Below are 107,282 nucleotides of genomic sequence, written 5' to 3' on the forward strand. Positions count from 1 at the left end.
CTCGGCGGCCTTAGCGAGCGTCATCGAGGCGCTCGTCATCCTCTTTCTCATAACTGCGGAGTTCGTCCGTAGTTACGAGGTCTACGTCGAGACTGAGCGCAACTTCGGACGGGACCTCCCGTTCGTCAACGTGGTCGGCAAGGAGTCCTAATTATGTATGAATTAGTCCTTCCACTGGCAACGAGTGGAGCCGCGGTCGGATTGCTCGACGCGACGGTACGCGCGTCGACGGTACTCATCCTCGCCGGACTGGGTGAGCTCATCACCCAGCGATCCGGCGTGTTGAATCTCGGCGTCGAGGGGATGTTGCTGTTCAGCGCGCTCGGGTCGTTCATCGCTGTCGTCGCGACGGGGAGCTACGTCCTGGGATTCGCGGTGGGCGTCATCATCGGCGTCCTCGCGGCTGGATTACACGCGTTCCTCAGTGTGTCGCTGAACTCCAATCAGGTCATCAGCGGCCTCATGATTACACTGTTGGGCATAGGTGCAACGACGTTCTTCGGCCAGCCCTACACCGGCGAAACCATCCAGGGTATGCCGAAGACGACGCTCCCGCTCGTCGGCCAGTACCTCGTTCAGGTTCCGGTCGTGGGCGAGGTCCTGTTCCGGAACGCGGCAACCGACTTCCTCGCCATCGCCCTCGTCCCCATAACGTGGTACTTCCTGTTCCGGACCAACCTCGGACTGGAGATACTATCGGTCGGCGAGGCACCGGAGGCGGCCGACACCGCCGGCGTTCGTGTCGACCGGCTCCGGTACCTGAGTACGATGCTCGGCGGTGCGCTCGCCGGACTCGCGGGTGCGCACCTCTCGCTGGCGCTGACCGGTCTCTGGTCGGCCGGTATGGCCGCAGGACGCGGCTGGATCGCCATCGCTCTCGTGTTCGTTGCCCAGTGGAAACCCTTCCGAATGCTCGCTATCGCGTACGTGTTCGCGGTCCTCGACGCACTGACGATTCGCATCCAGGCCATCGACGTCGGCGGCGCGCCGATCGTCGAGTTCCTGACGCACCCGACCATTATGGCGATGTATCCCTACATCGCGACCGTGTTGGTGCTGGTGCTGGCCTCGCGTGGTACGCTCAAGGAACGGCTCGGTGGGCCGTCGGCACTGGCGCAGCCGTATCGTCGGCTAGAGTAGCGGTCTATCACCCCCGGTTCGCGAGCGCGTTCGGCACCTACTTTTATTTTGTCGCGGCGGGACGCACGGGACGCAATGGAAGACCAGCGACCGGACGCCGCTTTCCTCGACAGCGGCGTCGCGACATTCATGGGAGCAGACCAACTCGACGTGTACGACGACGACGCGCTGGCAGCGACCGACGCGGACGTCGGTGTCGTCGGATTCCCCTTCGACAGCACTTGCATCTCTCGAACGGGGACGAACCAGGGTCCACGCGCGATACGCGATGCGAGTTCGCAGACGCGCTACTACCACTTCGAGTACGACATCGACCTCAGGGACCACTACGCGTTTGCCGACTGTGGCGACGTCCCGGTGATACCGGGCAACGCAGCCCGGAGCCTCGACCACGGTGCGACGCATATGAGCCGGATGCTCGAAGCGGACGTGATGCCGGTTATGGTCGGCGGCGACCACGTTACGACCGTCTCCGGCGTTCGTGCGCTCGCGGACCATAGAGACGACCCGGGTCTCGTCCTGATAGACACGCACTTCGACACCGCGACGGATGTGGCAGGCGAGAGGTACAACCACTGCTGTCCCATCGCGCGTGCCGTCGACGAAGCGGATTTCGACCCAGAGAATATCAGTATCGTCGGGTTGACCGGCCCGACGAACCCGCGGTTCGAACTCGAATGGGCCAACGAACGCGGTATAAACCTCTACACCCTCGACGAGGTGATTCGACGCGGACCGGTCGAAGTCGCTCGTGACGCAGTCGACGCCGCCACCGACGGTTCTGACGGGCTGTACCTTACGCTTGACATCGACGTGCTGGACGCGAGTGCGGCACCCGGTACCGGCGTCCCTACCAACGGCGGTCTTCGCGCGCGCGAGCTACTACAAATACTCGGGACCGTCGCGAGCGAAGGCATCGACGCTATGGACGTCGTCGAGACATCTCCCCAACTCGATCCGGCCGGAATCACGTCGCGGATGGCGGTCCGCAGCATCGTCGATTGTCTCGCAGCGAACGCTCTAGGGGAATCACACGCCCCGGGAACCGGCACCGCCGCGACCGAAAACTGTTCCTGACGAGGGGATCCCCTCCGGCCAACGACAGAAGCTTTATATTTTCGTTTTACACAGTTAGTGTGTGTCACACCTGCCACCTGTCGTGCGACCACCGACTCGGGAGGAGCTCCGCGACATCGCGGACCTCTATCACTTCGAGTTGAGCGAGGAGGAACTCGAAGACTACCTCGAACTCATCGAGGCGAAGATGGGGTTCTGCGAGCGTATCGACGAACTCTCCGACAGAACGGAAACGCGAACCGCAGCGAGCCGGGACCCGGGCTATCGGGCCGGCAAGCACGAAGACCCAAAAAACGCCATCATCACGTACTGCGATGTCGGGAGCGAGGCGGACGGCCCCCTGTCAGGGTACGAAGTCGGCGTCAAGGACAACATCGCCGTCGCAGACGTCGAGATGACGTGTGCCTCGAAGGTGCTGATGGGGTACCGACCCAAGTACGACGCGCCGGTCGTCGAGCGATTGCTCGACGCGGGGGCTACCATCACAGCGAAGACGAATATGGACGAAATGGCGGTCTCCGGGAGCGGCGAGATGTCGGCGTTCGGTCCCGTCTTGAACCCGTTCAGCGACGACCATCTCGCGGGAGGGTCCTCCGGCGGGTCCGCGGTGGCAGTCGTCACCGGACAGGTCGACATCGCCATCGGCAGCGACCAGGCGGGGTCGCTGCGAACGCCTGCCTCCTGGAGCGGGTGCGTCGGGTTCAAACCGACCCACGGTCTCGTCTCGTTCCGTGGTGTTGCCCCGCTCGGCCACTCCTTCGATCACGTCGGGCCGATGGCGACGTCCGTCACGGACGTCGCGCGCGCGATGGAAGTGCTCGCCGGCGAAGACGCGCGGGACCCGCGCCAGACCACCGTCGAAACGGCGGCCTACACCGACGCACTCGACGAGTCGATCGACGACCTCCGAATCGGCGTCGTCCGTGAAGGGTTCGAGTTCGAGGGCAGCGAGGCCGCCGTCAACGAGGGCGTCCGCGCGGCCGTCGAGGAACTGGAATCACTCGGCGCTACGGCCGAGGAAGTGTCGATTCCGTGGCACGTCGACGGCTTCTTCGTCTGGCTGGCCGTCGAGAACGAAGAGGCGGCTATGATGTGGGACGCCGACAACACCGGGTACTTCGTCGACGGCCACTACAATACCGACTTCGCGGAGGCGTTCGGCAAGGCTCGGAGAGCACAGGCAGACGAGTTCGCTCCGACGGTAAAGCTGAAGTGCCTGCTCGGAAGGTACCTCAAAGAGCAGTTCTACGGGCGATACCACGGCAAAGCGCAGAACCTCCGAGAGGACCTGACCGCTGCCTACGACGAGCAACTCGAGACGTACGACGTACTGGTGATGCCGACGACACCGATGACGGCGTTCGAGTTGGAGGAAGACCTCTCCCGCCAGGAGGTCGTCAACCGAGCCCAGGGGAAAGAGGGCCGGACGCGCAACACGATGCCGTTCGATATGACCGGCCATCCGGCGTTGTCCGTCCCCTGTGGGACGAGCGACGGATTGCCCATCGGTATGATGATAGTCGGCGACCAATTCGACGAACGAACGGTCGTATCGGTCGCTGACGCCTTCGAGCGGAACACCGACTGGCGCGAGCGATCTTACTGAACAGCGATGCAACTATCAGAAGTGCGATTCAACGTGCAACGGCAACCCGGATACGAAGTATGACATACAGAATCGGTACTGACATCGGCGGAACGTGTACTGACTCAGCAGTTATGGACGAGGACGGGCGGGTCGTCATCGGCAAGGATCTGACGACTTACCCGGACTTCTCGGAGGGAATCTTCAATTCGCTGCGGACGGCAACCGAGAAGATGGACCTGACGCTGGAAGAACTCCTGCAGGACACCGAGTTGTTCCTGCACGCAACGTCGGTCGGCGAGAACGCGCTCTTCGAGCGAGAGGGTGCCGAGACCGGCCTGCTGACGACCAAGGGGTTCGAGGAGACACTCCACGCCACGCGTGGCGGCTACGGTCGCTGGTCGGGACTCCCGTTCGAGGAAGTCAAAGACATCGTCAACTCCGACAAGCCCGACCCGCTCATCCCGCGCGAGCGGGTCGCCGGCATCTCCGAGCGAGCCTATCGCGAGCAGATCGTCGAACCTCTCGACGAGCAGGAAGTCGTCGAGGCCGTCGATTCCCTCGTCGACGACGGCGTCGAAGCGATGGCTGGCTGTTTCCTCTGGTCGTTCACTGCTCCGGAACACGAGCAGCGCGTGAAGGACGTTCTGCAGGAGCGGTATCCGGACCTGTACGTCTCTATGTCGAATGACATCTCGCCGACGATGGGCGAATACGAGCGGACCGCGACGACGGTTCTCAACGCCTACCTGGGACCGACGACCGAACAGTACCTGGAAAGCCTCGGCACGACGCTTGAAGACTACGGCTTCGACGGACTCATCCTCCTTATGTTCGCTCACGGCGGTCTGGTGACGCGTCGGGACGCCATCGAGAAACCGGTCGGACTCATCGAGTCGGGTCCGGTCGGCGGGCTGCTCGGAAGCCGGTTCGTCGCAGGGGAACGCGACATCGAGAACGTCATCTCAACGGATATGGGCGGGACGACGTTCAAAGTCGGCATCATCAACGACGGCCGGCTGGAGTATGCCGATGAACCGATGGTCGGACGGTACCACTACCAGTTCCCGAAACGGGACATCAACTCAATAGCTGTGGCGGGCGGGAGCATAATCTCCCTCGAAGAGGGCACGAACGTTCCGTCCGTCGGGCCCGAAAGCGCCGGTTCCGACCCTGGGCCGGTCTGCTACGGACGCGGTGGCGAACAGCCGACAGTGACGGACGTCGATATGATTCAGGGGTACTTCGCACCGGAGTACTTCCTCGGCGGTGACAAGGAAATGAACCCGGCGAAGGCTCACGACGTATTCGAAGAGCAGATAGCGGACCCACTGGGCAAGTCCCCGGTCGAAGCCGCCGCGGACATCTACGAACTCATAAACTCCATCGTCGCGGACCTGCTCCGGGAGATGACCGTGGAAAAAGGAATCGACCCCCGCAAGTTCACGCTCGTGTCAATCGGCGGCGCGGCCGGTATGCACGCCGCTTCCTACGCCCGGATGCTTGACATTCCCGAGGTGCTGGTCCCGTACACCGCCTCGGTGAACAGCGCGCTCGGGTTGCTCTCGACCGACGTTACGCACGAACACTTAGACGTTCGGCAGGTCAAGCCGCCCTTCGAGGCCGACCGTATCAATGGCATCTTCGCCGACCTCGAATCGGAGGCCCGCGACAAACTCACCGCGGAGGGCTTCGACCCCGAGGAGATGACCATCGAACGGTCCATCAGTATGCGCTACCAGCGGCAGGTGCACGAACTCGTCACGCCGATAGAGACGAGTGGCGAACTCGACCAGAGCGACGTCGACGAGACCATCGACCGCTTCGAAACGCTGTACGAGAAGCGATACGGCGAGGGCTCGGCGTTCAAGGAAGGCGGTATCGAGATGACCGAGTTCCGGGTCCGCGGCGTCGGGCCGATGTCGATGCCCGAGTTCAACGAACACGAACTCACGGACTCCTCGGTTGACGACGCCATCGTGGGTGAAAAAGAGATGTACTTCAAGCAGGCCGGTGGTATCATCGACGGCAATGTCTACGATTTCACCGATTTGACACCTGGAGACGTCATCGACGAACCCGGCGTCATCCTGACTCCGGTCACGACGATCGTGGTCAATCCGGGCGACGTCGCACGAATGGACCGCTATCAGAACGTTTACATCGACATCGAAGGTGACGACCAATGAGTTCAGACATCGACACCTCCCTGGAAGGCATCGACCCGGTCACGTTCCAGATAATCAAACACCGGCTTGCACGGGTGACCGACGAGGCCGTCGAGGCGCTCAAGCGAGTCTCCGGCGCGCCGAATACCAACGAGGGACACGACCTGATGGTCGCGCTGTACACGGCCGAGGGCGACCTGCTGACCGGCGGCGTCGGGTTCCTCCACCACTACCTCGGGGCGTCGGAGGCGACCAAACATATCATCGACGAGTACGGCGATGACGTCGAAGAGGGCGATATGTTCGTCCTCAACGACTCCTATACTGCGGCGTTGCATCCCCCTGACGTCTACATCATCAGCCCGATCTTCTACGACGGTGAGTTGCAGGCGTTCTCAGCGAGTTTCGTTCACGTGGCCGATATCGGAGCCGCCGACCCCGGCGGGTTCTCCCCGAGTTCCACGAGCGTCTTTCACGAAGGGTTCCAGACGCCGGGTCTGAAACTCATCGAAGGTGGCGAGATGCGCCAGGACGCGCTCAACACCATCCTCAATATGAGCCGCGACCCTGGAATGGTCGAACTCGACCTGCGTTCGGAGATCGCCGCCAACAACGTCGCGAAAGACCGGATGCGGGACCTGATGGACGAGTACGACCCGGACACCGTTGAACACGTGGGCCGGGAACTCATCAAGCAGTCGCGCAACAAGTTCAAGAAACGACTGCTCGACCTTCCCGACGGCGAGTGGCAGGCCCGACAGTACGTCGACTCTGCCCCCGAAGACGAGAACTTCACGGTTCAGGTCACGCTCCGGAAGGACGGCGACTCGCTGACCTTCGACTTCGAGGGTACCAGCGAACAGAGCGAGTACGGACTGAACTGTACCCTGACCGCGACGGTCGGGGGCGTGTTCGCGCCGGTGTTCCCGCTGCTGTGCTGGGATATGACCTGGAACGACGGTATCATCGACGTGGTCGACGTCGAAGCCCCGAAGGGGACCATCGTCAACGCCGAGCGACCTGCGCCGATATCCATCGCGACCGTCGCGACGCTACAGGTCTGTAACAACCTCTCGACGCTGTGCGTCTCGAAGATGCTCGGGTCCAGCGAGGAGTACGCCGACCGCGCGACTGGCGTCTGGCACGGGTCACACGCGCACGTTATGCTGGAGATCACCGAGGGGGGAACGACCCAGGTCGAAGCGCTGACTGACACCTTCGCCGGGGCTGGCGGTGCACGACGGTTCGCTGACGGGGTCGAACTCGGTGGCGAGATTCCCAACATCGTGGCCCGATGGGGTAACGCCGAGCGCCACGAAGCGGTGTTGCCGCTGATGTACCTGTACCGGCAGTTCGTGCCAGACTCGGGCGGTCCGGGGGCGAATCGCGGTGGCGTCGGCCACGAGTACGCCGTGACGCCGGTGGGTGACGAGGCCGACGAGATTGATGTCGTCACGTTCGGTCGCGCGGTCGACGTCCCCGCATCGAACGGGATGTTCGGCGGTCACCCCGGCAGTACCATCGAGTACTCGTTCTTCCGGGACGCGGGTCTCGATACCGACGAGATGCCGTTCCCGCCGACGAACGACGAGCTCGACACCGACCGGGAAGACGGCCGCTGGGGCGTCAACGAGCTCGGCGAAGACGACGTGTTCTACCTGCGGTTCCCGGGGAGCGGCGGCTACGGTGACCCGCTAGAACGCGACCCAGAGGACGTCGTCGAGGACGTCGTGAACGGCACCGTCTCGCCCCGGTCTGCGCGCGAGGTGTACGGCGTCCCGGTCGACGACGACGGACAACTGGCGGGCTCCGTCGAGCAAGCGCGCGAGGACATCAGGGCCGACAGACTGGACGGCTCGGACGCGTCGCCCCTCGACGTGACCGGGGCAACCGCGACCGACCGGAAACTCGGCGAGTGCCTGCGAATCGTCCGAGCCGACGACGAACGGTACGTGGCGTGCACGGACTGCGATACCGTCCTCAGCCGAGTCGAGGACAACTGGAAGAACAACGTGGTGGTGAACGAGCGTCCACTCTCCGACAGCGGCGAGAACCACGAGGGTGGTGAGGAGTTCTGTCTCCGCGAGTTCGTGTGCAGCGGCTGTGCCAGGTTGCTCGACGTCGAGGTCGCACAACGGGACGATCCGTACCTCGTGAGCCGGCTTGTGTAGCTCTGGTCCCGGCGCACGTCCGGCGTCGGACAGTAAGTATAAATCATTCGCGGCTGATTGGTTGGCGTATGTACCGTATCCTACTCGCAGTCGACGAGAATGAAGACCGCGCCCACTACCAGGCAGACTACATCGCCGAGCGTCCCGGGACCGAGTCGGTCGAAGTCTGTATCATCCACGCGTGGTCGGGTGACCTCGAATCGGTACCCGAAGAGAGCGTCGGTACGCAGACGGTCGACCACGTCGGATCGGTCCAGGCCGCAGTCGAACGGTTCGAGGAGGCAGACATCGACTACGACGTCATCGACGGTGCGGGCGACCCGGGCGAACTCGTTCTAGACGTGGCCGAGGACGTCAACCCGTCCGAAATCGTCATGAGCAGGGGGAAGCGTTCTCCGGTTGGCAAGGCGCTGTTCGGAAGTGTTACCCAGAAAGTCCTGCTCAATACCGACGCTCCAGTCGTGGTCATCAATCCGGGCGAGGACTAGTTACCCTGCGCGGTCGAAGAGGTCCAGGAGGGCACGCGGCAGGGCCGCCAGTGCCGCGTCAAGTTCCACGACGGGGACGTATTCGTCCTGGCTGTGTGCTTGTGCCAGTGCGCCGGGACCCCAGACGACGGCGTCCATCCCGCCCTCGTTGACGAGAAAGCGCACGTCACAGGCTGCGGTATAGCCCCAGGGTTCCGTCGGAACGTCTGCGGCGGCCGCCGACGCCTCACGTAGCGCTGACGCAAGGGGACTGTCAGCGGGGCTGGCCGCCGATTCGTAGGTCCGGACCCGTTCCCACTCGATGTCCAGGTCGTGGGCCGTCGCGACGTCGGCGAGCAGATCGTCTATCTCGTCGTCGACGTCGGCGACGGTCTCGTCGGGCAGGAAGCGACGGTCGACCGTATAGGTCGCCCGCCCTGGCACGACGTTCTCCTTGGTTCCGGCGTCGGCTATCGTCGCGGTGGCGTAGGCCCGGCCAACGAGGTCGTCACGCCGTTTTCTGACCTGCTGGTCGTAATCGACGATAGCGTCCAGAACTGGTCGCGACGCCAGTAACGCGTTCTGGCCGGCGTCGGGGTCGCTGGCGTGGGCAGGCTCTCCATCGACCGTTATCTCGTACCAGGCCAGTCCCTTCGAGCGCGTGGCCGTCTGGAGTCCCGTCCCCTCGAGGACGACGCCGTAGTCGCCGCCGTACCCCGCGTCCAGCAGTGCCCTGGTTCCGGGAGCGGCCGTTTCCTCGCCGACCGCGGCGTGAAAGACCACACTTCCGTCGACGTCTCCGCGCTCGATATGTTCGGCCAACTCGACTGTTACGAGCATACCGAGGGCGATGCCGGCCTTCATATCGGCTGTTCCCCGCCCGCAAACTGCACCATCGTCGACGGTCGCCTCGAAGGGGTCGTGGGTCCACGCCGACGTATCGCCGGCCGGAACGACGTCGAGGTGTCCATTCAGTACCACGGTCGGGTCGCCGTTACCCACGCGAGCAGCGACCTGCGGGCGGTCCGGAAACGGTTCGGCGACCAGTTCCGCATCGACGCCGTGGTCGGTCAGCCAATCGGCTACGTATTCGGCACACGCCGCCTCGTTTCCGGGTGGATTCACGGACTCGAATCGGACCAGGTCAGAAAGCAGTTCGAGATACTGCGACCGGTCGAATCGGGTCGACATATGGCCTGTCAGGACTGGCACGAGAATAAACGTAGGGGACGTTACGTTTCGTCGATGACGTGCTCGGAGAACGCTTCGAGGTTCGCCAGTTCGTCGTGTTCCTCGTTATCGAAGCTCAGCAACCCGATGTGGTCGACGCCCAACTCGTGCAGGCGGTCGACGTGTGCCCGACACTCTGCGGGCGTTCCGGCGATGGCGAACTGCTCGGTAACCTCGCGTGGGACATGCTCGCGGAGATCAACGGCGTCCATCTCCTTGACGTCTTCCAAGGCCTTGACCTGCTTTGCGTCCTCCTCGTCGATGCCGATGGCCGTCAAGGCCGGCATCGGGGTCTTGTTGACGATGCGACTGACGAGTGGGTTGACACCGTCGAGCGCGGTATCTCTGTCCTCGCCGATAGAGAGAAAGGCCCAGCAGAGCACGTCTATGTCCCCAACTTCGCGGTCCGCCTTCTCGGCCCCGTTGCCTATCTTCTCCAGAGCGTACTCCATCCCCTCGACGGACGCCAGGCCCGCGCCGGCGATAACGCCGTCGCCGCGGAAACCGCCCAGTCCGAGAAGGTGGGGACCACGACCAGCAACGTATATCGGGACGTCGTGGTCGGGGGTGAAATCGAGACCGGCCCCGTGAATCTCGAACTGTGGCCGCTCGATGGTCGGCTCGTCTCCATCGAGCAACGCTCGAATCATCTTGACCGCATCCCGGACGGTTCCGACGGGGTCGTCCTGATCGTACCCGAGCGGGTCGAGCACAATGGGTGAGCCGCCGCCCAGCCCCAGTCGTGCCCTGCCGTCGGAGACCTTGTCGAGGGTCGCCATCGCCGCGGCAGTTACTGCAGGATGTCGGGTGTAGGGATTTGTCACCCCGGTTCCCAGGCCGATGTCGTCCGTGTTCGCGGCGGCGAGTGCGAGCAGGGAGTGCGTATTCCGGTTCAGTCGCTCGTCACCGATGAGAAAGTTCTCGTACGCCAGTTCGCTGTCTATCTTCTTTGCGGCGTCTACCACGTACGACGGGTCGTGGTGATTCGCCAGGCTTGCAGTAAACGTTTGCATTGTGAAAGTTTCCCGCGTGAAACGGGTATCAGAATCATACGGTGGAACGGAAATAATAGTTCGGGTGTGGCACGCTGGCGCCGCGCCGTGACACCTCTTGCAGGGACGACAGGTGGAGGTCAATCGGTCAGAGAACGTCGTCGTCACACCTCGTGCCCGAACCGATGAACCGCCCCAGCCTGCGGTTCGAACCTGGCGATCTCGCGGCCGACGTGTCGGTTTATACGATTTCGCGGCCGGGATAAAGCCCGCTCGTCGCTACCAGCAGCAGGATACACACGCCCGTAAGTGCCCAAAACGCCAGCGCGAATCCGCCGAGCAGGTCGACGAGCCAGCCGATAGCGACCGGCCCCCCAGCGCCGACGAGATAGCCGACGCCGAGGACCAGCGAGGTGACCTTCGCCGTGACGTCGCCGGCGGACGTGTAGTCGACCGGTAACGTGAGACAGAGACCGAACATACCTCCGACACCCAGTCCGCCGACAATCGACCACAGCCACGGGGCCGCGAGGGGGAGTGCTGCCACTCCGCCCAGGCCCACCGCGCTGGCGACCACTGTCAGACCGAGTGGGACCCGTCGGTCGGGACGGTCCTCCGCCAATCGCGCGAATCCGAGCGTCCCGAAGAACTCAGCAGCCGTGAAGACCGTCAGGACCAGTCCCGCGCTCTGGGCACTCCAACCGAGCGCGACGTATCGCGGTGGGAGCCAGGCCAGCACCGAAAAGTACACGACTGCGTTTCCACCGAAGTACAGCGTCAGGTACCAGCTCAGGGGGTCACGCCAGACGGAGCGTTCCGAGGCATTTCCGGTTTCAGTCCGCGTCGGTGCGCCACCTGTGACTGGACGCCAGACGGCGAGCGCGACCAGGGCTAACAACCCCCACGTGGCGAGTGCCGCTGGCCAGCTACCCAGGAGACTCGACAGTGGAGCCGTCAGTCCCGCTGCGATTGCTGCGCCAGCTATCAGACCGGCACTGTAGAGACCGGTGACTATCGCAGCCCTGTCCGGAAAATACGAGTTTACCAGCGTCGGCAGCAGCGTCTGTATGATGGCGAGACCGACACCGAGAAGCAGTGTCGTCGCGAACAGGACGGTAGGACGGTGGCTTCCGATCCGAGCAAACGTCGCTAACGCGACGAGAATCAGGCCCCAAAATACGGTCCGCTCGGAACTCGTGTGTCGAGAGATGGGACGAGCGAGGAACGCGAACACTCCCATACAAACCGTCGGCACCGTCGTCAATAGACTTGCAGCGGTGTAACTCAGGCCAAGATCCGCTCGAATCGCCTCCAGAACCGGTGAGACAGAGGTAATCGCGGGGCGAAGGTTCAATGCAACGAGTAGAATGCCAGCGAGAACGAGCGCGTTCTCCCGTAACGGTGTTTTGGGTGTCATATTGATGCTGTTAAGCGTAGTCGCGACCCGGACTCCGCCCCGGCGGAGAACGGCGTTAGCGGCTCGATACGATCGGCGGCCAACGAACTGAGAGGACGACGTGGCGACGATGGATGCCACAAGAAAGGAACCGAACCGGATCGGAAAATAACTGTCGGGTGACTTGGGGCCGGAAGAGGAGGTACGGCAGGTTCCAGTGCGGTCACGACGACGAGCCACGCCAACCCGTGCTGAAAGGACGTACCAGGTGCAGGGGAGAGACGACTGAACCGGACCAGCGGACAACTACTGTGCCTCTGAGAGGGTCGTTCCATAGACCGACTGATTAGACCTGCCACTTGCTTGGTATTTGAAACACGAAGATAACTTTTCTCACTGTGGCCGGACGAACATCGATCGAAGACGAAAATTATCGGTTCAGGGTGTGTATCGCCCGGTCTTCAACGTTCGCAGCGGCCTCCCGGATCGCTTCCGCGAGGGTCGGATGCGCGTGAACGGTTTCGGTGAGGTCAGTCACGGTCAATCCGCCCTCTACTGCCAGGCCGATCTCGGCGACCAGTTCCGAGGCTTCGGGACCGACTGCCTGTCCGCCCAGTACCGTCCCATCCTCGTCAGCGACCAGGCGCACGAACCCGTCGGTGTGGCCGGTCGTCAGGGCTCGTCCGCTCGCTCGCATCGGAAACTCACCGACGCTGACGTCGATAGCTGTGTCCCTCGCCTCCTCGGCGCTCAGACCAACGGTGGCGATTTCGGGGTCGGTGAACGCTACGGCAGGAATCGCTCGGTTGTTCATCGACGCGGCCCTTCCAGCGATGCGTTCGGCGGCTACCTCAGCCTCGGCGTTTCCGGCGTGAGCGAGCATCGGTTCGCCGGCGACGTCGCCGACAGCGAAGATGTGGTCGCGAGCGGTTCGGCAGTGTTCGTCGGTCCGGATGAAACCCCTGTCGTCCAACTCCAGGCCGACTTGCTCAGGCGCGACCGTGTCGGCGACCGGTTGCCGTCCGACGGCAACCAGTACGGCGTCGGCAGGATACTCTGTCACCGCCCCATCGTCGGACTCGGTCCGAACGGTAATGCCCTTGTCGGTCGTCTCACACGCTGTTGCTCGTTCGCCACAGTGGACGTCGATGCCCAACTCGGTGACACGGCCGTCCACCGGTGCGACGAGGTCTGCCGGGAAGCCCTGCAACATCGTATCCAGCGCCTCGAGGACGGTCACCTCGACGCCGAGTTTGGCGAACATCGTCGACAGTTCCATCCCAATGTATCCGGCGCCGACGACGACGAGCTGATCCGGGAGGGTCTGCAGTTCCAGTGCCTGCCCCGCGTCCAGTACTGCCGGTCGGTCGAATTCGAACTCAGGGAGTTCGATCGGACGACTCCCGGTCGCGATGATGGCGTGGTCGAACGTTGTGCGTTCGACCTCGGAGACGTTTTCGTCGACGATTCGTGCGGTGTGGTCGTCGACGAACTCCGCGCGCCCCTCGAGCAGCGACACGCGGTTCGCCCGACAGAGTTTCTCGACGCTTCGGCTCATCGAGGAGACGACCTCGTCTTTCCAGTCCATCATAGTTCCGAAGTCGAGGTCGACGTCCGCCTCGATACCCATACGGTCGCCATTGCGCACTTCGTGGACGCGGTTCGCGACGGTAATGAGCGCTTTCGATGGGATACACCCGGCATTCAGGCACGTTCCGCCGTACGCGTTCCGCTCGACGAGGGTGACGTCGCATCCGAGCTGTCCGACCCGAATCGCGGCTGTGTATCCGCCTGGACCGCCACCAACGACCAGCACCTCGGTATCGCGTTCAGTCATCGGTCTCCTCAACCGCCTGCCACGAGAGGCGAGGGTTCCGTGCCGCGGAGGTCTGGTCGATACGTTCGGTGGCCGTCGTCGTCGGCGCATCGGCGAGTTCCGTCTCGGAGAGGTCGCTCGTGTCGGCGAAGGCTTCGGCCAACACGTCGAGCATCTCCTTGCTCACCGCCTCGGTGGGTTCCGTCATAAGCGCCTCGTCGACGATTTCGGGCCACTTCGTCGTCGGCGGGTGGACGCCCTGGTCGAGCATCCCTTTGGCGAACTCCGCGGCATCCTGCTCGCCCGCACTAGCGACGAACTCGTGGTGGAACGGTTCGTACGGAATGTCCAGATCGATCCGGCTGGCAAGGTAGTTGGCGTTCAGGACCGCCATCGAGCTGGTATCTTTCAGCCCCTCGTCACCGAGCCGAGAGATGTAGGCGTAGGTTTTCAGCAGGACGAGCCAATTGCCTTGGTACCCGTGTACCTTGCCGACCGATTGCGCCGGAGAGTACAACTCGTAGTTACCGCCCTTGTTCTCCCTAATGTGCGGTTCGGGGAGGAACTCCGCCAGGTGGTCGACGACACCGATGGGACCGGCACCCGGCCCGCCGCCACCGTGAGGTGAAGCGAACGTCTTGTGGACGTTGTAGTGCATAATGTCGAAGCCCATGTCGCCAGGGCGTGCCCGACCCAGCAGGGCGTTTAGGTTCGCGCCGTCGTAGTACAGCAACCCGCCAGCGTCGTGGACGATATCGGCGATTTCCTCGATGTTCCGCTCGAACAGTCCCAGCGTGTTGGGGTTCGTAAGCATCAGCGCAGCGGTCTCGTCACCGACTGCAGCCTCCAGCGCGGCGACGTTCACGCGCCCCTCGTCGTCGCTGGAAAACTCCACGACGTCGTACCCAGCTAGCGACGCGCTGGCGAAGTTCGTGCCGTGGGCGCTGGCGGGAACGATCACCTCCTGACGTTGCTCGGCCTCGCCGTTTGCCCGGTGGTAGGCCTGCGCTGTCAGGAGACCCGTGAATTCGCCGGCCGCCCCGGCGGGCGGTTGGAGCGTCACCGCGTCCATCCCGCCGATCTCGGCGAGCAACTCCTGCAGTTCGTGGAGTAGTTCTAGCGTCCCCTGAGCGAACTCATCGGGCCGTGCCGGGTGGATGGCACCGGCATCGAGTCCAGCGAGGTCCTCGACGAACTTCGGGTTGTACTTCATAGTACAGCTCCCCAGCGGATACGGTCCGTGTTCGATTGAGTAGTTCATCTGGGAAAGCCGGGTGTAGTGACTCGCGATCTCTGGTTCCGTGAGTTCCGGGAGCGTCAGTTCGTCACGAGTCACTTCCTCGGGCAGGGTCGAATCGGCGTGGTGGACGGTCTCGGTATTCTTCTCGGCGAGCAACGGCTCGTTGACCGTCTCGCCGTCGATCTCACGTTCCCAGCGGGCCTGTCTGTAGTTCATACCACCACCCCCTCGAGGGTCTCGACGAGACCGTCGACGTCGTCGCGGTTGACGTCTGTCACGCAAACCTGTAACTCGTGGTCGTCGATGGTATGGACAAGGTAGCCGCGGTCAGCCAGTTCGGATGCAACTTCGTCGGCCGGCATATCGGTCCGCATCACGAACTCTCTGAAGTGATACCGGTCGTTGACCGGCGCTTGCACGCCCTCGATGTCATCCAGTCTGGCCGCCACCTCGCGAGGGTACCTGGCACACTCGTTGGCGAGTTCCGCCAGGCCCGTCGCCCCGAGGGTAGCGACGTGAATCGCGGTCCGGAGCGCGACCCAGGCCTGGTTGGTGCAGATGTTGCTCGTCGCCCGCTCCTTCCGGATGTGCTGCTCGCGCGTCTGTAGCGTGAGCGTGTAGGCCCGACGGCCGCTGGCGTCCTCACTCGCCCCGACGAGTCGACCCGGGACTTGTCGCAGGTACTCTTCCTTGACGGCGAACAGCCCCAGCCCCATTCCGTAACTGGTGGGCAACCCGAGTCCGCTTGCGTCGCCGACGACGACGTCCGCACCAACCGCCGCTGGTTCCTCCAGGAGTGCGAGCGCCACGATGTCCGAGCCGAGACAGAACGTCGCGTCGTGGTCGTGAGCAGTCTCCGCTATCGTCGAGAGGTGTTCTTCGATAGTACCGCGGCTCGTTGGCGACGCCGCATACACCATCACGACGTCGTCTTCGATGGTCTCACGGAGCGAATCGAGGTCGACGTTCCCGTCTGAGGTAGGGTACGAGTCGACCGACAGGCCGGCCCCATCGGCGTAGTTCTGCAAGACGCTCCGGTCGTCCTTACGAAGGGTTTCCGGCACCAGAATCCGTGACCCGCTCGTCGCACGGACCCGCGCAGACAGCGTTGCGGCCTCGCCCAGCGCCGTCGCGGCGTCGTACATCGAACAGTTCGCGATTTCGAGTCCAGTCAGCTCGACGAGAATCGACTGGAACTCGAACAGCGCCTGGAGGAATCCCTGGGACGTCTCGGGCTGGTACTGCGTGTAGGACGTGAGAAATTCCGACCGGAGCGAGAGGTAATCGACGACCGAAGGGATGTAGTGACTGTAGTGTCCCCGACCGAGGAACTCAGCAGCTTCCTGATTCCGGTCCAGCATATCCGAGACCTCCGATACGACAGCTTGTTCGGACTTCGCCGATATGTCGAAAGTGCCGTCGAACGCCACCTGTTCCGGAATATCGAATAGATCGTCAACCGACTCGGCACCAATGAACTCGAGCATCGTCGCTATCTCGTCGTTCGTGTGTGGTGCGAAGGGGCTTCCTTTTCTCTGCTCGTACGATTCAGTCTCTGGGGTGAATTCGGGCTTACTCATAGTTTCATTCTATCTGCTCGCTGTATTCCTGTGGGTCCAGCAGTTCGTCGCCTACTTCGGCTTGCAGTTCGACCAGCCAGCCGTCACCGTACGGGTCCTCGTTGATAACCTCGGGTTCGTCGAGCAGTCGGTCATTAGTCTCGACGACGACACCATCGACGGGTGAATACACGTCGCTGATTGCCTTGATACTCTCGATGGTGACGCAGGCGGTCCCAGCCTCTAACGAGTCCCCTTCGTCGGGAAGTTCGAGAAACACGATGTCCCCGAGTTCGTCCTGTGCGAAGTCCGTGATACCGAAACGGACAGAATCGTCCGTCTCGGCGACCCATTCGTGCGATTCGGTGTAGCGTAGATTCTCAGGTATTTCGAAGCTCATTGTTTATAATCTCTGAGTTAGTTCGTGCGACACGATTCCAGAAACCGAGTACCGACGACCGTCGCGGACACCGTCCGCCCACGAATCGAGACGTTGAGTTCGGTTCCCTCGTCGGCCAGACTGGCATCGATATAGCCGAGGGCAATGGGCACTCCCAGCGTCGGACTCATAGAGCCGCTTGTTACACGTCCGACGCGTTCCCCGTCGTGGAGGATCTCATATCCATGCCGGGCGATACCTCGTTCCTCGAGTCTGAGACCGACCAGTCGTTCGTCGACGCTGTGGTTCAGTGCCTCACGGCCGACGAAATCACCGGCGTCCTCGTCGACGACGAATCCGATGCCGGCCTCGTAAGGGTCGTGTGGTTCCTCCACGGGGTCGAAATCCTGACCGGAAAGCAACAGTCCGGCCTCGATACGAAGGGTGTCCCTGGCACCGAGCCCACACGGCTGGACCCCATCGAAAGCGGCCTGCATACGGTCGGATTCGGCGGCGGGGAACACGATCTCGAATCCGTCCTCACCGGTGTACCCGGTCCTGGCGATTAGACATTCGACGCCGTCGATCGTCGCCTCGCGTACCTCGAACGGGTCGAGGTCAGCGACCGAGTCGGTCGTGACTCGGTCGACTTGTTCGACCGATTCGGGGCCCTGGACTGCCAGAATACCGGTTTCCTCCGTCCGGTTGTCGATGGTCACATCGACGTCCCAGCGCGACGCGTGCTCGTGCAGGCGTGCCCAAATTTCTTCGTCGTGACCGGCGTTCGGAACGACGAGATATTCGTCGGCCGTCGGGTGGTCGTAGACGACAACGTCGTCGAGTATCACGCCGTCCCTTCGCAGGAAACACGAGTATGCTGCCCGTCCGGATTCCAGTTCCCGTACGTCACTCGGGATGAGCCGTTGTAACAGCGTCGCGGCGTCGGCCCCGGTGATGGAAAGTAATCCCATATGACTGACGTCGAAGAGACCGACAGACTGACGGACGGCAGCGTGTTCGTCCTGTATCGACCCGAACGACACCGGCATCTCCCAGCCGCCGAAATCGGTGAAGTCAGCTCCCGATTCGTCGTGCTGCTCATATAGTGGTGGCCTGCGTAATGACACGTCCGTTCGTAAAACTCGATAGTGTTTATATCTTTCTAATAATTTCACTAATTGTGGCTCCGAGACCTTCTAAAGCCACTTTAGCCACTTACGAAACAGTAATATAAATTATAATATCCGTACGCTCCGACGAATTCGGTCTATACGCGTCCGACAAGAGCGATGCCTCCGAATTTGGGGTCCACAGTTGGAAAATCGGAGTACAGCGGACAATTGACCAACCGGCTCACGCTTCGGTTCTGACGAAATGTGGTTCGGGAATACATTCAGGAATCCCGGAAAGAGTAGATATAACTGGAGAAAAGAACATTTATATTCCGTTTTCATCAGCATATATTATATAGTTCACCGGTCTTTCGCCGGGAGTCGAACGCTCGGCAGTCTTAGTTTCGGCTCTGGCTAATTTTTATACTTGTAGAGTCCTGAGAAGCAAATATGGACGATACAAGCAGCGAACTTCAGACTACCACGACCTCCCTGGAAATACTCGACGTCATAAGCCACCAGAATGGGGCGAGGCAAGGCCAGATCGCCGACGAACTGGAACTTGCCGACAGTACCGTCCACGCTCATCTGACTACACTCCGTAATCACGGATATCTCGTTCGGGAGGGCAACAAATACCATCTGGGGGCCAAACTCTTCCACCTCGGCGAACGAGCCCGAGATCGTAAGCCTGCCTACGACGTCGTGCGGAAACAGGCCTACGAGTTGAGTAACCGGTTCAACGAGGAGGTAGCGTTCGCTATTCCAGAACGGGGGCGGTCGATAATCATCTTCGACGAGAACAACGACCCCACGACAGAGGGGTTTCAGGTCGGTCGATACTTTTATATGCACAGTTCTGCGAGCGGAAAGGCAATGCTCGCGGAATTTCCACGCGAGCGCGTCGAAGCAATCATCGACCGCTGGGGACTCCCGAAACAGACCGAACGGACGACCGATTCTAAAGCCGAACTGTTCGAAGAACTCGAGCGGACGCGAGACCGCGGCTACGCCATCAATCGCCAGGAGGCTCTCGAAGGACTGATGGCGATCGGGATGGTCGTCAAGAACCCAGACGGGAGTGTCCTCGGCTCGCTCGACGTGTCGGGCCCTCCCTACCGGCTCTCTGAGGACGAAATCGTTCCCCAGCTCCGTGACATCGTCTCACGTATCGAAACAGAAATCGCCGAACAGTACGGATAGCGAACGATCGGCGTCGACAGTCGTGGGGCTGTCCAGATTCTCGTTCCCCATCCGTTCGAAAAATCGGAACAGCCGGTCCGAACCCCACGGCGACCAGGCGTTGAACAGTCAAGGTGGGAGAAGGTGTTGTAAGCACACGTCTGTAATGACTACTACCAGTCGCTCCGAGTGCCACTGCTATGGGATAGCGGACAGGTGAGAAACGAGATTATATTACATTTGTACATTTGTAATATATGGAACGGCACGCACAATACGAACTGCCCTGCACGCGTTCGTTCACTCCCTGGATATCGTTGACAGTGGCCGTTCGGTTCCTCTTGTTCGAAAAAAAGGAACGCACACTGTCGAATTCGCCCGTGAACGAGTGGCTTCGTTGAATCGCCATACAGCAATTGAGGAGTATACTATTAACAGTCCGGGAAATGAATTTGAGGACCGCTGGTTAGGCCGTGGTTACGAGTCGCAGATTCTTCGATCATTGGCTGATTGGTGCAATAAATATACTTCAAGTAACACATCAGAAATTTAAGGAACTATTGATTAATATGAAAAGTTGATAATATTTACCGTTTGCTGGCTACTGACGAACTTATTTCAGAGATGCTTCCTGACGCGGAAATAGGGGTGATAAAACATCGATTCTGAAAGTATTCGACGAAAAATTCTATCTCACTAGTTAGTCTAGATATATTGACTGAATGCCGAGATATATTGAAACAGCGTTCGCCTGGAGATCGAGTTGTGAGCGCCCGCGACACGATGCAACGACTTCAGAACCGACTCATCCCTGTGATCGAAAGTCGTATTAGTCAACTCCGTTATTTGAAAACCTCGCCATCAGGAAGTTCACCGTACTCGTCGATATCCGGATTTTCTGTGAGGACTAAGGATTCAGTTACTCTATCACGAATCTGTTTGACCGTGGAGGCTGTGACTGTCGTTGGTCTCCCACTCGGTCTCAGAGGAATATCAACGACCAACTAGCAGACGGAGAATACCCGCTCACTGCAGTCATCGCCGACCGCACACTGGCAACACCTGACGCGCTCGAACGCCTGTTCGAACCGGACGCTGACATCGTTCTCGTTCCCAGAAGCGGTAGCGGCATTAACGCCGTCGTCGTCCATCACCCAAACTTCTGGGGAGACTACCACGGCGCCTTGATTCGGGACCATCGGCACAAACGTCGGCACCGATGTCGCCGAGATCGATTCCTTGTGACTGTCGACCGATGGCAACGTACCACAGGACTCAATCGAGGTGCTGTTACATAGCAACGGTGCAGCAAACGAGTGGCTCGTGAACGCTGGCTTCGAACTTGCTGTGGATGATCTTGTGACGGTCGGGCGATAATAATGGTACAGCGCGCTCCGCCGTAGCCTGAATCTTTTTGAGGTAAGGCACAAAGGCGGTAATATGATTCCCGGTGCGGCGGAGTACGGCGTCGAGGTAGAAACCGGGGAGGAGGATGTCAAGGATTTGCTCTCGGTTGGACCTGAGGATGTCTCCGCCGCAGATGAACTGTCCTTCGCGCGCAACATCTTCATCCCACTCACGACGGCCTGCCGGTACACCTGTACGTATTGTACTTACTACGACCCACCTGGTCAGGCCGATCTGATGAGTCCGAGAGAGATTCAAGAAACCTGCCGCCGCGGCGCCGATGCCGGGTGTACGGAGGCGCTTTTCACCTTTGGCGACGACCCGGACGGTCGATACGACGAGATATACGACCAGTTGGAAACCTGGGGCCACGAAACGATCCACGAATACCTCCGGGAGGCTTGCAGGATCGCTCTGGAGGAGGGCATCCTTCCTCACTCCAACCCGGGCGACCAGACCAGAGAACAGATGGAGAGGGTCGCCGACGTCAACGCCTCGATGGGTGTGATGCTCGAGACGACCGCCGAAGTGCAGGCTCACAGTGGGCCCAGAGCCAAAACCCCCGGCCAGCGGCTCAACACCATCCGTAACGCTGGCGAACTGGGGATACCGTTCACCACCGGCATCCTCGTCGGCATCGGAGAAAACTGGCGGGATCGTGCGGAGAGCCTCCTCGCCATCCGCGAGATGCACGAGCGATATGACCACATCCAGGAAATCATCGTCCAGCCGGTGGTCGAGAACGATCGCTGGAAGGCCGGCTCACCTGATCTTGAAACCCTTCGCCGGATCACGGCGATGGCTCGTGTCGCAATGCCCAAGACAGTCAGTATTCAGACGCCTCCGAACCTGGCATCAGCGCGTGAGCTCCTTGACTGTGGCATCGACGACCTCGGCGGTGTCTCGCCGGTCACTGTCGATCATATTAATCCTGAGTATAAATGGCCGGAACTCCGGGAACTGGAGGATATCGCCGAGATAGCTGGTGTCCCCCTGCGGGAGCGGTTGCCAGTCTACGAACGCTTCGTGGCGGATGGGTGGCTCTCAGATCCAGTCAAACGCGCCATAACCGCAGATAACGAACACGGCGAGCGCTATCGATCTCATCTGGACGGAGTGAGCAACGTCGCGAGGTGTGTTGATTAATTGTTTGTGCTGTCGTGTAGCACATTGTTGATTTCAGAGCGTTGGTTCGAGAGCGAGCGTTTCGATCCGTTTTTCGATATAATTCCCGGCAGCGTTGGAATGCACTGGATATCTTTCGTATCGGCGCTGCAGACGACATCCTCCGACTGTTCGCCTACACCCACGGCACGGAGTTCACGGTCCCCGAGATCGGCGATGCAACGGGTATCACCCACTCGACGGTGTGGCGGGCTGTCGACTTCTCAACACTGCCGGTTCCATCTTAATTCGAGAGACGCCACAACGAAACCCCATCGCGGTCGCCGATGAGTAATCGCAAATCGAGTAACTCATCGACAACGCGCAAGCCGCCTTCGACCACCGCCCGACGGACATCGAAGCCGGGTTCGATGTCGAGGATGCCGCCCTCCTCCAACTGCGGAAGGCATATCGCTTGCTCGCCGGCGCCGAAGCATTTCAGGATGCCAGCTACTACACACTCGTCATCGAAGCGTCGTTCGTCGCCATCGAACGAACCGTGGAATTCCGGCTCCGAACGCGGCACGATGCAGCCGGACAATCTTCCCGGTACGCATCCTGGTGTCTACCGAGGGGCGGCGGCGACCGGTGTTTTTGGAGAATCGATGGCGGCTGATCTCGCAGATCTCTGGCGCGACCACCGAGCAAAAACATACTATCAGGATGGGCTCGCTTCAGCAGCGCGTGCTGAAGCGTTGTACGAGCTCGCCACCGAGATTCATACATACGTTACCGGGCGGTCTCGAAAAGGGCACGAATGTATCTGCGGGGAGACAACGTAGCGAATGCGTCTCAAGCAGTCGAGGGGAGGTAGTCGATACCTATCGCTCTTATGTAGAACTGCGGAAAGACCCGATAACGAGACACTCAACCGCTGTTTCGACAGATCCTCCGGCGAGAGTGAGTGATCGAACGATACCGAAGGTGTGAGCGGCCTGTTCCAAGCCCTGCTTGGACACGGAACTTCCGCAACCACGGTGGACGATCGAAAACAGGCACTCAGCTTGATTGATGTGGACTCCGTCGGGCGATACGTATCTCTCTTTGTGGATGACTGTTCGGTGGGTCCGATCCATCTCTCGGTACGCTTGGAGTCTATCAGTTCAGACCTCTCCCAGCCGCTGGGAGAGGTCTTCAGCCACCTGAATAACTGGCTCAAGATCGCCTTGATAGTCGATTCCACGGTGTCCACGAATCACGCGAAGTGAGTCGCGGCACGCCGCGACGAGTGTCAGCTGATCACCGTTAACCAACACTAGATGCGATCAGACAGAATTTGTTGGTTAAGATGGATTAGGATCTTCGTAGTTTACTCTAGGGGAAACCACTTTGCCTCTCTCAGTCGAACACAGCTATGGGCGCCGGTTTGGGCGATGAGGACGATACGACACCACACGAACTCGTCCACTTTGTCACGCAGCAAACGCGGTTCACGCTGATCACCAACATTCTCCAGCATCCCGAGCAGCTTCCCTCGATGTGCGAACTCAAGGAACGCAACCCCAGTGTGAGCGAGGCGACCGTCTACAGGCGAAGCAAGCCGACTGCCTCGGGGCTTGACCCTGGAAGCGAAGGCCGTACGCCCGAGTAAGTGTACCCCTTTCACTGTGGATGGCCGACATTGAGGGACAGCACACTGCTACACTGAGATGGGGAAATGACACACGAGCAGACTTTTGTGAAGACACTGGATTTCCAGCTGAACATCCGGGTGGCAACGAGAGTTTGCTGTACGACGCCTGGCTCGAAGCCAGCCAAGTGTACAGCTGCTATAAATGTACAGCTGGGTAGGTTAACTAAGCTGGCTAAGTGAATTAGCTAATACGCATAGCTGGAATAGCCAGCTATATCGAATAGCTATACTATATAGCTATACCGTATGACTGAGTTTTATAGCTGATGAGCATAACTACCTGTGTATGCTGGCTTACACAGTATACTCGGAGGCGGGGGGCGTTGGCAAGACGACGCTTGCGACGAACCTTGCGAAAGCTGAGGTTCGGGCGGGACGCAAGGTGTTGGCAATAGACCTAGACACCCAGGAAGCGTCGCTTTCACATCTACTGGATGTGGCCGAGGACCGTAACAACGACCAGGCGGATAGTCTCCTCCGGCATATGATCAACCGGCCACGGGGAAAATTCACTGATCTCATCAAGACCAGTGAAGGTATCGACGTCGTCCCCGCTCACAACATTCTCGAATATGCCTCGAAACATCTCCGGCGCCGTGAGGAGGAAGCGGCCGACTTCGGTGAGTCGTGGAATCCGAACAAACAGCTGCTGCGCGTCCTTCGAGAGGCTGGAGTCCACGAGACATATGATACACTGATCATCGATCCGCCGGCGAGTGCTGATGTCAAGCTCCACAATGCGATACATACGACGCGTCACCTGGTGATTCCGTTCGAACCCAGTGGCAAGGGATATGAGTCCGTACAAGGGCTCGACCAACTCGTCGGAGGTCTTGAGGAGTCGCTAGCCATTGAGGTTGGAGTGCTTGCTGTCGTTCCGAATCGATACAAGGGGATGAACGACCAGGATCGATTCCTGGAACAACTGACCGCAGACGGCTGGGAGACGCCGATTCGCTTCCGTGAACGGTCGTCGTTACTGGAGGGATGCTGGGCGGAGCAATGTACCGCATACCGCTATATCGACGAACACCGTGACCGGGAATGGGAACACGAACTCGACACGCTGGAGAAGTTCGACGAGCTTGCAAGCCAAATTCGCGAACAGAAGGCGGTGGAAGCATGAAACAGGGCTCTGCAGACGACCCTTTCGCTGACGACACCACTGAGGAAACGGAGTCTGATACAGAACCTGAGCTAGAGACAGATAGTCAGGGAACCGAGACAGGTCTTGCATCGACCGAAACTGGCCTTTCGACAGGCACCACGACTTCCTCTCAGAACCGCTCGCTCCCGTATATTCACTCGCGAAATGGGGTCAAGGACGGCCGGACCCAGCGACCGATTTTCCTTCGGGATCACATCGAGGCGGGTATCGATGATCTCCTCGCCCAGATGGAGGAGGAGTTCGGAGAGGATGTCTACAAGACAGACATTACAGAAGCGGCGATGGCTGTTGCCCAAGAGAACCCCGGTCTCGTTCGGGAGAAGCTTGACGAGTGGGGGTATGGGTGGGACTGAGAAGTTGAGGCTGCCAATCCCAATGCATACGACATTCTGGTCCAGTTCATAAATAGTATGAAGACGTAGCCTGGGATAGAACGATGGCTCGAATCACCGGCTCCTATCCTGACGACCTCGACCTCCTCATCGAGGGTGCCGTCGAGGCTGGTGTGTTCGGAGGCAAGAGCGATGCGTTGCGAGAGTTCGTGCGTGAATACTTCGAGGACCACGAGAACGAACGTATTGCAGCTGCGGTCGCCCTCTATGAACGCGAACGAATTACAATCGGTGATGCTTCGAGACTTGCTGATGTCGACCGCTGGACGATGCGTGACATCCTCCGTGAGCACGGGGTTGAACTCCGCCTCGGGCTCGTTGACGAAGACGACGCGGCCTACGAGGTAGGGGCAGCAAGCGGACTTGAATTCGATGATGAGGGTTCGGACGACGCGGAGTCACCTACGAAATGACAGGTGACGGAATTCCAGCGAATCCGAGCGTCCTGAACAGGACTGTTCTCTCGTATTTTGCTTACATCGACCAGCTGTAGGTGGTTACAGGACTCTCGGCCGTGGTGAATCGCCAGACGTAGCGCGATTTCACTGTTTCACCGCCTGCTTGATGTTGTGAACCGCACACATCAAAACGAGTTCACGAAATTCACCGTACCAACTTCGCGCACGTACGGCGTCGCCGAGCGTGCGCTTGATCGTCGAGAAGACTGTCTCACACATCGCTCGTTGACGGTATCGAGGCCCATCGATCCGCGCGTTGTGCGCGTGATCGATGGGCCGGAACTCACGGTGTTTAATTAGCGGTCTTACGTCCTCTTCGCGGAGTTTTTCGCGGAACTCCATCCAATCGTAGCCTTTGTCCGCAGCGAGGCTAGCGAGGTCGCCCGCGTTGCGGAGGGCGACCTGCCAGCCGAGCTGTGTGTCGTGGCGTTTCTCGGTCGTGCAGTGAACATCCAGAATTGCTTGGCTTTTTGTGTCGACGAGAGCTGTTGCTTTGAGCGTCTGGACGCGGTAATTCGTCCGACGGCAGTAGTGCTTGCTAGGGCTGTGTTGAATCGCCATACCGCGGTGGAATTCACTGTTTCACGGCTCGCTTGATGTTATACACGACACACATCAGAGCGATTTCTCGAAACTCACGGAACCAGGAACGCGCTCGCACGGCGAAGCCGAGCGAGCGCTTGATTGCCGAATTCACGGTTTCTGTCATAGAGCGCTGGTTGTAGCGTTGGTTGTCGATTCTGGCGTTGTGAGCGTGATCGTAGGGAGCGAAGATACGGTGCTTGATGAGAGGTCTGAGGCCGATTTCGCGTAGGGCTTCACGAAGAGATTGCTTGTCATAGCCTTTATCCGCGGCGAGAGACCGCAGATCGCCCGCGTTCCGGCGGGCGATCTGCTCAGCGAGGTCTGCGTCACTTCCTTCCCGAGTCGTCGATCAGTGAACGTCAAGGACTGCTTGAGACGCTGTATCGACGAGCTTCGTGACTTTCAGCTTTGCACGCGGTAGTTTATTCGGTGGCAGTAGTGGCGGCTCGCTGCTGAGCGTTCGTAGAATGTGGCGTCGATAGCAGCGTGTTTCGAAGGATCGTGCAGCTGCGCCGACTGGCGCAGCAGCACTCGACAGACGTTCATACTGATCCGATCGAATGCCTTACACAACGTGGACGGTGAAGGGAGATCGGCCGCGCTGAGGCCGATCTCCCGGATTATTTGTGGCATCTCCTTCAGCAGATCAATCGTCATCCGGTAGGACGTATCAAGATAAATCCCCAGACAATGGAGAGAAATGAGGGCAGAATCGGAGAATCTGCCGCCACCTTCCGGGGCGGCGGATTCGTCCTCATCACCAGCAACCCTTTGAGCAATCGAGACAATCCCACCAGTGAAGCGGGAGATTTGGGTCATGGACAACTGAAGTCTCCCGCTTCAACTCCTTCGATTTAGCGACCGGTTCTACCGCAGTCTGGTGATTCAACAGAGCCAGTCGATGTCTTCAGGGACGTACTGCTGTGAGAGTGCTTTCTCAAGGAACTCTACTTTTGACAATCGGAACGCTCCTTCAGATGTCACATACTTACACTCTAGAAACCCGTGAAATACGCAGCTATTCAAATTGGCGCCCTCTGAAAATGTACTACTCGTAAAAGAGATAAGTACGGGTTGGTGGATTCCCTTCGCGAGTCGTGGGTCTTCGGGAGAATAATCATTTATAGTATAAAATTCACACCCGTAGAATGAGGCCTCTTCCTCAAATCTACATTCATTGAATTTTGATTTCTTATAAAAAGTAGTATTCCGAAAATTCACGCTCTCTTTGAAATGCGCCCCTGAACAGCTGATCCCCCCATTAAGTTCGGTGTGTTGAGCCCATAGTGACCCTGAAAATGTTGCCCCACTCGCTTTCAGTTCTCCGTCAATTTCGGCCCCGGTTAGAAAGAGCGGCTGAGAAACCGTCGATCCGACGATATTAACATCATTTTCGAATGTAGTGTGTCGAAGGTCAATTGGATTGTTATCGTTTGATCCGAGAACAACGTTGGGTAGCGTGATTCCTTCAAACTTTGCGCCAACAAATCGCTTTACCTCCGGTCCTGATTGACTTACACACTCTACGAAGCGCTGTTGAACGTCTTGAGGTTGTTTCTGTGAGGTTGGTAGATGAAACAGACAGAGATGTTCTCCATTATGCTTAGCTTCAGCGACCTGTGGACATCGCCACGGTTGAGCAATTTCAGAGAAGACTACCCGACTATTGAGATCGCTATCTACCTCGGGGTCAAATTGGAACTCGCAACGAGGAGGTTTTTCGTCGTTCTCAGACACAGCTATTGACTATCAGTGACAATCTCGTAAAGATAAGTCTAGTGCTCGTTACTATCATTAGTTCCACATCCAATTCTGAATGAAAATCGGGTCTCGAGCGCCTTTGGGTTTTTCTGCGCCCGCCGAGGAGCGGAGGCGCGTTCTAACCTCCGTCGAATGATGACTGAACCCTATCTCACGACGGTCCTCGAGGAAGCCGAGCACGTTGCCGAGCAACACGACCAGGTCGCTCGAACGACAGACAACCAAGCCCACGAGTACCTCCGATACGCCGTCCTCCGGGTGCTCGAAGGCGAGGCGGACCACCTCCCAGCAGACTGGACGCCAATCAACGGCGTGACCGTCGGCTACGGGAGCGACGACGCGATGTACGACAGCTGGGGCTCCAGTGAAGACTGGTGGGAGACCGTCCCACCGCAAGAAGCGTGTACCCGCTTTCGGGTGTTCTTCCCGGACGACCACCAGACGGTTCCCCGTGACATCGTCGACGTGATGGCCGCACTCGGGGCCTGGCGCGTCTGGACTGGGAGCGCAGCCGCGTGCGCCTCCTACGACCATCGCGAGCGCCGCGAGGTCCACTACCTGTGGCCGGAAGGCCATCCGGTGGAGGAAGTGCTCCACGAGCGGCTCAGTGGCCCTGCGGAAGCCGTCGCTCCCGACGGTGGCCGAACGGGCGACGTTCGCGACCGACTGGTCGTCGACGAGAACGCACAGTCGCAGGACGATCTCGAGCCCCGCACGAAGCGTGCAGTCGCCGAAGCGATGGACGTCTCACTTCTCTCGAAAGGTGGCCGCTACGAGGTGCAGTCCGCATCCGGTAACAGGTACGAAGTCGACGTCATCGACGAATCATATACCTGTCCCGACTGGCAGCAGCGCTCATCCGAAGGCGGCTGCAAGCATCTGCGTCGCGTCGATCACGAGATCAAACGGGGTCGCGTGCCCCGACCAGAAGGCCGGCTCCCAACGATCCCAGGGTAGATCACCATCCTCTTCGTCGGAATCATTCTTATGCGACTGGGTAGTGTGGCGGCACACTAGACTTTTCACGGCTGGTCACATATCGGGAGATATGAGCAGCGACAGAATTGACGCCGAAAGCAAGGTGTCTGGAAACCAGGCAAATATCCCCGCACGGATTCGGCGTGAACTCAATATCGACGATGGTGATCAGCTCCGTTGGCATCTCGAAGGCGACGGGAGCATTCGGGTCCACGTCATCCAACAGCAAACGGGCACGTTCGCTGATTTTGATGGCTACGCTGGTGAGGAGTCAACCGATGTGACGAGCGATCACGACGCCTGGGGCGTCGACATCGAGTAAATGCCTCGTGCACTCATCGATACGACAGTCCTTTTTGCCGCCGCATACCGGCGGGATGGATCCCACGATGCCGCGCTTCCTGTGCTCCAGGGCATCGACAATGGAACGCTCCCGGAGGCAGTCGTCCTCGACTACGTACTCGCTGAAACGCTCAACGGCCTCACGACCCACGCCGGCCACGACGCAGCCGTCGATCTCCTCGACCGCATCGAAGAAAACGCCCGCTTCCACATCGACTCACTCACCACCGACGCCCTCGCGACAGGGAAGGCCCTCTTTCGCCAACACGAACCGCTCTCCTTCGTCGATGCCTGCATTGTCGCGTATATGCAAACCGAGGGGCTCGGCTACCTGTATGCGTTTGACGACGATTTTGACGCTGTTGAGGATGTCTATCGGCTCCATACAGCAACGAATCCCTACGACCCAAACTGAGGCCGGCAGACGCCACGGCTGGCGACGACGTTCGGTCTCAGGATAGTCGCACCTCGTAGTCAGCCGCTAGCTCCTGAAACTCGTCCCACTCCGGAAGCCAGTCGTCGTCGACCTCGCCGTGCGTCTCGAGGTAGCGGAGCAGGGCGTCGATTTCGTCTTCGAGACCATACTTCGCCGCCTGCTTTCGGAGGTCCTCCTCGTCGACGTCGACGTGGCTGAGCAGGAGGAGACAGTACGAGCGGTGGCGGCTGCCGTCGTCGATCAGTAGCGTGTGACAGCAGAGCTCCGCCGGCGAGACTGCGTCGAGGTCCTCGCAGTAGATGTAGTAGCGGTGGCCGGTGAGTAGGAACTGAAGGTCGAAGGCTGCGAATCGAGCGAGGCCGGTTTCGTGGAACGCCGCCGCGTCGATCTCCGTCTCGGTCTGGGTGAGGAATTCGTCGTAGTCCTCCCAGAGAATCGTCCCCTTCGGGGCGACGGCTTCGAGGCGTTGGCGATGCAGATGGTGTGCGAGTTCACGGGCGAACGCGTGTAGGCGGTCGAAGTCAGCGTTGAACTCGTAGCGGCCGTCGGCCGTCCCGACGAGCCCACGGTCACGAAACCGCTTGAGGACGCGGTTGACCGTGTTGCGGTAGTTGTCGCTCCGGTCGGCGATCTCGGAGACGGTTCGCGGCTGGTCGAGGTAGTACAGCACCTCGAGTGTCTTGCCGGTCAGCAGCTCGGGGAACTCGATGTGGGAGTGCTGGCGGACGAGGTCCCGATAGAGTTCGACCGCGCGAGCATCCGACGGGACGACTCGTTTTCGCCGGCCATCGCGTTCCGTGTAGACGAGCCCTTTCTCAACGAGGTCGGCGACGGCACGAGAGAGGTAGCTCTCGCTGTGGTCGAGTTTCGTCGCGAGTTCGGAGATCGTGTCGCCGCGGTCGACCGTGGCGAGGACCTCGAGTTCGATACGCCGGAGCACGGTGTAACATAGTGCGAAACTTATATATAAAGAAGTTTCGAGTAGTGTTACAAGCAGTAGGTCGAAGAGTCAGATCCACCGTCTTAACCAACAAACCTATGGATTAGCGGGCGGTGTTGGTTAACGCAGACAGTCACAGTTCCACAGCCGTCACGAGAGCTCTTCTGTGGCGTCGACGAGTTCCTCTTCGGTTTCCCAGCGGTACAGTCGTCCTTCGCGGTCGAACAACTCGAAGACGCCGTCCTGCATCCAGCCGAAGGGGTGTTCTTCGTCCTCATACACCCGCTTGAGGACGTGGCTTTTCGCGAAAAACTCCGTCGTGCCGACGAGGAGCCCCTGTTCGACGAGAAAGTCACTCGGTTCCTTCTCGGCGACACCAACGAGGTAGGTCACGATGTCGGCGATCAGGCAGAACTTCTGGATGCTGTTGTCCCACTCGCCACGGATGTCGACCATCCTGAAGGCGTAGGCGTCCTGTCGACGGTTGAGCCGGTCGACCACGAGGTTCAGCCGCCGAATCGGTTCCCGGTCGTAGTTGCCCAGCACGAAGTACGAGCGCTCATTTTCGTAGACGGGAGTCAGTTCGCTCAGGGCGTGGAGAATCTCCTCGTTGTCCGCCAACGAGATCTCTTCGTCGTCGAGTTGGTCCTTCGCACTGGTGAGGACTTCTTCAGGGACGGGCGGCTCATCATCGGACATACATGACCACTCTCAGCGTCGTGCGATATGATTTACGGAGTAAATTACCAGCTTAGTCAGGTGTGGTTTACTCCAGAGTGGTTTACTCAAGAGTAAACTACTTGTTGCCAGGCCGTGTATCGTGTTGTATGAGCACCGACCTGGGGACGGCTGAGGGGATGGAATCCCGCGAACTCGTCCACTTCGTCACTCAACAGACGCGGTTTGCGCTGATCAACAACATCCTCCAGCATCCCGAGCAGTTGCCCTCGATGTACGAGCTCGAGGAACTCAACCCCAGTGTGAGTGATGCCACCGTCTACAAGCATATCCAGAAGCTCATCGACGCCGGCATCGTCAAGGAGGTCGCCCTAGGCGACGACCACCGTCGGCAGGGCTACCCCTGGAAATTCTACAGCCTCACGGAGGAAGGTCGGGAGTTCCTGGAGGAGCACAACCTACTCGCTGCTGAGGAGACGCTCCAGCAGATCTACGACACCATTTCCGACAAGCCCGAGAAGATGGTCAAGTACGAGAACGCCCCCCGTCCGGACGGCGTCTAACAGCACGTCTATTTCTGAATAGTTTGCTATTCGCACTCTTTAGCCCGTGACGAGACGAGATCTGATTAACCAACAAGTCTATGAAATAGCATACTGTGTTGGTTAACACAGGATCAACCGATGTCATACGAACCCCCAACTCCACCGGCAGAACTCCCGGCAGATCTCGTCAACACACTCAACGGCTACTCGCCGGACCAGCTCCAGCACGTCGCGCGCTACGCCGAGGATCTGGCAGAGCACAAAGCTCGCGAAGCCCGTCTCGAGGAGTCACCAGACAAGGAAGAAGTGGAGGACCGGCCAGACGACCTCCCGGACGACGTCCCTTCCAAAGCGACGATCACGATCAAGGAAATCAACGACAACCGCTACTACTACTGGCAGTGGCGGGAGGGAGACAAAGTCACATCCAAATATAAGGGACCAGTCAATCCCGACGAATGAGATAGCGATACGTCCGATTTTCGAGTTCCCACACTCCGTGTGCTATTTGATTTGGTGGACTCGGAAAGGTAGTGACTACACACCCCTCGTCCAAAGTGAAAACAGTGGGGACAAGAAGGAATTTCAGATTAGATTAAGCCGTAAATAGGCGATAGAGCTGCGTTTACGCACAAACAGTAGAACGAGTTTCTGTACTTGGAGCAAATTTTTCATTCGAGACGGGCCACACACCGGATCACGAGTCTATCCGCTGATAGGTTCTTACCACACACCCCGTGTGCAAAGTGTAAATCTGCCATATTCCGACGGCAGAGTGCTACTAAGCTGATTTTGAATCACAGAGGAGACCTACAACCTCAGAGAAGATCTACAACCCGTGGGATGAGACATCCTTACCGGGAACTCCGTGTGAAAGATGAATTGAGTAACAGGTCGAGCAAGAACACCCCGTCTGCGATATGAAATTTGAACGTTGAAATCAAGAGAGACGGAGAATGAGCCGATTTTCACATCGATGACGGGGGGGATGGTCGACCCTGTGTTTACACATCGATGACGGGGGGGGGGCGTCAGACGGGCGGTATACACTTCGATGATGGGGAGGGGAACAACTAGTTTCGATCACAGATACGCAAATTCGTATGATGGCCGCCGATTCTGCGTTACACATCGATGACGGGGGGTCTTCCACCAGATGTACTTCGGTGTCGGTTCTAACTAAGGGATCGTGAAACTGCTGAATTCGGACGATGTATTGGATACAGCGGGCGAATAAACATCGATGGAGGTCAATCTTTTTAATGCTCCGGCGTACAGCAGGCATATGGCCGGTAGTGATCAAGAAGAGGCGGACCAATCCACCCTTGATGAAGGAACTAGTTCTACATCGGATGGACAGCAGTTAGAATCCGCCCGGGAGGATGCTGCCGGAGACGCAAACCAAAATCAGGGATCGACAGAAGAGAGCACTCAGCGGTCGATCCGTGATATGCTTGATGATGAGGGGGAGGCATCGGTTTTCGTCAACCGTGACCTCGTCGAGCCAGACACGATTATCGACGAGGAGCGGATCGTCGGCCGTGACGACCAGCTCGAATCCGTCGTCTCGTTTCTGAAGCCGACTCTCCAAGGGAATCGGCCGCCGAATATGCTGCTCTACGGTCCCGCAGGAACAGGTAAATCGCTCATCATCGGGGCCGTCACACAACAGATCATCGAGCTCTGTCAATCCAAAGGCGAGCGTTTCGGGGTTGTCGATATCAACTGCCAGCCAATCAATACGCTCGATCAGGCTGTCTATGAACTCGTCCAAACCGTCGCACAAGACGTTGGTACGGAAGTTGGTGTTCCAGAAACCGGCGTATCGACGAAGCGCAAGTACCGACGTCTGTACGAACTCATCAACGAGCACTACGATTCGGTCATCTTCATTCTCGACGAGATCGACCTCTTGGTCGGCCGGCGCGAAAACGACGAGCCCGCATACTCGAAGCTTCTCTATCAGCTATCGCGGGCAAGTAACACGAACGAAATCGAAGGCCGCGTGTCCGTCGCAGCACTAACGAACGATCCAAAATTTATGGAAGATATCGACGGGCGTGCCGAGAGTTCATTCAATCCACGTGACGTCTACTTCCCAGACTACGACGCGACCCAGCTGCGCGAAATTCTCGAAAATCGACGCGATGCGTTCCGTCAAGATGCTCTCGAGGACGACGTGATTCCGCTTGTGGCAGCATTCGCTGCACAAAGTCACGGTGACGCACGAAAGGCGATCGACCTGTTCCGTGGCGCCGGTGACCTCGCAGACGAACAGGGAGATGAAGTGGTCACAGAGGACCACGTCCGAGAATCTCAGGAAGAAATCGACAAAGACCGCTCGCTGAAGCTCGTTCAGGGACTCACAACACAAAAGAAGATCTCACTATACGCAACTGCTGCAGTTGCGTATCACTCGAACCGGGCGGGCAGTTCCGTCCCAAGCCCAGTTGGGTTCAAAGTCTATCAGTGGGTGACGAACGAACTCGATGCTGACCAGATGACCCGCGAAACGTACGTCAAATATGTCAAGGAACTCTCGACGTACGGGTTGATTTCAACATCCCGGAAGAGCCGCGGACGAGGTGGCGGGATGTATATGGAGTTCACATTCACGGGTGATCCTGAAGCAATGATGACTCGGATTGTCGATGATACTCGCTTGGAGAGAATAGCCGAGCAGCAAGAACTCCTTAGTTCAGTCGTAAATGCCCAACTGAAAGAATTTCACGAGGGGTAAGAATCCGGTCGAGCATCCGATGGAGAACACACCCCCCGTGTTCGATGTGTAAAGTCGAGATAGTAGCGGGACAGAGGTCGAAAGAATCCTGAACTGGTGTCGGTGAGTCAGAGAACACGGAGCAGCCACTTCCACAGCAGATCCTTCTAACACACTGGAGATAAGATCAAGACACGGAGTCTCGTGGCCCCCACCCCCCGTCATCGATGTGTAAACAGCAGAGGGTGGAAGGGGAACTCACGTGGGACAAACCACGAAATCCGGGTTTGACACCACGAGACGGCTGTTATCAAAAGAGGTCGTGTATGAAGACGAGAAAAGTGATGGAGATATCTATGTTCGGTTAGTCGAAGCTCCACTTCTCCTAACTTTCACATCTAAATGCTGTACGGTTTTGGTTATAGCATATTACATATAAAACTTCGTCAGACAATATTCATTACTTAAGAGAATATAATTTTGACTGCTGAGACGCTCTTCTACGTGTTTGTGGTCTCATCGCCGGCTTTCGCCGTTCTCCTCTCGTCACCTCCTCCCTCCTCTTATCGTTTTACACATCGATGACGGGGGGAGGGAGTGTAACCGTAGTTCTCTCTTGAAACCATTCGCCGCTCGCTCACTGGAAATCGGTTAGCTCTGACTCACGTGCCCCTGAGAGTTCTTGTTGAATATCCGTGTGATCCCTCCTAAGCGGAGAGAGGACCACTCTCTATCGCCCGGACGAGCTCCTCATAGTAGGACGGATCGTACGACTCCACTCCTCGTGAGCCAACGTGACCCGTTCTCGCAAGGTCTTCTCGTCGTCGTCGACCACGTACTCGATGTCCTGTCCAGGGTGGACAGCGAGGTCCTGTTCCCGACCCCGACTCAGCGCCGCCACATTCTGGGTGTTCTGCGTGTATCCCTCCAGCTGCTTGGAGACGCAATTCCGTTCGACGAGCCGCTCCACCGGTACGTTGCTAGCGTAGAGAGCTTTGATCGCTCTCTCAAGGACTCCGAGCACCGCGTCAGGTTACCGTGTGGCATCGAGCCGATCGAGACAGTTCTAGCCTATTGCTCCCGCTGTTAACAACGGTCCTAAGGCGTTTTACATTAGAAACACAATTCAGAACCACCCAGTACAATGACCCGATATCTTCTCTCCGATTTACATCTCGATCATAGGAATATTATTCGCTACTGTGATCGTCCGTTCGAGGACGTCGATGAAATGAACGAAGCACTCGTCGGAAACTGGAGTCAGACTATTAGTAAAGATGATGAGGTTGTCTTCATCGGCGATCTTACAGTAAGTTCGGAGTTTGGTGTCTTCAAGCAGTGGATTGAGCAACTCAATGGCACGGTTCAGTTTGTGCTCGGTAATCACGACACCTACATTATGCCAAACCTGGATGGGCTAACGGTGGGTGAACAATATCGGTTTACTTACAAAGATGTCTCGTTCTTTTGTATCCATAACCCTGCTAATGCCCCATCAAACTGGGATGGCTGGGTGCTTCACGGCCACCACCACAACAACTGGCCCGAAGAATATCCGTTCATCAATTATGAAGAGCGCCGTGTGAACGTCTCAGTCGAATTGATCAATTACACACCCCTTGCGGTGTCGGATCTGCTGGAATGTATTCTTGAGGGTCGGCGTCTGCATCGTTTGGCCGATGCCAATCTATAAAAATAGGCTATGACCGCCGACACGCTTGAAATTCCAGACACAGACCGGCAGTTGGCTGAGCACAGTTTCGTTGGTTGGGGATGCAAAACGTTCGACCAGACCTCTGACTTCAAACGACGGAGTTTCCCGCAGTAAATCTACGAGAGACGGCTAATGGAGACAATCGATGTGGAGTCGCTCGGTGGCTTGGAATAGAGCGTCAGTGACGGGTTCAAACATCTCGTCCGTATCCTGAACCTGAAGATTGACAGTCCTGATTTGGTCTCTCGAGACATCAGTTATCGACTCTTGGAGAGTGGATGCTCGATCTTTCGCGATAGCTCGAGCATCATTAGCGGACTCACCTTCGCCGATTGCAAATGCCTCGACCGTCGCTAAATCGGGTACTGCCTCATCGACCAACAGCGTCAATAGTAACTGTTCTCGATTTCATAATCGAATCAACCTTCTCAAAGTATTAATTTTCGTCAGACATTCTGTCCACAACCTCTACGACGAAGGGCGGGAGTTGCTTTTCGAAATCCGGGAGGATCTTCAAGATGGGGTAGACGAGACCTCCGAGATACAGTGATTGGCGTGGTGGTCGACGAGTCTCCCCCGTATTAACCAACACTTGCCAGGAAATCTGAATTGTTGGTTAATTTCTCTCAACCTCGGTGAAATCGGCCAAGTTCGTTTTCCGAGTTTCCGCTCGTCGCGAGGGTCGATGATTGGCTGCAGAACGTCGACGAGGTAACGTTCGTCACCAATCGCGTAGCCGAGACCGGGAACGTCCAAGCGATCGCGATGACGCTCACACCGAGTCACGTCGGGCGAGACGTTCCGCGTGCAGATGATGTTCGGATACACCGGGTTCACATCGATTTGTATAATAGTTCAGTGACGGTCGGTTCGGCAGGTTGGTCATTACCCGTTGGATATCATACCTAATCAACTGATACGGTCGAATGGATACCAGCGACGCTCAACATCTCAGCCTTGGAATGTCGATGATCGGTCATCCGAACGTCGATTGATCCGGAGGACAATGCCGTCGTGTGTGAAGCCCTTGACATCGAGCTCGTCGAGAAGCTCCGGGAGCTCGTCGAGGTGACCGTTCAGATCTATGGCTGACTCATCCGGGAGCACCCCGACGAGTCGCCAGTCGCCCTGATACCGCCACGCCTCTTCGGGATTGGATTGTAGACATACACGGCGATAGACCGAGATCTGGTTCGCACTTAGATGGACGTTGCTCACGGGGCCACCGGAGAGCGCCTTCGCCTCATATCTGATCGGTCGGAACCCACCGTCGTTGTGTGCGAGCCCAACAATATCGAATCCAGCGCCATCCCAGACACGAGAGATGTGCAGACCCCGAGCCAGTGCTGATTTATCGTTGGTCGCTCGCCATTCGTTCCATGCGTCACGGACCGACGACCGGGTGGCACCTTCGGGAAACGGTGAGAGCAGGGCCTCTCGGGCCGCCTCGAAGATATCTGGGCTATCGGCGTGTTCTAATGCAGAGAGGGTTTCGTCACGGACGCAGTCCAGCAGCGCCACTTCTGCCTCGTCGCCGACTATCTTCTGAGCCTTGTGCTTCCGCGCCATCTCCTGTCGGTCGAACGTTCCGTTATCGTTCGGGTGACTTTTCAGACCCTCTGGTCCATCTCGAGTCCATCCTGCATCGCTCGCGTCTTCGATCTTCGAGATTGATTTGTAGCGTGGCGAGAAACGTCGAATCTCGTCGGTCAAGGCTTCCGAATCGGGAATCTTCGAGGATGGAATCGAAGCAGTGTAATCCACCTCGGATAGCCAGCGGACGACGGCCCGAGATGGGTCAAACGTGAGCCGATGGACGGCGGAGTCGATGAACTCTTCGAGGGACTGCTCGACGGTCTCTTCGTCTGCATCCTCCACCCCGTTCGACGAGACAAGATTGACCAGATACGTCACCAGCCGTGGTTGCTGGTCGTCGAACCAGCGCTGCCACCGGAGGTAATGCTCGTGGGAGCATAAGAACCGAGGCCTGAACCGATCTTGCTCCTTGGTGAGGTCGAGTTCGTTAAACCGGCGGTTGATTTCCTCGTCGCGCACAACGTCGGAGCACTCGCCCATCACGATATCCGTTGGTCCGAGTGAGGACAGCTGGGTGGGAGATTCGATTGACGGGTCGAGTGTGAGATCGAACTCCCCCAGTACACTTCTGGTCGTATCAAACAGATTTCGTTTTGCGGCCTCGTCCAGCGGGTAGAGCAGCTGGGTGTACTGACTCACGAGAGGTCCGGCATCCTTCCGGTCGACGAATCTGTCGAGACGGTCGACACCGTCGTGATCGTACTCCGTCAGGGCCCGCTCGAAGAGGATACCAACCTGACGTTGATCTTCGAACAGGAGGTTTGCGAGGGCCTCACCAAACGGTGTCAGGTCGTGTGATGACTCGCCCAGAACTCCATCGAACACGATGGTGGGGGCGTCTGTGTCCACGAAGAACGTATTGCCATCTTCGCCTCTGTATCGTTCCTTGGAGTCGAGCTCCCGTCCGCCCGCGGAGAGAGTGTACTCCACCCATGCGTCTTCGACCTGCTGGAACCGACCATCGTGCCATCTGCCGATGATGTCGCTGTCCATATCAAGATGTCTGACGGCTTCGCTCAGCGCCAAGAGGCGTGGGAGCAATCGTTCAATCGTCTCCTGTTTCTCGGAGATCCTATCGTCGGTATCTCTGTCGGTCTCGTCGAATCGGACCTGACGGTTGACGGTGAGGAGGCGGGATTGCAACGGCGACGAGTCGTCAACGGACTGGCTCGGTAGCACCGCGGTGACGAGGGGGACTGAGTGGAAGACCCGACGCATCTGATCTCGGTCGTCGGAGTTCGTGATGATGTAGGCGGGTTCTCCAGAGAGCTGTCGCCATTCAAGATGGCGTTCGTGCAACCCTGCAGATGTCTCCGCGGGATGATACGTCAACAACGGTGGGAGATTGGTCCTTGACTCAGCCGAATCGTTGGAGACGATGGCCTGGAGGACTCGCTCGTACAGCCCGATGAGTGCATCCCGAGCGGAGGAGTCGCCCTCGACACTTGTCAAGTCGAGGTTTTGGAGACGGTCGGCGAGTCTGCGTGCGGGGGCGGCATTATGCCTCTCAAGGACTCCCTCGGATATTCCGTCCAGCGCACCGAGCGTCATCAGGACTTCTTCGTACTCAGACCCTTGGTCGACACTCCACAGGACGCGCTTTCGCCCGTAAGAGCGCGTCGGGAGCACGACCACATCACGAGGAGCAACCCCGGCAGGGGCATCAGAGAGATATCGTGGGGGTTCCGCGTGTCCGGTCGGGTCTTCTGTTGATTTGGAGGCGCTCTGGACGGGGAACCATGGCCGTTTGGCGAGCGGTGGAACCAGATTCGTCGACGCTCTCGACGAATCGTCCTCATCTCTTCGTTCGGCGATTTCCTGCTCGATGAGGTCAGACAACCAGACGTCCCAGGCGTCTGCAATCGAGACCAACGTCGCCTCGGACGGACGGTCATCGTCGAACGACTCGTCCGAGAGCTGTGGCATCGTCGGGGCGCTGGGCCGTGTCTCCGCGGGAACGATGGTCGGCGGGATGGCTCGCGCATCGACGATGGTGTCTTGTCCACCTTCGATGAGGGTCAGTGGGATACCTCCCTCAGGAGGTTCCGGCCCACAACCTAAGAACAGTAGGAATGATTGAATATCGAGAGACGGCGGGAGGTCGCCGAGTCTGTCGATGTCGACCTGGTCGATGGTGAGTTGACGGGCGGGCGCCCATAGTGTACCATCGACGGGTAGATGGAGTGTCGCAATCGATCGACCCGCCCGTTGCTCGGTACCGCTCGAGTCTCCGGACAGGAATCGCCATCCCATCCCGTATCCATCGCTCTCTCCGAACGGGTCGGTCTGGTAGCGTTCGTAGAGGAACAGCTCCGCAGCGTATCCGATCAGTTCGCGCTGGAGGATCGCTGCTCGGTCGGCATCCTCTGCCAAGGGCTGGTAATTGAAGCGGGCTGGGGAGTTCCGAAGCTGGCGGATCTCGGAGAGCAACTGCACAGGGTTGAACGACCGTTCTCCGAGCGACGAGCTATCGCTGCCGACGAACAACGAGGGGAACTCGAACGTGGTCACGGAACAACCTGCCTCTCGCAGACTGGTAGGGAGGGGAAGCCGACGGTCGTTTTCGTCGTCTCTGACGAACAGCACCCGGTCGCTCTTCTCGGTCTCCCAGACCTCGCGGCCTGATTGGGTCGTCGGCAGCGGGACCCGAACTGATTCTTCAGCCTCGCTCTCGACCGGGATGAGCGGAGTCTCTCGCTCGCGGAGTGCGTCGCACAGGGCATCGGCGTACTTTCCGAGCGTCACGGTCCCGCAGCCCTTTCCGCAGTGATGGTCCAACCACGATCTGGACACCCGCCAGAATCGATCGCATTCGCTGATCTGGATGTCGTTCTGGTTCTGGAAGTACTGGTCGGCCAGCTCTGCCCAGAGCTCGTACGATTCTCGGGCCTCCATATCGTCGCCGAAGAGAAGCGCTGCGAGGTAGTCTTCGATTCTCCGAGCAGGGATTCCGCTTGCCCCTGGGTCGAGGAGCGACCAGAAGTCGCGGCGGATGGTATCGTTATCTCGTCCCTCGACGCGCTCGACGTCTTCGGGGTTGATTCTCGTCCACTCGACGGTACTCTGTGGGACACCAACCTCCTCAAGGAGTTTGAGGAGATGGAGCTCGGCTCCAGCCTCGAGGAGCGCTTGGTTGTATCGACCGACGATATCGTCCTCAACGGTCAGCCCTTTACGATCAGGCTGCAGGAGGAAATCGCCGTTGAAATCGATCCCGAATGGTGCATCCAGCTCCGTCGGGAGATAGCCGTAGAGCTTCCCCTCGGCATCTTTAGCATCTGACCCTGGCCAGCTGATTGCAGCACCAGGGTTCGAGAGGTCGTAGTCGGCTTCTGCAGCTTCCTCTGCGAGCGATGTCGATGAGTGAGGCTCCGATCTCCAGAACGCCATCGATCGGCCGGAATCCTCGCTCCACGTTCCGTCGGTCGGCCAGGTCCGACGCTCGAAACAGCGGTCCGATGTCTCGGCTCTCACAGTCAGTCCGCGGCTGTGTTCGAACAGCCCGGCGAAGTGGAGATGGCTCTCCCTGAGATTTTCCATCATCTTCGAGACCTCGTCCATTCGCTTCATAGGAATCGGGACCACAACGCCGGTGGTGACCTCTCCGTCTGGTATTGGTGACGGTCGCCCCTTACTCATCAGCGGGAGCGGGAAGTGATAGCTCGGGCGTGTACCGATGTCTGAGTAGGTGGGCTCGGTCGTCTCGAGGAACCTTTCGTGACCCCGCCATACGTCGGGGGAGTCGAGGCGCTCGCTCCAAATCCCGTCATCCAAATGCGAGTGGAGTTCCATCCCCCACCAACCATCCTCGTGTCGACTCCAGACACGGACCCAGTCGTTCAACCAGAAGACCGATCGGAACCCGACTCCCTTGTTCCCGACGCTCTCATCAGGTGATTTATTCGATAGATGGACCGAGCAGAGTGCATTGAAGTCCGGTCGATCGGCCTCTTCCGGTGGGTCACGGTAATCGAACTCGGGGTCGACTGAGATAGGAAGTCCGTCGTTCGTGACGACGAGAGCGTAGGAGCTGGCTAAGGTTGGCGTCTCCACGACGTTGATGGTGATCTCCGCCTCAGCTCTGTCAAGTGCGTTCTGTAGCAGCTCGAAGATGACACGGCCAGCGTGAGCACGGCGGACCCCCCGTTCGTCGCCTCGTTGCAGCAGGGCAGTTTCTCCGCGTTGGCTCTCGTAGTAACAATGATGCTTCTTGAAGACGGTCTTGAGAGCACTCGGTGCGGGGTAGGTCTCGTTTCGTTCAGATAAGTCCCCGCTCATCGGCGAAGCTGAGTGCTCAGGTCCGCCACTGGAGCGATGAGTTCGGCGTGATCGGTGTTTGATTGCCGTCCCTCAAACAATGTCATAGACTTTGTGACGGTACACTCTCATTTTATGCTTCGCATCATAGGGCACTTGACTAGACTGACTCCGGTACCGGCTTCAAACCCGACAGAGGTAGCAGAACAGCCAGGAAGGGATATGAACCAAATTGCCGTCCTGTTGGAGCGGACTGTTGTGGTGGACGACAACTCCAATCGGAATCTCGTACTCACCAACGAACCGACGAATACCGCGAAGGATCGTGTCGCTTGAATCCTCGTGTTTCGTGATCGAGTGATTCCATCTCACTGACTATTACCCGTAGGAGATAGCAGTATCGAGCGATTCGCACTTGCTCTCGCAGATGTAGTCGTCTGGATTGATGAGGCAGACCCAGAATCTGCCACACTCATTATCAGTAGCGTAGTTCTCTCTACACACGTAGTCTCGCTCAGCCTGTGGGTCTGCATCGAGGCATCGATTTTTTCGACGAACACGAGCACTGCCTTCTTAGTGGCCACCTCGAAGCCGGCTCCCCTCATTCTATCCTAAATATCTATGATTCAATGATTCACTGATCAGCATCTTGCTTTGCCAGTTCGCGAATTTTCTCTTTCGTCTCTTCGGGGTGCTCGCCGAACGCTACCTCGAAAATCCCACGATAGAAGTGCTTGTTCTTCTCGAGTGTGACGTCCTCCCGCTTCAACTGTTTTTTCAGCCGCGTGAATGTAACCTCGATATCCTCGCTCTGTTCCGGTTCAACGTATATCGTGGCTGAGTCCCAGTCCTCCCGGATGTTCAATGGTTCATCATCAGTTTCTGTTGCCTCCTCAGTGGGAGACTTAGTACCCGCCGAGCCAGCACCCTTCTCCTGACCTGATTGCTCTTCTGTGGCGGCTGCAGGTTCACGGTCTTGTCTCTCTGTTTCCGACGTCGCCTCTGCTGTCTCGTCGTCGTTCGCGACTTCTTCGTCCTCTGCTTCCTCTGACGGGTCTTCGAATCGCTCGTCCATTCCTCGGGGCATCCTTACACCTCCACCTGCGTTTTGTCGAACGCTCGTTCCATAGTCTCCGCTACCTCCAGGAAGAGATCGCGCTCGACTTGCTGGTCGTTGGCGTCCTCCCACTCGAAAATATCGCAGCCGTTGTCCCACGCGCGCTGTATCGCTACCCGCATTGGAAGCTTAAAAATCGGCGCTAGTGACGCATATGACTCGTCAAACGCCTCCAGGAACTTCTGTGACTGCCCATCGTCTCTATACATGTTTGCCAGCAGTCCCACGATCGCAATCTCGATCTGTTGGTTGTCCTCGATGGATTCCAGCTGGTCCCAGAGATCGTCTAGGGCATCTCGGGATGTCGCTTGGGTTTGAGCGGCTAAGAACACGTTCTGCGCCGCGATAAATGCCGCATCCGTCAGAACCGAGAGATCCGGCGGGCAGTCGATCAAGATAAAATCGTAGTCGTAACCGTCCTCCACCAGGTCCTCGAGGGCAGTTTTCAGCGAGAGACGAGCACTTGCATCGTCCATCCAATCCCGGGCAAGCCCCATGTCTTTGTGGCTCGGCACGAGATCGAAGTTCAGGTGTTCGTAATCGTCGCTATGGATTACGATTTCTGAGAGTGTCGTGTCGTGCGTGCGTGGATTGTCGACGAGGACATCGAGAAGATTCGCGTTATCAGTCGCGAGCGTATTTGGAAGGTCGTTCTTCGGGCTTGAGGGGTCGTTGTCGTCACCCGGGCCGAGTCCCAGGCCTTTCGTCATATCGGCCTGTGGATCCATATCGATCGCGAGGACATCGTGATCTCGCGAGGCCAGTGCCGCTGCACTGTTTATCGTCGCTGTGGTCTTCCCAGTCCCGCCCTTCTGATTGCCGAAGGCGATCGTGGGAATACCGGTCGATGGTGTGACGCCCCAGCCACGAGGTGACTCGGTCATAGTACGATCATTGATTCAATGACTCATAAATCCACGTCAGACATCTAATCCCGCTCTGGAAATTCTAAAGTCCCGTATTCCGTGGTATAAACCGCTAACAGGCGATTTGGGTGTTGTATTTGGTGGAAATCAAAGAATCACTGATTCATTGACTCAACACATCCTGGAATCCCCGCTTTGCTGGTCGTGGAATGGTGGTTGCTACTGGCAGTTACTGAATTAGTGACTCTGTGCTTCTCGGAGTCGGTAATTCATTGAGTCCTTATCTCTTGGATTCACTGATTTCTTGATTCAATGACTTCATAACTCGCCACATCCTATTGGATTCCAAGAATCAAGTACTCCTTAACTCCCTGATTTATTGTTTCATTGAATCACAGATTCTGTGAATCAGTGAATCAATGCCCGACCATCTCGATCATTTGCTGGGGTAATGATGAAACTAATCGAAGGTGTCACTGACGGTTGAGGGTCTCGATCACGTGATCTCTGCAATCAATTCAAAGCCATCTTTGAACGTAATTTGCCCGTCGAACCCATGAGCTTCGATTGCAGTGAGAACGCCGTTCCCTGCATCGTCATCCGTGGTGAGGACACAGATAGACACGGCCTTCCCGCTCTCTAAGAGGCGGGCTGCGACGCCACCAAGCGCGGTATCCGCTTTCTCGATGTTGTCCTCCGAGCGATTCGACTCACGTGCAATGAAGCCACGCACACCGTCCATAACGCTAGATACCGTCGGACTCGTGTAATCTAACTCGTCAGCGACGGTTACCCATCCAGTATCAATCGCACTGTTAATCGGTGTCTGGCCGGGCGTACTGCGGTCTGGCGCACCGCCAAGTTCCTCATACACCCGCTGCGGAACCACAAACGTAATCTCGTTCCGCTGGTCGAACCGTTCCAGCGCTGTATACTTGTTCCGCTGTTGGCGGCCACAGGCAATGAAAACGCCTGAATCAGCAATCCATACCGCGTTCTCAGGCATCGACTCGGTCGTCCCTTGCATATATGAGAGAATTCCTATGCTTCCTCGTCGACCGGCTTGTCACGCGCATTCCGAATTTGGTCGAAATATGGATCGTACCCCCGTATGTCGAGAATCACCTCGCGGAGTGCCTGGAGTACCGCAATCCCGAGCGCAGGTTGAAGGTTGAGTTCGCGTGCTGCGAGGCGTTCGGTCATACCGCCCTCGACATACGGGATCGCGTACGTGAGTGCCGCAGCGAGCTTGCCTACGCCATATTTCTCGATCAGCAGGTCGAGATCCTGATCCTGGGGCGACCGGCCGATTGCCTCGACGAGTGTGGGCGTGATCGTGTATGTATCGCCATCGAGGTTCGCAGTAAGGGTAATCGGGATGGCCGTGTAGGTGTGCGTTTTTTGCGTTTCATCCCGTGTGAGTACCCCGAGATCAACGAGTGTCCCCGTATCCGCATACGCGGTCGTGCGGGGCGTGTCGATGTCGGCGACGATTTCATCAATCGTCACTTCGCCTTCACGGAGGATATACGTGTAGAGGCGAGCGAGCCGTGGCTCTTCGAGTAGCTGTGCCACTGACATAAGGCCATTAATGGCGCGTTCGGGGTCCCCCGTCGCTTTCGACATACAATACATAATTCGTGTACTGAGTAATAACGCTTGGGTTGCGACCGAAGTCGGAGGCGTCCAAGTATCACTCTTCGCTTGGGACGAACTGGCGCGTGTGGAGGCGCGTGACCTCGTTCGGACGAAGGCCCACGCACACAGTGCGAGGACCAGGGGGCGCTCGCTAAAGTTATCGGATGTCTGGTAGAGTACACGGATGTGCTTGATAGTGAGATATGGAGTACCGGCATCGTGATTAACCAACACTAAGCTGGACTGAACGAATTTGTTGGTTAATCTGACGGTCTCCCGGGGCCGCGGCGAAGAGCCCTAATAAAAAAGCAGTACGTTTACGATTTTTTAGTTTCGTAACTCTATACAAGATGAGCTACGATACAGAACACGTGCGGAACGCGGGGGACAAGTTTCGGTAGACAACCAACGAAGAGGGGGATCTCTCCGTCGAGATCATCCATCAGTGTGAGGGCGTCTTTGATGACTTCGAGCCGGTGGATGCTGTCGAGACGAATGCAGTCGAGGTCGAGAGCGAGTTCGGAACGGAGTGTGCCGGTTATCCTCCTAAACACCACGTCCTCTTCGCGTGCCACTAGGGATAGAGACAGTCAGCGAGGTCCTCATCTGGACGAATGAAGGCCACAATCGCTGCAGTGATATCAAACCGTGCCGGGAACGCGTCCGCTGCCGAGATCGGCTCATCAATCTCGCTGATGTCTATGACCGGTTTTGACCGTTCGGTTTCGAACTCCATCCACTCGTACGGCCACAACAAGAAAACCGCGTTATCGGCATCCACGCCACCCCCTATGAGCTTCTTCGCCGAACAGTTCCCAACCTCACCGATAATGTGGATGCCGCTATCGAAATATGCGATCTCGGCACGACTGTTCGCCGCCGCTCGAAACACGTGTACGCTATCTCTCGGTCGATAACTCGCCACTCATCCTGCCCCCACTCCTCAAGCGGACGGGCAACATCGTGCCCGAGCTCGTAGAGAAAATCCGCAAGCACGATCTTCAACCACGTGCCTGAAACTCTCGCTCGAATCCTGCTCGTGGATCTGGATCCAGTATTTCTGGGCCGTTGTTTCGTACTGTATCGCGTACGCCTCCAAATCACCGGCCTCCAAGACTGCCGAGATATCGATGGTCTCCCGTCTGCTACCCCGGTTGTGAGACGTGAATGTGTTACTCGCTTGTTCCGGGCTTAATCGAGTGATCGAGATGTTCTCAGCTGACATCGTCCTCGGTCGTGGTTTGTTCGTCGACTTTCTCGAACGCGTCACTCGCGACTTCTGCCTGCTCGCTCGCCTCAATGTGACTGTACATTTTTGATGTAGTGGACGGATCTTCGTGGCGAAGCGCACGTTGAGCTGCTGAAGCACCCTCTGCCCGATAGAGGGCCTCGCCAGCACCGCGGCGCGCTCCGTGCGGTTTCAAGTACTCGTGCTCACCCTCAACGGGGATCTCACCCTCCTTGCAGAGGCGGCGGAAGATATTCCGAACGGTCTCAGTGGTGATCGATGGTGGGGGAATCCCATACCGACGTAGAACTGCGTCTGGACCGTCTGCCTCGAGTTCGGCCTCCAAGCTATCTACGCGATTGCCAAGCTCCGTACGCGCACACTCGTATAACGACGGCGCGTGCTGTGTCGGGAACACCGGCCACTCCTCCGTCGGTGGGTCCAGAATCTTGCGATACTGCTCTACGGCCGAGCGGGCCTGACTTGGTAACTGCACCTCCTCACCGGCTGTTTGACTTTTCCCCAGTACCCGAATCACACCCGCTTCGGGATCCACGTCCGCCCATGTGACACCAGTCCGGCGCGAATCATTGGGATCACGGAGAAGTTCAGCGCTCCGCGCGCCAGAGTACGCGAATAGGTAGACGAGCGCTCGGTCCCGCCCTTCCTCTAAAGCGTTGCTCCCTCGTTCGGAGATCGCGTCGTGCGCACGCTCATCCACGTACCGTACGAAGGCTGTTCGCTCCTGCGGACTCCAGAACTGCTGGCGATTACCGTTCGCGCCGAGCGACGCATCGGGCAATTCCTCCAGAGCCGGCTTGTGCTCGGCGGGGTTCTCTTCGCGGTATCCCCACTTTACGCAGTAGGTGAAAAACGCGCGGACAAGAGCGTAATATTGCTGAGCAGTCCGTCCTGTGATACCTGCCTCATCGTCCTGATCCGCGACGCGTGCGCCGGTTCGACGGTGGAGGTATTCGGCGTACTGCATCATTGTTCGTCGTGAGATGTCGCGTACGGTCTCGACGGAGTCGGGCGTCCAGTCGATGAACGCCGTGAGGACACGGTCGGCTTCGCGGGCGTAGTTCCCGCCGCCACCAGGCTTGGCTTTCTTTTGTACCCACTCCTCAACGGCTTTTTCCAGGGGTTTGTGGGCCTCTGTATCGGTTGGCCGGCGTTCGGGCATTGGGATGGCTGACCCGAGGGCGGCGACCCACTAAAATCCACTTGTGCTTATTCGAGTAAGCACAAGTGCAGAGTACGGGAATGCTAAAACTACGATATCGGGGTTATTAGAACTTCTACGCTTAGAATCTGATTCTGCATATGAGTTGTAAATCGTATATTGCTATATGGAAGGTTCGTCGCGACTGATCCTACCTCGGAGGATGGATTTGATGCGTGCCTATCGGCAAGGTATATGAGGGCATTGTTCGGCTTCACCGTGCCGAGCGAGGCGTAGGTCCGTGGGGAACCGGGCCGGCAGAGCTACGTGCTGGCCTAGACCTCGCCACCCTGATAGACAATCTCCATGGCGTCGGCCGCTAGGGGTCAGTCACCGACGATTTCATCTAGCAGGTCACGACGGCCATAATCTCCTACCTGGGCGGCTCGGAGGCTGTTGACCCCGTATATCGATGCCAACACCAACCAGGAGCCCTCAAAGCGGCCGGTGTGACGCTCCTTCGGGTGCTACCTGCCGGACAAGGGCCGCGGTGGCGAGGGTGGTAACTACCGCCGCATCGCCACTCACGAACTCGACCGATTTGCGGAATGGACCGCCGGTGAGCGCGGCGACAAAGACTGGACCGAGATCACTCCCGAGGACGTCGACCGCCCCCGACCTTTGTCGACCTTGACGAGCGAGTCTTTCGTGAGTACGCTCGGCACCCTTCTGGTGACCGGACTCAAGCAGAACACAGTCCAGACCTACTGCGCCTACATCTCGGCGTGGTGTGGCTGGTGCGTCAACGAGGGGTATCTCGAAGCACACTACGCTCAGCGAGCGAGCGCGACAGCGCCGCTGCCTGACGACGACGGCCGGAAGCCTGGTGACCAGCAGGCCCGGACGCCCGAGCAGCGCCACGCTCTCACACGGCACGTAGACGAGCAGGCGCGTGAGGCCATCGAGGCATACACCACCCTTCCCGATGACGTGGGTCCACTCGACAAGCAACGAGCCCGGTATACGGCGCTGAAGGCGGCTCGTGACCGGGCTCTGGTGTTCGTCATCGCGTATACGGCTGTCCGCGTGGGTGAACTCCTCCGAGACCCCGACGACCCGCGACGCCGTGGCGTCCGCTGGGAGGACCTCTCCCTTGACGACAGGAGTATGGACGTCTATCGGAAGAAACAGCAGTGGGATGCTGCTCCTCTCCCCGACCCCGTTATCTCCCCGTTGCGGAGCTACCGGAAACTGATGGACCCGCCGACGGAACGATGGCCTGTATTCCCGACACTCGACCAGCGGACGCTTGCAGGATTCGTACAGGAAGAGCTAGCTGATTGTGGGGCACATCCGGATGTGATTGAAGAGCGACGTGAGGAATACGCTCGCGACCTCCTGCTGGCGCTCGACGAGGATATCCGCCTGCCGTCGATTACGACGGACGGGGCACGGTCGACCCTCAAGCGACTCACGGAAGCCACGGAGATCGATGTCGATCATCCAAAACACGAGTATTTAGCACCGCACGGCGGTCGCCGGGGGATGGGTGAGGTTCTTGTTCGGGCATTCGGATACACCGTGGCTGCCCGATATCTCGACAATTCGGAGGAGATGATTCGTGAGAGGTACTCGCATATCGAAGCTGGTGAGTTAGGCGATATCGCAACAGAAGCACTCAGCAAGATCGATTCTGTTTGATGTCTGTACCCATACGAGCAGACGGATTGAATTTGCAGGGATAAGACGCAGAGTGTCTGTGTCCAGATATAGTCTTCCACGAATTCCCCGCTACCTATTGAAAGAATTCATCAATGAATGTGTCTCGCATAAGGGCATAATCGATATATCAGCCCGCTCATAGGGCGCGTTCACACAAGCGATGATTCCCGCTTGCTCATAGAAGTGAGGCAGGAAGTCCAGCCATTTATAAAAGTCTGTGATGTTGATCAGGATCAATCTGATGTGCTGGAAGGGCGGTCGGAATATCGGCCCACGAAAGGCCTGTGATGGAGTAGTGAATATAACCTAACGCTGATTTCTTGCGGCCTGTACCAACGACACTCTGTCCCATCCCCTGCAGTCGGTCACCCGGGCAAAGATCCACGGTCAACTGCAGTGAACGACTCCCCTTACCTCGTTTCGGAAAAGGGTGTACAAAACCCTATTTACTGAATCAACCCCATTCCTCTTCTAATATTTATATTACTAATATCAGAAATATATTGTCTTGGGTGTACGCTGCAATAGACCTCGACTCAAAGCTACTACTCGGTGTCAACCTCTTCGACCGACGAGGTACCGATCCAGTAACAGAGTTTCTTGAGCAGCTCGCCGAAAAACACGATCTCTCAAATACTGAATTTCTGGTCGATGGCTATGGATACCTGACTGCCCTCTTTCGATTAGATCTGAGCGGTCATCTTGACTACGTTGATCGAAGCCTCATCGAAAAATGGTTTCACACCCTCAAAATGAGAGTTGACCGCTTCCATAATTCGTGGGTCGGCAGTCAGACTGCTGTCGCCCAGTGGCTTGGACAGTTTGTGTACTACTATAATTTCCAACGACCGCATCAAGCGTTACATTATCGATATTGGATCCACTGGAGGCGACAGACTCTGAGCATCAAAAGTCATTACGAGACTTTAACGTCTCGCTTATCTTATCTGCTATTACTCGTTGAGCTAATAATAAAACGTTTCATTAATCTAATTATGTATGCCTTCCAAAATGAAATAATCCACTCGTCACATTATCAAGTTAGTGTTCTATAATAGAACATAATTCATATAACATAACTGGCAGACCAACCGCTGTCAGGAGATACTATGACGGCTTACGAGTAGCTCATATTGAGGCTCACGATGTTCGTGGCTTCCTCTAGCTTCTGAGGAATATCTTCCTCGTACCGGTCTCCCTGCATCCGACTAGAGGGACCTGAAACGCTGATGGCGCCGTGGACCTCTCCATCGTTGTCGGTAACGGCGTGGGCGACACAGCGGAGACCTGGAAGACGTTCCTCGTCGTCAAAAGCAACACCTTGTTCGCGGACTTGATCAAGCCGATCAAACAGCTCGTCGCGCTCAGTAATGGTGTTCTCAGTCGTCGCCGGGAGACCGTGTTGATTGATGATCTCCTCAACCCGTTCGTGAGGCAGTTCCGCCAGGATTGCCTTCCCGAGAGCCGTGTTATGAAGGTGGACGCGGTGGCCCGTGTAAGAGTCAACCTCCACAGCGTTCTCACCCTGTTCACGATGAAGATATATACCTTTGCCGTACTCCTCAACAAGTAGGTTCACGAGGTCGCCAGTCTCCTCTGCTAAGATTTCAAGTTCCGGCTTTGCGACTTGATGGATCTCCTGCTGGTGGCGAGCGTAGGTCCCCAGCCCCACAAGGCGCAACCCAACGTCGTAGGTCGTCCCCTCCTTGACAACGTATTCCTCCTGCCGTAGCGTTGTGAGGTAATTATGGACGCGGCTCTTGGACATACCAAGGTGATCAGCAAGCTCGGTGACCCCACCGCCGTTGATCTCCTTAAGCCCCCTGAGAACGGCAACAGTGATCTCGGCGGCCTGGATGGGATTTTCAGCCGTGTTTGTCTGGGCCATATCCACGGTTTGTTCTCCGATGATAAAATATGTTCCGCCTGAATAAATCAAATTCAACAATCCAAAACGCCATAGGGAACGAGCGTTACTCTGAGGTCATTCACATTTGTCCCCGTCGCTCCGGTGCTGAGATGTTCGTCGCGATCCCGTAGAAACGGCGTCACGTCGTTCGTCGCCAGCGCTGCGCGGGCCTCCGTCGCCGGCGTTGCAGTCGCCTCATCCACCAGCGCGCCGGAGTACTCTGTCGGTTCGTCGAAACCGTCGGTGTCGACGCTCGTCAGGACGACGCCGTCGTAGATAATTTCGCCCTAGATCAACTCCAAAACGCTCGCAACGTGCCCGGTCGCGTTCCCGTCACCGAGGACGACTACCTCCCTGAACCCGGAGAGGTCGTAGGTCGCGTTGTCGGTGCGGAGCGTTGTCCCGTTTAGGGACACCGTCTCATCGAGCACCATCTCTGGGTGCGCGGCGGCGATGCCTGCCTCGACAGCATCGATGGCGAGAGCGTCTGGCTAGCAGTCGATAACATTTGCCGCGTTCGTGACAATATCGTGATCAGAGCTGGTCGACGGCACAGACCTACCTGTCGCCTTCGGCTGCGACCACTGGGTTCTCAAGGACGCCGATACCCTCGACCTCCGCTTCGACGGTATCACCCGGTTCGAGCAGGTCCGGTGGGTCCTGGAAGATGCCGACGCCACCGGGCGTTCCTGTCGAGATCACGTCGCCTGGACGGAGCGTAGTGATGCCGCTGATATACTCCACCACTTCGTCCACATCGAAGATGAACTCCTTCGTACTCGATGACTGTTTCACCTCGCCGTTGACGCGGAGTTCGACGTCTACCGTGTTCGGATCGACAGAATCGTCTGTGACGAGTGCAGGCCCCATTGGCGCGAAGGTGTCGTAACTCTTCCCACGGAAAAACTGACCGTCGTCGAACTGGGCATCCCGCGCACTCACGTCGTTGACGATGGTATAGCCAGCAACGTACTCGCGCGCGTTCGCGGCGTCGACGTTGCGAGCGGTTCGACCGATGACGATCCCGAGTTCGACCTCGTAGTCGACCTCGTCGGTCGCAGCGGGATGCACGATCGGATCGTCGGGGTTTGTCACTGCTGACGGGGACTTCGCGAACAGGAGAGGCCGATCGGGCACTTCCTCGTCCTGCTCTTCTGCGTGGTCGTGGTAGTTGAGTCCGACACAAACGATCTGTCCGGGCTGAGGGACGGGCGCCAGGCGTCGAACATCGTCTGCTGCCCGCGAGGGTAGTGCTCCGTCTTGGAGCGCACGCCGTACCGCTGCGCGGTAGGACGGGTTCGCCAGATCGCTAAGATCCGGCGGCCCGTCGGGTAGTCCCGAGAGCGGGTGGAGTTTAGAGTCGTGTTCGACGCCCCACTGTGGAGACGCGTCTGTTGTGTACCGAACGAATTTCATCATACAGACGAAGAATTGAGAGGATATTAAATGTTGATAATGTACCCACTCAACTGCCTGGCGAGGGAGCCACGAACTGGCCGTCGTCGAACTCGATCGGGTCCGTTTCGGCGATGACGGCGAGGTCGTCTCGGCCCCGCGCCTCTTCGACGAGCGCGGGGGAAGCGTACAACTGACCCAGACGCATTGTGTCCCGTACTCGGAGAATGCGCACGTCCTGAGGCTCCACGACTCCGATGGTCGATAGCGCGGCGACGATGCCTGCGCGGTCTGTCTCGACAACTGGCGGCAGCCGGACGCCACGAGTCGTGCTCGCCGTGATGGCGTTAATCAGTGTTGTCGAGGCCTCAAGCTCATCCAAGAGGTCAGCGTGGACGAAGTCGGCGGATCCCATCCCCATTGCGTTGCCGTGGGTGGTCTCCGTCAGCCCCCGAGTATAGATACGCTTGATATCGGGTAAGTCAGGCTCAGGCTCTTGGATCGCGAACGGACGCCGGCCGATGACGTTTGTATCCATACCCTGCCCGCTGATGTCCTTGCCTTGTTCGTCCACGACCAAGACATCTATCTCCTCGAAGGGCAGCGTCGGCATAATGTCGTAGGCAGTTTCTAGTAACTCCGCCTCTCGATCCAAAAAGCCAGCCGGGGGGACGCCCTCGATAATGGCGGTGTCGTCGTGCTGGTCCTCAACAATAGCGACGCCGCCGACGATTGGCAACGATTCGAGTAGTTGACCGGTGATTTCCGGAATCATATTCCGCAGGCTCCAATCAACGGCCCACTCGTGGGCGATCTTCGCACCTCGTTGTTTGCCCATCCCGATCACGATCATCTTCGAGAGGCCGCTTTCGACGGCGCCGTCGTAGTCCGTGTGCGGTTTCACCCGATTTACCGGAATGATAGCGTCGGCTGCGGCGGCGTGACTATCAGCCACGACTGGGACACCGCGATCCGGCGTTTTACTCACCTCAACGACATCCATACTCGATCGGATCTCACAGCCGATGGTTTCCTCAGTGACACCGAGCGAGGCGAGCATCTCCCGTTGGCCCTCGGCAGTCGCCCCGCCGTGGCTCCCCATTGCCGGAAAGACGAACGGTTCGTAGCCCGAGTCACTGACTGTGTCAACGACTCCGCGGACGATCGTGGCCAGATTCGCAATTCCTCGGCTTCCGGCGCCGATGGCGACCTCGCCGCCGTCAGGGACATCAGCGAAATCAAGTGCGTCGACTGCCTCGGCGGTCCTGTTCGGAATTTCCTCGGGGTGAATCGGATCGGTATCCCAGATCTGCTCGATGACCCCGAGTTCTGGGAGTTCGCGCTCTCCAGAAGCTTCTATAACATCTTTTTCCGGGACTACCAGTTGCTCGGACGGATTCATGACAGTACAGGACGACTGATGATCAATAAATGGTCCCCTTGCCTTGGTGGGTCGTGTTTACTTATGGAAATTCTGCTCCCCGAACAAACCTCCCCGGTGACGATATAGTGTTTTGGACTAGCGAGGGGGCAGTGTTCAGATGAAACTGATAGTAATACTGAATTCAGAGCCACTCTATCAGCTGATTTCGGCGGTCATAATATAAACCAAGCTAACGGTTAGTAACCGTGTCTTCGTGTATCTCAGTAGTTGGATTTGACGCCAGAACTGCCGTAGCTCCGTAGATTTCCATTTGCAACTCGATCATTACTAGTAGTATTATCTGAACACTGCCCGCGAGCGGACACCCGAGCAGGCTATGGGAATTCAGATGCATTTAGCGGGGTTGTCGCTGTCGAATACCATTGATTTCCTCAATAGGCTGGGTGTCCACCGCAGTCACAAAGCAATCTACGATTGGGTCCAGAAAGCCGATCTACAGCTCGACGCGGGCCAACGCCCGAATCACATCGCGCTTGACGAGATCGTGATTCGGGTCAACGACGAGCAATACTGGCTGTACGCCGTCCCTGATTCGGCGACGAATCACCTGCTTCACGTGCGACTGTTTACGACGACGACCGCCCTCACCGCGATGTTCCTCTAGGAACTGCGCGAGAAACATGATGTTGAAACTGCCGTGTTTCTCGTCGATGGCGCCCAACATCTCCAAACTGCAATTCACCTATAGTAACGTTTGCAAGTCTTCGCTCACACGATCGCACGACAGCGTGCGATCGGATGAGTAATCAGTTGCAAACGCTACTATAGTAGGACTCTGATTTCAGATGCGTCGTCACGGAAATCGGAATGCTGTCGAATGAATCTTCCGCGAACTCAAACGTCGAACCTCGTCGTTTTCGAACTTCTTCAGTCACGTCGACGCAAAAACAGCCGAATTCTGTCTCCAAGCCTTCGCCCGCTGGCACAATGCCGTTGACTAAACACCACCAGGGCGGGACCACGAACTACGACTACACCGGCGAATCCGCTATCGTGACGGGATAGATGGAAGGTATCGGACGGAGAGTCACCGCGGGACTGCTGGAGTCGACATAAACGCCGTCATCAACTCCTGGACGCCGAAAGGCGTCGAGGCCTCCCTCAAAGACCTCGATGTTCTCGGTGCGAGAATCCTCGGCGGCACACCGCCGAGCGGACCGGGGTGGTTTTAAGCCCCACCGGCCGCAAATATTGACTGATGATGGGTGACATCCCAACGACAGATCTGTGTGACCGTTACGCATCGCTGTACCCAGGCGCGATTACCGATGTCCTTGATGACCTAGGATACGAAGACCAGACGCTCGATCCCGGTATCGGACCATTGAAGGACCATATGACCACAGCCGGGATCGCCTACCCCTGTGTCGGCCGGCCGAACCGCAGTGTTGATAATGAAAAGAACGTCAGGAATATCCTCCAGATGCTCGGGGACGCCCCCGAAGACGCCGTCGTGATTTACGAGACGAACGCGATGGACTCGGCCCAGATCGGCGAACTCTCCGTCGAGTGCTTGATGGTAAACGGCTGCCGGGGTGCAGTACTGGATGGCGGAGCGCGGGATCTGGATTATATTTTACAGAACGATTTCCCGGTTTTTTCCCGCTTCCGGACGCCCGCCGACGCCGTCCCCCGGTGGGAACTGCTTGAGTGGGACACCGAGGCCGTCGTCGGCGGCATCGAGGTATCTCCTGGTGACGTGGTGGTCGGTGATGTCGACGGTGTCGTCGTCGTCCCAGGAGAGATAGCCGAGGAGGTACTTCTGGAGGCCGAGGAACTAGCCGAGACGGAAGATGAAGTCCGAGACGCCGTTCGCGACGGCGTCCATCCCGTGAACGCCTACGAGGAGTTCGAGGTGTTCTGAGATGGAAATAACGGATATTGAGGCGGTGCTGTTGAGCTATGTTTATCCTGAAGACGAACAACTGGAGTGGTCCGCGGGGACCATCGAGTCTTGGGATGCCTCGCTGGTACGCGTCGAGACTGACACCGGTCTCGTCGGCTGGGGCGAAGCCGGCCACGCGTTGACCGGCAGCGAAGCGGTGCCCGGTATCGTCGACGCCTTCCGGTCGCAGGTCGTCGGCCGGAATCCAGAGAACGTTTTGGGTCTCCGGGAAGAACTCTATAATCAAAATCTCTTTTGGGCGCGCGGAGCACTCCCACTGGGTGTCATCGGCGCCATCGAGATCGCCATTTACGACGTACTCTCCCAAGACGCCGGACTTCCGCTGTACAAGTTGCTCGGCGGCCGGTCAGAGGAGCGTGTCCGCGTGTACGGCAGCGCCGGCATCGCCGCTACCCTAGAAGAGCGTGTCGAGCAGGCGCGTTCGATCGCTGAAGACGGGTTTGATATCGTGAAGGTCCGGGCACTGGGTGATCCGATGGCGAACGTCGACTACGTAGAGGCGCTGTTAGATGCGGTCGGGCCCGATGTCCAAGTGGCGTTCGACGCTGTCCAGGGCAGCGCGGGATCCCCTTGGCCAGTTAAGGACTCCATCCGCCTTGGGCGCGCGCTAGAGGAGCACGCCGACCAAATCTATTGGTACGAGGAGCCCTGCCGTGCGGAGAATCTTGATGGGTTCGCTCGGGTCCGAGACGCGGTCGATATCCCTGTGACCGGCATCGAAAGCCGGACGGGCCGCCACGAGTTCCGCGACGTCGTTGACACTGGCGCGGTCGACGTGCTCCAGCCGGATGTCACCATCGCCGGCGGGTTCGCTGAGACGGCGAAAATTAGCGGCTATGCCGCCGCCCACGACATCCCACTGGCGATGCACGTTTGGGGGACCGGCGTCTCGCTACTCGCGAACTGCCACTTCGCGGCCGCCGACACCAACACCGATGTCGTCGAGTACTGCCAGCTCCCGAACCCGCTGCGTGAGGAGATGCTCCCCGATTCTTTCAATTGCGACGGCCAATATGTCACTCTCCCTGAGGAGCCGGGGCTTGGGCTTGATATGCCTGCGGACCTCAACGAGCGGTTCGAATACGTGCCCGGAAAGGGCCACGTCTTCGATTGACGAGTCAGTATGCGGGCAGCCAAATTATGACCGGTTCCACCCGTCAGGTTCCTTTGGCCGACTCTCTCGGTGAAACTGTCGTCCGCTCGTCCGGGGGGAGCAGGGCGTACGCCAGCGCAGCTATCCCCGAGAGTGCGGCCATACCAATGAAGGCCGCGTCGAACAAGCCGATGTCCGCCAGCGCCCCTACAGCCATCGAGCCTGAGGCACTGAGGACGAGGGTGATGGTTCGCAACAGTCCGTACCCCGACCCACGGATGGCCGGAGGCAATGATTCTATGACGTAGGCCTCGTTCACAGGCGTCACGACCACGCGTAGTCCGATGAGGAGGACGACAACAGCGAGCCATAGCGTGCCTTTGACGAACGGCAGGATCCCGAGCACTGCTGCCGGGAACGCTGTGAGCCACACGAGCATCCGCCGGCTGCCCAAACGCGTGGCGATGCGGCCGGCGGCCGGCTGGCCAACCGCGCCGGCTGCGAAGAACACGCCGTAGAGCGCGGCGGCAGTCTCGGGGGGCAGCCCCTTTGCGACGGTTAAGTACGTTGGCAGGAACGTCGCTATCCCCTGGTTAGTAAATGTAAGCAATGTAATTGCGGCTACGGGAATTACCACTCTGCGGCGACCGAATACAGCACCTAGGAACGCACGGATCTGGGCGTTCGAGCGGTCGTCTTCAGGGTCCCGGGGTATGGAGCGGACCGGAGCGATTACCCAGACCCCGAGCACAGACGCCACCATCAGTGGGAGCACGAACCCGACCCCGAGTCGCCAGTCATATCGGGCGGCGACTGCCACACCGGCGAACGGAAGTATGGCGGCCCCAATGTTGCCGGCGGCGAGCGTGATTCCGAGCGCTGTACTACCACTCGACTGGGAATCACCCGTCAGGAGGGTTGTAGCCGGAGGAAAGTACAGCCCAGCTCCCAACCCGAACAGCCCACAGGCGAGAACAAACCCGCCGAACCCCGGTGCCGTCGCGAACGCGAACACGCCGGCGGCGGCGACCGCGAGGCTCGTCACGAGCACGGCGCGCTCGCCCACCTGCTGGGCTAGCAGGCCGGCGGGGAATTGCATCAGCGCGTATGTCAGCCACAGCAGAGTCATCGCGCCGCCAACCATAGCATTGGTCACGCCGAGTTCTACCCGGATGGCCGGCAGCAGTGCCGGCACCACGAACCGGGTACCAAGCACGAACAGCCACCCGGTCGAAACCATCGCCAGCAGTGGAACGTTATCGTCCGCGAGATACCGGGCAGCCGACGCCAATCTCACTGTTCGGGGCTGATCTGGTGGGATAGTCTAGAGTAGACGGCCCCGTACGGCTGGCGGATCAGGCGCTGCCGTGACCCTCGGCGCATCGTCAGCCGCCGTCCCGTCGCTCGACAAGCGTGATGTGTCGACAAGCTAGCACAGTCTCATTGTCTTCGTTCTCAACCTCGTAAGCGTAAACGACCCGGCCCAGATCCTCGTTGTGCTTCTCGACCTCGACGACCTCCCGATGGCAGGTCAGCGTATCCCCAATGAGTACGGGTTCGATGAACCGAAGATTGTCGTACCCATAGGAGAACGACTTCGGGTTCATATCAGCGACAATGGCCTCCGCCACGGAGAATACGAGGTTCCCGTGGGCAATACGGGCGCCAAACTCCGACTTCTCAGCCGCCGTCTTGCTCATATGTAGCGGGTGGAAATCGCTGGATACACCGGCGAAGTTGACAACGTCAGCTTCGGTGATGGTGCGGGCCTCCTCAACGGTGAACGCCTCGCCTTCCTCGATGTCCTCAAAATACCTGTCGGTGTCCTTGTCTGGAGCGTCGATCATAGCCATACATATCCGGGTTCGATATTAACACTAGGGGTGCCGTTCGGGGTCGTGTTTAGTTTCAAGCATTAAGCCAGGCAGCAAATGCTTGGGGCCAATTTTCAGCAGTTTCAGGTTGTACGTGGCTGAAACAGTTTGAGAACGAGGAAGTTCGGCGCTTAAGTTCTCGAAAGATACGTTCGATGGCGTTCCGATTTCCATTTCGTTCGGTTTGAAATCGGAGCGATGCTCTGGCCAGCGCAGTTTGGAGGTGTTGAGCGCCATCGACCAGAAACACGGCAGATTCAACATCGTGTTTCTGGCGAAGTTCTCGGAGAAAGATCTCGGTTAATGCGGTCGTTGTAGTGGCAAACAACCGCAGATGCAGCAGCTCGTTTGTCTCGGGATCGGCGGCAGCATACAGCCAGAATTGCTGATCGTTGATCCGAATCACAGTTTCGTCAACCGCAACGTGATTCGGACTTCGACCTTCTGTGGGCTGTAAATCGGCCTTTTGCACCCAATCGTGGATGGCTTTGCGAGATCGCTTGACACCCCACTCTTCGAGGATAGAGACGGTATTCGACAGCGACAACCCTGCTAACTGCAGTTGAATACCGAGCTTCATCGCACGCTCGGGTGTCCGCTGACGTTCCACAAAATCCAAATCAATCCAGTCTGTACATCCGCTGAGGCGGTTGATTTTTGCCATAGACCAGCAGAAAATCACACCGCCTCACTCTTCATCCTTAACTAAACACGACCCCGAACGGGGTCGCGTTAAGTTAGGCAGAAACGCAAGACTGCAAGAGTATTTTCCGAGTTGGAGAAACCCGATTTATATACTCAAGACAGGTAGTAACTCCGGGAGAAATAGGATACGCCTTCTCAGTTCTCCTTGCCGTTGATCGTCAGAACACGATCAGCTACAACATTCTAGAACACTTCAATAAAATCGCGTGACTGCAACCATATTGGTACCTAACTTAACGCGACTCCGTTCGGTCGTCCGCAGCTCGCGCGACATCTCAGGACCCCTCGTCTTCGAACAGTGCAGAGCGGTCGACTTTCCCTGAACGAGTCGTCGGGGGGGACGGGAGGACCTCAATGTCGTGGGGTACCTTGTGAGCACCGGCGTCCGAACGGACGAGGTCCCGAAGACGCTCGATCGTTGCCCCCTCGATGGTTGCGCCGGGCGCTGGGACGACGTAAGCCCGGACGCGCTGGCCACGCTTGGGTCCGGGCACGCCCCCGACGACGGCCTCCGCGACGGCGTCGTGCCGTTCGAGTGCACGCTCAACCTCAACCGGGCTAACCCGGTAGCCCGAGGAGAGTATCAGATCGTCGGTCCGGCCCCGGAAGTAGAAATACCCATCCGCGTCGAGGACGACAGTGTCACCCGTAAGAAGTAGGTCACCGTTGTGTCTTGTCTCTGTTGCCGCTGGGTCGTCCCAGTACTTCAAGAATGCTACCGGGTCCGGCAGTTCGACAGCGAGTTCGCCGGGTTCACCCGGCGGTAGGGGGTTCCCCTCTTCGTCGATAACGAGGAGGTTATGTCCGGGATAAGCCCGTCCTAGCGACCCTTCGTGGGGCTCGAAAAGGGCTTGGCACTCGCCCGCTAACGCATTAGCCTCAGTCTGGCCATATCCCTCGTTGACCACGAGGTCAAAGGTTGACTCCGCCCACACCCGGAGATCCTCGTTGAGGGGCTCGCCGCCACACTGGACGACCGACAGCTTCGGCAGTGTCGTGTCCGGATCGGGGACAGCATCGCGTATTTGATGCAGTGCGGTCGGGGGCATAAACGACCGGGTGATCCCCTGCTCGTTAAGGAAGGCCAGCGCCCCCTCGGGATCGAAGCCGGAGCGTCGCTCCCGGGAGACCAGAGTGCCGCCGATGGCGAGCGTGGGGAACACCACGTCAAATAGCGCCCCGGCCCAGGCCCACTCAGCGGGTGTCCAAACACACTGGTCGCCGAATTCCGCGGGGTCGAATAGGTGGAACCAGCAGTGGAACCCGGGCATCGAGCCCACGAGGTAGCGGTGGCCGACTACTACGCCTTTCGGCCGATTGGTCGTGCCGGAGGTGTACAGCACCAGCGCGGGGTCGTCTGGGCCGCTGGAAACATCAGGACCCCGCCGTCTCGGCTTGACGACCGATCGGAGGCCACCGAGGTGGGCTCCCCCAGGACCGTACCTGTCGGGATCCGCCGGCACCGCCACAACTGCCGCTGACCTGTCTAGCGTGGCGCCCGCATTCTCGAACCTGTCGCGGATCATCTCGTCGACTACGAAGAGGTCGGCCGACACGTTGTCGAGTGTGTACTCCAGCGAGTCAGCCCCCAGCAGGACCGAGATCGGCACCACGACGGCGCCAAGCCGGTAGGCTGCGAGGTGGACAAGCAGCAGTTCCGGCGACTGGGGGAACGAGACGGCAACGCGGTCGCCCTCGCTCACCCCACAGTCGACCAACCACGCGGCGACGGCCGCCGCGGCTGTGTCTAGGTGCTCGTAAGTGAACTCGTGGGTCCTCCCGGCGCTATCGACGTGACGCAGTGCCGTCCGCGCCCGCACTGCCTGCGGGTGGTCCAGCGACGCCGTTGCGATGTCGTACTCCTCGGGTATCGTCCAGGAGAACGCCGTCCGGAACTCGTCGAAGGAGTCGACAGACCCCGGTTCGGGAAGGTCATATCCCAATGGCGTCCAATCCATACAAAATGAATGGATCCACTGGGGATTTAATTCTTTTACGGCGACGGGGGGACTACTGCGGGAACTCACGCTGCTCCGCTTCGTCTGCCTCCAGATGAATCTTTATTTGCGTGTGTGCCGAAGACTCGCCTGTTATGACCCAGCCATTAGAGGGTATCACAGTCGCGGACTTCACCACTGCACACCAGGGTCCGTGGGCAACCCAGAAGCTCGGAGATCTTGGTGCTGATGTCGTGAAGATTGAGCGTATCGGGGGCGAATGGTCCCGGCAGCTCGCGGCCGGCGGCGAACTGTACCGGGGTGAGAGCCCGTTTTGGCTCGCCGCCAATCGTAGCAAGCGTAGCATCGGCGTTGACCTCAAGAACGAGGACGGCTTGGCAGTGGTGCTAGATATCGTTGAGGAGGCGGATGTCCTCGTCGAGAACTTCCGGCCGGGCGTGATGGACCGCTTCGGGCTGGGCTACGAGGATGTCCAGGAAGTCAACCCCGAAATAGTGTACGTCTCAGCGTCGGGATTCGGTAGCGACGGCCCCGAGGCCGATCGGCCGGGTCAGGACCTGCTGATGCAGGCGCTGTCCGGGATAGCCGACACGGTTGGCCGCAAAGGCGATCCGCCGACGGCCATCCCGTTCCCGGTCGTCGACGGACACTCCGGGATGCAAGTTGCGCTGTACACTATGGTGGCACTGTTCCACCGTGAACGCACCGGAGAGGGGCAAAGAGTGGAAGTGAACCTGTTGGACTCTGCCATCGACTCACAGTGCCAGGGGTTCACCCTGGAGTTGAATCTTGATCGTGAGTTCGAACGCAGCGCGGAGGGGATCGGTCAAAAATATCTTGGGGCGCCCTACGGCATCTACGAAACGATCGACGGCCACGTGGCCATCGCGATGACGCCTATGGAACGGCTAGCGGAGGTGCTGGGGTTGCCGGCCCTCGCTAAGTACGATAGTCCCGACGCAGCGTTCAAGCACCGCGACGAAATAAAAAATAGGCTGGAGGCGTACACGCGTGAGCAGGCCACAGACGACCTGCTCTCGACGCTCGTCGAGGCCGACGTGTGGGCCGCCCGTGTGCAGGACTTTGAGGCGGCTGCGAAGCACCCACAAGTCCAGCATAACGACATCATAATTGAGGTGGATCACCCCGAGGAGGGTACGTTTATGACCACTGGCACGCCCGCGGACCTCTCGGAGACCTCTGCCGAGGTCCAGCGAAGACCGCCCCGGGCCGGCGAACATACCGATGAGATACTCCACGAACTGGGATACGACGACGCGGAGACCGAGCGACTGGTCGACGAGGGGGCGGTGGAGTAGCCGGCGATGGTAGTTGGGGATCAGGCCACCCGTTTCGGGAGGTAAGGTATAAAAAGGATCGGCCCGTCCTTTATTTAGACTATGCAAATAAGCGAGGTCGTCATCGATGAATTCGAATACCAACTGGAAGACGTCGGCACTCACCGCGGCCGCCAGACGTACGAGCCGGGCAAAACTGCCGAACCGCCGGGGTTCGTCCTGACCATCCGTGCGGCAGATGGGCTAGAGGGTCACTACCGCGGGTTTATGTTCGTCCCGCCGATGGTTGCACAGGTAAAGATGGCCGCCGCGGAGTTCCTGCTCGGACGTGATCCCCTCGAGCGAGAGGCAATCTGGAACGACCTCTGGCGAGCTTTCCGGACGACAGATCACCTTGGAGTGGGCCCTATCGATATGGCACTATGGGACCTCGCTGGCAAACACTTCGGCGCGAGCGTCTCCACGCTTCTGGGCGGGTACCGCGACCGGGTGCCCGCGTACGCCTCGACCTATATGGCCGACGATCAACCCGACGGTCTCTCAAACCCAGAAACGTACGTCGCCTTTGGCGAGGAGGTCCGTGACCGCGGGTACCCAGCGTATAAGATACATCCGACTGGCAATCCCGAACGCGATATCGAGATATGCAACGCCGTCGGAGATGCGCTGGGCGACGAGATGGACCTGATGTTGGACCCAGCCAACGAGTACCGCACCTACGCAGAGGCGCTAGAAGTCGGGCGTGTCCTCGATGCACACGACTTCTTCTTTTATGAGGATCCTATGTCCGACGCCGGCGAGAGCCTCCATATGGCCCGGCGCCTCGCGGAACAACTTGACACGCCGCTGTTGGGCCTAGAGCACTCCAGGACCGGGCCATACGGTTTCGCCAACTACATTTCCGAGGATGTCTTCGAATACGTCCGCGGCGACGCCCACTCCAATGGAGGTATCACGGGTGCGATGAAAACTGCTCACCTTGCGGAGTCATTCGGCGTCGACATCGAGTTCCACGTGGGGGGACCTTCCCATCTCCATTGTATGAGCGCTATCCGTAACACGAACTACTTCGAAAAAGGGCTTCTCCATCCGAAAATTGAGTGGATGGCTGACCAGGGGTTCCTCGAGGATGTCGAGGCTATCGACGACGAGGGCCACGTCCGTGTCCCGAACAAACCAGGTCTGGGCGTCGATATCGACTGGGATTTCATCGAACGGCGCCGCACTGATCGAGTCGTCATCGATAGCGAGGGCGCCAGCGGACTGGCATAACTTGAGGCACTGTTGTGCTGGAACGAACCGGATGAACAGCAGTCAACGCCACGAACCGTGTGGAAAAACCTTGAGTGTAGGGAAATCAGCGTTAGACAGCGAACGCTTTCGCGAGGTACCGTCGTGCGCCAATATATAACACCGCGGGAGGGACTCCAACGACTAGCGCCTGAGCGGTCAGATTTTCCCAAAACTGGAGTTCCCCGCCGACATTCTTGAACAGAACGACCGTTGCCGGCTCCACACCGGTTCCAGTCGTCAGGAAATTTGCGAATAAGAAATCGTTCCAACCGGCAAGGAACGCCAGAAATCCGACGGCAACCACGGCAGGTGCTGAAATAGGCAAAATAACTCGGATGAATGCCGTAAACTCCGTGCAGCCGTACACCTGTGCGGCTTCCTCGAGGTTTGGCGGGAGGTTCTCGAAGAAGTCCCGTAGAATCCACAGCGAGAACGGTGTCACAAAAGGTTGGTAGGCCAGCCACAGTCCGGGGATAGTATTGTAGATGCCGATAGCGTTCCAGATATCTGATATGGGAATTATGAGCAGGATGTGGGGGAACAACAGCGCCAAAATAATAGTGTAGAACGCCGCCTTCCGCCCTGGGAACTGTTTGCGGCCGATAGCGTAGGCACTTGGGATAGTGATAGCCATCGAGATTAGAGCCGTCCCGGTGGCGATAAGAAAGCTGTCAACCAGCGGGTCCGAAAACTCGTCGAATACGTTCGCATAGTTTTGGAATGTAATAGTGTCTGGGATGAGTGTGATTTCCCATATGGCCTCGGGCGTGCGTAACGACACAGATACGACATACACGAATGGAGGAACGATGATGGACAAAAAGAATAACAAGAGCAAATATTTTCCGAGGACGAATCCCAGGTCGTACAGTCGCTTCCTGCTGACGAAGGGCGTGCGCGTACTCATAGGTCAACATCCCCACTCTGGCGCTCAAATTCGCGTATGAACAGGAACGCGAACCCAATGACCAAGGCTAGCAGTACAATTCCGACCGCGTACGCGCGGCCGAGACGGAAGTTGTTGAACGCAATACGGTACATCAAAATGGGTAGCAACGATGTCTCATAGCCGGGGCCACCCCCCGTCATCTGCAACGGCTGGGCTACCTTCGAGAAGTTCCAGATGACCCGCAGGCTCACTGCCACAAGAATAGCACTCTTCAACTGTGGCAGCGTGATGTTCCAGAACGTTTGTACGCGATTGGCGCCGTAGATGCGGGCGGTCTCGTAGTATTCTTTGGGCAGGCTTTCCAGTGTTGCCATAAAAATGAGGAACATAAACGGCCAGAATGTCCAGCCGGCGACCAACGTCACGACGGCGATTGCCGCCGATCCCTGGCTCGGCCAGGCGATGGCCGAATCAAGAAGCCCGAAGTCGACGGCCAACGTGAATACCGGTCCGAAACTGGGCTCCAGCAGGAACATCCAGATGGTGCCGGTAACGACCTGCGGCATCGTGTATGGCAACAGAAAGATACCGCTGAGGATGGCTTTCCCATGGTCCATATCCCAGACCAGCAAAGCGGCCGCGAGCGCTAGCGCGAGCTGAATGAGAGTCGACATACCGTAGATGGCCGTCGCGCGAAGACCGACCCAGAACGCCTCCCACTGCCAGAGATACTGGTAATTGCCGAGGCCAATCCAGGCCTCCTTCCCAGCGGAAGTCCAGTGGTGGAAGCTAATCCAGACACCCCGCAGAAAAGGCGCCCACAGGACACCAACAATGAGCACTAGGATGGGCAAGACCAGAAGGTAGTCGAACCAATACTCCTCTAGGGTCTCACGGTACCTCTCCAGTCGTTCAGTTCGAAGACGCTCAGCGAAGTTTGATGTACTCATAATAATCAAATAAAAACGTGTCCCGGCAACTTACAGACCAATCTGATCGCGCGTGTCAGCGGCGGCGCGGTTGCAGGCCTCCTCGGGGGATATTTCACCGCGCAGCGCGTTCTGGAAGTGCGAAATAGTGCCCGTATAATACATAAACAAGGCGTTCTCGTGGGCGACAAACGTCTCGTCGGTGGTTTCGAACATCTCTAGTTGCGCGGAGATGCCGTTGTGCGCTTTGCTCTCAAGCTGATCGTGTAAATCGACTCGGGCAGGCATCTGGCCAGTGCTCGCAGGGACTTCCATCTGGTTGCTTTCTTTGAGGAACTCGTTGACGAGTTCGACGGCGACCATCTGCTTTTTTCTCCATTCTTCTTCGTCGGCGCCGTCGGGGGGCGAGGTGATACCGAACGATCCCGTGATGGAGAGCAATCCAGACGGGTTGCCGTCGAAAGACCACGAAGGTGCCCACTGGATTGTGCCGTCCTCTAGCATATCGGGCGCAGTCTGCCGTAGGTTCGGGTGAATAGTGTAGGATGGTTGAGTCATACTCCAGGTGCCGTTGGAAATAGCTGGCACCGATGTCTCGTCGGCCTCGTTTGGCGTGTTATCGTTCGAAAGACCGTGTTCTCGGTAAATGTCGACATAATCCCTCGTAGCCTGCTTCCAGACTTCGTTGTCAAAATTAACCGTCTCCCAGTCGGGTCCCAATACATGACCCTCCTCGGGACCGGCGCGGTTGAGCGGCCACAGCGGGAGGATGGTATCCATAACATCGCCGGCGTCGCCGAAAATATTGTAGCCGAAGTCGCCTGGGCCGTCCTCTTGGAGAGTAGTCGCCACGTCAATGAGGTGCTCGTAGTCGTCTGGGGGAAAGTCACTCTCGAAGTCCAGACCCGCCTGTTCGAAGTGGTCACGCCGCCCCAGGAACGGAGAGAAAACGTGGAACTGGACCGGAATCTCCCAAATATCACCACCATACTTGTCGAAGATGCTCGATTTCGCGATATCGACAAGTGGCTGTATTCCCTCCCGAATTGTGGGGTCTAGCGGGGTATCCCGCCCGGGACCAGCTGGGAGTTCGCTCAGTGGTGTGAGATCATCCCTGTTGAAAAAGAACACGTCTAGCGCCGTCGAGGAATCGTAAACCACCGGGTGGTTCCCCTGGTCGAAAGCGTTTCGCCACTTCTCAAGGACGAACGCCGCTGGCAAGGTGTAGTTGACCTCAATCTGTGCGCCGGTACGCGCAGACACCCGGTTAACAATATTCTGAGCCCACCGAGTCGCAGCACGGCTCTGAGCACCGAACACATTCCAGTATGTGATTTTTGTTCCGCTCAGATCGACTCCACCAGTCTGTGCTGTCGTCTGCCCTGTCGTCTGTGCTGTCGTCTGTTCTTCCGTCTGCGCACCGTTTCCGTTTTCATCAGGATCGCCACCCCCGCAACCAGCCAGCATCATAGCGGATCCTGTCGCTAGCGCTGTGGATTTTTTCAAAAACCGTCGACGATTGAAGAACCCGTTACCTGCACGACTATGGTTGTCACGCACCATATCTTACGCTTATAATGAAGATACTTATATATTATGGTACAGGAGGGGGGGTCAAGCTTAGCGTACAGTAAATATACGGTAAGGCGGTGGGACAGAAGTGTTCTCATAGCGTGATTGTGGGGCTAGAGATATCATTTCCTCGATGATGATACCGAGTGCAACGGCCAAGTGGAGACAAAGAGCGAGGAAGACGTGTGCTTTGACTCTCACTCGACCTCGGGACCCCGTGGGCCCGAGGCCGAGATCTTTACAGACGCCGATTGCTGTTTCAACCTGTGAGCGGTACGAATACGTTTCTTCAAGCTGTTTCTGTCAGAGACGCACCGTGTCGCTGTGCTCTTTAATCCGTTCCTCAACGCGGTAGTCAATATCAAGCGGATCGTTCGTGTTCCGTGGGTTGTGCGGAATAATCGGCACAACCACCTGCGCCAGCAGGTGGTCGTGCCACTCCAGCATATCAAACTCGGCGTCACCAATCATCCAGCGTAGGCTTTCGAGTGAGTGCGTCACGCGCATCGCTGTCTCCTGATCGACTTTCTTCGCTGGAGTGAACGCTGCTGCGACGGGGATATTGTTGGCGGCGGTCACGACACAACAGCCGTAATAGTAGTCATCTTCAGCGTGATCGTAGTTCCACTCACCGTCCTCGTCACGGTGACCAACGGGAATGTCTGTGCCGTCGATACGGAAGAGCTTGCCGAGCGGTACCTGTTCGGCAAACTCGTGGACTAAGTCGATGAACACGTTCTCCGCGCCAAGTTCGAAGTCAGCAATGAACCGCGAGAGTGCCCGCCGGGACGGCGGACTCTCGAAGCCATACCGCTGCCAGACATCCTCGTTGTAGAGTTCTCGCGCCATTGGACGAGGACTGTAGATGTCGTGATAGAAGCAGTGAATGACGCCTTTCAACAGTTTTGGTGGCCCGTGAACCCGTGTTTGCCCCCTCGGATCGGGGGCGAACCCGGGATAGTCGGTGAGAAACGAGACAGATCAAGCTGTTTGAACAGTGCCGTTGTTTGGTGTCCAGTGTTTTGAAGAACTGTTCGACCGTAGCGTTATCCGGTAGGAGGGAGCTGGTCGTAGTCACATCAGATTCGTTCTACCACTTCCTTGTGAGGACTTCTGCACCACCGGCTTACGGTAATTTGGATCGGATGTCTTTCTATGTCTCCAGAAGGGCATACGACGATTATGATTTCGGAAGAAACAACCAGTAAACTGGCTAAAATTGCCGTGGAGAACGATCTAGAGAGTGTCGCTGATGCAGTTGATTATGCAGTTGACGAAGCGCTTGATCCAACAGCATACTCAGATGACGAGTTAGCACGTCTACTTCACCGAAGACTGGAAGACTGAGCTATTTTACAGTAACTATACCGTAATTCTCTCTGCTGAAGTTGACACCCTTGCTATGAAGAACATCTTAATCGGTATTTTTATATTATTCTAATCGTCCCAATGCATATGGGCGACAATACCCTTGAGGAGGTACTCCAATCTCAAGACAGTGTCGCACAGTGGTTCCGGACCAACGGGGTCGATTGGGAGCCATATGTGTTTCCCGACGAGTACACGCACTGGATTGAAGAGCAGCGGGCCGTTCGCGAAACTTGTGCAGTCGTCGATCAGTCCTATCATATGGAGGTCATCCGGATTGAGGGACCGGAAGCGGTCGACTTGCTAGCCTACTTGGGAGTAAACGACTTCGACAGGATCCGGAACGAAGACCCACCCCAGGCTTTGGATCTCTTGGTCTGTAATCCGAATGGTTACGTCATTGGGGACAACATCCTGTTTTATGTTGGTGAGAACGAATTTACCCTAGTCGGAACTGAGACCATAAACAACTGGATCCGGTACAACGCGGAAACTGGCGATTTCGACGCGCGAACGGAAGTTCTCTATCATATGTTCGACGACAATGATCCGCCGGAGTTCCGATTCCAAATCCAGGGCCCGAATGCACTCGATGTTATGGAAGAAGTCGTCGACGGCACACTTCCGGACATCTCGTTTTTCGAGATGGATATGATCGATATCGGCGGCACCGAGACCTTCGCGCTGGGGCACGGTATGGCGGCGTTCCCCGGTCTGGAGATCTTCGGACCGTACGAGGCACACGATGACGTTCTTGACAAGATCCTCGAGGTGGGACAGGACTACGGCATCCGGCAAATGGGACGGCATGCTTACAAAACTGGGAAGATCGGACAGGGCTGGTTCGCATTCTCAGTCCCAGCAATCTATGAACACGAAGATCTGAAAGGCTATCGGGAGTGGCTCGGTGCGGACTCCCTCGAAGCTAGGCTATCACTCGGAGGGAGTTTCGACTCGGATGACATCACCGATTATTATATGACGCCGATGGAGCGAGCTCAATCGCATCTTGTCGACTTTGATCATAATTTCGTCGGAAAGGAGGCACTCGCGGAGATGATCGACGACCAGCGTCGAGAGCGGGTCACACTTGTCTGGGACTCCGATGACGTGATCGATGTCTTCGCCTCGCTGTTCAGAGAAGGGAAGACAAACAAATTCATCGACTTCCCGGAAATACCGAACCGGTGGTCCACTATGCACTACGACGAGATCCGCAAGGATGGCGAAGTAATCGGAATCTCAAAATATCCGGGTTATCTCTATTACGAGCGAGAGTTCCTCTCGGTTTCCACCGTTGATACAGAACACGCCGAACCGGGCACCGAAGTAACGTTCGTCTGGGGCGACGATTCGGGTAAGCCGAGCGTCGAACGACATGAACCAGTCGAGATACGAGCGACAGTTGCCGAGACGCCGTACGTTAGAGGCGGCCGTGAAAGTATGTAGTATTCACAGCGTACCGCACAGTACATCTCGGGCTCTATCCACGATTGGTCGTTTCGAAGCCGAAATCAAAACACAAAGCCAGCGTCTCCCTCTCAAAAATATCGAAGAACGATTCTACCGGAGGATCCTCTCGCAGGGGTGCTGGAACGTTACCATTCCGTTTACTCCTAGGTGTGATTATTTTTCGACGTTGTTGGAATACAGAATTTTTCCAGGATCACGCCGCCAGGTCAGTCCACCGAACGCCGGTCGACAAGCGTCAGGTGCTCGAACACACAGACAGTGTCGTTATCCTGGTTCTCGGCCTTATACTGGTAGTCGACCCGGCCGAAGTCGTCGTCGTGAATCTTCGTGTTAACAACCTCACGGTGAGCGGTCAGGGTATCATCGACCATCGTCGTGTTCGGGAATCGGACGCTGTCGTGGCCGTAAGTGAACGCTTTAGGGTTGAGATCGGCGACGATGGACTCGGTGAGCGTGACGATGAGGTGGCCGTGAGCAATGAGCCCGCCGAACTTCTCCTCCGCATAGGGCTTGCTCACTACGGCGGGATGGAAGTCCCCTGAGACACCGGCGAAATTAATGATATCAGCTTCAGTGACGGTCCGGGCATCCTCGACGGTCCAGGTCTCTCCTTCCTCAACATCCTCCCAATAGCGATCCGTATCCTTGGCAGGCGCTTTCATAGTTGTGTAACTGAACTATCTGTCTTCGAATATAAATTAATACCGGTGGATTACTGTCCCACTCCTATGATCCCTCTGTTCGCCCTAGCTGGAAAATGAGGTCCTCTCGGTGGTTGATCACGGGTTCATCCCTGCGTCCACCTCGATAACCTCTCCGGAGATAGATGTCGTCTCCGCAAAAAAGCGGACAGCCTCCGCAATCTCGGCGGGTTTGAGCAAGCTTCCGATCGGGAGTTGCTCACGGGCCCCCGGACGGCGGTGTTCGGGAAACATTTCGGTGTCGGTCGGCCCTGGGGCGACGACGTTCGAGAACACGCCGTCTTCAGTGTGCTGGCGCGACAGCGACTTGGTGAATCCGACGACGCCGCCCTTCGAGGCTCCATAGGCGGGGTCCGAAGGACTTCCGCGAGTCCCCGCGGTCGAGGAGAGATTCACGATCTGCCCACCTCCACGATCACGCATCATAGGTAGTACCTCGCGTGCGCAATTCATTTGTCCCTCTAGATTGACCGAGAGGGTCCGGCGGACATCCTCGGGAGATGCCTCCAGCAGATCCCTGCGGAAGATGAGCGCTGCATTGTTGACGAGGACATCAATTGGGCCGAGTTCCTCGGCGGCCCGTGCAACCATCCTCGAGACGGCGTCTGGGTCAGCAACGTCGCACTGGTGGGTGATAGCTTGTTGCCCGCCCTCACGGACATCTTTTGCCACCTCCGCCGCGTCTGCCTCACTCTCGTGGTAATGGACGAGGACGTTGTGGTCCCTACCAAGATTTCGAGCTATAGCTCGGCCGATGCCGCCACTGGCTCCAGTGACGAGTGCTGTGCGTACCATACGTACCTTACCGCGAGTGGGTAAATAAAACTTCCAGGGGACGAGGGGGGCTATTCCAGCCAGACCGGCGTCGACCACGCCATATGATCATCGTCACGGTGCACCCGAACGTAGTAGTAGCCGGTATCTGGTTCGTCCAACTCGAATTCGACTTCGAACGATGGCTCGTCGGGGATCCACTCACGTACTACTTCTCCGTTGGCGACGAACTCGACGGCTTCGATGACGCCGTTGCCTTCGACAGATATCTCGAAAGGTATTGGCGACCCTCCTGTGGGGACGACGCTCCCCATCAACTTCTCGTCAGCACGAAACTCCAGCTTCATCTGGGCACCTGTCGTCGCGTAGCAGCGCCGTTCTTGAAGCGCCTCGAAGACAGCGTCGCGGGTGCGCTCGGCGACGTACACGCCAGCGAAGGAGACAGAGTAGTGGTCCCCGCTAGAAGTAAATCCGACGCGGACGCCGTCGTCTAGTATCGGTTGGAGGTAGTGCCGAGGGTCCTCCGTCTGGGGGAGCTCGATGTGTCGCGGGTCATCGAGAAACTCCGAAGCACCACGGTAGTCCTGGTACAGCTCCACCACCGGTGCCACTGTCTCGTCGTAGTCGTTCCAGTCAAAGGGGAACTGCATATCGGCAGGGTGATGAGGAATAGGCATAGTTACGTCGGAGTCAACCGCGTCCAACAGGGCCTGGACCGTGGGAGTATCCGACTGATAGATGTGCCGGCGCTCGTGGCCGGGCTCGCGCTGGATGACGTGAGCGTGACCGAATCCGCTGTCGTCCTCGCGGTATCCCGAATAGATCTGGCGCGACCCGGTGAACTCGTAGGCCGGGAACGCGACGAAGGATCCGGGTGCATCATAGGCCTCGGCGTATTTCACAGACTCGTGCCAATCGTAGGGGACCATATCCTCGGCGTGGTCGGTGACGGCGGTGAACGCCTCGCCCGTCACGTCGCGTGCGAACCGGTAGTGGAACTGCTGCTCTTGGTCGAAGTCCGATCCGCACATCGAGATGGTCGAATGGCGATGGAGGTTCCCGTACACCAGTTCCAGTTCACCGTCGGCCGTCTCGACGGTCCGACGCTCGTCTGTCGTGTTGGAGAGCGGCCGTCGCTGGACGTGCCGCGGGGTGACTGCGTATGCCGACTCACCCTCGGTCGCCGGCGCGCCGATCAGTTCTCCGTCCGTCCCCAACAGACGGACGAGATCACTGTCGCCCTCGCGGATGGCGTTGTCCGTTCGGACGTAGGCTGTGTCGGAAATGTACTCGCCGGAGTCAGCCTCTCCGAGGTCGCTGCCGACGACCGGGCGACTGTCCACTGTCCAAGCGAGCTCGATGCCTTCCGGTGTAGCACGGACTCCCACTGGACAGTTCCGTCCGGAGTAGCCACCGTCGACCGTCCGGGGGTCGTCCCAGGCACTATGACCGCTCGCCGGTCCATCTGGGGCGGGACCGCGGTGGGCGAATACCCCGTACTTCGGCACGTCGAGGTCTCGGTTGGGTGCAGCGAGATAGCGCGTGAAAACCCAGGGGCGGCCTCCTGGTGAGACCGCCAGGCGTGGGTAGTGGGCGTTTCGCTCCTCGGGTGACCCGAGACGAGTGTACACGTCCCGGTCGAGGCGCCGGACGAACGCGCGCTGGTGGTTGTACCAAGGCGCAACCATAGCGAACCGTTCAGTGGTCTGCACACGGACGTGGTCCCGTAAGTAGTGCTCGCGATTTGGGTTCATTCGCTCGGACTCACGGGTCCAAGCGACCCAAACGTGACCAGCGTCGTCGAACGCAACATCGGGATGCTGGTTATAGACACCGTCGTCGCAGACCACCGTCGTTGTCCCTGCCGCGAGGTCCCGGTAGTGGACATCGTACCCCCGACCGGTGAACGTCGAGAACACCAAGCCGGCGCGGTCCCTGGCGGTCGCGAGCCGGGGCTGGTAGGACGAATCCTCCCCGCGGAACGTCTCGGTCCATCCGTCGCCGCCGACCGGCCGCTCGTAGACGACGACCTGGACCTCGTCGGCTATCTCCTCGGCGGCGACGTACACGGTCTCTTCGGTCGCGGCTACCGCGGCCGCCGCGTAGTGGGCGTCTCCGGTCGCGACGACCGTCCCGGGGTCCTGCCCATCCCGCGCGTGGATGACCCGCCACTCGGCGTCGGGCCCGCCCTCGACCCAGGCGACGTGGCTGGTCCCGTTTGCGTGTATCGCGTCGGGCGGAAGAACATACGGGGCGTCCGAGAGGAGGGTCGGGTCGTCCGTGTCCCCCGAGAGGAGGCGCTCGTTGTCGGCCTCCTCTTCGTAGCCGAGCCAGACCGGGTAATCGGCGAGCGCGGGGTGGACATCGTAGGTGTCTCGCTCCGGCGGGAGTCGGTGCGATAGCTGCTGGTCGCCGGCATCCTCGGTGAAGATCATAGTACCTTATCGCAGGCGGTGGGAAATATAGCTACCGGAGCGGCGTGTCGGCAGCCGGGCCCCGCTTACCACTCCGGAACGTGGAAGTCATCGCCGAAGAACAGCGGCGGGTCAGGGACCTCCGGTCGCTCCTCGAACAACTCGTCGGCGATGGAGACGCCCAGTCCGGGGGCGTCCGGTGCCGGAATGTGCCCATCGACGATGTCCAGCGTAGACGCGTCGACGTACTCGTCCATCTCCCAAGCGCCGAAGAAGTCCGTGCCCGCTATCTCCTGGATGAGGAAGTTTGGGACCGCGAGGTCGACGTGGACCGCTGCGGCCGTCGCCACCGGTCCCAAGGGGTTGTGCGGCGCGATGCGGATGCCGTGGTGCTCGGCGGCGGCGGCAATCTTCTTGATCTCGAGGATGCCGCCTGCGTGCCCGATGTCCGGCTGGAGGACCGCGGCCGCGTCGCGGTGGATTATCTTCTCAAACCCCGCCACCCGGTAGGTCTGGGCGCCCAGCGCGTAGGGGATCGTGGTGCTGTCGGCGACCTTCTCTATCTCGTTGGGGACAACGTGCTTGCTGGAGGAGACGAAGTCCTCTGCGAACAGGGGGTCGAACTCCTCGAGTTCCGAGAGGATGTGGCGGGCCTCCGCCAGTTTCCAGCGCGACGCGGGGTCGAGCATAATGTCCACTTCGTGGCCGACGGCCTCCCGGACGGCCTCGACTATCTCGCGGGCCTCCTCGATGCAACGCGGGTACGGCGACGGCTCGGGTTCCGGCGTCGGACAGAACTTCACGGCGGTCAGGCCCTCGTCAACGCGTGCTTCCGCCTGGGCGGCGAGGTCCTCACGGCTCTCGGCGCCGATCCACTTGTACACGCGCACTGAGTCACGGACTGGGCCTCCCAGCAATTCGTACACCGGGACCCCGAGGTCCTTTCCCTTGATGTCCCACAGGGCGTGTTCGATGCCGGTTAGTGCGCTGTTGACGACGGCGCCATCGTGGTACCAGACCGCGTCCTGGAGGGCTCGCCGATGCTTCTCGATTGGCGCCGGGTCTCGCCCGACCAGGTACTCTTCGCCGAACCGCTCGACGACATCCAGCACGGCGGTCGGGACGGTCTCGACGACGGCCTCTCCGAACCCGTCGACGCCCGCGTCGGTCTCCAGTTTCACGACGGCCGAACTCCCACCGAGGCGTGCGGTTTCGACACCGGTTATCTCCATAGATTGCGGATCTTTAACGGCTTGATGTTATTCGACAGGCCGCCGCGAACCGCCTCAGAGCGCTCGCTGGTTTTCTTCATCGAAAATCCAAATGTCGTTGCTGTCGAAGTTCACACCAACGGTCTGGCCGCGGTCCTCTAATTTGTTTTGCTGGGTCAGCGAAGTGTACTCCTCACTGTCGGCCAGGAAGTGAACCACATCGCGGTCGCCCTGGTGCTCGATTACCTCTATTTCGGCGTTGAACAGCCCTGATCCAGTGTCCGAGAGGTGGATATTCTCTGGGCGGACGCCGATGGTGGCCCGGTCACCGCCCTCAACGCTTGCTGCTTCGGTCTGGTCCACGGAGAGTGTCATCTCGAAGAGACTGCTCACGAGGGTAATGACGTCCCCGTCTTGGCGGACGGTGCATTCGAAAAAATTCGTCGAGGGAGATCCGATGAACTGTGCGACGAACAGTTGTGTCGGTTCATTATATATTTCCGAGGGGGAACCGATCTGATAGATATGACCATCATTCATAACAACGATTCTGTCGCCCAGCGTCATCGCCTCCTCCTGGTCGTGGGTGACGAAGATCATCGCCGTCCCCAGTTCGCGCTGGAGTTTTTTGACCTCAACGCGCATCCGGTCGCGCAGGTTCGCGTCTAGCGCCGAAAACGGCTCGTCAAGCAAGAAGGCCGCAGGTTCCATTACCATCGCCCGTCCGAGGCTCACCCGCTGTTGTTGGCCACCCGAGAGTGCGGACGGCTTACGATCAAGCATCTCTTCGATGCCCAGCATCTCCGCCACTTCATCGACGCGCTCATTCTTCTCCGTCTTCGGCAGGTCAGATTTCATATCGAGGCCAAACCTGATATTTCTCCGGACTGACATATGAGGGAACAGCGCGATGCTCTGGAAGACGAACGCGAGATCCCTGTCTTTGGGCTTTGCATAGGTGATATCCTCAGAGTTTATGTAGACCTGGCCCTCGTCGGGTTCTTCGAGCCCAGAGATGCAGCGAAGAGTTGTCGTCTTGCCACACCCTGAGGGACCAAGAAACACGACAAACTCGTCGTTCTTGATGTCCAAGTTGATATCTTCGGCGGCGACGATAGCCCCATCATTGAAAGTCTTAGTAAGACCTTCAACGCGTACACACGTCTCCGAATCGTCGTTCCCAGAGTGGCTGGGCGACACTTTTGTTTCGGACATAACGTATCTGTGTTAATTTTTATTTGTCTTGTATCTAACGGAGAGATGGTACCGCGGTGTTCATTTCGACGTATTTTGTGGGATGACGATTACCCTGCTGAAAGAGACGCTACAAATACAACACTCACTCGGCTTCACCGTACGAGCTCGGTCTTGATTCCGTGAATTCCGAGAAATAACTCTGTGGTGTGTCGTCTACAACATTAAGCGGGCTGTAAAATAATAAACTCGTACGCTGTAAGTCGATTCAATACAGACCTTTGCTCACGGTGCATTGGTTTTATATCCTTTCTCGATGATTTACAGGTATGAAGCCGGAAATAACCAGGATCGAGACTATCGAGTTCAGTTATCCAATCGAGAATTTAAATTTCGACGAAAATGGATTCAATTTAGTGTATGACGAGGGCAGTTCAGTCGATCGTACGCTGTACGGGATACAAATTCAGACCGACGTAGGCATTACCGGCGAGTACGTCGGCGGGAACTCGCCGGCGATGGCACAGATCAACACGTTTGCGGACTACCTGATTGGCAAGAACCCGCTCCATCGTGAACGGCACTGGAGCGAAATCAAGCGTTCGCTCCGAAAGTACGACAGGATGGGAATCGGCCCGATCGACATCGCCCTCTGGGATTTCGCCGGCAAGTACCACGACGCACCGATTCACGAACTGCTCGGCACGTACCGCGAACGGATCCCGGCCTACGCTTCGACCTACCACGGCGATGAAAACGGTGGACTAGACTCGCCTGAGGCGTTCGCCGACTTCGCCGAAGAGTGCCTAGAGATGGGGTTTCCAGGATTCAAGATCCACGGGTGGGGCGGCAGCGATGAGTCACGTGACATCGATCGCGAGGTCGAGACCGTCCTCGCCGTGGGCGAGCGAGTCGGCGATGAGATGGACCTGATGTGCGATCCCGCTTGTGAGTACGAGACGTTCGCCGACGCGCTGAAGGTCGGCCGCGCCTGCGACGAAGCCGGCTACTTCTGGTATGAGGACCCCTTCCGGGACGCCGGCATCTCCCAGAATGCCCACCGGAAACTCGCAGAGACGCTCGACACTCCGATCCTCCAGACCGAGCACGTCCGCGGCCTGGAACCTCACACGGACTTCCTCGCGAATGACGCCACGGACTTCCTTCGCGCAGACCCCGAATACGACGCGGGGATCACAGGCGCGATGAAAATCGCACGCGTCGCCGAGGGCTTTGGGACCGACGTTGAGTTCCACGCCCCGGGCCCGGCTCAACGGCACTGCATCGCCGCAACTCGGAACGCAAATTACTATGAACTCGCGCTGGTCCACCCGGACGCCCCGAACACCCAACCGCCAGTGTACGAGGGCGAGTACTCGGATATGATCGACACTATCGACAACGACGGGACGGTGAGCGTCCCGATCGGCCCCGGCCTCGGCGTCGAATACGACTGGGATTATATCCAAGCCAACCAGACTGGTAGCGTCCATATCTACGAGTGAGACGGCTGTGAGTCGACGTACTGTAGCGATAGAAACGACTTGAGATCCTCAAATTGAATTTTCCCCTAACCGCTATCAGTACCGGCCGGCACAGTCCGAGTTATAGTAGCGTTTGCAAGTCTTCACTCACACGATCGCACGACAGCGTTCGATCGGATGAGTAATCAGTTGCAAACGCTACTATATCACCAGGATTTGATTCGAACATCACGGAGCGGACGAGCGAGGGGAATATCCACTCGGCTACCAGTATAATGGGAGATGTAGAAGCCGACAATAATCTCGAGAGAGCGCTTTGCCTCGACGCCCGGCGAGTAATTCTCGCAGTCGCCATCCAGTAACGCTCGGACGTGGTTTGCTGCGTTGGCGAAAGAATCGCGGTAGTCTTCGTCCCAGCTCCAGGATCCCTCGATATCGGGGAGCGGTTCCTCGATATGCTCACCGTCTTCGAGTCGCCAGTAACGCCACTCCCCGTCGTCGTTGTTCATATACAGTTTTCCGGCCGATCCGATGAACGAGATCATCATCGAGGAATCTGCTCTTGGGATGGTGCAGTCGATGGTCGCGAACGTTTCATTGTCCAAGTTGACCATACCGCCACCCCCCGCGTCGTCGACATCATCCTGAGCGTCCAACGTGTCCAGCGCCTCGTTTTCGCCGTTAATATAGCCGTTCACTGACTCCGCCCGTGCGTCTAGCAGGTAGACGAGCGTATCAAGTAAATGCGTGGAGTTCCGTAATAGCTCCATCCTGAATTGTGCGGATACTGAGTGTATATCTCCAAGAATCTCTTCCTCCTGAATGAGGCGGTGGAGAATCTGAAGATCCTCTGTGAAACGGAAGGAGTGATTCACGAGGAGCTCTGTATCAGTCTGGTCGCAAACATCGATCATCTCTTCGGCGGCGCTGACCTGAGATGCGATCGGTTTCTCACACCAGATGACGTCGGGATCAGCGTCCGAGGTAGCGGCGTCGACGACGTGTTCGTGATGGAGAAACGAGGGCGTACAGACCGACACTACATCGAGATTTTCAGCCGCCAGCATCGAATTATGACCGACATATCGACTCTCCTCAGTGATGTCCCAAGCTTCCCCGAAAGTATCGAGTCGTTCTTGGTCAATGTCGGCAATAGCAACCAGCTCAAGGTCATCCACAGCGTCGTATCCTCCAGCGTGGCTAGCTCTGACCTTCTCGTTTCCAATTGTCTCCTCATCGTGCATCCCGAGGATGCCCATTCCGGCGATACCGCCAGTTCCTATTATGCCCGCTCGATAGCTCATAGTTGTGAGTCTGTCTGTGGATAGATAGCGATGATATAAGAAACATTGTGTCTCAAGATACTCCGCCACCGATACGCCCCGAATTTCCCCCTTCCAATTCATCACATCCGGACAAATTGGACGAACCACTCCGATTGAGGGCTCCTGATTGAGCGAGTTCGTATAACGATGCGTAACCGTATAATGTGTGTGAGTATGTTTTTCATCATCGTTTGATTACTGTCAAAGAATAATAAAAAGATAGATCACTGATAGGTCGAAGAGGGCTGAGGCGCAATATCATATTCAACGCTCACAGTGGCAATTATCGTCCAATCAAAACAGTTCGCTGGCATATATGTTTCCTGCTACCGTTTAACAATGATTAACGTCCGTGTGTAGCAGAACGTCCGGTCGCAATCCCCACACACATACCGTTGAAAGTGCCCATAGCTGCCGTCTCTAACCATCAGATCAGAACGGCAGCGAGGACTAGTTACACCGTCACGCCAGCGGACCTGTTGCAGCGGATCCGCTTCGACCAATTCCAGGCTAAACACATCAAGCGGAATCATCCGTGTCGGGCATCGCTGACGCGGTGCCGTTGTTCTCTTCGACTCTTTAGCGACCGCTCAGCAGGATCAAGAATCTTCTACCCAAGAGCGATAGTTAATATCTAACTCGGCACAAACCAACACACTCCAACCGGGTCAGGGTGAGTATATCGAGAGTGTTGAACGGCGGGTAAATAATGCGTGTACATATGTTATACACTTGCATCACACCGAGTAATCTTTCGCCAAGATCGGTTGTAATCATAGAAATATAGGCCGTGGTGAATCGCCAGATGTAGCGTGATATCACTGTTTCAACGTCTGCTTGATGTTGTGAACCGCACACATCAAGACGAGTTCACGAAATTCACCGTGCCAACTTCGCGCACGCACGGCGTCGCCGAGCGTGCGCTTGATCGTCGAGAAGACGGTTTCACACATCGCACGTTGGCGGTAGCGAGGCCCATCTATCACGCGCACAACGCGCGGATCGATGGGCCGGAACTCACGATGCTTGATCAGCGGTCTTACGCCCTCTTCACGGAGTTTTTCGCGTAAATCCATCCAGTCGTAGCCTTTGTCGGCAGCGAGGCTGGCGAGGTCGCCCGCGTTGCGGCGGGCGACCTGCCAGCCGAGCTGTGTGTCGTGCGTTTTCCCGGTCGTACAGTGAACGTCAAGGATGGCTTGACTTTCTGTATCAACGAGAGCAGTCGCTTTGAGCGTCTGGACGCGATAATTCGTCCGACGGCAGTAGTGCTTGCTCGCGTTTTCGCGGTCGAAAAACGTCGCGTCGATAGCGGCGTGTCCGCTCAGGTCGCGCAGCTGCGCCTCTCGGCGCAGCAGCACTCGCCAGAGTGCTGTCTTGATTCTGTCAAACCACTTACTAGCGTCGAGTGATCCGGGAGATCGGCCGGTTCGAGGCCGATCTCCCCAAGAATATGTGGCATCTCGCTCAATAGATCCAACGTCTTTCGATATGATTTCTCCAAGTAAACCAGAAGACAGTGGAGCGATACGACTGCGTAATCCGCGAAGCCGCCACCCCCTTCGGGGGCGGCGACTTCGCCTCGGCCACCGACAGCATTTTTAGCTAACTGAACCGCTTTGCTCGTGAAGCGGGAAATCTTCGACATAGAGCATCGGCGGTTTCCCGCTTCACTCCACTAGTTCTGACGGTTGAAGCCGACGCTGTCCAGTGATTCATCAGAGCCAACCCAACGCAAACTAACACACCTCAACCACCTCAGAGAGTATATCGAGAGCGCTGAACGGCGGATAAATAATGCGTGTACATATGTTATTCTGTTATTCACATCGAGTAGTCCTTCCCCCAAGATCGGTTGTGAGTATTACTACAGAAATATCTCATTTAGTAATATAGTGAACACTAAACGGCCTTGGATAACACGTATGCATCTAGTATATATTCGCTGCGACCGGATCGACTTAGAATACGTTGAACGAGACCCGATACCGGAATGGATTATTGGGGGCAGGATAATAATTTAGCGCTTTAATACTTTTTTGAAAAACAAAATAAAAGATTGATATTAAAAAAGTAAAATATATTATAATACTATTTATACGATGTCAAAAGACCGACGTTCGGTCTGGCAGCGACACCGAAACGAATCATATCATAGTGGTAAAAACAGTGGTTAAGTTAGATACCAGCGCCAATAATCGCATACTAGGTTAATCCAAAAATAGCCTTGCGGTTGCTTCAGACGTTGGTAACGTAACTCGCTGTGCCGTTTCTACCCGATCTTCACAAACCAAATCAAGCGGGATATGTTGATCGTTAGCGGTGTGGTCTATCTAGCTGCTGCGCTGGATCGTATTATGTTTAATTCATTATATTAAAAATATAATAATTAGAATAGGATTGAGTTATTATTGGCGAATTTATCGTTCAATCAGATGAGTTGCTCTATGGACGGTAGATCAGCGAGGACGTCGGACTGGTATTTGTCGAAAAAGTCGTAGCCGTAATCAACCAGTCCACCAATTCGTCTCACCTATCCTCTATCAATCGTATGACTGTTTTCGTGGGTAACACGCCCCGTTGTCTCCCGGTGCACCGAACCATCAGGGGCGGTAATCGACAGGTCCCTCGTCCGTTCTCACAACCGATTATGTAGCGGCCTAGCAGAGGAGCAAGAACAACCAGTACGGAAGCTGGACGATTCCCTCACCGAGATCCTCAATAGGTTGTCTGCCTCGAACTGTATCACCAGCGAGGAGGAATCCAAGTGACACGTCGTACGCTTCTTTAAACTCTCGAACGGCTCCGAGTGACTCCTCACGCTCGCGTGACTGATACGCTAGCCCGATGGGGACGGGAGTTCCATCCACCTCGAAGATGAAGTCGACCTCACCCTCTCGCCCGCGCCAGTACTGGACGGACGGCGTCTCGCCGGTGCCCTGGATGGCGTTGATCCCGTAGGCGAACCGCATCGTGTGGTCGAACGCCGCGACGCGGGCCAGGTCGGCCTCGCGGTCAAAATCGTTGCGGACGGTCGAGGCGTCGCCATCGGCGAGCGCGGTCACTAACCCTGTGTCACGGAGATAGAGTCGCACCGACCGGGGGCGGCTGTTGTCGTACTCAGTAACGCCGGTCAACAGGTATAGCTCTGCCAACGCGGGGAGGTAGCTATCGGCGATCGTCCGCCGATCAACGTCGAATAGTTCGACGAGGTCCTGATACCGAAACGGTTCGGTCCCCCTGTTCCGGGCCGCGAGCGCACAGAGACGTTCGAGGTCTGCAATCGTCTGAATCGATTCGAAGCCGGGGACCTCCTGATACAGTGCGTCGCGAACGTTCTCGCGTAGTCGCGCGTAGTCATCCTCGGTCAGATCAGCCGCTGAATCGGCGGCGCCGTCGAAGTCGTAGCTGATGGTCCCGCCCATCGCGAGGTAGTCGACGACCTGTGACTGGATGCGTCGTTCGACGTCTGCGACTTTCTCGTACTTCTGCCGAAGCTCTGCGACGAGTGGCTCGATCTCGCCGCTTTGGAGGGCCGCTGGCAGGCTGGTCTCCCCAGTTCGTAGTGAGGTGGGACTCACCCGGGTCTCTTCTTCCTCGAGCTCGGGGTAGAGTGTGAAGAGGTAGTCCCGGAATTTTTCGGGGAGAATCGGCTGGACATCGTAGTCTTCAGCCGGCATCGCGACGCTTTCGAGTTCCCGTTCGACCTGGATGCCGGCGCTGGCAGTCACGACGATGTGTCGACCCGGGATGTCCTTGAGCAATTCCGCGACGGGGACGCCCCATCCGTCGATAGTCGGCTTGTTTGGATGCTCGATCTGATGGACATCGTCGATCAGGATGAAGTGTGGGTGGTCTGCTTCGATGCGGCCCAGAATCCGGCTCTCGTAGTACCGAACCGCGCGCCGCAACTGTTCGTCCGATTGGAGTTGGTAGAGTGGGTCGGCGTCGAAGGGAAGATAGAGGAATCGTTCCGGATCGTCACCGGTGTCGATGCGGTGGTGAATGAACTGGTGGAGTAGAGTCGTTTTCCCGACGCCTCGGCGTCCAACGAGGCCGAGAAGCGGTTGGTCCGCGAACTGGCTGCCGGACTCGTCGGGACGGGCGAGATGGTAGAAGTCGCTTTTCTGTCGTGCAGGAAATGAGAATGCCTCCGTCCCGTGTTCCCACCACGGATTGTGGTCGTGGAGTGTCCGGACGAGAGCGTCACCAGCGTCGATAGGCATAGGTTTGTTGACTAACCAACGATTTCCTTCGCAATGATTGTTTCGACTCAATACTCGACAGTATAGAGGCGGTTACATACTAATAATCCATCCTCCAGAGTATAGTACCCTACCAACCACGCTACAAAGAACACTGTGATGAGTCTTTGTTCACTGACATCTGCTCTATCTTGCTTATTGGCGAAGCATTTATTATACTTTGGCGCACACTGATGAGTGTGAAGGTAGATAAAGACGCATCGTAATGATGTTTAATCCTCCTTCGTTTCCGGGGCGAGCGCACACACGGTCGTCAACCACCCGTTGGCTGCCCGGGGAATGGCAGGCCACACAGACACCATAGATACGATGTACGCGGACATAGAGGACGGGAAGCGTCACGATATCGCAGTCGAATTCATCACTCGGCGAACCATCGACTGCGACGGAGAACACGTCCACCGCTTGCTGGTCGCCGATCAATCGGGCAAGCAGTTCACGGTACTCGCCACACCTGATAGCGAGGCACTCCTGGGCCTGAAAACCGGGGAAACCCACCGCATCTCGGGGCTGCTGGGCGCTGCCCCTGTCACCTCCGCAGACGACATCAGGGCTGAGTGTCCTGATTGCGGGGGACGGCTTCGACCGGGACAGGTCGTCGATGCAGCTGGAGCAGCCGTCACGCAAGCCGCGTCACAGCTCTCCCTCGACGAACCGTTCGGAATCATCGATGCCAGAGCGACCGTCCGTCGCGTTCGGGATGACCGCTCACTCGTCGACGACTGGACGCCGATGGACGACGACAGGTCGGTCACTCCACCCGACTACGTCTGTGAGTCCTGTGGGCGCCACGTCGACGCGTACGAACTTCGGGAGACCGCCGAGGCCGATCAGATGCTCGAAAATCAGGTGATGGAGAGCGCATCACCGGCGCCAGCAAGTGCGGACATGGCGAGCCCGGAGACGGTCGGTCTCGCCGCTGGCGGGGCGAAAGACGTGGCCAACTTTCGGGAAAACGTCGCGAACAGGTATACGCCACAGCCGGAGGCGATTAGCGACGAGGGGCTGTTCTACGACTATCACTTCGAGACGGGCACGCGGACCGAATCGGAGGCCCTGTTCGCGCCGCGCTACGCGGCTGCCGTGAGCGACCACCCGATCAGTGCGGAGACCGAGCGCTACCTGTCGGTGGGGCTGGATTCGACGCTCTCAGTCGACGAGTTCGAGCGGCCGCGGCTGGATCTCGTCGCTGTCCTCGACGTCTCCGGGTCGATGGACAGCTCCTTCGACGCGTACTACTACGACGAACACGGCCGCAAGCGCGAGGCCGAGGACGATGCGGCGACGAAACTCGAAGCGGCGACGCAGTCGCTGTGCGCGCTCACCGAGCAGCTCCACGCCGAGGACCGCCTGGGCGTCGTCCTCTACAACCACCGCGCCCACGTCGCGAAGCCGCTCCGTGATGTCGGAACGACGGATATGCCGGCGATTCGTCGCCACATCCGCGAGATCGCTGCTGGCGGCAGTACGAACCTCGCGGACGGCTTCGAGGCGGCCGTCGATATGCTGATCGATGAGACGCCGACTCCCGACATCGAGCGTCGTGTCGTCTTTATGACCGATATGATGCCAAACACGGGGACGACGGGGGACCGCGAACTCACGCAGCTGTTCGCGGACGCGGCCGCCGAGGGAGTCCACACGACGTTCATCGGTATGGGGCTGGACGCGAACGCGGAGCTGGCGGACACCCTGTCGGGCATTCGCGGGGCGAATCACTACTTTATCCACTCGGCCGCAGAGTTCGAGCGCCGGCTGGGCGAGGAGTTCGACTATATGGTCTCCCCACTAGTGTACGACCTGAATCTCGACCTCGACGCCGACGGCTATGAGATCGAGGCGGTTCACGGGTCGCCCTCCGCCGACGCCGCGACTGACCGCTTGATGCACGTCGGGACGTTGTTCCCCTCCGCCAAGCAGGACGGAGAGGCTCGTGGCGGCGTCGTCCTCGTCCGCCTTGAGCAGACGAATCCGGATGCCGACCTCGAGCTGGTCGCCTCGTGGACTGAGCGGGACGGTGGCGAGCACACTGAAGGCGTCACCGTCGACGTTCCCAACGAATCCGGCACATACGCCCATAAGGGCGTCCGGAAGGCCGTCGCGCTGGCCAGGTACGCTCGTGAACTCCGAACGTGGGCGGCGGACCTCCACGACCGCGCTGACGCCGCGGCTGGCGTCGACGACTGGTTGCTCCCCGACCAACGCGGCCAGCACGAGCGCGAGTCCGTGCCGTTGGTCGTTCCTGATCGATATACCAAGCGGTTCGACCAGCTTCGAAGCTACCTCGCAGATGAGATGGAGGCTGTGGATGATGAGTCGATGCAACAGGAGGTGGAACTCCTAGAAACACTGTGTCAGCAGGCGCCCGCGACGCCGCAGGAGGTGAGCGACTGATGCTTGTGTTCGCATTCGACCGCGACTGGACCGTCGACGTGAACCCACACCCCCGTCACGACGCCGTCCCGCTGGAGTGGGTTCGTCATCTCGCACATGAGACGCCGCACGCGGTCTACGCCATCGGCAATCAGACGCTGGCCGAGGAGGCTGCAATTCCGGGTGTCGTCGACATCGTCGGCCGCCACCCCGATGACTGGGACGAGTGGCTCGGCGAGAAACAGCCTGACGGTCGGTACGAGCAGTTCCCGCTCCGGCGTGAACGGCTATCACTCATCGTCGACCTGCACCCGGACGCGGACGGCTACGTCGTTGTCGACGACCTCGATCTGAGTGATGTCGACGCGTGGGAGCACTACCACGCCTGGGAGTTCGTTCCCGCGGTCGAACGAGGAGACATCCATCCTGACCTCCCGTGGGTTCGTGACCTAATGACCGACGGTGGACTCCCGACGTCTGCCGGAATTATGCCCGCAAACGCGTCGATGCTGTCGTCGTTCCTCGACGACCACGCCGATGCGCCCGGGTTCGAGCTCACGTACATCGATGATGGGGACGAACGAACACAGCTGTGCCACGACGTCTCCCTTCACGCGCTGACACTCGAACGCCCCTCGGCAGCGCCGGCGCTCCAGTGCACGCCGCTCGCCCCCGATAGTGATCAGTTCACTGTTCCCGTCGATGCAATCGAGTTGCTCTCCGTAGTCGATCCACCACCGAATCTGTACACGGCGGGTGCAGAGACGCCTGCCGAGGAGGCAACCGGGCTCCGCCGACTCGCCGATACGCATCCAGAAGCGGTCCATATCTCGTCGGTTCTCGCGCTTTTGGACCGTGGAGACGAAGATCTGTTCCAGGAGAAGGACGCTGCACAGGCGCTTCGTCGGGTAGCGACCGTGCGACCAGTGGACTGTACGCCGGCGATTCCAATCCTCCAGTCACTGCTGGAACGTGACGAGCTACCCGCTCGGGCCGACGTGCTAGCTACTCTCCGAGCTATTGGTGATGTCGATCCGGGGGCGATCGCTCCGCTCACCGACGAACTCGTACCGTATTTGCAGTCGAACATTGTCTCCGTCAGGCGTGAAGCGACCAGATGTATCGCTGCGATTGCTGAGGAAGACCCCGAGGATGCTGTGGACGCCGTTCCGGCGCTCGCGACGGTCATCGAGGACGACGCCGACGGACTCCCGTATGCGGTGTACGCACTGTCGCGGATCACGCGCGAGTATCCGGAAGAGGTCAAACCGGTCGCCGAGACACTTGGGGAAGTTACCCTCCGTGATTCGTTGTCCGACAGCGTTCGGTTGAACGCAACTGCTGGACTCGGACGAATCATCGGCGAGTACCCGAGCATCGCCGTCGATATCGTCGATGACGTCGCGTCCCTGTTTGACGCCGACAACCCAAAGCTCCGGAATAACGCGATCGCGCTGATTGGCGACGTGGCGATCGTCCACACCGACGTGGTCGAGCCGTACACCGAGGAGATCACTGCATTGCTGACCGTCGACGACACGTACACCCGAATCAATGCGAGCGGTGCTCTCAGCCGCGTAGCTGAGGACTTCCCAGACTCGGTCGAGCACGTCACGCCAACGTTCGTAGAGTTGCTGTCCGACGAGAATCCGCTCGTCCGTGAGAACGCTTGCTGGGCGCTCGGGCACCTCTGTGCTCGATACGCGACCTCGGCCCTGGAAGATCGAGCACGTGACGATGACAACGCCGATGTCCGCACGAGGGCATCGTGGGCGCTCGCCCAGATCAACACCGGGGACCAACGCGATGACTGACAACGGACCGCCCGACATCTTCACGTCTTCGAAGGTGGACCGTATTATGGAAGTCCTATCAAAGCAACAGCGACAGGTGATTCTATACCGGCTGAAGCGGGACGATAGGCTGCAGCCATTCCAGGGACCACACGCTCTGGACAGCGCGGATATTGAACTGTATCACGTCCATCTCCCAAAGTTAGAGGCGGCAGGATATATCGAATGGAATCGAAAAACTAGTGAGGTTATGAAGGGACCTCGGTACGACGAGGTGGAGACCTTCCTCACGCTGATCGAGAACCATACTGACGAACTCTTGGTGACTGACGATGAATGAGACAACGAACGCACAGGGCTGTTTACTCGGTCTCGCCTGTGGTGACGCATTAGGCCGACCGGTCGAATTCAAGAGCCCCGAGGAGATCGCTTCCCAGCACGGCGAAGTAACGGAGATGCTCGGACACGGCACGCACGGCCAGCCACCGGGGACGATCACTGACGACACTGAGATGGCGCTCTGTATCGCGGAGAGCCTCGTCGACCGCCGCGGGTTCGATCCGGCCGATGTGGCGGATCGGTTCGTCGCCTGGCTCGATTCTGACCCGTTCGATATCGGACTGATGACGCGCGATTCCCTGTCCCAGATCAGACAGGGAACGTCGTGGAACGACGCTGGCGCGGACGTCTGGGAATCGCGGCCTGAGGGATCCAACGCCGGCAACGGGAGCGTGATGCGGTGTGCGCCGCACGCGATTGCGTTTCGGCACTTCGATGCGGAACTCACCCAGGTCAGTCAGCTTTCGTCGGCGATCACACATGCCGACCCGCGCTGCAGGTGGGGCTGTGTGATTCTCAACCGGACGCTCGCAAACCTGATTCGCGACGAACGCGACCCGCTCGGGACCGCGCTCAAGGATACCTATTCAGCTCCGGACGAACTTCGAACGGCACTCACGCAGGTGCAGGAAGTCGTCACTGGCGACCGCGACTCGACAGCGTTCGAAGCCCAGCTTGCGACCTCAGGATACGTCGTCGACTCGCTCCAGGCTGGGCTCTACTATGCTTTGACCGCTGAGTCCGCCGAAACAGCGATTGTTCAGGCGGTGAAAAGCGGTGGCGACACGGACACTGTCGGTGCGATCGCCGGCGCTGTCGCTGGCGCTCGATTCGGGTCGACCGATATACCGAATCGATGGACAGAAGAGATCGAGGAATCCGGCCGCCTCAAGCGGTTAGCACAGCGACTGCTGACGATTCGGATGCAGATCCCAGGCAGGAGATACGCGACGATTGATGACGGTACCCTCGTCTTCAAGGAACGCACCATCGAGGGACCTGCGTACATTTCCGCTCGCGAATTTCAGGAGGCGACAATCGGCCATCGGCCCCATCCCGCACCCCATCACACCATTCGGACTGAGTACCGCGAACTGACGCCGGCGACGGCTGCGATGCTCGACTGGGAACGGCGAGCGTACGCGGTCGACAGTGGTCGATGTTCCACCTACGCCCGCCCACACATCGACCTCGATGCGGAACCGGGCTTCTCGCAGCCGACGCTCGTCCCTATGCCACAGTATCCGTTCGTCGACGCCTTCGATGAACTTCCCGAACAAGACCAGCAACGAATCAAGCGTGACGGGCGGGCAGCAGCGGACGCGTTCGTTCGGGCGTACGCGGCGTTCGCAGGAATTCGCCACCCGATAACCGAAACCGAGACCGATACGGTCGGCATCGAACGGATGGATCCGATTGTGGGGGCGACGCGAGTGTTAGTCGGCACGTTCGCCGACGCCGGCGAAGCGTTGTTGCGAAGCAACGAAAGCGGTGGCTACGACTCGCCAGCGGAGATCGAAGCAGCCTTCGATAGCTCGATTGCTGAGGAGGTCATTGCTGACCACCCACGCGCTGTCTACGAGGTTGCCGAGATCTTCCCGCAATTAGCAAGCGGTACGAGCGCTATTCTGGATTACCTCACACAGCTTCGCCTCCCGCAGCAGCAACAGACAGTAACGGATACTAGTCCAGAGGAACAACTTGCAGATCTCCGTGATAAGGCCCACACAATGGTCGGGGAACTCTACGTTATGTACGAATCGCTTCGGCGAGTAGCCGTCCGGCATCCGGAGATCGAGCACGAGCAATGGCAAGCCAGCACCGCTCCGTCGGGGGTTGCTGAGTAATGGTCGATGCGTGGCTCACGACGATGAGCACGAACCTGGAGGCAGTCATTAATCCTCTCATCGCGGCCTGTGAAGAGGGATTCCTCCCCGACGAACTGTACGTGCTGGAGAATCCTGGAGTCGGTGACCAGTTCGACGACATCACGTCTATGATGGAGCGTGTGGTCGTCGAATACGGCGGTGAGGACCCGGACCTCTCCGTGACGCACCTCGAGACGGAGACGGATTTCCAGGGGATCGTCGAGCACTTCCGTGAACCGATTGCCCAGATACAGGCCGACGGGGGTACGGCGGCAGTTGATGTCACTCCCGGTCGAAAGTTTATGTCGGCGATCGCGTTCCAGGCGGGGATTCAGTTCGAGGCTGACCACGTCTTCTACCTCTACGTCTCGAACAACCGCTTCTACGGCCGATTGTACCCCGATGTCCCCAGACCAGTAATCGAACTCGTCGATTTTCAGGAGGTCTTCTAATGCGGGTTGCTCGCCACCACATCACGCATCTCCTTAACGCGCTGTACACGGAGGGCATTACGTCGGTTAGTGTTCGGCACCCGTGTGCGGAGATCGGAGAACTCCTCGAGATCGACCTCTCAGACCCCGTCGCAACCACGGTCCGATTCACGCAGGGCGCGCTCACGTACCAGGATTCACGCGAGGAACTCCACACGACATACGGCGAACAGGCCTACGACGACCTGCCTGACAAGGAGACCTACATCCGAGCGCTCGTTGCCGGTGGCCTCGTCGACATCGAAAATCGCGAGGACGTGGAGACGTTCTTCCGCCGTCAAGGGCATCCCGACCTTGACGCCGGCCATCAGCCCGTGGCACTGGGCATCGATACGAATCTACTCGCCTGGCGGATGCCAGATGTACTCCGACTGGATCCGGAGCGATACAGTGACGACAACGGACGGAGTCCAGTCAATGGCTTTGCGCTCGCGACGGGGATCTACGAGGAACTCAACTGGCATTACAACCACTACGAGACGAGAGCCCTCGAGGATGCGTTCGGGCCCGAGTTCGACCGGCTAGACAATCAGCCGGCTGGGGCGAATCGCGAAGGATTCCTCGGGCTCTACGAATATCGTCGCCTTCGCGACCATCGATATGCGGATACGATCGAGAGTGAGACGGGCGACGAAGCCATCGTGGACGCCTACGCGGAGTACGACCAAGATAGCCGAAAGCGAGTTATTCTCCTCAGCAACGACCACGGGTTCGTCGAGCTGGCTCGTGAGGCCGGGGTACTCGCGCAACATGTGAGCTTCCCAGTTGATATTCCACGGAAGGTGACCGTTACATGGGACGAACTGCAGGATGCCCTCTACACGCTCTCGGTGTTGTTCGGCGTTCTCCGACTCCCAAAGGTAACGCTGTACGGGGTGTGGAACGGCAAATCTGGGGAGGACTGGCAGCGACGGCGTCTGGATGTCGATTGCCGAAGCGAGAACGTTCGTGAGAAACTTCGGCGTGATCGTGCAGTCACAACTGAATACGAGGCGACGAAATGAACTCTCTTATGACAAGTGTTCGTCGGAAAGATTGCAGTACATAAGAGTAGTCTTTTACTGAGGGGTGGATCACGTAGTTAGACCCTCTGGACCACGACGTGTGATTGACTGTATTTAAAGAATGTCACAAACGAAGTAGCATCGATAGTTCACTCGACAGACCTGACTCCAAGTACTTTCTTGTGATTAAGCCACGTCGCGGTTAGAATTCTTCTTGATAAGCTTCCCACCAGATTTCGTTGATATCGTCATAGGACCAGTTCGTGACGAGAAGATCAATGTAGCTGTGAAGAGTGTGTCTGAATCCCTCGGGGAGCTGCACCGCGCAATTATACCACGAGGCGCCGCTGGGACTCCACTCCCGTGTATGAAATTTCTCGCCTTCAAAGAAGAAATCAAATTTTTCTTCCAGCTCACCGTCAACGGCGTTATAGTCGGTTAAACTGACATCGACAAATCTAATACTTCGATCGACTCTTCTGTCTTCACCCCAAACTCGGACTACTCCGATATGGATACCAGTCTCCGTTTTCTCCCCGGGTATCTGTGATACATTGTCTCCCCACCCTGGAACAAACTCTTTGACACTCCCGCTTGGTACGAACTCTGCCCGGATTTCATCCTCGTCTAAGTATTCCAAGTCCTCAAAAGATGTGCCCATATGATGTGGTTATTTGGCAGGTTCATAAAACCACACAAAAGAACGAGGAACTCCCATTCGTACTCGGCGGCACCATAGAGCCTAGCGAGCCCGCCAAACTTCGATCCACCCCGTAGTCGGACTTTTCACTCACGCTCTTGTGAAGCACATTGTTGATTCGCTTTTCTGTAGAAGATTGATGATACCGCTCGTTCGCTCAGTTGGTTGACTGAGTTCGGTGCGTAGAGGGACCCTGTCTTGGTAGTTCAGCTTGCGAGAGTTTCCGTAAAAACGCAAGACAGCGCTCTATCAACAATGTGCTTCACAAGAGCGTTTCACTCAAGACGGGTATTCGCTTCGCTATCAGCGGGTACAACTCACGCTTTAGCGCTCAAGCGAGTCAAACTGTTCCCAGACCGCCTCGCTGATCTGCTTCCTCATCGATTCAATCTCATCAGGTGACCACTCAACGGCCCATGCGTCATCGAGCGTCGTGAACACGAGTGAAAACCGGACGCTACGGCCAGTCTCCTGTTGGTTCAACGCAATTGCATAGGCCTTCATCTGATTCTCGTAATACTCCGCGTCAGCTTCCAGTTCCTCAGGCGTGACATCACCTGTCTTGTAGTCGATGATATGGTACGCGTCGGGCGTGATGATCAGGTGGTCGATGAACCCCGAGATCTCCCCGCGCTCGAATTCTGCAGTAACGTACAGCTCGTCGTACTGGTACTCGACATCGACGTCAGTGGTTTGCTCGTCAACGTAGTCTATCCCGCGCTGGGCGTGGGTACTCACGCGGTTCTGGAGTTCGGGTGAGAGTGAGACCGTGGCGTCCTCGTCGACGAGCGTCTGTTCCATAAGATGCGGCCAGTGGGTTTCAGGCGGCCGCAGTTCGCAGAGTCGATGCACCATCTCGCCGAATACGCTCGCGTCGACGCCGTCCGTTTCGGCACTCGCTTCCCCTGCTGAACGACTTTCTGATTCGCTCTCCCCGGCTGTTGGTTCCTCTTCACCGTGTCGACTCTCCGGACTCGTCTCGCTATCGTCGGTCTCTTCGACGTAGATGGTCCCCGTGTCTTCGTCGAACTGGAGTTCGCCATACTCCCCGTAGAGTGACGCAAGGTCAGTCGCCGAAAACCGAAAGCTGACATCTGGTTTGGGCGGACGTGGTGACAGTTCAACGTCGAGGTCGATATCGGGATCAGGTTGCACCTGTTCGGCTGGCGGTGTCGGGAGCGACACGGTGTACGCGCCGTCACCGTACGTACGCCGGACGTGGGTATCGGAATCGAGGGCAGTACACACGTCCTCGGTGAGGAGTTCCGGCTGTACCCAGTCGCGCCAACTCGATGCTGACTCAGGATCCGGCTCCTCGAGATCCGTCATCGTTGGTTCCTCGGTCTCTCCAGCTGACTCGTGGAGGCCGCTCAGGAGCAGATGGTCTCGCGCCCGGGTGCAGGCCACGTAGAGCACGCGTTTCTCTTCGGCGCGTTCTTCGTCGCGACGGCGCTCACGAATCGTGTCTCGGGCGATCGTATCCACCATCTCGAACGGGTCGTCCGGGCTTGGTGCCTTCATCCCGACTGCGTGCTGGCCACCAATCTGTTCGAACTCGACCTTCCCTCCGCCCAGAGCCGCTTCATCCTTGAACTCGCGACCGATTCCCGGGACGACGACGAACGGGAACTCCATCCCCTTGGCGTCGTGGATGGTTAGGATCTGGACGCCCTCGCCGGTCGTGTCAGCTTCGCTCTCCCGGCCGCCAAGCTCGATGCGGCGTTCGATCCGACTCACAAGTGTCGTAAGACTCCGAACGCCATCGTCGCTCCATCCGCGAAGCTGTTCGCGGAACTTCTCCACGTTCGCCATCGCCTGCTGTGGACGCTCGTCGGCGGTGACACTCACCAAGTAGCCTGTATCCTCGAGGATCCGCGTCAGATACGCGGCCCACGACCCGTCGAATCCAGCGGGTTCCTCCTCGCCAAGCCCTGCCAAGTGACGCCACTCTTGGAGATGCTCATAGGCATCTTGGAGTTCCTGATGCTCACTCGTCGCGAGTGCGTCCCAGATAGAGTCGTCATAGATTTTCAACTGGGCGAGCGTGTCATCGGTGAGCCCGAATAGCGGCGACCGAAGTGCTGCGTAGAGTGCCCGTTCGTCACTTGGATCGGCGAGCGCCCGGAAGAGGTTCAACAGCGCGGTGATTTCCGTCGATTCGTAGAAGCCGATCCCGGACGCGACCGAATAGGGGACGTCCGCCTCTTCTAACGCTCGTTCGTACTTTGTGAGGTGGGTGCGGCTGCGGATGAGGATCGCAATATCGCTCGGGTCGATATTCCGTGGCTCCGGTGGTTCGTCACTCTCCTCTGCCTCTTTTCGACCACTCAGTCCGCTTTCGGTAGCGGGGTCACTCTCGCTACAATCATCGTTCGTTTCGTCTTCCTCGGGGTAGACCTGAAGTGGTTCAGTCAGTATCTGGGAGAGACGGGCGGCGAGCGCCATCGCCTCCAACTCTGTGTCGTGTTCCGGCTCGGCTGTGGCAAAGTCCGCGTAGTGATCGCAGTGATGTTCTCTGAGGTCGGCATCGGTTGGCACCGTGAGGTACTCCACAGTACCGAGATCCGCTGGATCGTCGCGATCGGCTGTCAGGGATTGGGGGGCCGCCTCGTAGGGCTCACCGTCTTCGTCGAAGATGGCCTCGAAGAGTTCGTTGATCGACTCCAGCACCGTCGGCAGCGTTCGGAAGTTCGTCGAGAGTTGGTCGTCGTCCTCGCTTTCTGTATCCGTGTTTCGAGCGTCTTGGGACACCTGCTCAAGAGTGGTGGCCGTTTCGCGGAACTGCGTGACGTCGGCGTTCCGGAAGCGATAGATGCTCTGTTTGACGTCGCCGACGACGAACACGTTCTGGGCATCGAACGTTTCCCCGTCGCTGGCCGTCAGGAGCTTGATGAGGTCCCACTGGCGTGGGTCAGTATCCTGGAACTCGTCGACCATCACGTACTCGAACTGCTCCCGTAACTCCTCGCGAATGTCGGCGTTCCCCGGTGCTTGAAGGAAGTCGACGGTATAGGAAATCTGATCGGTGAAATCGACAGCGTTCTGCCGATCTTTCCGTTCCTCGTACTCAGCAGCCGCGATTTGAGTCAGCTCTGCGAGCGCTTGGACGAACGGGAAGCTGTTCGATTCGATCTCCAGATCCACGTTGACGGCGTACTCCTCGGGCTGGAGCGTCTCGACCAGTGTCTCGAACGCGCCGTCGAACTCCGTCTTTCGAGGATGGTCTCCCCACCGGGTGTTGGCTCCCGTATAGCCCGCGTAGCGTTCCCCACTACCCTTGGTGAGATGCATACTGAGTTCCGCAATCGTCGACTGCTTGGCTCGGGATGGGGCCCCATCGTCGAATCCGACGTCAAGTCGATCAACGACCCCCTCCGCACGCTGCCAGGTCTGCCCCCCGGTCTCGATATCTGGGGGGTTCTCAACGAACTCTCGCAGGGTAGCAGCTGCCGCGACGAAGTCAGGGTGGGCAAGCTGCTCGGCGGCTTCATCCGGATCGATCGGATGCAAGGCCGACTCGACGAACGAGATGTATTCCTCTTCTGTGGCGTCCGCCCACCGGTCAGCCCACTCAAGACTCTCCGGTCGCTCGCCCAGCAGATCGGTCAGGACGTCCTGGAGCTGGCTCCGTGAGAACCGCCGGGCCAGCGTTTGCGTTGCCTTATGATTCTCGTATTCTTCGAGGACGCTACCAACCGTATCGTGAACCAGTGCGGTCGTCTCGTTTTCGTCCAGCGTATCGAAGCCAGGATCCACGGCGTCAATCGTCAGCGCGTGTTCGCGCAGGAGCCGAGCACAGAACCCGTGGAGCGTGTGGATGTACCCTTGCTCGAGTTCATCCGCAACCGTACGCCAGGCATCGAACTCCTCGACGTCGAGTGACTCAATGCGATCCGTGATTTCCGTTCGAACACTCTCCTCGAGATCGTTTGCTGCCCGTTCGGTGAACGTCGTCGTAAGGATGTGCTCCGGTAGCAGCTGGGCCTCACCAGTACCGCCGTCGGTTTGTTCCGCGAGCGACTGTTCGATCATCTCCAGGTATCGGGCGGTCAGCGTGGTGGTCTTGCCCGTTCCTGCCCCGGCTGTGAGAGTCACATTCCGGTCGAGGGCATCGACGGCCCGTTGCTGCTCGTCGGTCAAGTCCTCGTAGGAGACCATCGTTACTCCACCTCCACGACGTCTTCGAGATCGTGAGCCCTGGCTTTCAGCGGGACGTACGCTGACTCACCCCTGTCGTCGATTGCTTCGATAACTTCCTTCCGCTGGTGCGAGCGGACGTCACAGACGTGTGCGTAGTCACAGTATCGACATCCGGCGTCCGATGGATCGAGGACTGTCGGATGGAAGCGACCCTCTGTGATTCCCGAGGCGATTTCTCCGAGGCGTTGTGGGGTTGTCTTCTCGATGAATCGTCGGAACGCCTCGTGTGTCTCGAAGTATGGGTAGGAGTGACGGAGCAGCGGTGTGTCGACGTCGTCGCTCCCGTGATAGACTGCCATCTCCTGTGAGGTGAGGAGTCCGCTGCGAGAATTGACTGAACTCGGGGGCGAGACCTGGTAGTACGCGCCACCGACTACTTCGACATCGTCGAGTGCCTCTTCGGCCATCAACGCGTACAGCTGCAGTTGGAATTTCAGCCCGCTCAGCGCCTCACTTTCGCTGGGGATTGAGCTTCCAGTTTTGTAATCCCGAACGACAACCTGTGTCGGGTCTGTTCCAAGGACCGTCTCGACGCGGTCGATGAGTCCGTGAATGGGGACCGAGCCGTGTGGTGTTTCGATCTCTGCGGGGGCGTCGCTGAGTGGCGTGCCTGCGTCGTAGGGATTACCGATCCGGCCTTCGAACCACGTCGGTCGAGCGGTCGTCTTTGCGGGCTCGTCCGCCTCGTGGTCGAGGAATCGATAGAACAACCCCCGCGCAACAGGACGACCGTCCTGCGTCTTATGAGGCCCATAGTACGGATTCGTGTCCGGAGTTCCGAGTCCCGCGAGTACGGAGGTGAGCCATTCTTCCTGGAATGCTGTCTGGGCGCGATCGTCGAACGCTTCGTCAAGCCGCTCGAGGGCAATGTCGAGGAGCAGTTGTTGCCGCGTTTCGAAGTCGCCACCTGGGTGAACTGGATCGCTGTCCCCCGTCTGTAACGACAGGTAGTAGTGTTCGAGCACGTCGTGGATGTACGAGCCACGGTCGCTCGCGTCGGGTTCCCGCGTTAAGCGATCCGGCGCTTCGATGCCGAGAACACGGCGCATGTAGTACTTGAACCCACAAGCAGCATACGTCTCCAATCGACTCGGACTGTACGGCTCGCGGTCGTGCGTATCGTGAATCTTGGAGACGGTTTCCTCTGTGAGCTGGCCATCGTAGGGCGTCAGTTCGGGACCTGCTCGTGCCGCGGCGCAAGCAATACCAGCCTGAATACGGGCCTGTTGGATGGTGCTAACCGACCCGGCTTCGACTGCTTCAGTGAGTAGGTCGTGGACCCGTGCTTCGGATGTCTCGGGAAGGACGTCGCCGATTGCCCGCTGCACGTCTTCTTGGCAGCCTGGCTCGCTGTCAGTTGGCTCAGTAGTCACCTCCGGGAGATCGACAAGCCGCCGAAGTTCGGTCAGGATATCCGCTTCGACGTGCGGTTCACCACTAACACTCTGCTGGGAGATGGAGAGATAAATTGATGCTGTACTCCCGAGGAGTACGCTCAGGTGATACCGTGCCTCTGCAGAGACATCTGTCTGCTCGAAGTCGGGATGTGACTCGTAGATGGGTCGTGTGAAAGCGGTTCGCTCCGGATCTGAGGGGAACTGTGTCGTCGTCAGCCCGAGAACGTATACCTGTTCGAACTCCCGAAGGGTGGCTTCGGCGAGACTACAGACAACGACGCTCTCCTCGGGTGGCCGTGTGCTCTGCTGGATCGAGACGCCATAGAGCGCGCGCTCAAGCCGATCAACGCTGTCACCGATTTCGGGGTCCGCCAACGGTGTTGTAAGGGCGAGGGTCTCAAGGATCCGGTCGAGACGGTCACGAGCACGCAGTTCACGGTCCCGAAGTGGAGATGAGAGTTCTTGGTCACCTTCTAGTGCGGCTGAGACGCCGAGACGCTCAAGGAGGGCGTCGAGTTGGCCGGGGAGCTCATCGAGAGACACCTCTGACAGAGCGGCTGCATCCCGCGTCAGGGAGGTAACCGTTGCCGCGAGACTGTCGTCAACGTGTTCGAGAGTCGATTCAAGCCGATTTGTCTCTGCCCTAGCTGCCACCCGGGCGAGTTCGTGGTAATTGAGGTTCTCTCCCGTTTGCGTAATGGTGACTAGTGGGTTCGTGAGGAGATCGAGGAGCGTGTCGATGCTACGAGGTTCCCGTGCGAGTTGGCAGACTGTCTGGACGACATCGCCGAGGGCTGTTTCGGAAAGGGGAATCTCGGTCTGTAGATTGAACGGGAGTTCGTACATCTCGAAAGCTTCCCGTACTTGGTCAGCGTATTGAACCGGACTCGTGAGGACGACGCCGATATCGTCGGCCGACGTTCCTGTCGCGATTCGACTCCGGATATCCCGGGCGACGGTTCGGATCTCGTCGGGGACAGTTTCCGGTTCGGTGAGCGTCAGATCCAGCGCCGCCGCGTTGATGTCACTGGTCGACGGCGACTGGCGGGGATGCCGATAGAGACTGCGAGTGATGCGCCGTCGCGCTTCGAGAGGTGACGAGTCAGGCTCATCGTGGTGCTGTCGAACGAAGTCCAGGTCGGAATACGTCTCTAGCGCTTGTTTGGCGCCTGTGTCAACACCCGGGGCCGAGTCCTCGTCGATCTGTTTGGGGAGGAGAGCGATCGCCGGCCAGGTGTCGACGATTCGTTCGAGGAAGTCTACTTCTAGAGCGTCGAATCGCGTGAACCCACTGAGAACAACGGCCTCGACTGAGGGGAATACGTTTGTGAGCGATGTTTCTGCCGTGGTGGCGTGATGCATTCGCTCAGTACGGTATGTCTCCGGGAGTTCATCAGCTAGGAGTGTCTGTCGGGCAGATTCGATCTCTTCCGCCAGTTCGGCGACGTAGCCCGCGCGGTCGCTCACACCCTCCTGTTCGAGACGCTGTCGCATTGCGTCCGGTGAGAGCAGTCCAGCGAACTCCAGTTCGGTGAACAGGGTCTCGGCTTCCTGGACGAGCCCTGCTCGGGGGAACTGGTCGTCGGTGTTGAGTGGATTCGTCGACGACGAGATCTCTTCGACACCAAGCTCGACGAGTCGGAAGAGAAGCGGTCGGTCAACGTGAGTTACTCGGCCCTTGTACTGATCCTGTTCGTAGCACTGTGAAGCAAGATTGTCCAACGTATCGACACGGAGTCCTGCTGAGGGGCCACACTCCATCCAGCGATCTTTCGTTGCGTCCTCTGGGTGTTCCGGCTGACCAATGTAGAGAATACTTTCAGGCTGTGTTCCCACGCTCTCACTAAGAATATCGAATGCCTGTGATTCAAGCTCAGGTAAATCAGGCCCAGTAAGTAACAGCCGGCGAGACATACTCCATCCGTTACCCGAGCGAGGCATTAATGTTCGGGAGGAACTGGAAACGACTACAATAGTAAGCTAACCCACGGCTAAAGCCGCGGGCTTTCAGCGTGGTCTCCCGCTCTGGCCGAATCTTCGGCAGGAGGGTCATACTCTCCGTTCGCGTTCAGCGTCCCGCTGTTCAAGCGCACGCCTACGGGTGCGCCTCCACCGGAGCCAGTCTGGTTCCGACGGAGATACCGCAGACCGATGTTCTTCGCCGCGTTGTAATCCGCGTGGTTCTCGTAGCCACACTTCAGACACTCGAACGAGTCACTCTGGCGGTTGTCCGGGTGCGTGAAGCCACACTCAGAGCAACGCCGTGAGGTATCCGCCGGGTCAACCTGTTCGACGGTGATACCGTACTCGGCGGCTTTGTACTCGACGTACTCGTACAAGCGGTTGAACGCCCATTTGTGGCCCCACGAGGCACCAGTGCGTTCCCGAATGTCGGTTAAATCCTCGAACGCAATCACCGAACAGCCGTGGCCGCGGGCTTCGCTGACCAACTCGTTCGAGATACGGTGAAGCGTTATCTTGAACCGCCCTTCCTCTTTGCGTCCGACAGCCTGGATATTCTTATGTGCCCACCGCGTCCCGTGTTTCTGCAAGTCGCCACGGCGTTTCTCGTACTCGCGCCGCCAGTGGTCGAATTCGTCGCCCGTCCAGAAGGTGCCCGTCGAAGCAACGGCCAGATTGTTCACACCGAGGTCAACCCCGAGAACCGTCCCGTTCTCCGGTGTTGCCTGTTCCGACGTGTCGGACTCCACGTCCTTCTTGCAGTGGATGTGGAGCATCCAGTTGCCGTTGCTGTAGTGTAGTTCTGCCCCGGTCGTCTCGTACTCGTCCGAGAAGAAATATTCCGCGTGCGGCGTGTCTCGCTCCTCGTCGGGAAGCACGTAGTCGGCTTCGATGCGTCCGTCTGTGGTGGCGAGAGATATGGAGTCGTCGTGGAAGGTGGCGGTGCGGTGGTCGTAGACGATGTGCGGGCTGGTGAAGCGTGGCAGTGACGCTTTCTTGCCTTGCTTCCACTTCTTGACCACGCTCTTGCAGGCGTCGGCGGCCTTGTTTCGAGCGGCTTGGACGTGATTGCTGTGCAACGCCGTCTCGTCGCGCACGTCCTCGTAGGTGTCGTCGTGGAGCGTGGTCTTGCTCGTGGTGACGTATTCGCCCTCGAATGCGTGGCGTGTGACGTAGTTAGCCGCCCACAGAAACTCGTCTACGGTGTCGCGGAGAAGTACGGCGTCGGCACTGTCCACGTCGAGTTTGACTGGGACAGTGCGTCGCTTCTCCATACATCATACGGAGGTTTAGCGGTTCAAGAGTATTGGGGAGTCAGTCCTGTCGTAGTCGCCGTGTTGTCGCACGAAGCGTACGCGCTTCCTCCCACCGGTAAACGGGTGGGTTTCCGCGCTGTTACTGCTATTAAAATCTGCGATAGGCAGGAATCAGATATCCACTCGCAACGACTTCCGGCAAGATTATGTCCAGACGTAATCCACGCCGGAAGCTTGATCTATCTCCGAGCCTGTTAACCAACATTACGCTCGAACCCCTCTCACTGTTGGTTAATCGACTTAATCTCTCGCGATCGTCCCTACCGGTCTTTGATCTCTACGCCACGGCCGTGATCCGGTGATACTGGAATCCCATATCGGAGAGACTGTGGCGGTTACCGAGCGAACACACGTCTCACCAACGTTATTGACAGCTTTGACACCCAAGCCTTCCAGCAACCAAACTAATCGGATTCTCGGCTGAGAGTTGCGTGTTACAGTTCTCACAGTGGACTTCGTCGGTTACACCCGCACCGATAGCATACGGAGCACGCATCACGGCGGTTCGACCGTTGTCGGCCACAGTGAATTCGATTTCTCCGCGCTCATACGTCACAAGCGTGAACGCAGTGGGCTTGGTGTTCACCTCTAATGAGTGACGGCGATAGATTTCCTGTCGCTTCTGAGCGTACCCCTGTTCCTTCTCCTGCAGGAGCTCTTCTAACTCCGCTTCGAGATCTTCTTTTTCGGCTTTGAGCTCTTGGCGTTTCTCAAGTGCCTCTACACGTTGTTGCTGTGAGTCTGCACCGTCGACATCCGACGATAACTTCTGGAGACGGCTCGAGAGAGAATCTATTTCGGTTCGGTGGTCGTTAATTCGCTGCTCCTGAAGCTGCCGGTACTCTTCAAACTCTGAATCAGCAGCACGAGATGCTGACTGGCGAATCTCGTCGATCTCCTCCTGGACCCCTCCAACAGCAGCTTCCTGTCCGGCAACGATTGCGTCTGCCAGCTTCTCGGGAGCAACTGTCACGTCGCTCTGGTCACTCCCTACAGTTACCTCGTCACGCCAGCCGGATTTTGGGCTGAAAAACTCCTCAACAAGTATCTCTGTTACACCGGGGAGTTGGTCCTTCGATTCAACGTCGATCGTCACCGCTTCCAAGAACTGGGCCTGGTACTCGCTGACGGTTTCGACGTCAATGCGTACAAACACGCAGATGGCTGTGCGGTCATAGTACGGACTGAATGCTGCATCTTCGACTTCTACATCACTTTCTACAATCCATGGCGGATCCCGATAGTCGCCGTCAGTCATCGAGTCCGTCAGGGCGAGTTGCCCGACAGTAGCCATCGCTGCCGCTTCATCGAGCAGCTGTTGTGTGAATTCGCTCTCCGGCGTGAGTACGTAAACAGAATCCTCTGTCTCGTCTCGACGTTCACCATCCAGGGCAATCTCGAACTCGTGACGGTCGCTAAAATCGACGTCCACGTGGCTGGGTAATCGCACCTCCCACCGGGTTCCATTCTCACGGATTGCTGCACCGAGATCGTTCAGATACTCCCGAGTGAACGCTTCCAGCGCAGATTGCGTCACCGCGTGAGTCACATCAGTCATCGTCCGCCCCCAGATCGAAACTCTCGAAGACGCCGGTGTTGAACTCCTCCACCTTCTGAGAGAGGTTCTGTTGCTCCTCAAGATCGATCGCCATCGAGTCGAAGTCGTTCTCGAGCTCAATCTCAGAGTCGGCATTGGTGAGCCGTTCGAAGATCTCGTCTTCGAAGCTCTTCCCGGAGTCCTCGAGCCGGGTAAGAATCGTGCTCAGTTCTCCAACCGTCTGCTGGAAGAGATCGATCTTGTGGTAGAGACGTTCCAGCACGTATTCCTCGATAGTGCCTTTCAGGCCCATGTTGAAGACGTAGACCTTGCGCTTCTGGCCGATCCGGTGAATCCGCCCGATTCGCTGCTCGACCTTCATCGGGTTCCACGGCAGATCGTAGTTCACCATAATATTGCAGAACTGGAGGTTTCGACCCTCGTTCATCGCGTCCGTAGACACGAGGACACCACCTTCCTCTCGGAACTGATCCACGATGTCCTCCTTTTCTTGGCTTGAGTGGCCGCCATGGAACGCGTGAGTGGTATACCCCCGATCGTCCAATACTTGGAGGACCTGGCGCTGGGTTGCCCGGAACTGCGTGAACACGATAACGCGCCCCATATCGACCGTTTCACGGACTTCCTCGACGATATCGAACAGTCGCTCCTGTTTTGTAACCGTGTCAATCGCATCGATCTTGTCGAGGATCGTCTCGAGTTCGTCTCGGTGCGTTAGCTCGTTCTGTTCCTCGAGCTGTTTGAGGATCGTTTGTTCCAGCGCTGCCGGGCTGCTGACCACCTCCTTCTGGAGCAGCATCAGCACCAACTTCTGGCCGCTGTCCTGGCTGTACGCGCTTCGCACGTACTCCGTTACCGCCTCGTAGAGTTCTTTCTCCGCTGCGCTGGGCTCGAAGGTCCGCGTGTCGATGATACGGTCCGTGAAGTCGATGTCCGTTTCCTCACGGCGATTTCGGATCATCACCTGCCCCAACCGTCGCTGTAGCTCGTCCCGGTTCACGAGCGTCTCCTGGCCATTGTCGACGAAGTAGTGGTGGAACGTGTCTCGACTGCCGAACAGGCCGGGCCGCAGCAAGGAGACGATATTGTAGAGGTCGGTGAGTTCGTTCTGGATGGGCGTGGCTGTGAGGAAGAACGCGTAGTCGTAGGTGAGCTTGTCGATGAGTTCGTAGCGATCGGTTTCCTCGTTTTTCACGTAGTGGGCCTCGTCCATAACGAGGACATCCCAGTCGCGAGCGAGCACGGTCGCGCGGTGTCGGTCGCTCTTCGCGGTGTCGATGCTGGCGATGATGTAGTTGTGGGCATCGAATCCCTGGAACTCGTCGTCGTAGTTGCAGACGAACTCGAGCCCAAACTTCTCGAGGAGTTCTCCTTGCCACTGTTTGGCCAGCTGGGCCGGGGTGAGGATCAGCACCGAGTCGTCGGTCTCGCGGTAGTGCATCTCCTTCAGGATCATACCGACCTCGATCGTCTTTCCGAGGCCGACCTCGTCTGCGAGGAGTGCCTTCCCATCCATCTCGAAGAGGGCCCTGTGAGCAGCGTCGACCTGATGTTCGAGGAGTTTGACTTCCTCCTCGTCGACACGGGAGAGTGAACGAAGTTCCGTGTCTGGTTGTCCCGCAAGAAGACGATTTGCGACGACGGTCTGTCGGTGGAAGGAGAAATCTCCCACCCCAGACTCGTAGTCCTCAAGGATTTCGTCGGGTTCCTTGTGTGTGACCTCGATGTCAACGAGGTCTCCAATATTCATATCCGTTGGAAGACGAGTAGAGAGTAAATAAATTGTGAGAAAGACAGTACCGAACTACTCACCGAAGTCGGCTAGCGACTCATCTACGCCGAGCATTTTCAGATAGGTCTCATCACCGGTTGCTTCAGCGAGACCTTCACATAGTTCCTGTAACGAATCTGTATCCCACTGCTGGAGGTATTCAGTGGTCGATTTGTCCTCTTCGTATCGGTATCGCAGGAAATGTGCCCGGTCTAGATCAGTCAGGTCGCCGTTGCCTTCCTCAACCTTGGTCTGGACATAGGCCTGTCGTTGTTTGCTGCTCCAGTCGTAGAGTTCAAAGTCGCCACTCGTAGAAACGAGCTTCATGTCTTTCATTTGGTCTTCGGAGGCATCTGACCGTCGCAGAAGTTTACTCAAGTCGCTATATGCAGGATTGTTTTCCTCTAGCAGGTCGAGATAGACGTCTTGTTCGCCCACATCATCTTCCTGAATAATTCCGTAAATTTCCTGTACAACCTCTTTAGCTTTCATTTCGGAGCCCGCACGGCGAACTCTCCCGTGATGCTTCGAGTATTCTTGGAAGCACTTGCCCATCTCGATGACACCAATATCACCACTTTTTAGCTCTCGGTTTTCTTCCAGAGCCTCTCGAGTATCTTTGGCTGTCTTGTAGATACGCCGCCGGAGTGAGTTCCATGAAATTGGAATTCTATCCTCGAACGGACGAGCCACTATTACAATATCGAACGAGACCGCCTCTCGTGCTTCTATGAACTTGTTTAGATCAGAGTTGATCGGGTAGGTGGCTGTCACCTCAAATCCGTTCTCGCAGAGTGATTCGAGCAGCTCACCCCACGACTCTTCATCGCTATGGTGATATGTGAATGCTAGCGTCCCGTCATCCTTGAGTGCATTATTGATTACTTCGAGAGCCTGCCCCATCTCGTGTTCGAAGTCCTCGGCGGTCTTGTCAAGGAATGGGTTTGTTACGATGGAATCTGCGCGTGGTGTGTATTCACGGTCGAAGCCAGGATACTCATCTTCGAGTAATATCTTCTGCCAGACATAGAAGTAATCTGAGAGCTCGGAATAGATGATATTGTCGTAGTATGGAGGATCAGTAATTACGGCATCGTACTCATTCTCTATATCGAGCTCCCGCATATCTCCTTGCTTAACTTCTGAATCAATCCCGATGGGTTGTGCGAATCCGTCAGATTCGATCATTTCACCATCAGAGACATATCTATCGGTCGGCGTGTTGGCATATTCGACACCGTTAAGCAACTTCTCCCAAGTATTCCGGAAATTCCCCCTTCCGAATTCCGCACCCCAAACGTTGTTTTCCACAAAATCACGCTGTGGAATATATCCGTTCATACGGAATATCCCTTCCATGTTATTCCGGAGCTGGTTGTAGATCGAGAATGTGCTCTGGAACATCAAAGAGTCTGAGAACGCTAACAAGAGGTAATCACGTGCATCTTCCGATTGAACAGAATCGATAGATTTCAGAAGCTTCGAAAGAGATAATAATTGACGATCGGTGAATAAGTCGGTCCAATTTTCATAACCGTGATTGAATAGGTCGTGACCATCGTAGTTGACCCCTTCACGAACTATTGTGGTCGCCCCTTCAGGAATTTCTTCATCGGGAACATACTGGTGTAAATCTGTCCGAGTATTCCATTCCTGCCTTGCTTCTTCGAGGTATCGCTGATCCTCAGCCTCGGCCTGTTTGTAGCCTTTGTGTTCGCTCTTCTCCAGACCTTGATTGTCACATTCCTCACAGTAGTACTCAACGGCGTAGAGACGCTCATCTGGTTTTCCTTGCTCTGCTATCGCATCGGTTATTGCTTCTTTCTGCCCACACTCAGGGCAATTATAATATCCACCACGTGACACATGTCCCTCCTGAGGAACCCACTTATGTCGACATTCCCCACATTCGCTTTCACTCTTCCAGTCACTGACGACGGAGACTGCATCGCAGCTCGGGCACAGAACGTGATATCCCGGTTCGTCAGCATACCGTTCCTTGGCAATCCTGTAGTCTTT

General features: G+C 57.8%; 77 protein-coding genes and 16 pseudogenes (1 of these 93 only partly in view). 39 read left to right on the top strand and 54 right to left on the bottom strand.

Annotated elements, in window-relative coordinates; genetic code table 11:
- The 7 genes from RJT48_RS16340 to RJT48_RS16370 all read left to right on the top strand — a co-directional run.
- A protein-coding gene (locus RJT48_RS16340; protein ID WP_311173408.1) for an ABC transporter permease crosses the window boundary here: on the top strand, positions 1 to 151 show its 3' end. Its footprint begins 956 nt before the window's first position; the window shows 151 of its 1,107 coding nt (coding positions 957–1,107); its start codon lies off the left edge, out of view; it ends in the stop codon at positions 149 to 151.
- A 2-nt stretch (positions 152 to 153) separates the two neighbouring features.
- Positions 154 to 1,140 (top strand): ABC transporter permease, encoded by a 987-nt coding sequence (locus tag RJT48_RS16345; protein WP_311173409.1) that lies wholly within the window; start codon positions 154 to 156, stop codon positions 1,138 to 1,140.
- A gap of 75 nt (positions 1,141 to 1,215) precedes the next feature.
- The gene (locus tag RJT48_RS16350; RefSeq protein ID WP_311173410.1) at positions 1,216 to 2,217 is read left to right on the top strand and encodes an agmatinase family protein; all 1,002 of its coding nucleotides are present in this window, start codon (positions 1,216 to 1,218) and stop codon (positions 2,215 to 2,217) included.
- A gap of 61 nt (positions 2,218 to 2,278) precedes the next feature.
- On the top strand, positions 2,279 to 3,823 hold the full coding sequence (locus RJT48_RS16355) for an amidase (RefSeq protein WP_311173411.1): 1,545 nt from the start codon (positions 2,279 to 2,281) through the stop codon (positions 3,821 to 3,823).
- 59 nt (positions 3,824 to 3,882) lie between these two features.
- The gene (locus tag RJT48_RS16360) at positions 3,883 to 5,991 is read left to right on the top strand and encodes a hydantoinase/oxoprolinase family protein (RefSeq protein WP_311173412.1); all 2,109 of its coding nucleotides are present in this window, start codon (positions 3,883 to 3,885) and stop codon (positions 5,989 to 5,991) included.
- Positions 5,988 to 8,141, top strand: a complete 2,154-nt coding sequence (locus tag RJT48_RS16365) for a hydantoinase B/oxoprolinase family protein (RefSeq protein WP_311173413.1) — start codon at positions 5,988 to 5,990, stop codon at positions 8,139 to 8,141. The genes RJT48_RS16360 and RJT48_RS16365 overlap by 4 nt, the downstream gene beginning before the upstream one ends.
- A gap of 68 nt (positions 8,142 to 8,209) precedes the next feature.
- Complete coding sequence (locus tag RJT48_RS16370; RefSeq protein WP_311173415.1) at positions 8,210 to 8,629, top strand: universal stress protein; 420 nt, start codon at positions 8,210 to 8,212, stop codon at positions 8,627 to 8,629.
- Here RJT48_RS16370 and RJT48_RS16375 read toward each other — a convergent pair whose 3' ends face one another.
- The 8 genes from RJT48_RS16375 to gcvT form a co-directional block, all read right to left on the bottom strand.
- On the bottom strand, positions 8,630 to 9,799 hold the full coding sequence (locus RJT48_RS16375; protein ID WP_311173416.1) for a M20 family metallopeptidase: 1,170 nt from the start codon (positions 9,797 to 9,799) through the stop codon (positions 8,630 to 8,632).
- A gap of 41 nt (positions 9,800 to 9,840) precedes the next feature.
- The gene (locus tag RJT48_RS16380) at positions 9,841 to 10,851 is read right to left on the bottom strand and encodes an LLM class flavin-dependent oxidoreductase (protein ID WP_311173417.1); all 1,011 of its coding nucleotides are present in this window, start codon (positions 10,849 to 10,851) and stop codon (positions 9,841 to 9,843) included.
- A 220-nt stretch (positions 10,852 to 11,071) separates the two neighbouring features.
- The gene (locus tag RJT48_RS16385) at positions 11,072 to 12,247 is read right to left on the bottom strand and encodes an MFS transporter (RefSeq protein WP_311173418.1); all 1,176 of its coding nucleotides are present in this window, start codon (positions 12,245 to 12,247) and stop codon (positions 11,072 to 11,074) included.
- A 409-nt stretch (positions 12,248 to 12,656) separates the two neighbouring features.
- The gene (gene lpdA / locus RJT48_RS16390) at positions 12,657 to 14,063 is read right to left on the bottom strand and encodes a dihydrolipoyl dehydrogenase (RefSeq protein ID WP_311173419.1); all 1,407 of its coding nucleotides are present in this window, start codon (positions 14,061 to 14,063) and stop codon (positions 12,657 to 12,659) included.
- Positions 14,056 to 15,498 carry an aminomethyl-transferring glycine dehydrogenase subunit GcvPB gene (gene gcvPB, locus RJT48_RS16395; protein ID WP_311173420.1) on the bottom strand — a complete coding sequence of 481 codons (1,443 nt, stop codon included), beginning with the start codon at positions 15,496 to 15,498 and terminating at the stop codon, positions 14,056 to 14,058. Before gcvPB ends, lpdA begins: the two co-directional genes overlap by 8 nt.
- On the bottom strand, positions 15,495 to 16,862 hold the full coding sequence (gcvPA, locus tag RJT48_RS16400; protein ID WP_311173421.1) for an aminomethyl-transferring glycine dehydrogenase subunit GcvPA: 1,368 nt from the start codon (positions 16,860 to 16,862) through the stop codon (positions 15,495 to 15,497). The genes gcvPB and gcvPA overlap by 4 nt, the downstream gene beginning before the upstream one ends.
- 4 nt (positions 16,863 to 16,866) lie before the next feature.
- Complete coding sequence (gcvH, locus tag RJT48_RS16405; protein ID WP_311173422.1) at positions 16,867 to 17,241, bottom strand: glycine cleavage system protein GcvH; 375 nt, start codon at positions 17,239 to 17,241, stop codon at positions 16,867 to 16,869.
- 17 nt (positions 17,242 to 17,258) lie between these two features.
- Positions 17,259 to 18,347 carry a glycine cleavage system aminomethyltransferase GcvT gene (gene gcvT / locus RJT48_RS16410; RefSeq protein ID WP_311173423.1) on the bottom strand — a complete coding sequence of 363 codons (1,089 nt, stop codon included), beginning with the start codon at positions 18,345 to 18,347 and terminating at the stop codon, positions 17,259 to 17,261.
- 435 nt (positions 18,348 to 18,782) lie between these two features.
- Here gcvT and RJT48_RS16415 point away from each other — a divergent pair, with 435 nt between their 5' ends.
- Complete coding sequence (locus RJT48_RS16415) at positions 18,783 to 19,535, top strand: IclR family transcriptional regulator (protein ID WP_311173424.1); 753 nt, start codon at positions 18,783 to 18,785, stop codon at positions 19,533 to 19,535.
- 983 nt (positions 19,536 to 20,518) lie between these two features.
- On the opposite strand, the gene RJT48_RS16420 is transcribed toward RJT48_RS16415, so the two are convergent.
- Positions 20,519 to 20,665 (bottom strand): hypothetical protein, encoded by a 147-nt coding sequence (locus RJT48_RS16420; RefSeq protein ID WP_311173425.1) that lies wholly within the window; start codon positions 20,663 to 20,665, stop codon positions 20,519 to 20,521.
- A gap of 289 nt (positions 20,666 to 20,954) precedes the next feature.
- Between RJT48_RS16420 and cofG the strand changes: the two genes are divergently transcribed.
- Positions 20,955 to 22,067 (top strand): 7,8-didemethyl-8-hydroxy-5-deazariboflavin synthase subunit CofG, encoded by a 1,113-nt coding sequence (cofG, locus tag RJT48_RS16425; RefSeq protein ID WP_311173426.1) that lies wholly within the window; start codon positions 20,955 to 20,957, stop codon positions 22,065 to 22,067.
- Positions 22,068 to 22,398: 331 nt separating this feature from the next.
- Positions 22,399 to 22,867, top strand: a pseudogene (locus tag RJT48_RS20655) (DUF8154 family protein).
- Between the two features lie 48 nt (positions 22,868 to 22,915).
- On the opposite strand, the pseudogene RJT48_RS16435 reads toward RJT48_RS20655, so the two are convergent.
- A pseudogene (locus RJT48_RS16435) lies at positions 22,916 to 23,332 on the bottom strand (IS1595 family transposase); the annotation flags it as partial.
- 107 nt (positions 23,333 to 23,439) lie between these two features.
- Between RJT48_RS16435 and RJT48_RS16440 the strand changes: the two are divergent.
- From RJT48_RS16440 to RJT48_RS20660, 5 genes and pseudogenes are all read left to right on the top strand, one after another.
- Positions 23,440 to 23,616: pseudogene (locus RJT48_RS16440) on the top strand (PadR family transcriptional regulator); the annotation flags it as partial.
- A gap of 388 nt (positions 23,617 to 24,004) precedes the next feature.
- Positions 24,005 to 24,844 (top strand): ParA family protein, encoded by an 840-nt coding sequence (locus tag RJT48_RS16445; protein WP_311173429.1) that lies wholly within the window; start codon positions 24,005 to 24,007, stop codon positions 24,842 to 24,844.
- Positions 24,841 to 25,239, top strand: a complete 399-nt coding sequence (locus tag RJT48_RS16450) for a DUF7970 domain-containing protein (RefSeq protein WP_311173430.1) — start codon at positions 24,841 to 24,843, stop codon at positions 25,237 to 25,239. Before RJT48_RS16445 ends, RJT48_RS16450 begins: the two co-directional genes overlap by 4 nt.
- 83 nt (positions 25,240 to 25,322) lie before the next feature.
- Positions 25,323 to 25,691: a UPF0175 family protein gene (locus tag RJT48_RS16455; RefSeq protein ID WP_311173431.1), complete on the top strand. Its 369-nt coding sequence runs from the start codon at positions 25,323 to 25,325 to the stop codon at positions 25,689 to 25,691.
- Positions 25,688 to 25,768 (top strand): annotated as a pseudogene (locus RJT48_RS20660) (twitching motility protein PilT); the annotation flags it as partial. The gene RJT48_RS16455 and the pseudogene RJT48_RS20660, both read left to right, overlap by 4 nt.
- A gap of 52 nt (positions 25,769 to 25,820) precedes the next feature.
- On the opposite strand, the pseudogene RJT48_RS16460 reads toward RJT48_RS20660, so the two are convergent.
- From RJT48_RS16460 to RJT48_RS16470, 3 genes and pseudogenes are all read right to left on the bottom strand, one after another.
- Positions 25,821 to 26,288, bottom strand: a pseudogene (locus tag RJT48_RS16460) (IS5 family transposase); the annotation flags it as partial.
- Between the two features lie 22 nt (positions 26,289 to 26,310).
- Positions 26,311 to 27,140, bottom strand: a pseudogene (locus tag RJT48_RS16465) (IS5 family transposase).
- 66 nt (positions 27,141 to 27,206) lie between these two features.
- A complete protein-coding gene (locus RJT48_RS16470) occupies positions 27,207 to 28,058 on the bottom strand; it encodes a pentapeptide repeat-containing protein (RefSeq protein WP_311173432.1) in 852 nt (283 codons plus the stop codon).
- Positions 28,059 to 28,217: 159 nt separating this feature from the next.
- Here RJT48_RS16470 and RJT48_RS16475 point away from each other — a divergent pair, with 159 nt between their 5' ends.
- The 3 genes from RJT48_RS16475 to RJT48_RS16485 all read left to right on the top strand — a co-directional run bounded on the left by RJT48_RS16475 (position 28,218) and on the right by RJT48_RS16485 (position 29,817).
- Positions 28,218 to 29,039: a hypothetical protein gene (locus RJT48_RS16475; RefSeq protein WP_311173433.1), complete on the top strand. Its 822-nt coding sequence runs from the start codon at positions 28,218 to 28,220 to the stop codon at positions 29,037 to 29,039.
- Positions 29,040 to 29,130: 91 nt separating this feature from the next.
- Positions 29,131 to 29,382: an AbrB/MazE/SpoVT family DNA-binding domain-containing protein gene (locus RJT48_RS16480; RefSeq protein WP_311173434.1), complete on the top strand. Its 252-nt coding sequence runs from the start codon at positions 29,131 to 29,133 to the stop codon at positions 29,380 to 29,382.
- On the top strand, positions 29,383 to 29,817 hold the full coding sequence (locus tag RJT48_RS16485; RefSeq protein ID WP_311173435.1) for a PIN domain-containing protein: 435 nt from the start codon (positions 29,383 to 29,385) through the stop codon (positions 29,815 to 29,817). It abuts the gene before it with no gap.
- A gap of 37 nt (positions 29,818 to 29,854) precedes the next feature.
- Here the strand turns inward: RJT48_RS16485 and RJT48_RS16490 are convergent, their stop codons facing one another.
- The gene (locus RJT48_RS16490) at positions 29,855 to 30,778 is read right to left on the bottom strand and encodes a helix-turn-helix transcriptional regulator (protein ID WP_311173436.1); all 924 of its coding nucleotides are present in this window, start codon (positions 30,776 to 30,778) and stop codon (positions 29,855 to 29,857) included.
- A gap of 150 nt (positions 30,779 to 30,928) precedes the next feature.
- A complete protein-coding gene (locus RJT48_RS16495) occupies positions 30,929 to 31,477 on the bottom strand; it encodes a DUF8170 family protein (protein WP_311173437.1) in 549 nt (182 codons plus the stop codon).
- Positions 31,478 to 31,605: 128 nt separating this feature from the next.
- On the opposite strand from RJT48_RS16495, the gene RJT48_RS16500 reads away from it, so the two are divergent.
- The 3 genes from RJT48_RS16500 to RJT48_RS16510 all read left to right on the top strand — a co-directional run bounded on the left by RJT48_RS16500 (position 31,606) and on the right by RJT48_RS16510 (position 34,741).
- Positions 31,606 to 32,019, top strand: a complete 414-nt coding sequence (locus tag RJT48_RS16500; protein WP_311173438.1) for a PadR family transcriptional regulator — start codon at positions 31,606 to 31,608, stop codon at positions 32,017 to 32,019.
- Positions 32,020 to 32,139: 120 nt separating this feature from the next.
- Positions 32,140 to 32,463 carry a DUF6788 family protein gene (locus tag RJT48_RS16505; RefSeq protein WP_311173439.1) on the top strand — a complete coding sequence of 108 codons (324 nt, stop codon included), beginning with the start codon at positions 32,140 to 32,142 and terminating at the stop codon, positions 32,461 to 32,463.
- Between the two features lie 781 nt (positions 32,464 to 33,244).
- The gene (locus RJT48_RS16510) at positions 33,245 to 34,741 is read left to right on the top strand and encodes an orc1/cdc6 family replication initiation protein (protein ID WP_311173440.1); all 1,497 of its coding nucleotides are present in this window, start codon (positions 33,245 to 33,247) and stop codon (positions 34,739 to 34,741) included.
- Between the two features lie 616 nt (positions 34,742 to 35,357).
- Here RJT48_RS16510 and RJT48_RS16515 read toward each other — a convergent pair.
- A pseudogene (locus RJT48_RS16515) lies at positions 35,358 to 35,786 on the bottom strand (type B DNA-directed DNA polymerase); the annotation flags it as partial.
- A 78-nt stretch (positions 35,787 to 35,864) separates the two neighbouring features.
- On the opposite strand from RJT48_RS16515, the gene RJT48_RS16520 reads away from it, so the two are divergent.
- Complete coding sequence (locus tag RJT48_RS16520; protein WP_345784759.1) at positions 35,865 to 36,413, top strand: metallophosphoesterase; 549 nt, start codon at positions 35,865 to 35,867, stop codon at positions 36,411 to 36,413.
- A gap of 639 nt (positions 36,414 to 37,052) precedes the next feature.
- Here the strand turns inward: RJT48_RS16520 and RJT48_RS16525 are convergent.
- The 9 genes and pseudogenes from RJT48_RS16525 to RJT48_RS16565 all read right to left on the bottom strand — a co-directional run.
- Positions 37,053 to 37,280 (bottom strand): annotated as a pseudogene (locus tag RJT48_RS16525) (type B DNA-directed DNA polymerase); the annotation flags it as partial.
- A gap of 105 nt (positions 37,281 to 37,385) precedes the next feature.
- Positions 37,386 to 42,308, bottom strand: a complete 4,923-nt coding sequence (locus tag RJT48_RS16530; RefSeq protein ID WP_311173442.1) for a hypothetical protein — start codon at positions 42,306 to 42,308, stop codon at positions 37,386 to 37,388.
- A gap of 613 nt (positions 42,309 to 42,921) precedes the next feature.
- Positions 42,922 to 43,362: a DUF8160 family protein gene (locus RJT48_RS16535; protein ID WP_311173443.1), complete on the bottom strand. Its 441-nt coding sequence runs from the start codon at positions 43,360 to 43,362 to the stop codon at positions 42,922 to 42,924.
- Between the two features lie 14 nt (positions 43,363 to 43,376).
- The gene (locus RJT48_RS16540; RefSeq protein WP_311173444.1) at positions 43,377 to 44,288 is read right to left on the bottom strand and encodes a ParA family protein; all 912 of its coding nucleotides are present in this window, start codon (positions 44,286 to 44,288) and stop codon (positions 43,377 to 43,379) included.
- Positions 44,289 to 44,766: 478 nt separating this feature from the next.
- A complete protein-coding gene (locus RJT48_RS16545) occupies positions 44,767 to 45,276 on the bottom strand; it encodes a PIN domain-containing protein (protein WP_311173445.1) in 510 nt (169 codons plus the stop codon).
- A 35-nt stretch (positions 45,277 to 45,311) separates the two neighbouring features.
- On the bottom strand, positions 45,312 to 45,896 hold the full coding sequence (locus RJT48_RS16550) for a DUF7437 domain-containing protein (RefSeq protein WP_311173446.1): 585 nt from the start codon (positions 45,894 to 45,896) through the stop codon (positions 45,312 to 45,314).
- Positions 45,897 to 46,249: 353 nt separating this feature from the next.
- Positions 46,250 to 46,483 (bottom strand): hypothetical protein, encoded by a 234-nt coding sequence (locus RJT48_RS20815; RefSeq protein ID WP_311173447.1) that lies wholly within the window; start codon positions 46,481 to 46,483, stop codon positions 46,250 to 46,252.
- Complete coding sequence (locus RJT48_RS16560; RefSeq protein ID WP_311173448.1) at positions 46,483 to 46,800, bottom strand: hypothetical protein; 318 nt, start codon at positions 46,798 to 46,800, stop codon at positions 46,483 to 46,485. Before RJT48_RS16560 ends, RJT48_RS20815 begins: the two co-directional genes overlap by 1 nt.
- 322 nt (positions 46,801 to 47,122) lie before the next feature.
- On the bottom strand, positions 47,123 to 48,319 hold the full coding sequence (locus RJT48_RS16565; RefSeq protein ID WP_311173449.1) for a tyrosine-type recombinase/integrase: 1,197 nt from the start codon (positions 48,317 to 48,319) through the stop codon (positions 47,123 to 47,125).
- Between the two features lie 510 nt (positions 48,320 to 48,829).
- Here RJT48_RS16565 and RJT48_RS16570 point away from each other — a divergent pair.
- Positions 48,830 to 49,999 (top strand): annotated as a pseudogene (locus RJT48_RS16570) (tyrosine-type recombinase/integrase).
- Positions 50,000 to 50,526: 527 nt separating this feature from the next.
- A pseudogene (locus RJT48_RS16575) lies at positions 50,527 to 50,892 on the top strand (transposase domain-containing protein); the annotation flags it as partial.
- A gap of 245 nt (positions 50,893 to 51,137) precedes the next feature.
- Here the strand turns inward: RJT48_RS16575 and RJT48_RS16580 are convergent.
- The 5 genes from RJT48_RS16580 to RJT48_RS16600 form a co-directional block, all read right to left on the bottom strand.
- On the bottom strand, positions 51,138 to 51,908 hold the full coding sequence (locus tag RJT48_RS16580; RefSeq protein ID WP_311173450.1) for an IclR family transcriptional regulator: 771 nt from the start codon (positions 51,906 to 51,908) through the stop codon (positions 51,138 to 51,140).
- Positions 51,909 to 51,961: 53 nt separating this feature from the next.
- Positions 51,962 to 52,210: an MOFRL family protein gene (locus RJT48_RS20820; protein ID WP_311173490.1), complete on the bottom strand. Its 249-nt coding sequence runs from the start codon at positions 52,208 to 52,210 to the stop codon at positions 51,962 to 51,964.
- Positions 52,211 to 52,216: 6 nt separating this feature from the next.
- Positions 52,217 to 52,405, bottom strand: a complete 189-nt coding sequence (locus tag RJT48_RS16590) for a DUF4147 domain-containing protein (RefSeq protein ID WP_311173491.1) — start codon at positions 52,403 to 52,405, stop codon at positions 52,217 to 52,219.
- 82 nt (positions 52,406 to 52,487) lie between these two features.
- Positions 52,488 to 53,345 (bottom strand): fumarylacetoacetate hydrolase family protein, encoded by an 858-nt coding sequence (locus RJT48_RS16595; RefSeq protein WP_311173451.1) that lies wholly within the window; start codon positions 53,343 to 53,345, stop codon positions 52,488 to 52,490.
- A gap of 49 nt (positions 53,346 to 53,394) precedes the next feature.
- Positions 53,395 to 54,726, bottom strand: a complete 1,332-nt coding sequence (locus RJT48_RS16600) for a nickel pincer cofactor-dependent isomerase, group 22 (RefSeq protein ID WP_311173452.1) — start codon at positions 54,724 to 54,726, stop codon at positions 53,395 to 53,397.
- A 322-nt stretch (positions 54,727 to 55,048) separates the two neighbouring features.
- On the opposite strand from RJT48_RS16600, the pseudogene RJT48_RS16605 reads away from it, so the two are divergent.
- From RJT48_RS16605 to RJT48_RS16615, 3 genes and pseudogenes are all read left to right on the top strand, one after another.
- A pseudogene (locus tag RJT48_RS16605) lies at positions 55,049 to 55,709 on the top strand (transposase domain-containing protein).
- A gap of 260 nt (positions 55,710 to 55,969) precedes the next feature.
- Positions 55,970 to 56,632, top strand: coding sequence for an RraA family protein (locus RJT48_RS16610; RefSeq protein ID WP_311173453.1), 663 nt, complete (start codon positions 55,970 to 55,972; stop codon positions 56,630 to 56,632).
- Position 56,633: 1 nt separating this feature from the next.
- Positions 56,634 to 57,788: a mandelate racemase/muconate lactonizing enzyme family protein gene (locus RJT48_RS16615; protein ID WP_311173454.1), complete on the top strand. Its 1,155-nt coding sequence runs from the start codon at positions 56,634 to 56,636 to the stop codon at positions 57,786 to 57,788.
- Positions 57,789 to 57,831: 43 nt separating this feature from the next.
- Here RJT48_RS16615 and RJT48_RS16620 read toward each other — a convergent pair whose 3' ends face one another.
- From RJT48_RS16620 to RJT48_RS16635, 4 genes are all read right to left on the bottom strand, one after another.
- Entirely contained in the window at positions 57,832 to 59,058 is a 1,227-nt protein-coding gene (locus RJT48_RS16620; protein WP_311173455.1) for an MFS transporter, read from the bottom strand.
- Positions 59,059 to 59,152: 94 nt separating this feature from the next.
- Positions 59,153 to 59,614 (bottom strand): MaoC family dehydratase, encoded by a 462-nt coding sequence (locus RJT48_RS16625; protein WP_311173456.1) that lies wholly within the window; start codon positions 59,612 to 59,614, stop codon positions 59,153 to 59,155.
- A 61-nt stretch (positions 59,615 to 59,675) separates the two neighbouring features.
- The gene (locus RJT48_RS16630; RefSeq protein WP_311173457.1) at positions 59,676 to 60,305 is read right to left on the bottom strand and encodes an IS6 family transposase; all 630 of its coding nucleotides are present in this window, start codon (positions 60,303 to 60,305) and stop codon (positions 59,676 to 59,678) included.
- Between the two features lie 316 nt (positions 60,306 to 60,621).
- Complete coding sequence (locus RJT48_RS16635; RefSeq protein ID WP_311173458.1) at positions 60,622 to 62,304, bottom strand: AMP-binding protein; 1,683 nt, start codon at positions 62,302 to 62,304, stop codon at positions 60,622 to 60,624.
- 134 nt (positions 62,305 to 62,438) lie between these two features.
- Here RJT48_RS16635 and RJT48_RS16640 point away from each other — a divergent pair, with 134 nt between their 5' ends.
- Entirely contained in the window at positions 62,439 to 63,623 is a 1,185-nt protein-coding gene (locus RJT48_RS16640; RefSeq protein WP_311173460.1) for a CaiB/BaiF CoA transferase family protein, read from the top strand.
- 81 nt (positions 63,624 to 63,704) lie between these two features.
- Positions 63,705 to 64,874 (top strand): enolase C-terminal domain-like protein, encoded by a 1,170-nt coding sequence (locus tag RJT48_RS16645; protein ID WP_311173461.1) that lies wholly within the window; start codon positions 63,705 to 63,707, stop codon positions 64,872 to 64,874.
- 91 nt (positions 64,875 to 64,965) lie between these two features.
- Here RJT48_RS16645 and RJT48_RS16650 read toward each other — a convergent pair whose 3' ends face one another.
- From RJT48_RS16650 to RJT48_RS16665, 4 genes and pseudogenes are all read right to left on the bottom strand, one after another.
- Positions 64,966 to 65,802 (bottom strand): carbohydrate ABC transporter permease, encoded by an 837-nt coding sequence (locus RJT48_RS16650; protein WP_311173462.1) that lies wholly within the window; start codon positions 65,800 to 65,802, stop codon positions 64,966 to 64,968.
- A complete protein-coding gene (locus RJT48_RS16655) occupies positions 65,799 to 66,734 on the bottom strand; it encodes a carbohydrate ABC transporter permease (RefSeq protein ID WP_311173463.1) in 936 nt (311 codons plus the stop codon). Before RJT48_RS16655 ends, RJT48_RS16650 begins: the two co-directional genes overlap by 4 nt.
- A 30-nt stretch (positions 66,735 to 66,764) precedes the next feature.
- Entirely contained in the window at positions 66,765 to 68,276 is a 1,512-nt protein-coding gene (locus RJT48_RS16660; protein WP_311173464.1) for an ABC transporter substrate-binding protein, read from the bottom strand.
- Between the two features lie 57 nt (positions 68,277 to 68,333).
- Positions 68,334 to 69,134: pseudogene (locus RJT48_RS16665) on the bottom strand (transposase).
- 333 nt (positions 69,135 to 69,467) lie between these two features.
- Here RJT48_RS16665 and RJT48_RS16670 point away from each other — a divergent pair.
- Positions 69,468 to 69,632 carry a hypothetical protein gene (locus RJT48_RS16670; RefSeq protein WP_311173466.1) on the top strand — a complete coding sequence of 55 codons (165 nt, stop codon included), beginning with the start codon at positions 69,468 to 69,470 and terminating at the stop codon, positions 69,630 to 69,632.
- 108 nt (positions 69,633 to 69,740) lie between these two features.
- Positions 69,741 to 71,102, top strand: a complete 1,362-nt coding sequence (locus RJT48_RS16675) for a hypothetical protein (protein WP_311173467.1) — start codon at positions 69,741 to 69,743, stop codon at positions 71,100 to 71,102.
- Between the two features lie 230 nt (positions 71,103 to 71,332).
- Here RJT48_RS16675 and RJT48_RS16680 read toward each other — a convergent pair whose 3' ends face one another.
- The 5 genes and pseudogenes from RJT48_RS16680 to RJT48_RS16700 all read right to left on the bottom strand — a co-directional run bounded on the left by RJT48_RS16680 (position 71,333) and on the right by RJT48_RS16700 (position 77,441).
- Positions 71,333 to 71,788, bottom strand: a complete 456-nt coding sequence (locus RJT48_RS16680) for a MaoC family dehydratase (RefSeq protein WP_311173468.1) — start codon at positions 71,786 to 71,788, stop codon at positions 71,333 to 71,335.
- A 117-nt stretch (positions 71,789 to 71,905) separates the two neighbouring features.
- Entirely contained in the window at positions 71,906 to 72,622 is a 717-nt protein-coding gene (locus tag RJT48_RS16685; RefSeq protein ID WP_311173469.1) for an SDR family NAD(P)-dependent oxidoreductase, read from the bottom strand.
- 50 nt (positions 72,623 to 72,672) lie between these two features.
- A complete protein-coding gene (locus tag RJT48_RS16690; protein ID WP_311173470.1) occupies positions 72,673 to 75,036 on the bottom strand; it encodes a DUF3604 domain-containing protein in 2,364 nt (787 codons plus the stop codon).
- A gap of 65 nt (positions 75,037 to 75,101) precedes the next feature.
- Positions 75,102 to 76,250: pseudogene (dgoD, locus tag RJT48_RS16695) on the bottom strand (galactonate dehydratase); the annotation flags it as partial.
- A 51-nt stretch (positions 76,251 to 76,301) separates the two neighbouring features.
- Positions 76,302 to 77,441 (bottom strand): ABC transporter ATP-binding protein, encoded by a 1,140-nt coding sequence (locus RJT48_RS16700; protein ID WP_311173471.1) that lies wholly within the window; start codon positions 77,439 to 77,441, stop codon positions 76,302 to 76,304.
- A gap of 115 nt (positions 77,442 to 77,556) precedes the next feature.
- Here RJT48_RS16700 and RJT48_RS16705 point away from each other — a divergent pair.
- Positions 77,557 to 77,664: pseudogene (locus tag RJT48_RS16705) on the top strand (IS5/IS1182 family transposase); the annotation flags it as partial.
- 85 nt (positions 77,665 to 77,749) lie between these two features.
- Positions 77,750 to 78,925, top strand: a complete 1,176-nt coding sequence (locus RJT48_RS16710; RefSeq protein ID WP_345784760.1) for an enolase C-terminal domain-like protein — start codon at positions 77,750 to 77,752, stop codon at positions 78,923 to 78,925.
- A gap of 185 nt (positions 78,926 to 79,110) precedes the next feature.
- Here the strand turns inward: RJT48_RS16710 and RJT48_RS16715 are convergent, their stop codons facing one another.
- From RJT48_RS16715 to RJT48_RS16730, 4 genes and pseudogenes are all read right to left on the bottom strand, one after another.
- A complete protein-coding gene (locus tag RJT48_RS16715) occupies positions 79,111 to 80,208 on the bottom strand; it encodes a Gfo/Idh/MocA family protein (protein WP_311173473.1) in 1,098 nt (365 codons plus the stop codon).
- 383 nt (positions 80,209 to 80,591) lie between these two features.
- A pseudogene (locus RJT48_RS16720) lies at positions 80,592 to 80,762 on the bottom strand (transposase); the annotation flags it as partial.
- A 285-nt stretch (positions 80,763 to 81,047) separates the two neighbouring features.
- Positions 81,048 to 81,874: pseudogene (locus RJT48_RS16725) on the bottom strand (IS5 family transposase).
- A 1,012-nt stretch (positions 81,875 to 82,886) separates the two neighbouring features.
- The gene (locus RJT48_RS16730; protein ID WP_311173474.1) at positions 82,887 to 84,452 is read right to left on the bottom strand and encodes an ATP-binding protein; all 1,566 of its coding nucleotides are present in this window, start codon (positions 84,450 to 84,452) and stop codon (positions 82,887 to 82,889) included.
- Positions 84,453 to 84,770: 318 nt separating this feature from the next.
- Between RJT48_RS16730 and RJT48_RS16735 the strand changes: the two genes are divergently transcribed.
- From RJT48_RS16735 to RJT48_RS16760, 6 genes are read left to right on the top strand one after another with little or no spacing between them, the layout of a single operon-like run.
- The gene (locus RJT48_RS16735; RefSeq protein WP_311173475.1) at positions 84,771 to 86,885 is read left to right on the top strand and encodes a vWA domain-containing protein; all 2,115 of its coding nucleotides are present in this window, start codon (positions 84,771 to 84,773) and stop codon (positions 86,883 to 86,885) included.
- Positions 86,885 to 88,678 carry a HEAT repeat domain-containing protein gene (locus RJT48_RS16740; RefSeq protein ID WP_311173476.1) on the top strand — a complete coding sequence of 598 codons (1,794 nt, stop codon included), beginning with the start codon at positions 86,885 to 86,887 and terminating at the stop codon, positions 88,676 to 88,678. Before RJT48_RS16735 ends, RJT48_RS16740 begins: the two co-directional genes overlap by 1 nt.
- Positions 88,671 to 88,997: a hypothetical protein gene (locus RJT48_RS16745; protein WP_311173478.1), complete on the top strand. Its 327-nt coding sequence runs from the start codon at positions 88,671 to 88,673 to the stop codon at positions 88,995 to 88,997. The genes RJT48_RS16740 and RJT48_RS16745 overlap by 8 nt, the downstream gene beginning before the upstream one ends.
- Positions 88,990 to 90,843: an ADP-ribosylglycohydrolase family protein gene (locus tag RJT48_RS16750; RefSeq protein WP_311173479.1), complete on the top strand. Its 1,854-nt coding sequence runs from the start codon at positions 88,990 to 88,992 to the stop codon at positions 90,841 to 90,843. The genes RJT48_RS16745 and RJT48_RS16750 overlap by 8 nt, the downstream gene beginning before the upstream one ends.
- A complete protein-coding gene (locus tag RJT48_RS16755; protein WP_311173480.1) occupies positions 90,843 to 91,316 on the top strand; it encodes a hypothetical protein in 474 nt (157 codons plus the stop codon). Before RJT48_RS16750 ends, RJT48_RS16755 begins: the two co-directional genes overlap by 1 nt.
- Positions 91,316 to 92,359, top strand: coding sequence for a hypothetical protein (locus RJT48_RS16760; RefSeq protein WP_311173481.1), 1,044 nt, complete (start codon positions 91,316 to 91,318; stop codon positions 92,357 to 92,359). Before RJT48_RS16755 ends, RJT48_RS16760 begins: the two co-directional genes overlap by 1 nt.
- A 202-nt stretch (positions 92,360 to 92,561) precedes the next feature.
- Here the strand turns inward: RJT48_RS16760 and RJT48_RS16765 are convergent, their stop codons facing one another.
- The 7 genes from RJT48_RS16765 to RJT48_RS16795 form a co-directional block, all read right to left on the bottom strand.
- On the bottom strand, positions 92,562 to 93,020 hold the full coding sequence (locus RJT48_RS16765; RefSeq protein ID WP_311173482.1) for a hypothetical protein: 459 nt from the start codon (positions 93,018 to 93,020) through the stop codon (positions 92,562 to 92,564).
- Positions 93,021 to 93,383: 363 nt separating this feature from the next.
- The gene (locus tag RJT48_RS16770; RefSeq protein WP_311173483.1) at positions 93,384 to 97,217 is read right to left on the bottom strand and encodes a UvrD-helicase domain-containing protein; all 3,834 of its coding nucleotides are present in this window, start codon (positions 97,215 to 97,217) and stop codon (positions 93,384 to 93,386) included.
- A gap of 2 nt (positions 97,218 to 97,219) precedes the next feature.
- Positions 97,220 to 100,378: a PD-(D/E)XK nuclease family protein gene (locus tag RJT48_RS16775; RefSeq protein ID WP_311173484.1), complete on the bottom strand. Its 3,159-nt coding sequence runs from the start codon at positions 100,376 to 100,378 to the stop codon at positions 97,220 to 97,222.
- A 269-nt stretch (positions 100,379 to 100,647) separates the two neighbouring features.
- A complete protein-coding gene (locus RJT48_RS16780) occupies positions 100,648 to 101,892 on the bottom strand; it encodes an RNA-guided endonuclease InsQ/TnpB family protein (RefSeq protein ID WP_311173485.1) in 1,245 nt (414 codons plus the stop codon).
- A 406-nt stretch (positions 101,893 to 102,298) separates the two neighbouring features.
- Complete coding sequence (locus RJT48_RS16785; RefSeq protein ID WP_311173486.1) at positions 102,299 to 103,492, bottom strand: hypothetical protein; 1,194 nt, start codon at positions 103,490 to 103,492, stop codon at positions 102,299 to 102,301.
- Positions 103,485 to 105,242, bottom strand: a complete 1,758-nt coding sequence (locus tag RJT48_RS16790; RefSeq protein ID WP_311173487.1) for a DEAD/DEAH box helicase — start codon at positions 105,240 to 105,242, stop codon at positions 103,485 to 103,487. The genes RJT48_RS16785 and RJT48_RS16790 overlap by 8 nt, the downstream gene beginning before the upstream one ends.
- Positions 105,243 to 105,296: 54 nt before the next feature.
- Positions 105,297 to 107,282: DNA methyltransferase (locus tag RJT48_RS16795; protein ID WP_311173489.1), on the bottom strand; the 1,986-nt coding region annotated here is incomplete at its 5' end.

It is taken from the genome of Halobellus ordinarius (assembly GCF_031823395.1).
Classification (GTDB): domain Archaea; phylum Halobacteriota; class Halobacteria; order Halobacteriales; family Haloferacaceae; genus Haloquadratum; species Haloquadratum ordinarius.

What these genes read in the sequence shown, in the direction of transcription:
- RJT48_RS16345 (WP_311173409.1), top strand. Translation starts at nt 154, where the DNA reads ATGTATGAATTAGTCCTTCCACTGGCAACGAGTGGAGCCGCGGTCGGA.
- RJT48_RS16350 (WP_311173410.1), top strand. Translation starts at nt 1,216, where the DNA reads ATGGAAGACCAGCGACCGGACGCCGCTTTCCTCGACAGCGGCGTCGCG.
- RJT48_RS16360 (WP_311173412.1), top strand. Translation starts at nt 3,883, where the DNA reads ATGACATACAGAATCGGTACTGACATCGGCGGAACGTGTACTGACTCA.
- RJT48_RS16365 (WP_311173413.1), top strand. Translation starts at nt 5,988, where the DNA reads ATGAGTTCAGACATCGACACCTCCCTGGAAGGCATCGACCCGGTCACG.
- RJT48_RS16370 (WP_311173415.1), top strand. Translation starts at nt 8,210, where the DNA reads ATGTACCGTATCCTACTCGCAGTCGACGAGAATGAAGACCGCGCCCAC.
- RJT48_RS16375 (WP_311173416.1), bottom strand. Translation starts at nt 9,799, where the DNA reads ATGTCGACCCGATTCGACCGGTCGCAGTATCTCGAACTGCTTTCTGAC.
- RJT48_RS16380 (WP_311173417.1), bottom strand. Translation starts at nt 10,851, where the DNA reads ATGCAAACGTTTACTGCAAGCCTGGCGAATCACCACGACCCGTCGTAC.
- RJT48_RS16385 (WP_311173418.1), bottom strand. Translation starts at nt 12,247, where the DNA reads ATGACACCCAAAACACCGTTACGGGAGAACGCGCTCGTTCTCGCTGGC.
- lpdA (WP_311173419.1), bottom strand. Translation starts at nt 14,063, where the DNA reads ATGACTGAACGCGATACCGAGGTGCTGGTCGTTGGTGGCGGTCCAGGC.
- gcvPB (WP_311173420.1), bottom strand. Translation starts at nt 15,498, where the DNA reads ATGAACTACAGACAGGCCCGCTGGGAACGTGAGATCGACGGCGAGACG.
- gcvPA (WP_311173421.1), bottom strand. Translation starts at nt 16,862, where the DNA reads ATGAGTAAGCCCGAATTCACCCCAGAGACTGAATCGTACGAGCAGAGA.
- gcvH (WP_311173422.1), bottom strand. Translation starts at nt 17,241, where the DNA reads ATGAGCTTCGAAATACCTGAGAATCTACGCTACACCGAATCGCACGAA.
- RJT48_RS16415 (WP_311173424.1), top strand. Translation starts at nt 18,783, where the DNA reads ATGGACGATACAAGCAGCGAACTTCAGACTACCACGACCTCCCTGGAA.
- RJT48_RS16420 (WP_311173425.1), bottom strand. Translation starts at nt 20,665, where the DNA reads ATGGACGACGACGGCGTTAATGCCGCTACCGCTTCTGGGAACGAGAAC.
- cofG (WP_311173426.1), top strand. Translation starts at nt 20,955, where the DNA reads ATGATTCCCGGTGCGGCGGAGTACGGCGTCGAGGTAGAAACCGGGGAG.
- RJT48_RS16445 (WP_311173429.1), top strand. Translation starts at nt 24,005, where the DNA reads ATGCTGGCTTACACAGTATACTCGGAGGCGGGGGGCGTTGGCAAGACG.
- RJT48_RS16450 (WP_311173430.1), top strand. Translation starts at nt 24,841, where the DNA reads ATGAAACAGGGCTCTGCAGACGACCCTTTCGCTGACGACACCACTGAG.
- RJT48_RS16455 (WP_311173431.1), top strand. Translation starts at nt 25,323, where the DNA reads ATGGCTCGAATCACCGGCTCCTATCCTGACGACCTCGACCTCCTCATC.
- RJT48_RS16475 (WP_311173433.1), top strand. Translation starts at nt 28,218, where the DNA reads ATGACTGAACCCTATCTCACGACGGTCCTCGAGGAAGCCGAGCACGTT.
- RJT48_RS16480 (WP_311173434.1), top strand. Translation starts at nt 29,131, where the DNA reads ATGAGCAGCGACAGAATTGACGCCGAAAGCAAGGTGTCTGGAAACCAG.
- RJT48_RS16485 (WP_311173435.1), top strand. Translation starts at nt 29,383, where the DNA reads ATGCCTCGTGCACTCATCGATACGACAGTCCTTTTTGCCGCCGCATAC.
- RJT48_RS16495 (WP_311173437.1), bottom strand. Translation starts at nt 31,477, where the DNA reads ATGTCCGATGATGAGCCGCCCGTCCCTGAAGAAGTCCTCACCAGTGCG.
- RJT48_RS16500 (WP_311173438.1), top strand. Translation starts at nt 31,606, where the DNA reads ATGAGCACCGACCTGGGGACGGCTGAGGGGATGGAATCCCGCGAACTC.
- RJT48_RS16505 (WP_311173439.1), top strand. Translation starts at nt 32,140, where the DNA reads ATGTCATACGAACCCCCAACTCCACCGGCAGAACTCCCGGCAGATCTC.
- RJT48_RS16510 (WP_311173440.1), top strand. Translation starts at nt 33,245, where the DNA reads ATGGAGGTCAATCTTTTTAATGCTCCGGCGTACAGCAGGCATATGGCC.
- RJT48_RS16520 (WP_345784759.1), top strand. Translation starts at nt 35,865, where the DNA reads ATGACCCGATATCTTCTCTCCGATTTACATCTCGATCATAGGAATATT.
- RJT48_RS16530 (WP_311173442.1), bottom strand. Translation starts at nt 42,308, where the DNA reads ATGAGCGGGGACTTATCTGAACGAAACGAGACCTACCCCGCACCGAGT.
- RJT48_RS16535 (WP_311173443.1), bottom strand. Translation starts at nt 43,362, where the DNA reads ATGGACGAGCGATTCGAAGACCCGTCAGAGGAAGCAGAGGACGAAGAA.
- RJT48_RS16540 (WP_311173444.1), bottom strand. Translation starts at nt 44,288, where the DNA reads ATGACCGAGTCACCTCGTGGCTGGGGCGTCACACCATCGACCGGTATT.
- RJT48_RS16545 (WP_311173445.1), bottom strand. Translation starts at nt 45,276, where the DNA reads ATGCCTGAGAACGCGGTATGGATTGCTGATTCAGGCGTTTTCATTGCC.
- RJT48_RS16550 (WP_311173446.1), bottom strand. Translation starts at nt 45,896, where the DNA reads ATGTCGAAAGCGACGGGGGACCCCGAACGCGCCATTAATGGCCTTATG.
- RJT48_RS16565 (WP_311173449.1), bottom strand. Translation starts at nt 48,319, where the DNA reads ATGCCCGAACGCCGGCCAACCGATACAGAGGCCCACAAACCCCTGGAA.
- RJT48_RS16580 (WP_311173450.1), bottom strand. Translation starts at nt 51,908, where the DNA reads ATGGCCCAGACAAACACGGCTGAAAATCCCATCCAGGCCGCCGAGATC.
- RJT48_RS16595 (WP_311173451.1), bottom strand. Translation starts at nt 53,345, where the DNA reads ATGAAATTCGTTCGGTACACAACAGACGCGTCTCCACAGTGGGGCGTC.
- RJT48_RS16600 (WP_311173452.1), bottom strand. Translation starts at nt 54,726, where the DNA reads ATGAATCCGTCCGAGCAACTGGTAGTCCCGGAAAAAGATGTTATAGAA.
- RJT48_RS16610 (WP_311173453.1), top strand. Translation starts at nt 55,970, where the DNA reads ATGGGTGACATCCCAACGACAGATCTGTGTGACCGTTACGCATCGCTG.
- RJT48_RS16615 (WP_311173454.1), top strand. Translation starts at nt 56,634, where the DNA reads ATGGAAATAACGGATATTGAGGCGGTGCTGTTGAGCTATGTTTATCCT.
- RJT48_RS16625 (WP_311173456.1), bottom strand. Translation starts at nt 59,614, where the DNA reads ATGATCGACGCTCCAGACAAGGACACCGACAGGTATTTTGAGGACATC.
- RJT48_RS16630 (WP_311173457.1), bottom strand. Translation starts at nt 60,305, where the DNA reads ATGGCAAAAATCAACCGCCTCAGCGGATGTACAGACTGGATTGATTTG.
- RJT48_RS16635 (WP_311173458.1), bottom strand. Translation starts at nt 62,304, where the DNA reads ATGGATTGGACGCCATTGGGATATGACCTTCCCGAACCGGGGTCTGTC.
- RJT48_RS16640 (WP_311173460.1), top strand. Translation starts at nt 62,439, where the DNA reads ATGACCCAGCCATTAGAGGGTATCACAGTCGCGGACTTCACCACTGCA.
- RJT48_RS16645 (WP_311173461.1), top strand. Translation starts at nt 63,705, where the DNA reads ATGCAAATAAGCGAGGTCGTCATCGATGAATTCGAATACCAACTGGAA.
- RJT48_RS16650 (WP_311173462.1), bottom strand. Translation starts at nt 65,802, where the DNA reads ATGAGTACGCGCACGCCCTTCGTCAGCAGGAAGCGACTGTACGACCTG.
- RJT48_RS16655 (WP_311173463.1), bottom strand. Translation starts at nt 66,734, where the DNA reads ATGAGTACATCAAACTTCGCTGAGCGTCTTCGAACTGAACGACTGGAG.
- RJT48_RS16660 (WP_311173464.1), bottom strand. Translation starts at nt 68,276, where the DNA reads ATGGTGCGTGACAACCATAGTCGTGCAGGTAACGGGTTCTTCAATCGT.
- RJT48_RS16670 (WP_311173466.1), top strand. Translation starts at nt 69,468, where the DNA reads ATGATTTCGGAAGAAACAACCAGTAAACTGGCTAAAATTGCCGTGGAG.
- RJT48_RS16675 (WP_311173467.1), top strand. Translation starts at nt 69,741, where the DNA reads ATGGGCGACAATACCCTTGAGGAGGTACTCCAATCTCAAGACAGTGTC.
- RJT48_RS16680 (WP_311173468.1), bottom strand. Translation starts at nt 71,788, where the DNA reads ATGAAAGCGCCTGCCAAGGATACGGATCGCTATTGGGAGGATGTTGAG.
- RJT48_RS16685 (WP_311173469.1), bottom strand. Translation starts at nt 72,622, where the DNA reads ATGGTACGCACAGCACTCGTCACTGGAGCCAGTGGCGGCATCGGCCGA.
- RJT48_RS16690 (WP_311173470.1), bottom strand. Translation starts at nt 75,036, where the DNA reads ATGATCTTCACCGAGGATGCCGGCGACCAGCAGCTATCGCACCGACTC.
- RJT48_RS16700 (WP_311173471.1), bottom strand. Translation starts at nt 77,441, where the DNA reads ATGTCCGAAACAAAAGTGTCGCCCAGCCACTCTGGGAACGACGATTCG.
- RJT48_RS16710 (WP_345784760.1), top strand. Translation starts at nt 77,750, where the DNA reads ATGAAGCCGGAAATAACCAGGATCGAGACTATCGAGTTCAGTTATCCA.
- RJT48_RS16715 (WP_311173473.1), bottom strand. Translation starts at nt 80,208, where the DNA reads ATGAGCTATCGAGCGGGCATAATAGGAACTGGCGGTATCGCCGGAATG.
- RJT48_RS16730 (WP_311173474.1), bottom strand. Translation starts at nt 84,452, where the DNA reads ATGCCTATCGACGCTGGTGACGCTCTCGTCCGGACACTCCACGACCAC.
- RJT48_RS16735 (WP_311173475.1), top strand. Translation starts at nt 84,771, where the DNA reads ATGGCAGGCCACACAGACACCATAGATACGATGTACGCGGACATAGAG.
- RJT48_RS16740 (WP_311173476.1), top strand. Translation starts at nt 86,885, where the DNA reads ATGCTTGTGTTCGCATTCGACCGCGACTGGACCGTCGACGTGAACCCA.
- RJT48_RS16745 (WP_311173478.1), top strand. Translation starts at nt 88,671, where the DNA reads ATGACTGACAACGGACCGCCCGACATCTTCACGTCTTCGAAGGTGGAC.
- RJT48_RS16750 (WP_311173479.1), top strand. Translation starts at nt 88,990, where the DNA reads ATGAATGAGACAACGAACGCACAGGGCTGTTTACTCGGTCTCGCCTGT.
- RJT48_RS16755 (WP_311173480.1), top strand. Translation starts at nt 90,843, where the DNA reads ATGGTCGATGCGTGGCTCACGACGATGAGCACGAACCTGGAGGCAGTC.
- RJT48_RS16760 (WP_311173481.1), top strand. Translation starts at nt 91,316, where the DNA reads ATGCGGGTTGCTCGCCACCACATCACGCATCTCCTTAACGCGCTGTAC.
- RJT48_RS16765 (WP_311173482.1), bottom strand. Translation starts at nt 93,020, where the DNA reads ATGGGCACATCTTTTGAGGACTTGGAATACTTAGACGAGGATGAAATC.
- RJT48_RS16770 (WP_311173483.1), bottom strand. Translation starts at nt 97,217, where the DNA reads ATGGTCTCCTACGAGGACTTGACCGACGAGCAGCAACGGGCCGTCGAT.
- RJT48_RS16780 (WP_311173485.1), bottom strand. Translation starts at nt 101,892, where the DNA reads ATGGAGAAGCGACGCACTGTCCCAGTCAAACTCGACGTGGACAGTGCC.
- RJT48_RS16785 (WP_311173486.1), bottom strand. Translation starts at nt 103,492, where the DNA reads ATGACTGATGTGACTCACGCGGTGACGCAATCTGCGCTGGAAGCGTTC.
- RJT48_RS16790 (WP_311173487.1), bottom strand. Translation starts at nt 105,242, where the DNA reads ATGAATATTGGAGACCTCGTTGACATCGAGGTCACACACAAGGAACCC.